Genomic DNA, 115,343 nt, shown 5'->3' with positions numbered 1-115,343 from the left:
ATGTGCCATTTATTAGCCCCTTTATAAAAATGTTATTATTTTGCGTTGGTTTTAGCCCCTTCAGCGGCTTCTAACTGAGCGATTTGTTCCTCAAGCAAGGCGATTTGCTCAGCCTTCATCTCTGTCAGCTGCTTATTCATTGTCAATTGCTCAGCCGCTAACTTTTCTTGTTCTGCTAAGCGTTTACGCTCGTCCGCTAAGCGATCAATTTCTTCTTTCGCTAAGCTATCTGTTTCTGGTAAAGGCGCGTTTAAGATAGCTTCGGGATCAGGCGTCTGACTATCTGTGCTAGCAGCATCGGTATCTAAAATCGACGCACTCGTATCTAACGCATTATTATCTAAGGACGTAGTATCTGATTGCGCAGCGCTATTTTGCTCGGTAGGCGTTGGCGTGCTTTCGATAGGTGAGGTATTAGCGTCAGGCGAACTATTTTTCCAAACCAAATAACCAATTAATAGTGCTGCCAAGATAATGATTGGCAACCATTTTCGCCGTGATTTATTAGGTTGTTTTTTTAGTGTCTTAACGGGTAAAGGACGTATTTGTTTTTTATTCATACAAGGGTCGATTTATGTTAAAAGTATAAGTAGGCATACTATAACAAACTCAAATTAAAAAGCCCATCTAACTGGATGTATATCATTAGATAGGCTAGTAGCTATTAAGGCTTGACGATACGGATTTTGTTACTTATGGTTTGAACTTGACCGTACCGCTGGTGCCGGTCACCATCGCATCACGAGCGATTTGGTCTTCTGCATGATTTTTGGCACTGATTATATCAGGGTCGGGGCGATGCTCCGCATGTCCGCACTGAGTACATTCGATATACTCATCTGGCGCAGGCTCGACGATATTGACTTGCACCACCGCATCCATCGCCTGACATTTAGGGCAACGAACGCCCGCTAAAAACCGACGTTTTGGGGTTGATGATTGATAGCGCATTTAGATAACCTCGCGCGTCGTTTGGGCATTGCTTTCAATATTGGCAGCATCGTCATTTTTAGCGTTATCAAAACCGCTATGACGTAATAACGCATTAATGCTAGCGCTGCGACCACGGAAGTTCTCAAAGTTGGTCTTGGCCGGGAAACTACCACCCACTGATAAGATGGTTTCACGGAAAGCTTTACCCGTTATTGGGTTAAAAATACCGTCTTCTTCAAACTTACTAAAAGCATCTGCAGATAACAGCTCTGCCCATTTATACGAGTAATAACCTGCCGCATAACCACCGGCAAAAATATGACTAAAGCCATTAGCAAAGCGGTTATAGTCAGGTGTCTGCATGATAGCAATATCATCGCGCACGGTATTTAGCGTCGCAAGGATACCATCATAATCAAGCGCTGGCGTCTGCGCATGAATCAATAAGTCAAAGAGGGCAAATTCTATTTGACGTAAGGTTTGCATGCCGCTTTGGAAGTTTTTCACCGCCAGTAAGGCTGCAAGTTTGTCTTTTGGTAATGGCTCGCCAGTTTCGACATGACTACTAATCAGCGCAATACCTTCGGCATCCCATGCCCAGTTTTCCATAAACTGACTAGGTAGCTCAACTGCATCCCATTCAACGCCATTCACCCCAGCGACATCACTAACGGTCACTTGGGTTAATAAATGATGTAGACCATGGCCAAACTCGTGGAACAAGGTCAATACTTCATCATGAGTCAATAAGCTTGGTTTGCCATCGAGGGCAGGGGTGAAGTTACCGACCATAAAGCATACGGGCAGCTGCTGATGGTTTTGCTCAGCATAGGTATAACGCGACTGAAAACCACTCATCCACGCGCCGCCACGTTTGCTACTACGGGCAAACAAGTCAAAGTAAAAACCACCAAGCAAGTTGTCATCAGCATCAAATAACTGATAAAAACTTACCTCATCGTGCCAGCGTGATACAGATTCACTGTGCTCTTGTACTTTGATACCGTATAAACGCTCAACGATAGCAAATAATCCGCTAATCACTTTTGGCAGTGGGAAATACGGGCGAATCTCTTCTTGCGATAAGCTGAACTCGCTTTGTTTTACTTTTTCAGCGACATAAGCGCTGTCCCACGGCTGTAGCTCAGTAATGCCAGAATCCTGCGCATACTTTTGCAGCTGTGCTAAATCTTGCTTAGTCGCTGGGGTCGCTTGCTCAGCCAAATCCCGTAAAAAAGTTTCCACTTCCGTTACGCTATCTGCCATTTTGGTCGATAGTGAAACTTCCGCATAATTATCAAAACCTAATAGCTTGGCCTTTTGCGCACGTAATTGTAGGATTTGACTCATGATGTCGGCATTATTAAGCGATTCACCTTTGGCATTGCTGTGCTTATCAAACTCAGAGGCGCGGGTAACATAAGCGCGGTAAAGCGTTTCACGTAGATTGCGGCCATCGGCATGGGTCATGACAGCAAGGTAAACGGGGATGTTTAAGCTGGCAACATAATAAGGCGTCGGCAAAGCATCGATTTCTGCTTGGGTGAGTGCACCACTGGCAAGCTCGCGAGCTTTAAATTGTTCGCCTGCATCAGCTAAGAGCGCCAGTCCACTTTCGGTTAGACCGGCTAATTGCTCTGGTTTAAGCGCTAGAGCATACGCTTGGGTGGCGTCCAATATATGGTCTGAGAATGTTGCCGATAAGGTTGACAGCTCACTTTGGATAGCAGCAAACTTTTCCTGTTCAGCTTTTGGCAGAGCAACACCTGATAGCTCAAAGCTACGTAGCGCAAGCTCGATAGCACGCGCTCGTGCTGGCTCAAGCGCGGCAAAAAACGCTGTATCATTGACGATAGTTTGATAACGACTAAATAACGGCTGATGCTGTCCTACCCGTGTGCCATAAGCGGACAGTTTAGGTAGCAGCTCATGATGGACATGACGGATTTCATCATTACTCATCACGCTATTAAGGTGTGACAAAATTCCCCAGCTGCGATCTAAAGCAAGATTAATATGGTCAAAGGTCATGATATCGGCTAACGCTTGCTTAGCTGTAATATCATCAGTAGCTGCGCTCATACTATCTAAAAAGACATTGGCAGTATCGATGGCACTGATAACTTGGCTTTGTAAAGTAGTTGGAGAAACATTGTCAAAATCGACAAGGCGTAAATTTGCAGAAATAGAGTTCATAAAAGTATCCAATAGTAATGAGAGAATTATTATTAATGGCGAGTATTGTTATACAAGGGTTGTTATATAGGGTATCTAAAAGATGGGTATCAATCGCTTGGAATACAACCCAGTTCAGCAGATATCGTTTTAAAGTAGCGAGATTATGAGAAAGTGTAATGAAGTGACTATCACTGCCATTCTTGATAATTATCATTACTTCAATTATCGCCTGTACTTAAAGTTAATTAAGCTTCACTTACAAAGCGCCATCATTTGCTTGCAAATTAACCCTATAGGCAGTGGGGTTAAATTGTTAGCATCGTAGTAAGGGAATAGCAAAAATGGATTTTTCTACTACCTGAAATATAGTCAGTTCAAAATAAAATTGTTATGGCTAGGACAAATATCATAAAACAATTTGGATAAGTCGTTTTGCATCCAGCCTTGGCGTAGAAACTTCACCTGAGCCCATTTTTTCTCGATAGGATTCAGATCAGGGCTGTACGGCGGCAACCATAAAATACGATGACCATGTCTATTAAGTAGCTTTTGAATACGCTTACTCTTATGAAATCTGGCGTTATCCATCACAATCACGCATTTGGTTTTAAGACTTGGGATTAGCTTGTGTTTGCACCAGTGATAGAAGACGATGCTGTTGATGTTTGTCTCAAAGTAATCTAGTGCAAACAGCATCTTTTCATATAGAGCACCGATAACGTTGGTTCGCTTTTTACCTTGCCAGTTGTAGCTATCGATACAAGGCTTACCAATCGGTGCATAGCCATAAGGACGAATAGTTTCAGCTTCAAAGCCGCTTTCATCCATATAAACGATGGGATAGCCTTGCTGCATGAAGCTATTAAGTTTGCTCTGATACTGTGCTCTTTTTATCGGACAGGCTTTTGGATGTTCTAAGGTCTTTTTTTTGACTGATACCAAGCCGCTTTAGGGCATGATAAATGCCTGTTTTACTACAATTTAAACGACGCGCTCGCTCATACTGGTAATCATCGGGGTGTTCTTTAACATCATTAAGTAGCACGTCATCTGGTATTTTATAGGGTTTGGTTTGCCTGGTTGTTTTACTATGAACACGTCTCTTCCAGTTTTGTATGGTGGTTGGGCTGAGATTATAGAATTCAGCTGCCTCGGCAAAGGTCATACCCTCGTCTAAGCTTTTTAGTACTTGTTTGCGAAAATCTAGCGAGTAAGTCATAGTCTTTATAATAACAATTGAATTTGATGATTAGTTTATAACACTTTTAGGTGGGATTAACTATACTTGAGTAAATTGATTAAAAAAGGTATTAATAGGTATTGTTTAAAGCGCTCAAACGGATTTTAAGAATAACTATAGATTGATGACTTTTAAAAACAATTTTTAATAAAAGCAGTTTCAAAGATAACCAATAAATATAAAAAATCTATGTTAACGCGCAAACCAATGATAATAAAACAAGGAGCAGTATTTATGAAAGCAACTCTAAAAAGTTTACGTGAGACAAAAGCCAATCCAGCCGTGAGTATTTTTGTCAAAACGCACCGTGAGCATCCTGATAATGAAAAAGACCCTATCGCCCTAAAAAACCAATTAAAAGTCGTCGAAGAGCGCTTAACCAATGAGTATGATAAGCGTACCGCAACCACTATATTAGAAAATATCAAAAATAAAACCAGCGATTTTAACCACAACTATAATCTAGATACGTTGGCGATATTTGCCAGTACTGACGATGTTCAAGTTATCCGTATGCCGATTGATACCAAAGAGCGTGTCATTATTTCAGACCGTTTTGCCACGCGCGACTTGGTGCGAGATATGGCAAGTGCGGTTCATTATTATACGGTGGTATTGACCCGTGATAATGCCCGTTTGATTGAAGCGTCTAATGACCGTGTTATCAAAGAATTCGATAAAGACGATGATGCACAAAATAATATGGAAAATATCCCATTCCCTATCGAAAATAACGGTCTTTATAATACCAGTGACGGCGGTTCAGATCGCTCAGCGAACAACGAAAGCAGTTATCTAAAAGCCTTCTTTAACCAAGTAGATAAAAGCGTGCAAGAGATATGGGGCGAGAATAAAATGCCACTTGTCATCGTTGGTGATGCCAAAAATATTGGTTACTATAAAGATATCTGTGACCGTCCAGAAAACATCATTGCTACGGTTTCAAACGCGATCAAGTTAGAAGAAGGCAGTGCCCAGCATATCGTTGATAGCGTACAAGAAGCCGTAGAGGGCTATCGTACCTCATTACATCAAGCTGCCTTGGGTGAGATTGATAAAGCGCGCGGTGCAAATATGCTGCAAACTGATTTACAAGAAGTCTATCGTAGTGCATTTCAGGGTGTAGGCGAGACGTTATATATCCGTCGCGGTTATATGCAACCTGCGAAAATTGATGAAAAAGCACAAACCTTGAGTATGGCAGATGATGCGACGGCAGAAGGTGTTACCGATGATGCGATTGGTGAAATCATCGAGCATGTCATTCATAATGGTGGTAAAGCGGTCTTTATGCCACAAGATATTATGGGTGCAGATCAGCCAATTGCTCTGGTAACTCGCTATTAATCGATTGCTGATATTCGTTAATGAATTAGCCATCGTTACAACATAGGTATAATATGGGAGCATTGGTTCGATATGAATCAATGCTCTTTTTGCATGAATCGCTATAATTATTAGTACCATAACTATTTTTAATAAGCTTTTATTTCTTAATTATTATAATCAACCATTAAATAAGAGCTGCTTTATAAGAGCTGTTCTTTTTGACTTAATGATGTGTTTGCTCAGCGTCATTTTAACCTTTACTCTATGAACCATGAGTCTATGACTGATAAATTTATGAATAACACCACCTCTTTTGTTTTAACCAGCTATAACATTCATAAAGGCATGTCGCCGATGAATCGCCAAGTCAAAATACAAGGTATCGCCCAAGCGCTTGATATCATTGGCTCCGATATACTCTGTCTTCAAGAAGTACAAGGTCAAAATCTGAAGCGCAATATGCAATACAACGAATATCCTGACCAATCCCAACATGAATGGTTTGGTGAATATCTGCAGCTGCAAAACAGTTATGGTAAAAATTCAGAATATGAAAATGGTCATCATGGTAATGCTGTCCTAAGTCGTTTTCCGCTTGATCCCAAACATAATGTCAATATCACGGTTAATAAGCTTGAGCAGCGTGGTGTTCTGCACTGCGAGGTACAGCCGATAGGGTGGGAGATGCCAGTTGTGGTGTTATGCGCTCATCTAAACCTTTTTGAGCGCGATCGTATCAAACAATATGAAGCCATTTCCAACTATGTACGTAATGAGATTGCGCCTGACCAACCTTTGATATTGGCGGGTGATTTTAATGACTGGAAGAAAATGTCTTGCGACCGACTCGCATCGAGCTTGGGTATGACCGAAGCATTTAAGCATTGTCATGGTAAGTTATTACCGACCTTTCCTGCCAAACTGCCGGTGCTAAGCTTGGACCGTATTTACGTGCGTAACCTAAGGGTGAAGGATGCTTGGGTACATACCGGCAAGCCTTGGTCTACGTTATCGGATCATCTGCCGCTTAGTGCCGAGTTGGCATTGCCTTAGCATCATGAACTATCAAAAAAATTATCAATCAAAAAGCTGTAAACCAATCAAAAAAGAAAGCTGAAAATAATACAAGGAAGATTAATCATGTCTGATAAAAAAATACCAACGACGCAACATGCCGCTCTTATACGTGAATTTGGCGAGCCTGAAGTCATGATATATCAAGATGGCGTGGCTATTCCTGAATTAACGGACAATCAAGTATTGATAAAAATCACTTATGCTGGTATCAATCCCGTCGATTACAAAACCCGTCAAGGTAAAGGTTGGGGCGCTGAGGCGATTCAAAAAGAAAAATTTGATAAAAACGAGCCGGCTATTTTAGGCTGTGATGTCGCCGGTATCGTGGTTAAAAGTACTAGCGATAAGTTTGCTGTCGGTGAGCAAGTCGCGGCATTGACCTTTGACGGTGGCGGTTATGCAGAGTATGTCGCGGTCGATGCCAACTTATTGGCAAAAGTACCTGAGTCAGTCACTTTGCAGCAAGCAGGCGCGCTACCTTGTATTGGACAAACGGCGCTACAATTTGTCGAGTTTGCTGATATTAAAAACGGTGAGCATGTCGTTATCAATGCCCCAGCTGGCGGTGTTGGACATTTGGCTATTCAGCTATTGATGGATAAAGTGACGCAAGATGATGTAAAAGTAACCGTTATTTGCTCACCTGAGAAGTACGACAAACTGGGTGGCTTAATAGATAAAAATAAGCTGGCAGGTTGGATTGATTATACCAAAGACGACACTTTTCCTGACTTACAAGCCGATGTGCTCCTAGACTTGGTTGGTGATGATGCGGGCGTGCGCGCGCTGAGCGTTATAAAATCTGGCGGCCGCGTCTATGTACTACCAACGATTTGGGTTGATAAACTAAAAGCAGCAGGTAGTCAAAAGAGCTTAAAGGTGGCAGGTTATAAAGCGCAGCGTAGTGGTGAAGACATGGCACGGGTTTTACAGCTTGTTGCCGATGGCAAGTTGACCTTACAAATTCAGCAAACGTATCCATTATCTGAAGTATTAGCTGCTCACCGTGAGCTAGAAAAAGGTAATACCTTTGGTAAGATTGTGCTAAAAGCAAGCTAAGCCAACCTTGCTTAAATTAAGCCAACCTTGCTTAATTTAATGCCATTTGCCGGAAGGTTAAGCTAATACGCCCTTCATCGACTGTTTTGGTTTTAGTAATGCTATGCTTCCAATATTGTTGCGTAGCACCATGCATGACGATAAGCTGACCGGACTCAAGATAAAGCTCGACTTTATCTTGAGTCTTTTTATGCTTAAAGACAAACTTTCGCGTGGCACCCAGTGACAAAGAGGCAATAACTGGCTGATGACCAAGCTCTTTTTCATCGTCTGCATGATAGCCCATACCGTCATCGCCAGATGGATAGTAGTTGAGCAAACAAGAATTAAACTCAGCGTTAATACCGATTTCGGATAATTGGTGCTCAATATGATGTTTCACATGAAACACTGAATCTGTCCATGCAATGGCTTGACGCGTGTGCCCCGAGTATTGATAACTGGCATCACTGTCGCCCATCCATACTATTTGACGAGTGGTGACATGCGTCTTGCCAAATAGCGTTACGATATCAGGCTGCCAAGGTAGCGTCGTTAATAAGGCATAATATAAGGCACTTGGGTAATCAATAACGACGCCTAAATCATTTACCTTGCCATCATAAGGCAGTAAATTATCAGTCGGCGCAGGCGCAAAAAGGTCAGTCATAACTCATATCTCACATCTCACATCGCTCAGCTTATTTAGCGCTCTTATAATGTTCATTGATAATCTGCGCACACAATTCAGGCGCTTCCATCGGTAATAGATGGCCGTAGTCTGGCAAGGAGATAACGCTGCCATCAGGGACAAATTTCTGCCATTGTTTGCGTACTTTATCATTGATAAATAAGGTCGGTTTGCCCGTGATTAGGGTATAAGGACAGCTAAGTTTTTTTAATGCGGCATCGATATGGGGCGCACCAAAATAATTGGCAAGCTCTTGCTCGGGGGCGAACATCAAGCTATAGCTGCTATCATCGTTAGCAGACAAGCTTCGCTCAGCAAATACCTTTAGATGCTCATCACTGATACGTTTATAAGCCCGTTGCGTGCGTAAACTCTCATAGTAATCATCGATACTTGCCCAAGTAGATTGCTTGGTAAGCGTACTTTTAAAGGGTTCACGGCTTAGCAAAAATTGACGTGGCAGCAAGTTATAAAGTGTCGCTTGCTTTTTAGTAAAGGTGACAGGCTCGATAAGGTATAGCTGTGAGAATAGGTCAGGGCGTTTGGCCGCTGCTATGGCGGTGGCAGTCGCCCCTTGTGAATGCCCTATACCAACGATAGGCGCGTCTTGGGTTTTCTCTAAAAACTCAATCAGTATATCGGCATCTTGCTCACGGGTCAGACGCGGCGCTTGCGGTTTGTCATACCAATAACCACGTAGCGCAAGCGCCGATAAATCAAAATCCGTTGCTAACTCATTTAATAAAGGTGCATAAGTACCAACGGTGAAACTATTGCCGCCATAAAAATGGGCAGGCTGGCGTTTAAGAGAACCCGATTCTTCTGACAAATTCAGCGGCTGCAAGTCATAATAGCGTGCTTGTTTGCCATCGATATTAATACGCTTGGTAAATGCTTCCATAAGAATAAAACTTCCTTGTGACGGTTTTTTTGACCTTTATTAACTTCTATCATTAGCTTTTATCATAGAATTCTTATTAGCTGTCTTCGCCTAAGAAGCCACCACTTTGACGCTGCCATAGACGGGCATAAACGCCATTTAATGCCAATAGCTCATCATGACTGCCTTGCTCAATGATATGCCCTTTATCCATGACGACCAGTCTATCAAGGGCGGCAATGGTAGATAGTCTATGGGCAATCGCAATAACAGTTTTGCCCGTCATGATGTCGTTTAAGCTTTCGGTGATGGCAAATTCAATCTCAGAATCAAGCGCACTGGTCGCCTCATCTAACAATAAAATCGGTGCGTTTTTAAGCATCACGCGCGAGATAGCAATGCGCTGACGTTGACCGCCAGACAGCTTAACACCGCGCTCGCCGACTTGGGTATTAAGACCAGTATTGCCCTTATCGTCATACAAGCCTTCGATAAAGTCCCATGCCTGTGCTTGCTTAGCAGCCGTAATGATTTCCTCATCGGTTGCGTCAGGACGACCATAAGCGATATTTTCACGGACGGTACGATGCAGTAAAGAGGTATCTTGGGTGACCATACCGATTTGCTGACGTAACGATTCTTGGGTAACTTCATCAATCGCTTGCCCATCGATATAGACTTTACCTTTATCAACATCAAAAAAGCGTAGCAGCAGATTGACCAAGGTTGATTTACCCGCACCAGAACGCCCAACCAAACCGATTTTCTCACCCGGTTTGATATCTAAATAAAAATTATCTAGTAGCTTGGCGTATGAAGTATTATTCGCTAAGTCGGTGTCATTGCTATTAACATCATTATTAACATCATCAAAACGTTTGCCTGATGTATTAGTATTTAAACCTGTGTCATTGTCTTCGCCCTCATAACTAAAATCAACGTGGTCAAAGACGATACGACCCTCAGTGACTTTAAGTGCGGGCGCGTTTGGTTTATCAACGATGGTTTGCGGCGCTGATAGAGTGCGCATACCGTCTTGTACCGTACCAATACTTTCAAACAAACTGGCAGTTTGCCACATAATCCAGCGCGTCAGACCGTTTAAGCGCAGAGCCATCGCTGTCGCTGCAGCAATCGCTCCAACACCGACCGCGCCTTGTTGCCATAAATATAAGCTGATACCAGCAGTCGAGCTGACCAAAACCACACTAATTAAATGGGTTGATACTTCTAAATAACTGACCCAGCGCATTTGTGCATGGACCGTGCCTAAAAACTGCCCCATGGCGTTTTTGGCATAACCAAGCTCGCGGCGTGAATGACTAAATAGCTTCACGGTCATAATATTGGCATAAGCATCGGTTATGCGTCCCGTCATTAAAGCGCGGGCATCGGCTTGTACAATCGCCGTTTGTTTCAGTTTGGGAATAAAGTACCACATCGCCAGCCACACTAAGACGAACCAAGCGATAAATGGGATTAATAACAAGCTGTCTAAATTAAATAAAATCACACCGGTGGTAATAAAGTAGACGGCGACATACATAAACATATCGGTAACTGTCATCACGGTATCACGCACCGCCAACGCCGTTTGCATCACTTTAGCCGATACGCGACCAGAAAATTCGTCTTGATAAAACTGCATCGACTGCCCAAGCATGCGCTGATGAAAACGCCAGCGCATTTGCATTGGAAAAACGCCTTGCAAGGTTTGAAAATGAATAAACGATGACAAGGCAATCCAGAGTGGGCTGACAATCATCACGGCCAACATCAATAGCAGCACATCGCCTTTTTCTGTCCACAGATTTTGCGGGGTATAAACGCCAAGCCAATCGACGATATTGCCAATCCAGGCAAATAACATGGCCTCGTAGATACCGATACCGGCAGACAAAATCATAAACAGCAATAGCCAACCGCGCAGACCTTTGGTACAGGCCCACAAAAACTTTAGCATGCCATCACTTGGGGATGGCAGCGGCATAGGCGTATCGGGAAAAGCGGGCAGACGAGTTTCAAAGAAACGAAATAGAGCATTCATAGGCAGTGATAAAGCATCAATAGCAGTACGCCAAAATAAGCACGATAAGGTGCTATCTTGAATCTTTACTTTTGTGATTAGGATTGTTTGTTATTTTAACAAACTTCGCTCCGATGGCTGCATGCTAATTGTAAGCTGCAGGGTATCGCTAATACTCAACTCTATCTTAATTATTGGCTTGGTGATTTGACTTGATGATTTTGCCGATTCTTTTCTTTATGACTGTATCTAGCATGAGCTATCCATATTAAATAGACAGTACTAAAAACTAGCAAGATAAATAGATTGCTCTGTAAGAAATATTTTGTTACATTCTATGGTTTTATTTGATTTAGCAGTTTTTTTCTAAGAACTATCTAATAGTTAAAGGTCAGTGGAAGCTTAAAAGTAAAATATTAAAGAATAAAGGCGATACTGATAGCTGTCTTAAATACCAATAATAAACACGCCATATTGTAATTTAACAAGGATGAGCTTAATGATGTATCTCATAATAGCGGTGCTCTGTAGCGTCGCTGTTTCCGTACTTTTAAAAATACTACGCCAAAAAAATATCGATATTCGCCAAACCATCGTGGCGGGATATCCCGTGGCATTTTTATTAACTTGGGTTTTATTAAAACCAGATGTCAGTAGCATCGGCGCACTTGGTAATGCATGGGGCATCATTATTGCCCTTGGGGTGTTATTGCCGGCGGTATTTATCATCCTTGGGCGTGCGATTGAATCGGTCGGTATGGTCGCAACCGATGCTGCTCAGCGTTTATCGCTTATTATTCCTATTGTTGCCGCTTTTTTATTATTTGGCGAAGTACTGACAGGTACGCGCATACTGGGGCTAGCGTTAGGGTTTTTAGCACTTGCTGCTTTGGTCTATCGCCCGCAGCATGGGCTTATAAATACCCAAGCAAAGCAGACGCCGCTGTGGCTGTTTGGCGTTTGGTTAGGCTACGGCGTTATTGATATCTTATTTAAACAAGTTGCCAAGCAAGGCGCGGCTTTTCCTTTAACCTTATTTGTGACATTTGGGCTGGCGGGATTACTGCTACTCGTTTACCTGCTTGTCACCCGCGTCCGCTGGCAGGGTAATGCTCTTAGCGCAGGATTATTACTTGGGGCGCTAAATATGGGCAATATCTATGCTTATGTCCGTGCCCATCAAGTATTGTCTGAGTCGCCAAGCATCGTCTTTACGGGTATGAACGTCGGTGTGATTGCGGTGGCAACGTTGATAGGCGTCGGTGTGTTTAAAGAGCAGCTTAATCGTATCAATATCGTCGGTTTATTATTGGCAATTTGCTGTGTGGTAGTATTGTTTTTGGCTTAACTTCGCCGCTTGTAAGTGAGCAAAATTTTAACTTATCAACGATAGGCACGCGCGATGTCCTATGTTAAGGTTATTTATAGTCAAGCTCACGTTAGCTGCGGGCTGATTGATTTATTATAATAATGTTTGACCCTTATTAATTAGGATAGGATATCTACTCAATGGAATACGAAAAACAATTACAGCGTATCAAAAATGGTTCAGGTTTTATCGCCGCGCTTGATCAAAGCGGGGGCAGTACGCCAAAAGCGCTAGAGAATTACGGCGTCGGTGGCGATGCTTATGACAACGATGAAGCCATGTTTGACCTAGTACATGAGATGCGCGCCCGTATTATGACTTGTGATGCTTTTGATAATGAGCGTGTCCTTGGCGCGATTTTATTTGAAGATACCATGGAGCGCGAGGTTGATGGCAAGCCGACGGCCAACTACCTATGGGAAGATAAAAATATCGTGCCTTTTTTAAAGGTGGATAAGGGGTTGGCTGAGCACATGGATGGCGTGCAAGTGATGCGCCCGATGCCCAATTTAAACTCGTTATTAGATAAGGCAAAAAATTATCCGGTATTTGGCACTAAGATGCGTTCAGTCATTTATGAGCCAAGTGTCGATGGGATTGAGCTAGTCGTGCAGCAGCAGTTTGATGTGGCAAAGCAGATTATCTCCAAAGGTTTGATGCCTATTGTTGAGCCTGAAGTAGATATCAACAGTAGCAAAAAACATGATTGCGAAATCATCCTTAAAACCAGTATTTTGCATAATCTTGAGCGCTTAAACGACGGTCATCAAGTGATGCTAAAACTGACATTGCCAGAAGAAGAGGGTTTTTATCAAGAGTTGGTTGACCATCCAAAAGTACTAAAAGTGGTGGCATTGTCTGGTGGTTATAGTCGTCATGATGCCTGCGAAAAATTGAAACAAAACCCCGGTATGATTGCCAGTTTCTCACGTGCCTTTACCGAAGGTTTAAGCAAGCCACAAAGTGACGAAGAGTTTGCTAGTACTATCAATGCTTCTATTGAAGAGATTTACGAGGCGTCAAAGATTTAGCTTAATCTTCTACAAGACAGGGTATGTTTAAAATAAAAAAGCGCTACCAATGAGTAGCGCTTTTTTTATAAGTTAAAGGTTAATGCTAAGTGGTTACACTTCTTTATATAGCTGACGACCTTCTTTATGATATTTTTCGCTCATTTCTGCCATGCCTTTATGAATCTCATCGAGGCTGGCTTCGCCAACTTGTCCAACCAGCTCAGTATCCACTTCTTTGATGACATGACCTGCATTAGTTAAATCGCCCGTTTGTGGGGTGACTTGTTTATTAGCGGCGTCTTTATCCAGTCCTGCTGCATATTCACGCACGTTTTGGGTGATTTTCATTGAGCAAAATTTTGGACCGCACATCGAGCAAAAGTGCGCCGATTTATGGGCGTCTTTTGGCAAGGTTTCGTCGTGATATTCACGGGCGGTATCAGGGTCAAGGGCAAGATTAAACTGATCATCCCAGCGGAACTCAAAACGGGCTTTGGACAAAGCATTATCACGCGCCTGTGCACCCGGATGACCTTTAGCAAGGTCGGCAGCATGAGCGGCAATTTTATAGGTGATGATACCGTCTTTGACATCCTTTTTATTAGGCAAACCTAAATGCTCTTTTGGCGTCACATAGCAAAGCATTGCCGTACCAAACCAACCAATCATCGCGGCACCAATAGCACTAGTGATATGGTCATAACCGGGAGCAATGTCAGTCGTCAAAGGCCCTAAGGTATAAAAGGGGGCGTCAGCACATAGCTCAAGCTGCAAGTCCATATTTTCTTTAATACGGTTCATCGCCACATGTCCAGGACCTTCAATCATTACCTGTACATCGTGTTTCCAAGCGACTTTGGTTAGCTCGCCAAGGGTACGCAGCTCGCCAAATTGCGCTTCGTCATTGGCGTCTTGCAAACAACCTGGACGTAGACCATCGCCTAAGCTAAACGCTACGTCATACTGCTTCATAATCTCGCAGATATCTTCAAAGTGGGTGTATAAAAAGCTTTCTTTATGGTGGGCAAGGCACCACTGCGCCATGATAGAGCCGCCACGCGAGACAATACCAGTCAAGCGTCCAGCCGTTAGCGGTACATAACGTAGCAGCACGCCGGCGTGAATAGTGAAATAATCGACGCCTTGTTCCGCTTGTTCGATAAGCGTGTCGCGGAATATCTCCCATGTCAGGTCTTCTGCAACGCCGTCAACTTTCTCTAACGCTTGATAAATCGGCACGGTACCAATAGGCACTGGCGAGTTACGAATTAACCATTCACGGGTCTCGTGAATATGATTACCCGTCGATAAATCCATGATGGTATCTGCGCCCCAACGCGTTGCCCACGTCATTTTTGACACTTCTTCATCGATAGAAGAACCCAGCGCTGAGTTACCAATATTGGCATTAATTTTGACCAAAAAATTGCGTCCAATAATCATCGGCTCGGATTCAGGGTGATTGATGTTATTTGGAATAATTGCGCGACCAGCAGCCACTTCATCACGGACAAATTCAGGGGTGATAATAGTTGGTGTATTGGCACCGAAGCTCTCGCCATCGTGTTGGCGCATGTCGGTCAGTTCGTGCTGCTTTTGCGTTTCACGAATGGCGATATATTCCATTTCAGGCGTAATAATGCCGCGACGAGCATAATACATTTGCGTGACGTTACCAGCTTTGCCATTGACATCTTTAGCACGGCGGGGCTTATCAATATGAGCAAATCTTAAGTTAGCGGTACTGATATCGCGGGCACGCGCTTGTCCGTATGAGCTTGATAAACCATCTAACTGTTCGGTATCACCGCGCTCAGCTATCCAACCTTCACGCAATTTAGGCAAACCTTTGGTCAAGTCGATATCGACATTGGGATCGGTATAAACACCTGAGGTGTCATAGACATAAAATGGAGGGTTGTGCTCGCCTTCATTAGCGCCAGCGCCGCCAACAGGGGTATCTGCTAAGCTAATCTCACGCATCGGTACTTGGATATCGGGTCTTGAACCTTCGATATAGACTTTTCTAGAAGCGGGTAATACACGGTGTAAGTCGCGAGCGTCTTCTTCGAAACGCGCATCTTTTTGGTTGCGATGGGCAGGCGTTTTTAGGGCGTCGGCTTTTTTATCGACAGTTTTAGTAACAGGGGTCGAAGGAGTTTGGGCTGTTTGTAAATCTGAAGTAGTCATATGCTGTCCTAGCGTGTTGGTTTTTGAATAAAAGCAACACCGCCAGTAGCTGCGGGGCAAGACTATGTAAGACAGACAAATCCAATAATCAAACACGTGCACTATGATTAAATTCAACTTTCATTGGAACTCAATCTAATGCCGTTTTTTAGATAATCGATAGGCGCAGCTTTTTATTAATTGCCATACAGCAGCGTAAAAACGCTGTCAGACATGAGATATCGGCAATAATAAAAAGGCATTTCTGCGCGCCCTTTGTTCATATATAACATAGGCTTAAGACTTCCCTGCGTCGGTACTAACCGCATCAGGTTCGGCGGGTGATCTCTCAGCGAATGTATTAAAAAGCTTAGAAAGTAAGCTTGTCATACACCGCACCCCGAGTCTGTCAGTGTTGTAAATCAGTCTCATACTAACAAACTATAAGGGTGCTGCCTAGTCATTTGCCGTTTGTTAGTTGAGAGGCAGTTTCGATATTTTTAATTTAATAACTGTCTTTTAATCAATGACAGTTTTTTTTGCTTAATAACAACCATCATGCGCATTATTTTTCTGGTGTCCAGCCCTGCGCACGCTCATAGTCTTCGTTATCTAAGAACTTCTCACGTTGCTCAGTTAAGAACTTTTTGGCTGCAGGGTCTAGCATACTGAGATGGTTTTCGTTAATCAGCATGGTTTGCTGTTCAAGCCACTCTTTCCATGCTTTGTCCGAGACAGTTTCTTGCAGCTCTTGACCTTTTTTATTAGGAAAAGGCGGATGCGGCATTTTTAGTAATTCTTGCTTATATTTGCGGCAAAAAACGGTATTGGCTTGTGGATTAAAAGTCTCAGTCATAAAGCAATCCTTATTAGTTAATGGTATTAAATCATTAAGTGCAATATTGATATTGACCTATGATAACGGTCTTCGATGATTTAGCCAAGGATATCAGGTGTAGAGAAGGTAACAGCCCATATAGTTACTGATGTTCATAAAACCATATCTATAAAACTATCTGCATAAAAATACCCGCGATTGCTGCGGGTATTTTTATGCATGGGCTAATACTGTAATTAAACCTTGTATGGCGCTACTAGTTTTACGCAAATACTTTTAAGCGCGCCCGACCATTAACGACAGCTTGTTTAACCTGATTTGGCGCGGTACCACCTAAATGGTCACGAGCGGCTAATGAGCCTTCTAGCGTTAGATACTCAAAAACATCATCGCCAATCGCATCGCTAAATTGCTGTAGCTGCGCTAAAGACAAGTCGCTTAAATCAACGCCCTCTTTAATACCCAAAGCAACGGCATTACCGACCACTTCATGGGCATCACGGAAAGCCACACCATTACGTACCAAGTAATCAGCCAAATCGGTGGCTGTTGCATAGCCTTTCATGGTGGCAGCGCGCATATTTTCTTTATTTGGTGTGATGTTCGGTAGCATATCAGCAAATGCTAATAGCGAACCCGTTAAGGTGTCAACGCAATCAAATAGCGGCTCTTTGTCTTCTTGGTTGTCTTTATTATAAGCAAGCGGCTGACTTTTCATCAGGCTTAATAATGTCATCAATTGCCCAAAGACGCGCGCTGCTTTACCGCGCACCAGTTCTGGTACGTCAGGGTTTTTCTTTTGCGGCATGATAGATGAGCCAGTACAGAAGCGATCAGGGATTTGCACAAAGTTAAATTGCGCTGACATCCATAGGATAATCTCTTCGCTCATACGTGACATATGCATCATCAAGATAGAAGCCGCTGAGGTAAACTCAATAGCAAAATCACGGTCTGAGACGGCATCGAGTGAGTTTTGGCAAATACCTTCAAAACCCAGTAATTTGGCAGTGATGGTGCGATCAATTGGAAAAGTCGTACCAGCAAGGGCGGCACTACCAAGCGGCATCTGATTGATACGGCGGCGCGCATCGACAAGACGCTCTGTATCGCGGTATAACATCTCAAACCATGCCATCACGTGATGACCGAAGCTGACGGGCTGCGCGGTTTGCAGATGGGTAAAACCTGGCATGATGGTATCGGTATGCTGCTCCGCCAAATCTAACAAGCCGCTTTGCAAACGTACCAATAGTGCAATGATATTGTCAGTTTCTTCACGCAACCACAGACGAATATCGGTCGCAACCTGATCGTTACGGCTACGGCCAGTATGCAATTTTTTCCCTACCGCGCCGACAATATCAGTCAAACGTGATTCGACGTTCATGTGCACGTCTTCAAGCGCGATAGACCAGTTAAACTCGCCAGCTTCAATCTCGCGTAACACTTGCTGTAGACCATCGATAATGGTCGCAACGTCGTCAGCGCTTAAAATGCCACACTCTTTAAGCATGGTGGCATGCGCAATTGAGCCTTGAATATCGTGGCGGGCAAAGCGTTGGTCAAAGCCGACAGAAGCGGTAAAGGCGGCGACAAAGCTGTCCGTCGCTTCACTAAAGCGACCGCCCCACATCTGCTGACCCTGACTACTGGTAGGGCTTTGCGCTGCGGCAGTATTTGTTAGAGAAGCTTCTGTGCTAGAATCAGAAACAGCTGAATTTTTATTTGAATCGGGATTATTACTATTTGAAGAATTGGCGTTCATATCGGTACAAGACAAGTCAAGAGAATAAGAACTCAAGTATAGCAAATGATGAGGTTGCCTTACTAGCGGAGCGCTTAGAGTTTTTTATGCCCAAGCTCATGGAAATCATGAAGGCTTGGCAGTGGCTGCTGGCAATCTTTTTCTGGTCGCTGTTTGTAGCGATAGTCGATCGCCATAGTGTGGCCAACCAATCCCAATTTATCATCAAATTTATCGCAAGGTTTATCCAAACCAGCTTAACCTTGATACCTTCTTTTTATTTAATTGATTATCTGCGCCCTATATTAAAGCGTTTAAGCGTATCAATAGCCAGCATGTATGTCTTGCTTATCTTAACGAGCGCCACAGCAGTGACCATGATGTTGGTCCTGCTGATTATGATAAATTTTGGTTGGTTTGATTATAGTATTCGCGTCTTTGTCTCAACGGTTGTATTTAATACCGTTATTACCGCCGGTTTTACTATTGCCACTTTGCTGGTTTTTTTACGGCGCTACCGTGAGCTGAATGCGCTGAAGCAATCATTTGAGCAAAAATTGAGCGCCCAAAACGATATATTAAAAGCTCGCTTGGCGCCGCATTTCTTTTTTAACACCATTAATACCTTGATGTCGCTGATTGAAACTAACCCAACCCGCGCCGCTTACTTATTGCAGCACGTTTCAGCGTTATTTCGTGCCAGTTTTAATGGTGCGCGTGAGATTAGCTTTGAGGAAGAGATTGCCCTTTGTGAGCATTATTTAGCCATCGAATCTATCCGACTGGAGGACAAACTGGCAGTAAACTGGCGGCTACCTGACGAAGATGTGATGTATGACATGGTTATCACTGCTTTGACTTTACAAAGCGTGATTGAAAAAATGCTGCTCAATGTGGTTGAGATGACCACTGATACCATTTATATCGGTATTAAAGTCAGTTGGCTGCAGCATCGCGTTGAGATTACCATTAGCGTGCAGTTGCCTAAAAAAACCTTGATGATTAACCATGACTTACGCCAGCATATGGATTTTTATATTCAGGCGGAACGTCTGCGAGCTTATTTTGGCGACAGCGCTGAGATCCAAAGCCGCGTGACGAGTAAACAAATTATTACTATTATTCATTACCCGCTACAAGATGTCAGTTTATAATCTTTGCTTTTGAAAGCGCTTTCTTTGGTTGGTCATAATAAACCAGCAATCGTAGGCGGATAGCGTGGCATATTTATTGCACTGTTTATCATATTGTTGATGATTATTATCAGTTTTTAAACTCACCAGTTTTTAAAATCAACAGTGCTTAACGCTTACCAATGCTTAAATATGACTACTGCTTAAATACTAGCAGTGCTTAAATGCTAAAAATGGCGTTGAAACGCTCAAGCGCTATTGGTGGCTTGCAGAAATGGGACGGTTGGTTTATAACTGAAGTAGGGTGCATTGCCTTTGCTAAAAGGCATATGGTATTTTTTGCTAAGTGGTGAGCTTTAAATGATGATAAATCCTAATAAATGCTGATATATGATAAATACTATTAAAGATTGTTAAGTCTGCACTTATAAAGGAGTTTGCATGCGGATCGTTGTTTGTGATGATGAGCCATTAGCCCGTGAACGTTTGGTTAGGATTGTCCAAGAATCGGGTCATGAGGTGGTTGCCCAAGCAAAGACGGGCATCGAGGCTATTATTGCCGTAAAATCTCAGCAGCCGGACATCATACTGCTCGATATTCGCATGCCTGAGATGGATGGGGTTGAGTGTGCCCAAGAGCTTGCGAAGCTGAACCATCCACCCGCCATCATCTTTGTAACGGCTTACGACCATTATGCGATTGCAGCGTTAAAAGCCAATGCCATCGGTTATTTATTAAAGCCAGCCAATAAAGATGAGCTACTAGAAGCACTGCATAAAGCCACCAATCTCAATGCCGCGCAATTAAATGAGATTCGCAAACTCGAAAACCCAACTGCCCGTCCAGTGCGTGAACATATCGCAGCGCGTACCCACCGCGGGGTTGAGCTGATTGAGCTCAAAGATATCTACTACTTTACTGCCGATCAAAAATACGTCAAAGTACGCCATAAAGAAGGCGTTGTCCTCATTGATGACACCCTAAAAGAGCTTGAGCAAGAATTTGAAGGCAGGCTTTTTCGCGTGCATCGTAACGCGATTATCAATATCAAATATCTAGATTTTTTAGAAGCCTTAGATGCAGGACAGTTTCAACTGCATTTTAAAGGGATTGATGAGACGCTAGCAGTCAGTCGTCGCCATCTACCGGCACTCCGTGAAAAGATTCAAAGCATGTAGTGATAAGGGCTTCATGCTGTTGACATAATCATGCCATATCATCAAACCCTTATTTATGCTTAAATAGGGGTATTTTTTTGCATCATTCTGCTTTATATATCGTTTGTAGCGCCCGTTTTGGGTGCCAAATTTGCATTATTGTTGCGCACTGACATTCTAGTATCGAACTTATTGAGGCCTTTTATGAGCACCATGCAGCCACCTGCTTTGACTACCTTAAATATCGCCACCCGCCAAAGCCCATTGGCATTATGGCAAGCTGAGCATATCCGTGACCGCCTACTGGCGCTATATCCTGAGCTGACGATTAACCTGCTAAAGATTGTCACTAAAGGGGATAAGATTTTAGATACGCCGCTGGCGAAAATTGGCGGTAAGGGTTTGTTCGTTAAAGAGCTTGAGCAAGCGTTGTATGACAAGCAGGCTGATATTGCGGTGCATTCTTTAAAAGACGTACCGATGGAATTGCCAGAAGGCTTGACGCTGGGTGTCTATTGTAAACGTGCCTCGCCAACTGACGCCTTTGTTTCTAACACTTATCATAGTATCGATGAGTTGCCACAAGGTGCGGTAGTCGGTACTGCAAGCTTACGTCGCCAATGCCAAATCAAGGCTTATCGTCCTGATTTGCAAATTAAGACCCTGCGCGGCAACGTCGGTACGCGCTTAGGGAAGCTTGATGCGGGCGAGTATGACGCCATTATTTTGGCCACCAGTGGTTTGCAGCGTATTGAACTTGATGAGCGGATTCGCAGTGAGCTGGATATTGATATTTGTTTGCCAGCGGTTGGACAAGGTGCGCTAGCGATTGAATGCCGCGAAGGCGATGACGAGGTTCTAAAATTACTAGCACCGTTAAATGATGATAAAGCTCGTATCCGCCTCATCGCTGAGCGCGCGCTAAATCGCCATTTACAAGGTGGCTGCCAAGTACCGATTGCGGCTTATGCAGTCTTACAAATGGCTGATGCAGACGACGATAGCAGTAGCAAAAACGATAGCCAAAACGGCAATAATGATGCCGGCGATACATTGTGGCTACGTGGCCGCGTCGGTCAAGAGGACGGTAGCGAGCTGCTCAAAGCTGATAAACGTCTGACTTTAAGCGGTAGCCAAGCTGAACAAGAAGCGCAAGCCAATCAGCTAGGTATTGACGTCGCTGAAATGCTACTAGCTATTGGTGCTGGCGATATTTTATCCGCCATTTATAATCCTAAATAGCATCTATATTTAATAATGTTTAACTATTATTGTCACCTCAATCATAGCGCTATCTTTACTTAGATGGCTCTATGATTAAGCGTCCTTTCTTCCTAAGCCTTTTGTCACGGTATGTTTATGTCTTGGTCATCACCGAAGTCCACTGATTCAAATCAACCTACTGATAAGCCAGCATTGCTGCCGCAAGTCATCATCAATACGCGTCCAGTTGAGCGTGCCACACCGCTGACCGAACATTTACAAGCGGCAGGGATGTTGGTAATTGATATGCCGATGTTGACCTTAGAGGCGCGTCTAACTACCGAGCAGGATATGGGGTTGATGCGCCAATGGTTTGCAGGTGACTATCAAGCACTCGTTATCGTTAGCCCGACTGCCGCAGCTTCAGGGCTGTCTATTTGGCAAGCACTTGAGCATGAACGCCATGCTCAAAAATCTAGCGAAAATGCTAGTCAGCAAAAAGAGACAGGGTTTATAGGTTTAAAAGCGCCAAGTCATCTGATAGCGGTTGGAGAAGCCACCGCAGCGGTGTTAAATGATGCAAAGTTGGCTGCATCAAGCTACCAAGTATTGCAGCCTCTCATTGCCAATAATGAAGGTATGCTAGCCATGCCTGAAATTGACAGCCTTCAAGCTGGCGATAAGCTCTTGGTATGGCGCGGTCTTGGTGGGCGACGCTTATTGGTCGATACCTTACAGGCGCGCGGCGTCCATATCGATAGCATCGCTTGGTATGAGCGCAAAATGCCTGCCGATGCTATGACGCAGTATGAGCAATGGCAAACGCAGTTTCTCGCGCAGCAGTCTTTGCAGCAAGCAACAGCAGTAGCGCCGCAAAAGCCCATCGTGATTGTCAGTAGTGGCACGGCTTTTGAGCATTGGGAAGCGATTGTTAAGGCAGTTGCCGCAAAAGCTTCAGAGTCAAATAAAGACAAAATAGCCAATCCACCACTAAAGCTTAATAATTTTGCTTACGTGGTATTAGGTGAGCGCTTAGCCAATATGGTCGCGCGTCAGCAGTTAAGCTATTGGCGGGTGGAAGATTTGGCGCCGACTACTATTCTTGCGGCAATCCATTCGCCAATAGTGGATCCAATGTAAGTAAGAAAACAGAGTAAGCAAGAACACAGACTTTTCTTAATCTACTTATTTTATATTTGCTTAAAAATTATCAATCACTAACGGTGCTGCCTTATGTCCATGAATTCTGAATCGTTATCTCAGGAACCTTCTGCTATTCAGCAGCGCCGGCAAGCAAATATGTTTTTGGTGCGCCTGCAATGGTTAATGATTTTATTGCTTATCGCCGCTTTATTCTGGCTTTATATCAGTCAGCAGCGTTTTGAGCATAATGTCAATGAGCGTTTGCAAAGCAATGAGCAAGTCGTCAGTCGCCTCAATGAGATGGATGATCGCATCTTTGCGATGAGTCAGCAAACCTTGCCAGCACCGCGTACCGCCGCCAGTAGCCAAGCCCAAAACCAGCTCGATTTATTACGTATTCAAATACAAGCGGCTGATAGATTATTGGCAGACAATAACGAAAGTGCGGCGATTGAATTATTACGTGGCCTGCATTGGCAGCTGTCCCAAAGCAGTAATGAGATTGCCCCAGCGCTGACCGTGGTGATTAAACAAAGCTTGGCAAAGGATATCGAGCGCCTGCAGGCAAGAAGCTCACAGCCGAGTTCGTGGCAGCTACAAAATATAGCCATTCAAAATATCCAAGAGTTTTTGCACAGCTACGAGCGTGAACATCCTGCTAATGCCAGCGACTTGACTCAAAATCTAGATAATAATATGAGCTTAACGCGCCGCCAGCTCATGATTCACGAAGTGATTATGACATTGAATCTCGCTACCCAAGCCAGCAATATGCGTGAAAAAGAGCAGCTGGTCGGTTATCTGCGTCAAGCGCGCAAGCAGCTACAAACCCTAGTACCACAGACACCAACGCCAAAAACAATATCTACTAATAATAAAACCTCTTCAACAGCGAATAGTACAGCCTCTACTAAAGATAAAAATAAGGTACAAACCAAATCATCTCCTAATGACATTACCGAGGTTATAGACTGGCTAGATCGATTGATTGCCAATGCGCCAAAATCTACGCCACTATTAACCAAGCAAATTTTGGATAAGCCTAAACGTTAATGGTGGTTTTTAAAACTCTATAAGATAAAAACAAGAGAAAGGCAGTGATGAATAGTTTTGAGAAAAATACAGCTTTAAGTAATGAAAGTTTAGGTAATGCCCGTCCTGACGAGTTGGCGCACTATCCAATTATTCATCATCAGCCGATACATTGGGGTGAGATGGATGCCTTTAACCATCTAAATAACGTAGTGTTTTATCGTTATGCAGAGTCAGCACGGATTGTCTATTTGCAGGCGCTTGGCATGTTTGATGGCAGCATGGTCACGGTATTGGCGCAATCAAGTTGCCAATATCTACGCCCTGTCACTTATCCCGATACCTTATTATTAGGCGTGCGTTGTCAGCGTTTGGGTAATACCAGCATAGTAATCGAGTATAGCTATTATAGCTGCGCTCAAAAGGTGATTGTTGCAACCGCTGATGCGGTGATTGTCCGTTTAGACAGTGATGGCAAGGATAAATTGCCGTGGACCAACGAGGAGCGTGAGCGCTTAGTGGCATTAGAAGCAAGCGTTGGTCATACGCCCGAGCTTTAAAAAATTTAAAAAGTCGGCTTATTTAGTAGTTTATAAATGCTACTAAAATGATAGCGATAAAATAAACCTCCTTAATAAAAAACTCATAAAAAAGGCACGCTAAATGATTAGCGTGCCTTTTTTGTTCTATTTCTACTGCTAGCTTTTACTGTTGGTCTTTATTTTTGCTTAGGTGCGTGAACAAAATCAACGACGTTCAACTCAAACCCTGACAAGGCATAAAACTTCATCGGTGATGACAGTAAGCGCATATCACGAACCCCTAAATGGCGTAAAATCTGTGCGCCAACTCCAATGCTGCGATACGGTTGCTGCGCAATGGTTGAGATTGATTGATTTTCAGCGGCTTTATCAAGCGCCTCTCCTAAATCAATCGGCTGATGGTTGCCAATCCAAACCAGCACGCCGCGTTCTGACTCTTGTATTTCTTCTAGTGCTGAGCGCACACTCCAGCCGCTACGACCAGTGGTGTCATTTTTAGCGGCAAATAAGTCGCGTAAAGGATGGAAACCATGGACACGAACGGTACTGACGCCTTCGCTCACATCGCCTTTTACCAAGGCTAAATGAGTTTCGTCAGCGCCAAATTCGCGGAAACGATGTAAGGTAAAGGTACCGTATTCGGTCTCAAACGGATGTGATTCAATTTCTTCGACCGTTTGCTCATTGGCAATACGATAGTTAATTAAATCTGCAATCGTACCGATTTTAATACCATGCTCTTTGGCAAATATCTCAAGGTCATCACGGCGCGCCATCGTCCCATCATCATTGATGATTTCAACGATGACCGCTGCTGGCTCCAGACCTGCTAGGCGCGCCAAATCACAACCGGCTTCGGTATGACCGGCACGATGAAGGACACCGCCATTTTGAGCCATGATTGGGAAAATATGCCCAGGCTGGACGATATCTTCTGGTTTTGCTGAAGAAGACACCGCTGCTTGAATGGTGCGCGCACGGTCAGCGGCAGAAATACCTGTCGTTACGCCTTCAGCGGCTTCAATAGACACGGTAAAGTTGGTGCTAAATTTTGCCTCGTTGCGGTCTGACATCAGTGGCAGTGCCAACTGTTGGCAGCGTGCTTCTGATAAGGTCAAACAAACCAAACCGCGCGCATGGGTAATCATAAAGTTAATATCATCAGGGCGCACATGGGTCGCTGCCATAATGATATCGCCTTCGTTTTCGCGATCTTCGTCATCCATTAAGATGACCATTTTTCCAGCACGAATGTCTTCGATAATCTCAGGAATCGTATTTAAACTCATAGGAAGTCTCAATATTTTATTATTTATAGATAGGTTTAATTAGGGATATACATCATTATCTGCCTATTGTAGCAGTAGATTGACAAAAACACTGTTGCGGTAAAGCAAATCATGCCTTGATAAGAGCCACATAAATAGAAGCAATGTGCTATAAAAGTTTCCGATCAACTGGTTTGTATATATCATTATGAGGACATTTTAACGCTTTTCACCCCAGCGTGCTGCGTCATCTTGCCCATATGTCAGTTAATAGGTTAAAAATAATCATAAGTATTATCAATGATGCAAACGCATAGCCTTAATCGTTAGTGGCCGCTTGACTCTTCAGCCAGTCCATAAACTGCTTACTGTGTTGCTCTCGCTGATTGTCAGCAAATTCATAAAAACTTGTCCCGACTAAATTATCAGGTAAATAGCTTTGCGGATAATAGTGGTTGGGATAATCGTGTGGATAAGCGTAGCCTTGACCATAACCTTGATTGCGCATCAATTTGGTCACGCCATTACGCAAATGTAGCGGCACAGGCGAGGCGTCTTTTTCTGCCAAGGCCATCGCCGCATTGATGGCTTTATAAGTACTATTACTTTTGGCGCTGGTCGCCAAATACACCACCACTTGCCCTAAGATAATACGCGCTTCTGGCATACCGATGGATTGCACGCTACGCAAAGCGGCATCCGCGAGGAGTAGGGCATTAGGATTGGCATTACCGATATCTTCGCTCGCCAAGATGACCAAGCGCCGCGCGATAAAATCGGCAGGCTCGCCGCCAACCAACATCCGCGCCATCCAATATAGCGCCGCATCAGGGTCGGAGCCGCGTACGGATTTTATCATGGCAGAGATAATATCGTAATGCTGCTCGCCATCTTTATCGTAGCGTACGAGCGCCGTCTGGGCGACACGGGCGACCAATTCATCATCAATGACAAGCGGCGATTGCTTAGCATCCGCCGTTTGAATAGCAAGTTCTAATAAGTTCAGCGCCTTTCTAGCATCACCATGTGCCAACTGGCTTATCGTTTGTTGCGCCTGTAAATCGACGGTTAAATTTTTCAGAATGTTATCTTCTAAAAGTGCGCGCTGTAATACGGCACTGATTTGTTCAGGCGTCAGCGGCTCTAGACGATAAACTTGGCAGCGGGATAACAGCGCGTTATTAACGCTGAATGAGGGATTTTCGGTTGTTGCGCCAATTAAAGTGACGTCACCTGACTCTACTGCGCCGAGTAACGCATCTTGCTGGGCTTTATTAAAACGGTGAATCTCATCGATAAACACCACCGGTGACTCAAAGCTTAACGAATCCTTGGTATCTAACACCTCACGTAATTGCTTAACGCCGGTATTCAATGCTGATAGCGCATGAAAGGGTCGTCCAACGGCATCAGCTAACAGCATCGCAATGGTAGTTTTACCGATGCCTGCTTCGCCATGCAAAATAATCGACGGCAAATGCCCTTGCTCGACCAAGCGCCGTAACGGTGCACCCGCTGCTAACAGGTGCTCTTGACCAATAATAGCATCAAGGGTTGCAGGGCGCATACGCTGAGCAAGGGGGGTATCAGCATGAAAATTAGGGGGCATAAAGGTCTCTGTTATCAATTAAGTATTTTTAATTCTTATTAGGGTATAACTTCATTTTAAGCTTAACGCTAAAAACAATGACTCATGTCGTTCTAGCTAGGCTAACGCAGATTTACGTTAATAAAAGTCAGCTAAGTGTACAGCTTATGTCTTAAAGGCTTTATTTTTTAAGTTTTTACCCTTATTAAAGGCTTAACAGTTCTATAAAAAATAGTACTTATAAAATAGCATCTATAAATGCTCAGTTCTTGAAGATAAGGTAAGACAGTAATTATGTCGCAGTCGACTTTCAAACGCTTATTGAAGCACTCTATAGCTGCTAAAAGCTCAAAGCAACAGTCACGCCAGCTGACTGAGGGAGAGATAGCACTGGCACGCTCAGTGTTCGGTGACAGCCTTAAGCTTGATGGTGTGCAGCTTAAGACCGCGTGGTGGGTACTAAAGCATTATGCGGTGAGCCCTAATGGCAATATTTATTTCCATCCGGCCGACTGGGTTACGGATTTTAGCCAGTGTTCCTTGGGTAAGCAGAGCTGGCTTATCCATGAATTGACCCACGTTTGGCAATTGCAGCAAGGTCTTAAAGTCGTACGCGGCGCTATCATCAATCGCCGTTATGATTATGTACTTGAAGCAGGTAAGTCATTTTTTAACTATGGGATTGAACAGCAGGCACGTATGGTGCAAGACTATTTTGTCCGTCGTCATCGTGGTCATGACTGTCGAGATTTTGAAGTCTGTATTCCATTTTTAAAGGAGCAAACGCTTGATAGCGAGCATGACAGTCACCGCTCATTTAAAGTTTAATCTTTCTATTATGCTGGAATATTTATATGATGGCTTAAGTTTTCTCTTATTGTAGACAGTTAATATATAAACAAAATAAGTAGAGAGGCTAGGCAGTAGCAACAGGAATTATAATAAAAAACATGATAATAAAAAGCTCAAGACTTTATCACTCAATTGACTCAATAGTGCTTCTAGAAATATCATCATTCATGGATAGTGTTATCACGTTGGCTTTTACTCTTTCTGCTTTTAACAAGGATATGAATTCGGATGTTTAAACTTTTACCAGTAAAACCTGATATTGACACTGATACCCGTCATCGCTCTATCAATAAAACGATGATTCGCCCTTATAAAGCACCGACATTGCTTGCGGCAGCATTGACTGGCGTATTGTTAGTGAGCGGTTGTCAGCAGCAAGCAGAAGAGCCAATACCTGATAGCAGTCAAACCCAAGAGAAAACCAGCGCAGAGGACAGTCAGCCTATGCGTAAAAGCGATTCGGCTGCTGCCCGTATAGAGCAGTTCCAGCCTTTGTATCTTGCGCAAGCGAAAGGACTGCAACAGCGTTTGCAAGCAGAGTATGAATCGCTACAAGCGGCAGATGCCTCAGACAGTGGCAATGATTTGTTACCTGATAGTACAACTGCTGTATCAGTAGACAATGCTAAGCCGTCTAATACCGCTAATCCAGTTGCAAATAATACAGATTCTGAGCAAATAGCAAAACCAGCCACCACGGATTCAGCAGCAGTCGCTACGGCTAATAGTAATGGTGATTCTGGTGCTAGTAGTAACGCTGATATCGATGCTACTGCAGAGACTGATATCAATACCAGTACCGAGGTTGGCGAGCGCGATTTAACCGTGCTTAAGCGTATTAGCCTTGAGCCGCGTAAACCAGTGATGTTGACGGATGAGCAGATTATAGACAGTTATCAGCAAGCGATGGAAACCCTTTATCAGCCTGTGACCACGCCGCTTAGTGCTGAAGATGTTGATACTCTAATCAATATTGCGACTTTGGTGCCGCAGGTATTCGAACATGCAGAAATCGCCGGTAGACTGAGTGCAAAAAGTCCAGCGCTGGCGCGTTTGATTATTCAGCATCAAGTTTGGGAGCAAATAGAAGCTCAGCAAGTCATTGATATGCAGCAGATGAAAATCACCCAGCAGCAAGAGTTTGAAACGCTGATGGCGAAATTTAACGAAACCATTAAAGGCTATGATGAACAAATTGCCAAATACGAGCAAACGTTAAAAGAATTTCAGTAAAGCTTTATAAGTTTAGAGTATTAAAGCTGTTTTGCTTAATGCCTCTTATTAAAGGCAAACCATAAAAAATCCCGCTACGATAGCGGGATTTTTTATCTGTCTAATTTTTATACTTTTAAAACAAAAGACTGACTACTTGCGGTCTTCGACTTTAACGAATTCGCGTTTTGTCTCACCAGTATATAACTGACGTGGACGACCGATTTTGAACGGTGCGCTGTGCATCTCAAGCCAATGGCTAATCCAACCAGAGGTACGTGCCAATGAGAAGATAACAGTAAACATTGAGGTTGGAATACCGATGGCTTTAAGGATAATGCCAGAGTAAAAATCAACGTTTGGATACAAGTTACGCTCAACGAAGAACGGGTCTTCTAAAGCGATTTTCTCAAGTGCCATGGCAAGCTCAAGCTTAGGATCATTGATACCCAATGCGCCTAGTACTTCGTCACAAGTCTCTTTCATCACTTGTGCGCGTGGGTCAAAGTTTTTGTAAACACGGTGACCAAAGCCCATCAATTTCACTTCACGGCTTTTCACTTTTTCCATGAATGCTGGTACGTTTTCAACTGTACCAATTTCATCTAACATAGTGAGTACGGCTTCATTGGCGCCGCCATGCGATGGTCCCCAAAGGGCCGCAATACCAGCAGCGATACAAGCGTAAGGATTCGCGCCAGTAGAACCCGCTAGACGTACGGTAGACGTTGAAGCATTTTGTTCGTGATCAGCATGCAAGGTAAAGATTTTATCCATTGCACGGGTGATAACGTCATTGGTTTTGTAGTCAACATCAGCAGGCGTTGCAAACATCATGTATAAGAAGTTTTCCGCATAATTGAAATCATTACGTGGATACATGAACGGTTCGCCCTGTGAGTATTTATAACTCATGGCCGCAAGCGTTGGCATTTTAGCGATTAGACGAATAGCGGTGATTTCACGATGCTCTTCATTGCTCACATCTAGATTTTCATGATAGAAAGCTGATAAAGCACCAACGACACCAACCATAATAGCCATAGGATGGGCATCACGGCGGAAGCCTTCAAAGAATTTGCGTAATTGGTCATGAACACCGGTATGCTTACGGATTTTTTCGTAGAAATCTGCTTTTTGCTCAGCGTTTGGTAAATCACCATGAATCAGCGCATACGCCACTTCTAAGTATTCAGCATTATTTGCAAGCTCATCGATAGGATAGCCGCGATGCAACAGCTCGCCTTTACCGCCATCAATGAAGGTGATTTTTGACTCAACAGGCGCAGTTGCCATAAAACCTGGATCGTAGGTCCAGTAGCCCGCTTTTTGAAAAGCAGCAACTTCGATAACTGACGGCCCTAAAGTACCTTCAATAATAGGAAGTTCGTATTCTTCACCATTTACGGTTAGTTTGGCATTGTTGTCAGCCATAAATTGCTCTCCATTTTTTAACTTGTTAGAATAAAAATATATCGACGCACACCCTCGCGTCATCACTAATCAAACGGTAAAACAGTCAAAGGGTCAAATAAATTTAACCCATTTAAGATGCAGGCTATATTAGCAGTTATTAGCTAAGTTTTGAAAAGACTTTTAGCAGTAATGTCTGTAATAGAGGTGCTGTAGTCGTCATTAGCGACTGTAAACTTTGTATCAAAATATGTCTGCTTAGTAATTTAGCTGTAAAGCATCATGTTAATATGAAAATAATGATTATCATTAACATTATAATATTACAGTGTTTTTGCTAAGATAAGCCATTTTAATCTGTAAGGCGCTATACTATAAAACAGACAGAGTATGCGTAACCGACAAATTGGCTTAATGCGACGAATTATTTTGATTCAGCAATACTAATGAATTCATCTTACTAATAGCTAGCTTTTTGTTATTTAATCTCTAATAACCACTATTTAGGGGATAAATTTGTAATTAGCGGCCAGTCATTTTATAATTAGAGGGATTTAACTGGCACTAGCTTTGCGCAAATTGATAGGCCAACGTAATTAAGTCGCTGATAAAGCCTAGCTTTACTGCTGCTTTGTTATAATTGGACGTTCGCTTTATAGACCAGAACCCAGCTTATCGCTTAAATATTCTTGTTAACTGTTCTATTTTTAGATATCCAACAGTGAAGCTTACCTTAATAAAAAATGATAATATAGAGATGACACCCTGGCGTTATCTTTTTTTGTTGATGGCAAGCAGTAAAAATAGACTAGTTAATCGATTTATCCCATGCTGCGTGCTTACTATTATAAAACACGCAGACAGTTTGTTATTGGTAGGGATTATCTGTTCCACAAGCGAGGTTGAGCCGTCTATAGAGTCCTTATAGAAATCTATAGAAGCCTTATAGAAAAAGGTCTCATAGAAACGATATATAGAGAGCGTGTTTCCTATATAAAATCTATCTATCAAATTTAGCGCAAATAAAATAACGTCAGCTAGCCCTTCCTTACCTTATTCATCTCATGTGTTGCTCGCCGCTTATAGAAGTGTATTTGTACCAAGCGTTGATAGCAGATACAGGAGTATAACCGCAAAAAGGATGCCCGCTGTGAAAAGCAACCGACCTATTGATCTGCCCTTAAGCCAAGTGATTAGCGTTAATCGCTCACCGATTGCGATAGCTTCAATCTTGCATCGTATCTCTGGCATTATTTTATTTCTACTTATTCCTGTCATGTTATGGATATTACAGAATTCTTTGGCGTCGCCTGAGAGTTTTGAAGCCATATTTGACAATGTCCTTGTTCGCTTTTTGGCGTGGATTTTTGTCGCCGCCATCGCTTATCACTTTGTGATGGGTATCAAGCATTTATTTGCTGATATGGGTATGAATGAGGAGCTAAAATCTGGCCGTGCCGCTTCTATGATTAGCTTTGTAATTGCAGCAATCTTAATTGTCGCGTCATTTGTATGGGTGATGTTCTAATGAAAAATGATTCAGGAATCAAAAGCGCTACTGGTCTAACCGGCTCAGGTTCACGTGATTGGATTATCCAGCGTATCAGTGGTGTGGTTTTAGCCGTATACAGTGTGGTATTACTGGGCTTCTTCTTAACTCATGGCAATGTAAGCTTCGTTGAATGGTCAGAATTTATGACCAGTTTACCGATGCGTCTGTTCAGCTTATTGGCCGTTTTGGCGTTGGCTGGTCATGCTTGGGTTGGTATGTGGACGGTATTTACTGACTATATTACCACTGGCAAACTGGGCTCAAGCGCAGCAGGTCTACGTTTAGTGCTACAGTCATTAATGATTATCGCTATTTTAGTTTTCCTATTTTGGGGCATTATGATTTTTTGGGGTAACGGCTTCGGTGTTGTTGCGGTTTAACCATTAATCATAGATTTAGATATTGATTTATCTGATTTTTATAAATTGAATATCTAACCATAACAACGGACGAACCTGACAGCATTGGCGATGATTCGCTTATTTGAAAGCGTTTATTTTAAATAACGTACTTTAAAGTGCTCAGACGATAAGAAATCCGTTAGTAGCCAAAATAGTCATAGCTAATCATAGCGTTGGGCGCCCACTAAATTCACAATTACTGATACGGTAAATGACGCTTATTTAATAGATAAAAGCTGTGAAAAAGTGAGCAAGCCCAATATAACGATAGATATGCAAATTAAGTGGTTGAAGGCTGTCTGTATTGTATTTTGATTATTGTCAGTAGCGTTGCAGCAAAAGCTTGCTAGCGTTAACGCACAATAAGATACAGAGCAACCTTTTTATTTACTTCTAAGCATTAACAGGCATTAGGAAAACCGTAATGGCAACTAGACAAGATAATACCATTAGTAATATTAAAACCCTGAACTACGACGCGGTCATCGTTGGTGGCGGCGGCTCAGGTATGCGTGCTTCATTGCATTTAGCGGAAGCGGGCATGAAGGTTGCAGTCTTGACCAAAGTATTCCCGACCCGTTCGCACACCGTTGCTGCTCAAGGCGGTATCGGTGCAAGTTTGGGTAATATGAGCAATGATAACTGGCACTTTCACTTTTATGACACCGTTAAAGGGTCAGATTGGTTAGGTGACCAAGACGCTATTGAGTACATGTGCCGTGAAGCGCCAAAAGTGGTGTATGAGCTTGAGCACATGGGTATGCCGTTTGACCGTAACGAAGACGGCACGATTTATCAGCGCCCATTCGGTGGTCATACCTCAAACTATGGCGAAAAAGCCGTACAACGTGCGTGTGCTGCTGCTGACCGTACCGGTCACGCACTACTGCATACGCTATATCAAAAAAACCTACAGCAAGGTACTGAATTCTTTATCGAGTGGATTGCCCTTGATTTGATCAAAGACGACGCTGGTAACATCAATGGCGTTATCGCTATTGAACAAGAAACGGGTACTGTTGCGGTATTCCAGTCGCCAATCACTGTATTAGCGACAGGCGGCGCAGGTCGTATCTTTGCCGCATCTACCAACGCTTATATCAATACTGGTGACGGTATTGGCATGGCGGTTCGCGCAGGTATTCCATTACAAGATATGGAGTTCTGGCAGTTCCACCCAACGGGCGTTCATGGTGCCGGCGTACTATTAACCGAAGGTTGCCGCGGTGAAGGCGCTATCTTACGTAATAAAGATGGCGAAGCCTTTATGGAGCGTTATGCCCCAACCGTAAAAGACTTGGCACCACGTGATTTAGTATCACGCTCTATGGACCAAGAAATCAAAGAAGGCCGTGGTTGTGGTCCAAATGCTGACCATATCGTAATGGATATGACGCATTTAGGCGTTGAAACCATCATGAAGCGTCTGCCATCAGTATTTGAGATTGGTAAGAACTTCGCTAACGTTGATATCACTAAAGAGCCAATTCCCGTTATCCCAACCATTCACTACATGATGGGCGGTATTCCAACCACGATTCATGGTCAAGTGATTGTTCCGGATCTAGAAGCGGGTACGGATGAAGATGGTTTATATGCTAAAGGCAACGTTGTTAAAGGTCTTTATGCTATCGGTGAGTGTGCTTGTGTGAGTGTTCATGGTGCCAACCGTTTAGGTACTAACTCACTGCTTGATTTATTGGTCTTTGGTCGCGCTGCTGGTAAGCATATCGTTGATGAATTCCATCATGCAGATCATAACTACAAGCCATTAGATCCTCGGGTTCTTGATTTTACCGTGCGTCGTTTAGACAAACTGCAACAATCAACCTCGGGCTATAATGCGCAAGACGTCGCTGACGAGATTCGTGCAACCATGCAAACGCATGCCAGCGTATTCCGTACGCAAGCGATGATGGACGAAGGCGTTGAGAAAATCCTAGCGCTAGGTGAAAAAATCGACCAAATCCATTTGGCGGATAAATCACAAGTCTTTAATACTGCGCGTATCGAAGCGTTCGAAGTTGCTAACTTGTATGAAGTGGCAAAAGCAACGATGCTATCAGCGGCTAAGCGTCACGAAAGTCGCGGCGCGCACAGTGTGTCTGACTATGATCGCCCAGAAGACGATGAATACGCACCAAACGGCCGTAACGATAGAGAATGGATGAAGCATACCTTATGGTATTCTGAAGGCAATAAGATTATCTATAAGCCGGTTCGTAAAGTGCCATTGACCGTCGATTATATCGAGCCAAAAGTCCGCGTCTATTAATTCTAGACTGGGTGCGCATGATTTTTACGCACTGTAAAAAACGTTTTATCCCTTATTAATTTATTAAAAAGGTGACCGCCAGCGACAGGCCGCTATCAGCGCTGAGATTTAGACATACCAGCGCTGATAGTTTACAGTCTCTAGATTGTAAGGTTTGTCAGCCCGCCATCATCTACGTGTGGAGTTTAGCATTATGAGCCGAGGTACTCGCACCATCGAAATCTATCGCTACGATCCTGATGTGGACGCAGCGCCGCGCATGCAAACTTATACGATTGAGTTGTTAGACTCAGATCGTATGTTGCTTGACGTGTTATTACGCCTAAAAAAGGAAGATGAGACACTTACCTTCCGTCGCTCATGCCGTGAAGGTATTTGCGGTTCTGACGGCATGAACATCAATGGTAAAAATGGTCTTGCATGTCTAATCAACATGAATACCTTGCCTGAAAAAGTAACGGTTCGTCCGTTACCAGGTTTACCGGTTGTTCGTGATTTGGTTGTCGATATGAACCAATTTTACGAGCAGTACGAAAAAGTTCATCCGTTCTTAATCAATGACCAACCAGCGCCAGCAACAGAGCGTTTGCAGTCACCTGAGCAACGTGAAAAATTGAACGGTTTATATGAGTGTATCTTATGTGCATGCTGTTCAACCAGCTGCCCATCATTCTGGTGGAACCCTGATAAGTTCTTAGGTCCAGCAGCACTATTGAATGCCAACCGTTTCGTTTCTGACAGCCGTGATACCGACACTCGTGCGCGTTTAGCACGTTTAGACGATCCGTTTAGCTTGTTCCGTTGCCGCGGTATTATGAACTGTGTTTCAGTCTGTCCAAAAGGTTTGAATCCAACCAAAGCCATTGGTCATCTACGTAATTTACTGCTTGATCATGCAGGTTAGTCTACCTTTTATGTTCAATTAGCTTTATAATAGCGCCATCAAAAACACCACCTATCATTAGGTGGTGTTTTTTATTAAAAAATATTAGCAGTTAGCTATTTTTTAAGTGATAAGCCATTGTTTTTCTTATTAACACGACCATATTGATATCGTGAGCGGTATTGTTGAGGGCCAGTGGCAAATCCGTGAGGGTAAGTAAGGCTGTATTAACAATACGTTGCTTGTATGTAAGAAGACATGCTATATCGCCCGTCTCCCTATATAATTGAATATGGTAATATTGTTTAGTATTACAGAGGCCTATTATTGGTAAGACAAAGGCTAAGCAATTTTAAGAACAAAGTTGCGAAAAATGATAATAGATATTCATTACGTAAATACCTAGTATTGAACAAACAAACTATGGCCCATAGGGTAGGCATGTTACTCTATACGGCAATGTATGTTTGGCGGAATATACGCCAATTTTCTACCATAGGAAGACATTTCAGTAAAAATAGCCAATTGATAGGCTAACTGAAAGAAAAATGCTGGGCTAAAAACCTTATCATTAACAATTTGGTTATAGCTGACAGTATTATATATAAATTAATGTTGTGAAACGAGACGATTAAGAAAACCGGCCGTTCACAAATAATTGTAATTGTAAGATTGGTATTGCAATCAGGCTTTTTTATCGTTAGATAGCTTTTAGTGTCAACGCTTTAGTTTTAAAAACTAATAGAGAGTATTAAAAACTGATGGTAAATATCGCCAATCTACAACGCATGACACAATAATAAGCACGATTCCATTCATTTATCTATCAAATAGACGATTATTATGAATAGTATAACTAAAGAAGCAGTGAGCGTAGATCATACTGAACTGGCCGCTGATAATGCCAGTTACATCGAAGCGCTCTATGAGCAATATCTAGAAGATCCTAGTAGCGTTGATGGCGATTGGCAAGCGTATTTTGAACAATACAAATCACCAAACGATGCTGCGCATAATGCGATTAAAGACCAGTTCTTATTGTTAGCACGTAATCAGACTGCTAATAAAGTGAGTGCTGATACGTCTGGCGCAACCGCTAACGATTCAGGTAACTGTGCTGACCCGAAACAAATGGGCGTGCAGCAGCTGATTTCAGCGTACCGTCGCCGTGGTCATCGCCGCGCTAAGCTTGATCCCTTAGAACTACATCCACGTGCAGAAGTGGAAGATTTAACCCTTGCTTATCACAACCTGTCAGAAGCTGACCTTGATATGGTATTCCCAACCAATGATTTAAATATTGGTAAGGATGAAGCGACGTTACGTGAAATTATCGAAATAATGGAGCGCGTTTACTGCCGCTACATGGGTGTCGAGTATATGCACGTGACCACCAGCACAGAAAAACGCTGGATGGAAAAATATCTAGAGACCAACTTAGGTTACATCGAGTTTGATAAAGAAAAACGTTTATCAATTCTTGAGCGTCTGACTGCTGCTGAAGGCTTAGAGAAATACTTGGCTCGTAAATATACGGGCGTTAAGCGTTTCGGTCTAGAAGGCGGTGAGAGCTTTATTCCTGCTATCAATGAAATCATCCAACGTGCTGGCGGTTATGGCACTAAAGAGATGGTCATTGGTATGGCTCACCGTGGGCGCTTGAACTTACTGGTTAATATCTTGGGTAAAAACCCTGCCGATTTGTTCGATGAATTCGATGGTAAAGTACAGCCAGAAAAAGGCTCAGGCGACGTTAAATACCACAATGGTTTCTCATCGAACGTGATGACGCCAGGTGGCGAGGTGCATTTAGCATTGGCGTTTAACCCATCGCATCTTGAGATTGTGGCACCTGTACTGCAAGGGTCGGTACGTGCACGTCAAGTTCGTCGTAACGATCAGCCATTACAAGACAATAAAACTGGTAATTCAGTATTGCCAATCGTTATCCATGGTGACGCCGCTTTTGCTGGCCAAGGTGTGGTACAAGAAACCTTCCAGATGTCACAGACTCGTGCTTATACCACGGGCGGTACGGTTCATATTGTTATCAATAACCAAGTTGGTTTCACCACCAGCCGTCAAGAAGATGCGCGTTCAACGGAATATTGTACTGACGTGGCAAAAATGGTGCATGCACCTATCTTACATGTAAACGGTGATGATCCTGAGTCAGTGGTATTTGCCGCTCAATTGGCATTAGATTATCGTCATGAGTTTGATAAAGACATTATCATTGACTTGTTCTGCTACCGTCGTAACGGTCATAACGAAGCCGATGAGCCATCAGCAACTCAGCCATTGATGTATGCCGTTATTAAGAAGCTACCAACGACGCGTACTATCTATGCGCAAAAGCTGATTGAAGAAGGTCTGCTTAACCAAGAAGATGAAAAACGCTACGAAGATGAATATCGTGAATCCTTAGACCGTGGTGATTATGTTGCCAACTCTTTAGTTAGCCAGCCTAACGAAGAGCTGTTTGTCGATTGGAAACCTTATTTGGGTCATGACTTGGTTGATGACTGGGATACCAGCGTCGATATCGAAATACTAAAAGGTTATGGTCGCCGTATGGCCGAGATGCCAGAAGGCTATAAGCTGCAACGCCAAGTACAAAAAATGGTCGAACAGCGCTTAGCCATGCAAACCGGTGAAGAGCCTCTTAACTGGGGCGCAGCTGAAACTTTGGCTTATGCCTCATTGGTTGATCATGATGGGGTATTGGTTCGTATTACCGGTGAAGACGTTGGCCGTGGTACGTTCTCGCATCGCCATAGCGAAATTTATAACGTTAATGACGGCAGCATGTATGTGCCACTGTCACATATCAGTGAAAAACAAGCGCGTTTTGCCACTTATAACTCATTGTTGTCAGAAGAAGCGGTATTGGCCTTTGAATATGGCTACGCAACGACTGTGCCAAACGCCCTAATCGTTTGGGAAGCCCAGTTCGGTGACTTCGTCAACGGCGCACAAGTGGTTATTGACCAATTTATCTCAAGTGGCGAGACCAAATGGCAGCGTGTTTGTGGTCTAACCATGTTGTTACCACACGGCTATGAAGGTCAAGGTCCTGAGCATTCATCTGCTCGTCTTGAGCGCTTCTTGCAGCTATGTGCTGAAGACAATATGCAAGTCATTACGCCAACGACGCCAGCGCAAATTTATCATGCGCTACGCCGTCAAGCGGTACGTCCGATTCGTAAGCCGTTGATCGTTATGTCACCGAAGAGTTTGCTACGTCATAAGCTTGCGACGTCAAACCTTGAAGAATTGGCAAACGGTAAGTTTGAAACGGTATTGCCAGAGATGGATCAGCAAAATCCGGACAACGTGACTCGTATGGTGCTATGTGGCGGTAAAGTTTATTATGACTTGCTAGAGCAGCGCCGTGCGCTAGATCTTGACCATGTTGCGATTGTGCGTATTGAGCAGCTATATCCATTGCCAGAAAAACGTTTGATTGCTGAAATTGAGAAATATAGCAATTTGGCTGAGATTGTTTGGACGCAAGAAGAGCCATTGAACCAAGGTGCTTGGTATTATTTAGCGCCGCACATGTTCCGCATTGTCGTGCCGCACCCAACCAAGGCGAAAGTCATGGAGCCAGTGGCGCGTCCTGCTAGTGCAGCACCAGCGACAGGTTCGGCAAAACTGCATGTCAAGCAGCAACAAGATTTGATTGCTGGTAGCCTTGGCATCAGTGTGGATGAGCTGTCTAAATAGCGACTCGTTTACGTAACAGATTATTCAAGATACATGAATCAGGCGATAACAGTCAGTACTCGGTATGACCATTTCAGCAAGACAATTTAAAACGGTACTGACTGCTTATCACGACTTAATAATAAATAGTAATATCAACATCTAAGGAGTATATCGATGGCTGAAATTAAAGCCCCCGTGTTTCCAGAATCGGTTGCCGACGGCACCATCGTGGAATGGCATGTCACTGAAGGTCAAGAAGTTAGCCGTGATGATTTATTGGCTGAAATCGAAACTGATAAAGTGGTATTAGAAGTTGTTGCACCTGATAACGGTGTTGTAACTAAAATCGTTAAGCAAGTTGACGATACTGTTTTGTCTGACGAGTTAATCGCAGAATTTGAAGCAGGTGCCAGCGGTAGTACAGATAGTGGTAGCGCTGATAAAGGTGATGCTCCTGCAGTTGATCCAGACCAGCCAGCAGCGCCAGTACAAGCAAAGCAAGGTACTGATAGCGGTGAGCCAGGTCAAGCAACAGATAAAAAAGACGAAGCTGATCATAAAGATCAAAGCCCTGCGGTACGTAAAGCAGCGAAAGAGTCTGGCGTTGATCCTAAAGACGTTGAAGGCAGTGGCCGCGGCGGTCGTGTGACCAAAACCGATATGGCGAACCCAACGCTAAAAGCTGACAGCTCTATCAAATCTGATAGCGGTCGTCCAGTCGCGGAGTCAACAGGTGAGCGTACTGAAAAACGCGTACCAATGACACGCCTACGTAAAACAGTTGCCAATCGTCTGCTAGCTGCTTCGCAAGAAACAGCGATGCTAACCACGTTTAACGAAGTCAACATGAAACCGTTGATGGACATGCGTGCTAAGTATAAAGAGCAGTTTGAAAAGCGTCACGGCGTACGTTTAGGCTTTATGTCGTTGTTCGTTAAAGCGGCAACTGAAGCATTAAAACGCTTCCCAGCGGTTAACGCCTCGCTAGATGGTGATGATATCGTTTATCATGGCTACTATGATATCGGTGTTGCCGTATCTTCAGATCGTGGTTTGGTTGTTCCTGTACTACGTGATGCCGATCGCATGAGCATGGCTGATGTTGAAGCTAAGATTCGTGAATTGGGTGGTAAAGCACAAAAAGGTAAGCTTGGTCTAGATGAGATGACTGGTGGTACGTTCACTATCTCAAATGGCGGCGTATTTGGTTCACTCATGTCAACGCCAATCTTGAATCCACCGCAAACCGCTATCTTAGGTATGCATGCTATCAATGATCGTCCGATGGCAGTCGATGGTAAAGTTGAGATTTTACCAATGATGTACCTAGCACTTTCTTATGACCACCGTATGATTGATGGTAAAGAGGCAGTGCAGTTCTTAGTAACTATCAAAGAGTTGGTCGAAGATCCAACCATGTTGCTATTAGACCTTTAAGCCTATGAGCTTGTATCGGTAACCACTGATACAAGCTTTTTAACTTTGGAATAGGTGATTGTGGTTTATTGATAAATGTCAGATAACATTTCGTTCTTAGCGTGTATTAACGACAGAATAAAATGTGCCTTTATTTATCATGAGCTTAATTAATCATTCAAATCCTAAATGAAATTAGAATTAGAAATAGGAACGTACTATGAAAGACAATTATGATCTAGTCGTCATCGGCGGCGGTCCTGGTGGTTATGAAGCGGCTATTCGTGCAGGCCAACTGGGTATGAGCGTTGCTTGTATCGAAAAACGCGTTTATAAAGGCGAGCCAGCTCTTGGCGGTACTTGCTTAAACGTCGGTTGTATCCCATCAAAAGCCTTGCTGGATAGCTCGCATCGTTATGAAGCGACTAAGCATGACCTTGCTGAACATGGTATCAGCACCGGCGACGTTGCTATCGATATCGAGCAAATGATTGCCCGTAAAGAAGGCATCGTTAAGCAATTGACCGGCGGCGTTGCGGCATTGTTAAAAGGTAATGGCGTTGACTGGCTACAAGGCTGGGGCACGTTGGAAGATGGTAAAGGCGCGGATAAAAAAGTTAAATTTACCGCCCTTGCTGACGAAGCAGAAACCATTATTACGGCTAAAAACGTGATTCTTGCAGCAGGTTCTGTTCCTATCGATATTCCTGTGGCAAAAACTGATGGCGATCGCATCGTTGATTCTACTGGCGCGCTTGATTTCACTGAAGTTCCTAAGCGTTTAGGCGTGATTGGTGCCGGTGTTATCGGTTTAGAGCTTGGCTCAGTATGGCGTCGTTTGGGCTCAGAAGTGGTGGTTTATGAAGCGCTACCAAGTTTCTTAGCCGCAGCTGACAAAGACATTGCTAAAGAAGCGGGCAAAATGCTGAAGAAGCAAGGCCTTGATATCCGTGTCGATACCAAAGTGACCAATGCTGAAGTGAAAGGCGACCAAGTTGTCGTTACTAGCGAAGCTAAAGGCGAGTCGAGCGAGGAAAGCTTTGATAAGCTAATCGTTTGCGTCGGTCGCCGTGCCTACTCTGAAAAACTATTGGGCGCAGACAGCGGTATCACCTTGACTGAACGCGGTCTAATCGATGTCGATGACCAATGTAAAACCAACCTTGATGGCGTTTACGCTATCGGTGACTTGGTCCGTGGCCCTATGCTTGCGCATAAAGCAATGGAAGAAGGCATGATGGCGGTTGAGCGTATTCATGGCGAAAAAGCACAAGTTAACTATGACACTATCATTAATGTCATTTATACCCATCCAGAAATCGCATGGGTTGGTTTAACTGAGCAAGCAGCGACTGAAGCGGGTTATGAAGTGAAAACCGGTTCATTTAACCTAGCAGCTAACGGCCGTGCGCTTGCGCAAAGTGAAGCACAAGGCTCTATCAAAGTCGTTGCTGATGCTAAAACAGACCGTTTATTAGGTATGCATGCCATTTCTGCTGGTGCTGGCGATATCGTCCATCAGGGTATGATTGCGATGGAATTTGTTTCTAGTATCGAAGATTTGCAGTTAATGACCTTTGCGCATCCAACCATTTCTGAAGCAGTTCACGAAGCCGCTCTTTCTGCAGATGGTCGCGCTATTCACGCCATCCAGCGTAAAAAGCGTAAGTAACTTTTAAAATTAAGATGATTAAAGCTAAGACGATTAAAGCTAAGACAATTTAAGTAAATATCAAGTTTAACCGGATGGGGCGACCGCTATCATTATTGAGATAATGGTCGCCATCATCATAAGTGCTCAGATATATTCTTCTACGCACTTGATTTCACTTTTTATTAATTGTAAAAAATAAAGGATACAATCAATGAATTTACATGAGTATCAAGCAAAAGAGCTATTAAAAAGCTACGGTTTGCCCATTCAAGAAGGCATCATCGCCTATAACGGCGACGAAGCTGCTGCGGCTTTTGATAAAACGCCTACAGACATTGCGGTTATTAAAGCGCAGGTACATGCTGGCGGCCGTGGTAAAGCGGGCGGTGTTAAATTGGTTAAGACGCGTGAAGAAGCTAAGCAAGTTGCTGAAACGCTTATCGGTACCAATTTGGTTACATTCCAGACTGACGCTGATGGCCAACCAGTAAACTTTGTATTGGTTGCAGAAGATATGTACCCAGTACAAACTGAGCTATATCTTGGCGCGGTTGTTGATCGTTCTACGCGTCGCGTGACTTTTATGGCATCAACCGAAGGCGGCGTTGATATCGAAGAAGTTGCAAGCGAAACCCCAGAAAAAATCTTTAAAGTAAGCGTTGATCCATTAGTCGGTCTAATGCCTTACCAAGCACGTGAAGTGGCATTCAAACTGGGTCTTGAAGGCAAGCAAATCAACCAGTTTGTAAAATTGATGAGCGGTGCTTATCAAGCATTCATTGACAATGATTTTGCTTTACTAGAGATTAACCCATTAGCGGTTCGCGAAAATGGCGAAATCGTTTGTGTTGATGGCAAAATTGGTATCGACTCAAATGCCCTATATCGTTTGCCTAAAATTGCTGCGCTACAAGACAAAACGCAAGAAAATGAGCGTGAGCTAAAAGCGGCTGAATTTGACTTAAACTATGTTGCCCTAGAAGGTAACATCGGTTGTATGGTCAACGGTGCTGGTCTTGCAATGGCGACCATGGACATCATCAAATTGTATGGCGGCAAACCTGCTAACTTTTTGGACGTTGGCGGCGGTGCAACCAAAGACCGCGTTGTTGAAGCGTTCAAAATCATTCTAGAAGACAGCAGTGTTGAAGGTGTTCTAATCAACATCTTTGGCGGTATCGTACGTTGTGACATGATTGCAGAAGCCATTATCGCTGCGGTTAAAGAAGTCGACGTAAAAGTACCAGTAGTTGTACGTCTAGAAGGTAACAACGCTGAATTGGGCTTACAGATTCTAGAAGAATCTGGTCTGAAATTGACTTCAGCCCAAGGCCTAGCAGACGCGGCGCAAAAAATTGTCGATGCGGTTAAAGCGTAAGTCTTTAATATAAGTCGTTAAAATAAGTGCTATTTTATTAATAGGCGCCTAAAAAACGATTAAGCATTATAGTCAAAGCGTGATGGCAGTTTTCTAGTATAAGCATCTCTTGTTAACATTTAACGACAGATAAGCTAGCAAACTGCTATTGCAAGACAACCGAATAAGGAAAAAATAATGAGTGTATTAATTGATAAAGATACCAAAGTATTGGTACAAGGTTTTACCGGTAAGAACGGTACATTCCATTCTGAACAAGCGATTGAATACGGCACTAAAGTTGTTGGCGGCGTAACTCCTGGTAAAGGCGGTCAAACGCATCTAGGTTTGCCAGTATTTAATACCATGGCGGAAGCGATGGAAGCGACTCAAGCTGACGCGTCAGTTATCTATGTACCAGCACCATTTGTACTAGACTCTATCGTTGAAGCGGTCGATGCCGGTGTAAAATTGATCGTTGTGATCACTGAAGGCGTACCGACTATCGATATGCTAAAAGCTAAGCGTTACATCGAAGAAGCAGACGGCGTACGTATGGTTGGTCCAAACTGCCCAGGCGTTATCACTCCAGGTCAGTGTAAAATCGGTATCATGCCAGGTCATATCCATTTGCCAGGTAAAGTGGGTATCATTTCACGCTCTGGTACCTTGACTTATGAAGCGGTTGCACAGACGACTAAGCTTGGCTTTGGTCAGTCAACTTGTATCGGTATCGGTGGCGATCCTATCCCTGGTATGAATCAGATTGACGCGCTAAAACTGTTCCAAGACGATCCACAAACTGAAGCTATCATCTTAATCGGTGAGATTGGCGGTACGGCTGAAGAAGAAGCGGCTGCTTATATCAAAGAGCACGTGACTAAGCCAGTTGTTGGTTATATTGCTGGTGTTACCGCACCTGCCGGTAAGCGTATGGGTCATGCTGGGGCGATTATCTCTGGTGGTCAAGGTACTGCTGAAGAGAAATTTAAAGCTTTTGAAGATGCTGGTATTGCTTATACTCGCGATCCATCAAAAATTGGTGACAAGCTAAAAGAAGTTACTGGTTGGTAAGATATGCTTAAGTCTACATTTTAACTAAGAAGACTAGATTGAAAAAAGTGAAAGATACCCCTACAATGGGGTGTCTTTTTTTATTCTAAAAATAACTTTTCTTCGACTAAAATGTAGCAATTATGAAAAACAAGATATTGGTTACCGGCGGTGCTGGATATATCGGCTCACACACTTGTATAGCACTGCATCAAGCAGGCTATGATATCGTGGTATATGACAACCTATCCAATAGTAGCCGTGAAGCTGTCAATCGTGTTTCTACTCTCATTGGTCAGCCTATTGAACTTATCGAAGGCGATATCCGCGATGCTGAGTTGCTCAGACAAGTATTTACAGAGCATCAGTTTTTTGGTGTGATTCATTTTGCGGGGTTAAAAGCCGTTGGTGAATCCGTTGCTAAGCCATTGTTGTATTATAATAATAATGTCAGTGGCACCATTACTTTATTGGAAGCCATGGCAGAAGCAAACGTTAAAAACCTCGTTTTTTCATCGTCAGCGACAGTTTACGGTGATCCTGAAGTACTGCCTATTGACGAGACATCACCACGTTCTTGTACCAATCCTTATGGACAAAGTAAGCTTACGGTAGAGCATATTTTAGAAGGCTTAGCGGCAACCAATGAGGGCTGGAATCTTATTCCGCTTAGATACTTTAATCCCGTAGGCGCGCATCCATCAGGACAGATTGGCGAAGATCCAAATGATATTCCTAATAATTTGATGCCTTATATCTCCCAAGTAGCAGTCGGTAAGCTTGAAAAGCTCAGCATCTTTGGTAATGACTATCCTACCGTCGATGGTACGGGAGTACGCGATTTTATCCATGTCACTGACCTTGCCCAAGGGCATGTTGCTGCGCTTAATTATTTGCAGAAACGAGTAGACTTAAAGCAAACAAGCTCAGATAAACACAGCTCAATAGGTTTTTTAGCCATTAATCTAGGAACAGGTAAAGGAACGTCTGTTTTAGAATTGGTCACGGCTTTTTCTAAAGTATCCGGCCAAGATATTCCCTATCAATTCGATGCTCGCCGTGCAGGAGATATTGCCAGCTGCTATGCAAGTGCTGATAAGGCGAAAGAATTATTAGGTTGGGAAGCCAAGCTGTCTATCACTGAGATGTGTCAAGATACTTGGAACTGGCAGAGTATGAATCCGAATGGTTATAACATCGCATAGATTGTATAAAAACTATGTTTAAACCTAGCCTTTCTCTCACACCTTTTAATACAGTTTAAAATTATGAAAAAAATTACCCATGCCGTTATTCCCGTTGCAGGCTTTGGCACGCGTATGTTGCCATTATCTAAATCCGTACCAAAAGAGCTATTGCCGCTTGGTAATCGTCCGGCCATTCATTATGTGGTTGAAGAAGCAATCGCAGCTGGCATCAAGCATATTGTATTGGTTGGTCATGCGCAAAAAAGTGCCATTGAAAATTACTTTGATATCAATGCTGAGCTGGATAATCAGCTTAGAGCGAAAGGTAAAGATGAGCTAGCCGATAGCTTAAATTGGCTACCAGATGATGTAACCATATCGATGATACGCCAAGGTAAACCGTTAGGTTTAGGGCATGCGGTACTTGCCGCGCGACCAATTATAGGTATGAATGACTTTGCGGTACTGCTACCAGATGTGGTGCTTGATCCCTTTACCACCGATATGACTGCTGACAATTTAGCATTTATGATTGAGTCTTTTGCTAAAGACAAGCACTCACAGATATTGGTCGATACTGTCGCCGATGAAGATGTGCATAAATACGGTATCGCTCAGTTAAGTGAATCTGATAACGGTGCGCACGATATAGATAATAAAACAGATACGAATACGAGCTTTAAGGTTGCCGGTTTTGTAGAAAAACCAAGCTTAGAAGATGCACCCTCAAAACTGGCAGTCGTTGGGCGCTATGTCTTTAGCAACCATATTTTTGATTATTTGGCGAATACCAAAGCTTCGGTTGGCGGTGAGATTCAGCTGACTGATGCTATCGATGCGTTGATTAGTCAATACGGCGTCAATGTTACGACGATGCGCGGTGCCAGTTATGATGCCGGTGATATGCGCTCTTATATGCAGGCGTTTATTTATTTCGCTCAGCAGCAATTAGCAGATGAAGAGTAGTGCATGAACGATATAAAAGACAGTAACCGCTATAGCAGCGCGCGTAGCTCTAAGTACTGGCAGCAGTTACAGGAGTTGGCGGCACAGCCGTGGTCGCTTGATAAGCTATTTACCCAGGATGCTGAGCGTACGAGCCGTTTTAGCACGCAAGCTGGCGCGCTATATATGGATTATAGCAAGCAGTGTATTAATGATGCTGTGCTAGAAGATTTATTAAATTTGGCGAATAGTTGTGATTTGTCAGGCCGGATTAAATCTTTGCTGCAAGGCGCAATGGTTAATACCAGTGAAGAACGCGCTGCTTTGCACACAGCGCTGCGCTTACCAGAGACAGCAAAACTGCAAGTTGGTACGCAAGATGTTGTGGCTGATGTACATCAGAGCTTAGCGCGCGTTGCCAGATTATCCGAGCGTGTCCGCAGTGGCACATGGCGCGGATTTTCCGGCAAGGCAATTACCGATGTGGTTAATATCGGCGTTGGTGGTTCTGATTTAGGGCCGCTGATGGCGACCACTGCGCTTGATGAGTGGGCAGATACTGCTATTGAAGTGCATTTTGTCTCCAATATGGACGGCACCCAGCTTGATAATTTACTAAAACACTTAAATCCTGAAACTACCTTATTTATTATCTCCTCTAAATCTTTTGGTACCGTTGATACGCTGTCCAATGCCAAAACCGCGCTGTCATGGCTGCTTGCAACCGCAAAACTGCGGGCGGGTACCGAAGACAGTGTATTACGTCGCCATTTTATTGGTATTTCAGCCAACAGCGAGAAGATGAGCGCCTGGGGTATTCATCCTGAGCACCAATTGCAGCTTTGGGAATGGGTTGGTGGCCGTTTTTCTTTATGGTCAGCGATTGGCCTTGCTATTGCCATTCGCATCGGTATCGATGGCTTTAAAGCGTTATTGGCCGGCGCTCATAGTATGGATGAGCATTTCGCCCAAGCGGATTTCGCAGAAAATTTACCAGTATTATTAGGTTTACTTGCCGTTTGGAACAGTACCTTTTTACAAGTAAATGCTCATACGGTGCTACCTTATGATGGGCGTTTAGAGTATTTGCCAAGCTACTTGACCCAGCTTGAAATGGAAAGTAATGGTAAATCGGTGACGCTGCATGGTGAGCGATTAGACTACGATACTTGTCCGATTTTATGGGGTGAGATTGGCTCAAACGCGCAGCATGCTTTTTATCAGCTTTTGCATCAAGGGACGCAGCAAGTCTCTTGTGATTTTATCGCCTGTGTGCGTCGTTATAGTGATAAAGCGACCAATGCCTCGCTACAGCAGCAGCATGAATTGTCTTTAGCTAACTGTCTAGCGCAAAGTCGGGTACTGGCTTTTGGCAATGCGGCGATTGCTGATGCTGATATACAAATCGCTTCTGACGCTGATAAGTATAAATACTACCGCGGTAATCAGCCATCAACAACCTTATTGATTGACGAGCTGACCCCGCATAGTTTGGGGGCATTAATTGCGCTTTATGAGCATAAGGTTTATGTGATGGCCAGCATTTGGGATATCAATCCGTTTGACCAGTGGGGTGTCGAGATGGGTAAGCAAATGGCAGAGTCAGTGCATACCGCTATGCAGCAAGAGAGTGGTGAGCAGTTCGACAGCTCTACCAATCAGCTATTACAGCATATTAAGCTGTTCTCTTAAGAGTGCCTGCTGTTAATTTATTCACGCTGCTAATTCACCAATAATCAAAGGTAAACTCATGAGCGCTGATGCCATAAATACACATAAGCATGAATCTGCACCCAATCCGTTTCATAATACGGCGATAAATACTAACGTTTGTGTCCTTGTCGGTCATAGTATTGAGGCCATTACCAGTGCCGTGGTACTGGCAAGTCTCGGTCATGCGGTTCACCTCTATGCCGATAAAGATATATTGGCGCAGCAGTTGCAGCAATATGGCTTTGAGCATCATCTGCAAGCGCTTTGGCAGATGTATGATCAGCAGCAACAGATTGTCAGCTATGCGCTACCAAAGAGTGCTGATGAGTTAATACGGCGTTATGAAGTGGCGAATGATAATGATGAGAGAAAATCAGTTGCGCTATATTGGTTATTTTTAGATAGTATTAGCTCAGTATGGCTAGAAGACAGTTGGATTACCGCCTTTAATCATAGTCATCAGCAAGCATTACCGCTCATCATGAGTGGTATTAAACAGTTGGGTGCGGTTGCCGCACTGTCTAAACGTTTGCAGCGCGCTTGGGTATATTACTTACCGTTCGTCTTCTTAAAAGATGGTGATGCTTATAGCTCGATGTTGAATCCGTCGTTATGGCTACTCGGTAAAAAAACACCAAACAGCAGCTATCATTTAAATATGCTTCAACCATTAATGCAGCATGCGCGTGCAACGCATCATGCCGATATTGCGACGATAGAATTTGCGCGTAGTAGCATCATGGCGATGCTGGCAACGCGGGTCAGCTTTATGAATGAGATGTCGCGCTTGGCTGACAGTCATCAGGTTGATATCCAGCAGGTCAGCCACATTATGGGACTCGATGCGCGTGTGGGCAGTAGCTACTTGCAAGCGGGTTGGGGGTTTGGTGGTAATACGCTACCGACGGAATTGCTTCAGCTGCAGCAGTCAAGTGAGGCGCAAAGTTTGGCCATGCCGCTATTGCAATCGGTCATCCATATTAATGAAGACCAAAAAGAGCTTATCTTCCGTAAGTTTTGGCAATATTTTGATGGTTTTATCGATAATAAAACGGTCATGATTTGGGGCGGTAGTTATAAAGCGGGCTCGGGACGGACGGCAGAGTCAGCGATTCATCCTTTATTGGCATTATTATGGTCTTATAATATTCGTACGCTGGTCTATAGTGATAAAGCGCAAACGGAGCTTGCCGCCCTTTATAAGCAGCAGCCATTACTTCAGTTGATAAACAATCCTTATCAACAGCTTAATGAGGCGCAGGCAATCTTTATTATCAGCTGGTTGTCAGAGAATCGACTAGATATTGCCAAGCTTAACGAGCAAGCGATGCCCATATTCGATGCGCAAAATGCCTTGTCACGAACGCAGATTGATGGTCTAGTCAGCGACTATATGGGGATTGGTCGCGCCAAGTAAGGGTTTTTATCAGGTATAAAATAAGCTCAGTAGACAAAAAGTTGTTAGACTAAAGCCAAACAAAAGCGCCGGTTAATTTTTATATTAATCGGCGCTTTTATTTATTTTCACAGGTTCAGAATGTCTTTATTCAGCACAGCAGCTATTTAAGCAGGTACCGCACCTTTACTGGCAAGCCATTGTTGAATGGCTTGGGTTTTGGTCTGTAGTAAATCTTCATCACCGCGACTTTCAATATTTAACCGAATTAATGGTTCAGTATTTGAGGCACGTAAGTTAAAACGCCATTCACCAAAGTTTAAACTCAAACCATCTAGCATCGATTTGGTTGGGTTTTCGGTACTAAACTTTTTTTCAATAGCGCTAATAATCGCCTGCGCATCATGAGTGGTCAGATGAAAGTTCAGCTCACCTGAGCTTGGATAGGCTGCAATATAACCGCTGACCAATTCTGACAAGGTTTTACCAGTAATCGATAATAACTCAATGGTCAGCAGCCAAGGAATCATGCCGCTATCGCAGTAGAAAAAATCGCGAAAGTAGTGATGTGCGGACATCTCGCCACCATAAACCGCGCCAGAATCACGCATCACCTGCTTGATAAATGAGTGCCCAGATTTACTAATAACCGCCTTACCGTTATGCTCATGAATGACAGCTTCGGTGTTATAAATTACCCGTGGATCATAAACAATCGACTCGCCCGCATATTTATTTAAAAATGCTTGCGCCAGCATCCCAACGACATAGCTACCATCGATAAATTCGCCGTATTCATCGAATAAAAAGCAACGGTCAAAATCGCCATCAAAGGCAATGCCAAGGTCGGCTTTATTTTCTAACACCGCTTGCTGGGTGGCGGTTCTATTAGCCAAAATCATCGGATTAGGGATGCCATTTGGAAAACTACCATCAGGCTCATGATGCAATTTAATCACTTCAATCGGTGCGCCAGCTTGTGCTAACTTATCGATTAATAAATCAACCACCGGGCCTGCGCTGCCATTTCCTGAATTAATAACCAGTTTAAGTGGTTTTAATTTGTCAGTATCAATAAAAGTCATTACATGATTGATATAGGCGCTTTTATCCGTCAGTAATTGTAGGTTGCCTAACGTGTTAGCAGTGGTAAATTGCCCCGATTCCGCCAACGCTTGAATCTCTGCCAAACCATCATCGGCGCTAATCGGTTTTGAGTGCTCTTTGACCAATTTTAAGCCATTATAGTTAATCGGATTATGACTGGCAGTGACTTCGATACCGCCCAACGCTTGATAGTAGCTGGTGGCAAAATACACCTCTTCTGTACCTGTCATTCCCAAATCAATCACATCGACGCCAGCATCTAGCATGCCTTTGATAGTCGCTTGCTTTAACTGTTCACTTGAATGGCGAATATCGCTGCCAATAACGATAGCTGGTTTTAAGTTTTTCAGTTCAGCGGTGGCATCATTATCGGCACTGTTATAACGCTCGAATAAAATTTGGGCAAAGGCACGGCCGATACGGTAGGCGATAGCTTCATCGAGATTGACACCAAGCTCGCCGCGGATATCATAAGCTTTAAATGAATCAATGTTAATCGGTGCGAACTGGGTTTGAGTCGCATAGCTGGCATTATTGGTATCGGATGTGGGCATAACGATAAAATCCTTGCGTTTAAGCAGTGAGATGATAATTAAGTAAGTTACCCAATTATAAGCTAATCAGTGTTCAATGCTACACTAACGACAAAATCGTTATAAACTTATTGACATACTCCCGCCACTTTCGCCAAGCTCAAGTGTGGGATTCTAAAAGCAAATGCTGTTAGGTGGCTTTCTCACGAAGGCCACAAGTTTTCTGCTTCATCGGGCGACCTTTACCGCATCCTCCCTCCGCAGACAAAGCGGCATGTCCTGCCGCTAATATATTGCGAGCCGCATTAAAATCAGCGTTCGCAACATACCTGCATTTGACGCACTCGAACTTGGCCTGAGTTTGTCGATTCTCTTTGGCGATATGCTTGCATTCAAAGCAGGTCTGGCTGGTATATCGTGGATTAATTTTTATAAGTAATCCGCCTTGCCAGTGCTGCTTATACTCAAGCATATCAACCATCATGCCCCAGCCTTGATCTAAGATCAACTTATTCAATCCTGACTTAGCTTTGACATTGCGCCCATGCTGAACGGCAGAGCCGCTAGCTGACTGCGACATATTGACTACTTTCAAATCCTCAACAACAATCATGGCGTGGTTTTTGCTGATGTTGGTGGTGATTTTATGCAAGTAATCGTGGCGAATATTGGCGATATGATGATGAAGTTTTTGAATCTTACGGTTTTGTTTTTGCCAGTTTTGGCTAAATAAGACCTTACGACTCAACTGCCGTTGCAACTTTGCCAGTTTGACTTGATTGGATTTAAAGCTATTTTTGGGTTTAATGTACTGACCGTCTGAGGTACTGATGAGTTTGGTGATGCCTAAATCAATGCCGATGGCGGTTTTAGAAGGGTGAATTGGGTTTTCAATCTCGCGCTCACACCCAAAAGACACGGACCAGCGCCCTGATTTCTTGCTAATAGTGACGTTTTTAATGGTGCCGATGATATCTTGCGACTTTCTAAATTTCACCAAACCAATACCATTCGGTAATTTGACGCGGTTGCCTTCAATACGGCAATACTTATCAAATTGAACCAAGCGGATTGAATCACAGCCATCTGATTTACGCTTAAATCTTGGCATTAGTGGGCGTAGTTGAATCTCTGTGCCATCAGCCAATTTAAAGAATTTAGGCTTTCTTATTTTCTTCTTATTTTCTTTTAACCTGGCATGAACTTTCGGATCAAAAAAGCGTGACCAAGCCGATGCCAAGTCACGAACTTTTTGTTGTAAAGACACCGCATTTGAGTGGCTTTTTAAGAACTCAAAATCAGGATTATTCTTTAAATCCATGATTTTATTAACCAAGTTGGTGGCATTAATAAACTCATTGTTGGCAAACATCTCGAATGACATTGCTAGCATTTGATTCCAAACAAAACGCGCAGAGCCGACAAGGTTATTTAAAATAACCTGTTGCTCTACGTTAGGCTCAAGCCTAAATTTATACGCCTTGTTGATTTTCATTTCTGACTACTTTCTCAATGAGTGTGTATTTGATATAATACATACAACATTAGCACTTTAGGGTATTAATTACAATGAGTGAGATATATAAAAACCGCTATGCCGCCTTTAATCTTCATGTTCATTTGGTTTTTATCACTAAGTATCGAAAGAAGGTGTTAGGCGAGGTGCATCATAAACAATTTAGTGAGTATGCCGCCGAGGTCTGTAGGAGCTTTGATGCTGAGTTAAAAGAGTGTAAGGGTGAGGCCGACCATATGCACATGTTGATTCAGTACCCACCAACAGTGCAGATAAGCAAATTGGTTAATAACTTGAAGTCAGTCACCAGTAGACGCATGAGAGGTGATTTCATTGATTTAAGAGCTGCTTATCTCAAGCCTGTACTTTGGTCACGATCATATTTTGCAGGGTCATGTGGTGGTGCGCCATTAGAGGTTATTAAGCAGTACATTCAAAACCAACAAGGTTAATAACTTATGCGAAATTCACCTCCACCCTAATGTCGGATGGAGTCCTCTTTCGCTTTTTGAGATAGGGTTATATTTAGGGCGTGTTGAACATTCATAATCTCAGCCAGATATAAGCACAAGCAAGAGCGACTGTATTTTCATAACTCTGCTTGAGCTTATCAAATCTGGTGGCAACCGCCCTATACTGTTTTAGTTTGGCGAAAGCATTTTCTACTAAGTGTCGTGCTTTATATAAGTCCCAGTCCATATGGTCGTTAGAAGACTTAGTGTTTCGTTTTCGAGGGATGTTATCCCGTGTCCCGGCTTGTTCAATATGCGCTCGTAGTGCAGTGCATCAGAATCATAGCCTTTATCCGCATATAAAACCTCTGTATTGCTCAAATTAACTTTGTCTACTAAGTCAGGTGCGACTTTAACATCGTGGGTAGTGCCATCTGACAAGATAAAGGTAAGGGGATTGCCATGCGCATCAACTGCCAAGTGAATCTTGGTCGCGCGTCCTGCCACACTTTTACTAATGGATTGTAGGTTCTCATTGCCACCACTGCTGTGCTGATGCGCCTTGATATTAGTACCATCAATGAAGACCCACTCAAGATCTGCGTCTTTGATCAGTAACGTAAACAGCGTAATCAGCTTATTACTGCGAGACCAGCGCTGGTAAGCTTTATAGATGTTATTAGGCTTGCCAAAATACTCGGGTAAGTCGCGCTAAGGACAGCCAACACGCATGCGATAAAGCACGCCTTCAACCGTTTGTCTAAGATTTCCTTTGTCATAGATATTAAGTTCTAGTAATATAGGTTTCAGTCTTGTCCAGTGTTCATCTTTGAGCATAGTGCGAGGCATAGCGAACGATATCTTTTTTGTGTGAGAACTTAAAGATTAACCGTTCGCTATTTTTTTTGCCATTAATTTGTCGCCAATGTTCAACACGGCCTAATCACAAATAAAATTATACGAGTGTTCTTTATGAGTAGCCTAGAAAATCAGCATGGTCTAGAAGATATGAATAGCCAAGAAAATAAAATAACAGCGCCTACACCGGTACAAGGAACGCCAGAAGAAAGTGGCGAGTTAGCGGATTTATTATCCTTAATGGCACGGCTGCGAGCAGACTGTCCGTGGGATAAAAAGCAAAGCAATCATAGCCTCATTCCTTATGCGATTGAAGAAGCCTATGAGCTTGGCGAAGCGGTACAAGGCGATGATGATGAAGACATCAAAGGTGAGCTTGGCGATGTGCTGCTGCAAGTGGTTTTTCATTGTCAGATGTACGCTGAACAAGGGCGCTTTGATATGAGTGATGTGATTACCACTTTACAAGAAAAGCTGATTCGCCGGCATCCACATGTGTTTGAAGCAGAAACGCTACAAGATGAAGCAGCGGTAAAAGAACGCTGGGATGAGATTAAGGCGGAGGAGCAACAAGCCCGCGCTGCACGTGGTAAACCACAGCGCCGTTTGGACAATACCAAAGCAGGCAGCGCGCTCATGCAAGCGCAGGACGTACAAAAGCAGGCGTCAAAACTGGGTTTTGATTGGGAAGGCGTCAGCGGCGCCTTTGATAAACTCGATGAAGAAATTGCCGAGCTAAAGGCTGAGATTTTAGATAAGCCAAAAGTCGAGATACAAGATAATATTGCCGATATTGAAAAAGAGCTTGGCGATTGCATGTTTGCGCTGGTCAATGTCGCCCGTAAACTAAACCTCGACGCTGAAACTGTAACTTTAACTTGTGTGCATAAATTCAAATCACGTTTTGGCTATATTGAAGACCAGTTAGCTGCCGCTGGCAAGCTTTTAGAAGACAGCGATATTAATGAGATGGATGCGTTATGGGAAGCGGCGAAACAGCATGAACGCGACTAATAAAAGCTTATTTACTAAATACTCGTTTATCAAATGGCAACATGCTAATTTGTTTAAAAGTGCAGCCATTTTTTTAGTAGGTATAGTTTCTATCATGGCTATGCTGTCTCATCCTGTCCTTGCCGCGCCTTGTTTTGATAACGCCCAAAGTGCTTATAATTATCTATTGACGCAAGAAACAGCGCAAAGCCAAGCACGTACACAGACCAGTATTAATATCAATCGGGCGACGGAAGCCGAGCTGGTGGGATTAGACGGTGTTGGCAGCAATAAAGCGCAGGCGATTATTTTATATCGTGAGATGTTTGGCGGCTTTAAGAGTGTTGATGAATTAACCAAGGTCAAAGGCATCGGTACAAAAACCGTTGAGAAGAATCGCAGGCGTTTAAGCGTGCAGGATTAATCACGGTATTAATCAGGATATTTTGTATTAATTAACCCCAATATTGACAAAATAGCATGTAAGTAAATGTCATAACACACCCACCATGGCCAAAATTTGTTAAACTAGCAGGTACATCCGCCTGATAGACGCTGTGTTCGTCAGGGGTGGTTAAGAATAAAGGCGAGGAGTAGATGCATGGCCGAGCGTGCCGCCAAGCAGTTAGAACTGAATAAATCTGAATTACCAAATTCCATTACCGAAGTGATTGCAACCCTAACCCGAGCTGGGTTTGATGCCTATATCGTCGGTGGCGGCGTGCGCGACACCTTGCTAGGCCTGCGTCCAAAAGACTTCGACGCGGTCACTGATGCTAAGCCCCATGAGATTAAAGACGTCTTTGGCAAGCGCTGCCGTATTATCGGTCGCCGCTTTCAATTGGCGCATGTCTACTCTGGGCGCGAGCTTATCGAAGTGGCTACTTTCCGTGGGCCACCGCTTAATGATTCCAATACCAATCAAGATGGTATGATTCTGCGCGACAATGTCTGGGGCGATATCAAACAAGACTTTGCCCGTCGCGACTTTTCTATCAATGCTCTTTATTATCAGCCGCTTAAAGGCGTGGTGCATGATTTTTGCGGTGCACTTGAAGATATCGATAATAAAATTATTCGCCTGTTAGGCAATGCGCCGACTCGTATCGAAGAAGATCCGGTCAGATTGCTGCGCGCCTTACGTTTTAAAGCCAAGTTGGGCTTTGATTTTGATAGCGAATTGGCCGCACAGTTCCATGATGGTAATTGGGCGCTACTTGAGCAAATCTCTCCGCATCGTCTATATGATGAAACGCAAAAGATGTTTACTGGTGGCTATTTAGTGCCATTATTGCCGCTATTGTTTGAGTCGGGTGCGATTGATAGTTTAATCATTTATCCGCCTGCTGAACCAAGTGCTTTAGTGAAACAAGTCGCTATTAATACCGACAAACGTATCGGCGCTGGCAAAAGCATTAACCCTGCCTTCTTTTATGCCGCGTTGCTGTGGGAAAACTATCTACATCAATTAGAAAAAGCCAAAAAGCGCAATATGCCTTTTGCGGATGCACAAATGCATGCAGCTGGCAAAGTCATTGACCGTCAGCGTATCAAAACTGCTATTCCAAAATTCGCTGAACAGTTTATTCGTGATATTTGGATATTGCAGCCAAAATTGGCCGCGCCACGTAGTAAACAAATTGTGCAGCTGTCTGAGCACCCACGTTTCCGCGCCGGTTTTGATTTCTTGCTATTACGCGAGCAGTGCGGCGATGCCGAACATCCGCTATCAGAATCGACCAATGGTATGGGCGAGTGGTGGCACAACTATCAAACCTTGACCGAAGAGCAGCAGCAACAAGCGATTGATGACTTTGATGAAAACATTCGTCGCGGTGCTTATAAGCAAGCGCAGCGCGGTCGCGGACGTAATCGTCAAAAACAGCAAACCTCGAACGATAATGGCAAGGTGAATCACATACAAAACGATCAGCAAGATAAAGTAAACGGCAATGGTCATAGCAAGCAAGTGGTTAATGATGCCTCAAACGTGCCATCACGCCGCCGCCGCGCTGCCAGTCAGTCGGCTCAGGATGCTAATAACAGTGTCAGTAATAGTAGCAGCAATGACGGTCGTAATGAGAATGGTCGTAATAATAGCTATGATAAGCAGCAAGCAACACAAGATAATAATGAGCTTGCGCAATTGCAGCAGTTATCACTTGCTAACATAGGTCATCAAGCGGCAAATAAACGCCACAATGCCAAGCCTGCACCGTTATTTGTCATAGAGCATGAGAAGGTTGTACCGCCATTACGCAAGCAATTGCCAAGTGATGCACAGTCGCAATCGTCATCTAAGTCGCCTTCTAAATCTAAACCGGCTAGCCAAGCGTTTGTAGAAAAAAACGCTGCTACTGACAACGCAGCGCCTAAAGAGCAGTCTGGCAATCAAGCAGCAAAGCATCATACAAAACCAAAGCAAGCTGATGTCAATGTTAGTACTGACTCAGCTTCTGCTAAAGCGCATACGACAGAGTATGCTACGCGCACGGTAGCCAGAACACCGGCGCTTGTCAGTATGAATAATGAACCGATACCGCATAAACGTCGCCGCCGTCAGCCTACTGTTGTAGAAAATGACAATGGAAATAGCTCAGCTGATAGCAATAGCGTAGTAGAGGCTAAAGCAGTCGATAACAAAGCGCAAAAAGCGACGAGATACGCAAAAAAAGCGCCGAAGTTAGCGACTGAAGCTGTTAGTAAAAGTGAAACTAGTGACGTTGAAAATAATGCTAAGAAGGCAACCAAAGCTTCAGCAGCAAAACCTACTAAAACCAGTCAAGATACGAAGAGTCAGACCAGTCAAAATCAGTCAGCTAAGCATCAGACAGCTGCTAGTAAAATGAATGAGCAAAAAGGCCCTGTACCATCGAAGCGTCGCCGCCGTCAGCCAAGCGTTAATAACGTTTAAGCTTATGAGCGGACAATAGAGTAAAGTGATAACTATGAACACGCACTTTGATGCTAGCGATGACAATGAGAGCCATGGCGATGTAACTTGGGTTACCTGCTATGTGGGCTTGGGTAGCAATCTGACAAATGAGCTAGGTTCGCCTGTCGAGCATTTGCAGCAAGCCGTTGCAGCTATGCAAAAGCACGAGCAGATACGCGCGGTACGGGTGTCTTCCTTTTATGCTTCAGTACCGATGGGACCGCAAGACCAACCTGATTTTATCAATGCGGTCGCAGGTTTTGAGACCACTTTGACTGCGTTTGAGCTGCTTGATTTTTGCCAAGCGCTAGAGCAGCAAGCCAAACGCGCCCGTCTGCGCCGTTGGGGCGAGCGTAGCCTTGATGTCGATATTTTATTATATGGTGACGCGCAAATATCAGAGTCGCAATTAACCATACCGCATGCTGGCTTGCCTGAACGTAATTTTGTTTTGATACCGCTACGAGAGTTAGCCCCAGAGTTGATTATTGCAGGCAAGCCAATCAAGCATTATCCGCTGAGTAACGATTGGACAGGGTTAAAGTTGCCATCAGATGATTGACGTATGAACCGTTAAATAGACTTATTAACTACTAAAAAGTAGCAGCAAATTGGCATTTAGCAGCATTTCCAGTCATTGATTGTTAAACGTATTGATGATTGAAAGCATTGAGGATGATATGACGACGTTATCGACTTTAAATAAATTTAAAAGAGACGGTACCAAATTTACCTGTCTGACCTGCTATGACGCGATGTTTGCGCGCATGATGGATAAAGCACAAATCGATACGATATTGATTGGTGATAGTCTGGGTATGGTGGTGCAAGGTCATGATTCAACCCTGCCTGTCAGCGTCGATGATATGGCTTATCATACGGCCAATATTGCCCGTAGTAATAAGCACGCACTGATTTTAGCCGACTTGCCGTTTATGAGTTATGTGACGCTCCCAGAAGCGGTTGCCAATAGCCGAAAACTGATGCAGGCGGGCGCGCATGTGATTAAGATTGAAGGCGGTAGTGAGCTTTGCGATTTAGTCACGACGTTGGCGCAAGCAGGTACGCCCACTTGTGTGCATCTTGGCTTAACCCCGCAATCAGTCAATGTCTTCGGCGGTTATAAAATCCAAGGGCGCGGTGATGCAGCGGCGGATAAGCTGCTTGCTGATGCTAAAGCGGTCGTTGCTGCTGGCGCGGCACTTTTGGTACTAGAATGCGTACCTGCTGAACTTGCAAAAGCTGTCACTCAAGCGGTTGCCGTGCCGGTAATTGGTATTGGCGCTGGTGCCGATACTGATGGTCAAGTCTTAGTCATGCATGACATGCTTGGTATGGTGCATGGTCGCGTACCACGCTTTGTTCATGACTTTTTAACCGATGAGCGTAATAGCGCGCGTAGTATTGAAGGCGCATTTGCCCTATATCAGCAAGCGGTACGCGATGGTAGCTTTCCGACTGAGCAGCACCAATTTAGCTAGTGGTCTTTAATTTAAAACTTTGAATTTGGTGCTTAGTATTTTGAATTTAGTACTTTAAATTTAGTGTTTTGACGATTATCAGTAGAAAAAGCTATCAGGATAAGAGTATTTACCATGCCAATTATTCATCATCATATCTCAACCCTGCGCGCCGCCTTAAACCCTTATCGTGGTCAGCAAGATAGCCAGCAGCGTATTGCGTTAGTACCAACCATGGGCAATCTACATGACGGTCATCTTGAGCTGGTAAAGCTTGCCAAGCAGCATGCCGATATTGTCGTGGTGAGTATCTTTGTCAATCCTACCCAATTTGGCGTCGGTGAAGATTTTGACAGTTATCCACGTACCTTAGATGTAGATGTTGCCAAGCTTGCTACCGTTGGCGCCGATTATGTATTTGCCCCAAGCATTGATGAGATGTATCCAGTATTACCGCCACCAACGTCAGTCCGTGCTGGGGAAATTACCACCCAGTTATGTGGTCAATCGCGTCCCAATCACTTTGATGGCGTCGGCATCGTTGTCTCTAAGCTCTTTAATATCGTCCAGCCTGAGGTGGCCGTATTTGGCCAAAAAGACTATCAGCAATTGGCAATTATCCAGCAAATTGTGCGCGATTTAAGTTATCCGATTGAAATTATAGGTGCGCCTATCGTACGTGCTGCTGATGGCCTAGCATTATCTTCGCGCAATCAGTATCTAACTGAAGCTGAGCGCAATACTGCTCCTGTGCTGCATAAAGAATTGCTCCGCTTAGCCGAGCAGTTAATGCAGGGTCAGCATCTCGAAAAAGGGCTTGCGCCTTTATTAACAGAAACACGGGCACGCATCACTGAGGCGGGCTTTAAGATTGATTATTTAGAAGTTAAAACGGCTCAGCTCGATTCTTTAGAGACAGATGCTGAATCTGCAACTTTCAATGGGAATCAGCAGGATTTGGTGATTTTGGTTGCGGCTTGGTTGGGTAGAGCACGTTTATTAGACAATCAGTTAGTGACGGTCAAGCTGCCGTGCTGACAGAGTAATTCGCCAGACGCAATTATTAGGGTGACGGATCATGAGTGCAAGTAAGGATGACAAGCAAGCACAGGCAAATGACAATTTAGCAAAGCCTATAAACGCGAAAGTAGAAAATAAAGATAGACTAAGTATCTTAGTAGTATCAGGGCGCTCAGGTTCAGGTAAAACCTCAGTACTCAATATCTTAGAAGATTTAGGCTATTATTCTATTGATAATTTGCCTTTGTCATTGGTTCCTGAAGCGGCGCAAAAACTGGTCTGTGATAGTGGGATTAAACGCATCGCGCTGGGTGTCGATATTCGTACGCCACGTGCGGATTTGTCCAATTTTGCTGAAACACATGATGCGTTAAAGCAGAGATATGGAGAAGAGGCGGTCACCGTGGTATATGTGACGGCGCAAGAAGAAACCTTGGTGGCGCGCTTTAATGCTACCCGCCGCATTCATCCGCTGATGGTGCAAGATACTAAGGGCATAGAAAATACCACTTATAATCTGCCAGCGGCGATTGAAAGAGAAATTCAGCTTTTGCAGCCGATATTTAAGCAGGCGGATGTCAAAATCGATACCACTATGCTGAATATTCATCAGTTAAAAGAGCGCTTACGTGATTATGTTGGGGTTGATAATCAAATAGTGATTAACCTGCTATCGTTTGGCTTTAAATACGGCAGCCCAATTGATGCAGATTTTGTTTTTGATGTGCGCATTTTGCCCAATCCGCATTGGAACCCAACGCTACGAGCTGCGACCGGTCTTGATATTGAGGTTGCTGAATTTTTTGCCGATTATCCAGAAGTGTCTGAGATGACTGAAGATATCGCAAAATTTCTTAATCGTTGGTTACCTGATTTTCTGCATAACAATCGCCATACGGTCACGGTCGCTATTGGATGTACGGGCGGCAAACATCGCTCGGTATTTATCACCAAGCATTTGCGAGATAAGCTGACCGCTGGCCTGCCTGAAGGTTTGACCGTTGTTGCTAAACACCGTGAAAAGAATCGTTGGTAATACTTTCTTTGTAGTTAGCATTTATAAGCTGCAAAGTATAAATGGCAAAAATGCGATTAACTTTATTATTTACTATCTATTATTTATTATCTCGGAAAATGGAAAGCTTTTATGATTGACTGGTCAGAACATGATATGCGCGTCTCGCGCACAGAGCTCAAAAAAGCTCATGAGCGCTTGCAAGCATTGTCGATACCGCTTGCCAGCTTATCGAAAAAACAGCTCAAAAACCTGCCAGCAAGTGATTATTTTATGGCAGAGCTGATGGCGCTTGCTGATATCACCAGTGCTAATGCGCGCAATCGCCAAACCAAGCGCGTCGGTAAACTTATCAGTGAAGAAAACCGCCATGAATTGGTCAAAGCCTTGTTTGATGCTTTTTTCCCAAAAGAGCAAGTTTCTAAAATCGAGAGTTGGTTTGAGCGCTTAAATATCAATGATGAAGGCACGCTTAAGCAGTTTGTTAAACAGTACAAAGCCTCTGAGCGCAATAGTATGTATCAGCTGCTGCTTTGGATTGAGTACGCCAAGCATATGCAAGACGATGAGCTGATGGCAGAGTCTAAAGAGGATTTGGCCAGTTATATTCGGGAAGTGGCGATATTGTCGCAGCTAAAAATGTAGCCAATTATACTGGCTATAAAGCAGCGTTGCCGTTCATAATAACGACCCATAAAAAAGCCAATCAGTGATGATTGGCTTTTTATATTTTTCTATAAACTAATACTGGTTAATCAATTGTGCAGACCGACTTATTTTTTCTCTGCACGTACTTTATCGACCAGATAATCAACTACTTTAGGGACAGTGGCGCTTTCGCCGGTCACCACATATTTACCATGGACAACAACCGCTGGGACACCTGAAAGCTGGTAACGCTTAGCGCCTGCTTGTGAGCGACCAATTTTTGTTCCAACCGCGAATGAGTTATATAGGCTGTTAAATTTCTTTTCGTTCACGCCTTGTGAGGCATACCATTTGCTCAATGACGCTTGGTCAAATAATTGCTTGCCGTCTTTATGTACCGCATCAAATAGCGCATCATGGGTCTTGTTTTCATAACCTAATAATTGCGCGGCATAGAAACCACGGGCACTGGCTTCCCAAACTGGGTTCAGCGCTGCTGGGGTTTTAAAGAATGCCACGTCTTTGTCTTTGGTTTTTGCCCATTTTTCCATATGCGGATTTAGGACGTTACAATGCGGGCAGCCATACCAGAAAAATTCACGCACAATGATAGCATCACCGCTGATTTTTTCTGGGTTGTCTAGCACACGGTAATCTTTTCCTGCGACATAATTGGCGGCTTGTGCGCCCATATTGGCCAGCCCAATAGCACAAGCCAGACCAGTCAATGCGATGATACGTTTCATACTTGTTCCTTGAGGTGTCAAAATTTAGAATGTTTGGTGCAAATTTTCAGATCAAAAGTTGCTTAGCGCATTTATATAGGTTTGAAAGTAGATAAACGACAATGCATTATCTAAATTGTCTTCGCTAAATCGACCTATAATAGAGTACGGACTATAATAGCGTAAAATGCCCGCACTTGTGAACCCGATTCTTAACTAACGGTTGTAAAGCTGTGAGCTATTATTTAAGGTATCTTACTTATCATTTTTAAGCGGCTAGTTTTAAGCTGACAGCTATTAAGTTTTGTCATAGAGAAAGGTGTTTATTCGCTAAAGCTTGTTAAGAAAGACTTATTAAGAATATTCAAAGTTATAAAACAGTTTCAAATTTTTCGCTTGTATAAAAGTCTGCTGTTTAATAATAATCATAGCGCGTAAGTGTTTTTTAAAATTTAAGTATTTACTGCCGCGATTCACAATCGGTGACGATGTACTCACGACAAAGTCGCCGCTCTCATGCTAATATTGGGCATACTGCTATTGAGCATGTCAGCATGCCTATAAACGATAATAACTATAATACCCATAAAGGAAAAACCCTATGAGCCAAGCTTTCTCTTCTGCCCAGCCTGTGAATCATCAGTCAAACAACGATTCAAACGATTACGCAAATAACGAGCTAGATAACAATGCTGCTAGCAAATTTGACCAAAACACTGTTATTAATGTCGATGCCAGTGAAGTAGAAAAATTCAATAATTTGGCAAGCGAATGGTGGAATAAAACTGGCGCTTTTGCTACTTTGCACGAAATCAATCCGCTACGCCTTAACTGGATAGAAGAAAACGTGAAGCGCGGCTTTATGAGTGCGGATAGCAGTAAAACGGCAGAGATGGGCTTGGCGGGTAAAAAAGTCCTTGATGTCGGTTGCGGCGGCGGTATCTTGGCAGAATCAATGGCACGCCGCGGCGCTGATGTGACCGGTATCGACCTCGGTACCGAAAACCTCAAAGCGGCAGCCTTACATGCTGAGCAAAGCAACTTAAATAATACCTTGCGTTATCAGCATATTCCTATTGAGCAGTTAGCGGCTACCCATGCTGGTCAGTTCGATGTCGTGACGTGTATGGAGATGCTTGAGCATGTGCCAGACCCAGCTGCCATTGTCGAGGCGTGCTTTACGCTATTGGCACCGGGCGGCGTTTGCGTGCTATCGACGATTAACCGCAATCCTAAATCGTACCTGTTTGCCATCGTTGGGGCAGAGTATGTATTGCGCTTGCTTGATCGCGGCACCCATGATTACGCCAAATTCATCACCCCAGCTGAGTTGGATAAAATGGCGATAACGGCAGGCTTTACCCGTCAAGACATCATTGGACTGCATTATAATCCATTGACCAAGCGTTATTGGTTGGCACAAAACGTCGATGTTAATTATATGATGGCGGTACAAAAGCCACTGGCGTAAATCACCTTTTATAAGCATTCCTTTTTGACCACTTTTTAAATCAATGTTTTAAATTAATATTAAGAGCGCCCGTTATGAGCCAATTTGTAAAAGCTGTCTTGTTTGACCTTGATGGCACATTAATCGATACTGCCGCTGACTTCGTCCGCATTATTGGTAAAATGAGCGGCGAAAATGATTGGCAAGCGCCACCTGAAGCCGAAATTCGTGAGCAAGTCTCTGCTGGTGCCTCGGCGATGGTGCAGTTGATGCTGCGCCACAACGACCAAATTGAGGTCAGCGAACCTGAGTTACTGGAGTTTCGTCAGCAGTTCTTAGACGATTATGAAGCGGAAATATGTGTCGATAGTTGTGTTTTTGATGAGCTTGAAGAAGTGCTGCGCGCATTAGAAGAAAAAAGCGTGCCATGGGGTATTGTCACCAATAAGCCGCGCTATCTCGCTGAGCAGTTATTAGAAAAAATGCAGTTAGATGAGCGCTGTTCGGTACTGGTGTGTCCAGATGATGTATCACGCTCTAAACCCGATCCCGAGCCTATGTATGCAGCATTAGAAAGACTCTCTATCCCGCGCGGTGCCGCTGAAAGCGTGCTTTATGTCGGCGATCATATACGCGACATCGAAGCTGGCAAGGCTGCGGGTATGCCGACTATCTTAGCCGCTTACGGTTATATTCCACCTGAGGATCAAAAAAACCTGAAGAAATGGGGTGCAGATTATATTACTGAAACCCCAGCAGACCTGAATAAGTTATTACTTTCTTCTGGCAAGTTTGACTATTTATAAAGCAAATAAGCCTTATAAAGCAAATACACCATTTAACGAAATAGCTATTAAGCACCCTACCTATTAAACAATAAGCAGTGAGTAATGCCATGAGTGACAATACTAATCAGCCTACTAGCCAGCAACAGATGCCATCAGCGGCGCAAGCTTCTGTGCCAGCTGTATCGCACGACGATATTCGTAATTTTATACCGCCTGATGACTGTTTAGATGGTAAAACTATCTTGGTAACGGGTGCCGGTGATGGTATCGGGCGTATCGCCGCCTTAACCTATGCGCGCTATGGCGCGACGGTATTATTGTTGGGGCGTACTAGCAGTAAGCTTGAATACGTTTATGATGAAATTGAGAGCTTTGGTGGTAAGCAGCCTGCGATGCTACCGATGAATCTAGAGGGCGCAACCTATGCTGAGATGCAAAAATTAGAGAACTTGATTGCTAAAGAAGTTGGTCAGCTTGATGGCATCTTGCATAATGCGGGCATGCTTGGGGCTTTGACGCCCCTTGAAATGTACGATGTCGATATGTTTGCCCAAGTGATGAAGGTCAACTTTACCTCCACCTTTATGCTCACACAAGCACTGCTGCCTTTACTTAAAGACGCAGCACATGGTTCGATTGTCTTTACTTCTAGTAGCGTTGGCACCCATCCTCGCGCGTTTTGGGGTGCGTACGCGCTGTCCAAGCAAGCGGTAGAAGGCATGAGCGATATCTTTACCCAAGAAACGCAGAATACCACTAACTTGCGCTTTAACTGTATCAATCCTGGTGGCACCCGTACCAATATGCGCGCCCATGCCTTTCCCGGCGAAAATCCGATGAGCCTAAAAACCCCGGAAGATATTATGGGCGGTTATGTGTTTTTGATGAGTGATGAGAGCATCGGTGTGCGCGGTCAAGTGGTTGAGCTCCAACCAAAAGATTAATAATCACCTGTACTCCTATTGCTTAGAATTTTTATAACTATTAATAGTATTTATAAAATTGCGTATTTATTGAAATAAGCGACTTATAACCCCATCTATTTGTTATTAAAGACTTTTATAAATTATGATTTAAATATCGTTAATAAAAAAATAGGATGAGATTATGGCAGGTGGCTGGTCAAGAGATGGGGCAGAGCATGAGCAAATGGATGCGACTGTCAACGATGCGTTAGAGCGGGCACGGCGTGCGCTGCCAACGGGTAAAAGTGCTGAGTTCTGTGATGAATGCGGCAATCCCATTCCAGAAGCGCGGCGTATTGCCGTGCCGGGTGTGCAGCACTGCGTCGGCTGTCAAACAGAGCTTGAACAAGAAGCAAAGGCGACTGAGCTATTTAATCGCCGCGGTAGTAAAGACAGCCAATTGCGTTAATAAAAAATCCTCCATTATTTTAATAGTGGGGGATTTTTTTATCGGTTTTATCTTTATCGGCACTATCGTTACTGTCAATAATTATCAATAATCTGTCTATTACTGCCAATAGATGGCTAGGCAATCAATAACTATCTATAACATCAGTGCCATCAGCTCAAGGTCATAGCCTTCCCAATCTACCTTAACCGCTGTCGCACCTTCTTGCTCAGTACTTGCCTGCAAAATAATCTCTAGTCGGCTATCTGCTTGTGCGCTCACTGTCTTTGTGGACAAGCTATCAGGAGTAAAATTGATTTGTAGCCAGCCATGAGAGGTATGCACAATGCCTTTGATACGTTGCCAATTTGGCAGCGTTAACAACCAGTCCTGTAACTTATCGGCATCTAATATATATTCTGCTGGTAGTCGCCACCCTGCCAGTAGAATATCTTGCTGTTGCTCATGATAACGATAGGGCAGCTCTATACTTGTATCGGGCTTATTATCGTCATTGCTTTCAGGATTGTGGAAGGTATTCGCTGCTAAAGAATGACTTAGCGGCTTTAAGCCCACAACAGCTTGGTATGGCTCAGCGATATTGACTCTTTGCTGCTTTGAGATGACAAAACTGGGTTTGGAAAGCTGTGCACTTAATGCTGCTGAATAGCCTGTGGATGTATTTATCTTATGAGTGGTTGTCTGGCTGTCAGATTCTGCCCAAATAATAGAAATCTGTGCATTGAGCTTGGCTACCCATGCTTGTAACGCTTGTTTTTCATCAGTGCTTAATTGAGTATAGCGATTAATGACCAAAACATCGGCATCGCGGACATGCGCCTGAAAACCTTCATGAGTACGATACTTTTCTTGTTGCCATTGCAGGGCGCTAAGCACTGTTATGACCGCTTGCATCTTTAAAGCCGTTTGCCAATGCGGCGCGCTCAGCTGTTGGATAAGCTCACGCGGATGGGCAAGCCCTGTTGGCTCGATAAGCAGACGCTTTGGATGATGGTCACTGAGCAGGCGACTCAGAGCGATTTGTAGTGGCAACTGACTGGTACAACAAATGCAGCCGCCGCTCACTTCACGAATGGCGATGTCATTTTTCGTATGGCTATCTTGTGAGCTGGTTAGTAGTGCGCCATCGATCCCAATACGACCAAACTCATTAATCAATAACGCCCAGCGTTCACCCGTTGGTTTGGTCGCAATTAATTGATTAATGAGCGTGGTTTTGCCAGAACCCAAAAACCCTGTCACCAAGGTGCAGGGTATGTTTTGAAGCATAATAGGTGATTTCAATATTGCGCCCGTGATATTAATAGCATGAAATATTAACCATCTGAGGTATCAATAGCCGCAAGCAGCATTTATGAGTTTATAACGACTCATTTTTGGCCGCTTCAACTTCTGCTTCGTCGGGCACGAATACATAACCTACGCCCCAAACGGTTTGGATATAACGCGCTTGTGAAGGATTATCCTCAATCAGACGGCGTAAACGTGACACTTGCACGTCGATAGAGCGCTCCATCGCGCCCCATTCACGACCACGGGCAAGGTTCATCAATTTATCACGCGTTAATGGCTCACGTGGATGCTGTACCAAAGCTTTTAATACTGAAAATTCACCGGTCGTCAAAGTGACAACATTGCCATCACGTTTAAGGGTACGGGTCGATAAATCAAGCGTCCATGGTCCAAACTCAACCACTTCTAGCTGATGGCTTGGCGCACCCGGTAGCTCACGATTTTGACGACGCAGCACCGCTTTAATACGGGCCAACAGCTCTTTTGGGTTAAATGGCTTTGGCAGATAGTCATCAGCACCGGCTTCAAGGCCAGCGATACGATCGGCATCGCCACCTTTGGCAGTAAGCATGATAATCGGGATATCGCCATTGTCTTCGCGCAAGCGCTTACAGATACTAATACCGTCTTCGCCTGGTAGCATCAAATCCAAAACCACCAATGAGAACAGCTCACGTTGCATCAATTTGTCCATCTGATTGCCATCATGCGCCGTACGGACGACAAAGCCATCGTCTTCTAGAAAGCGTTGTAATAAAGAGCGCAAGCGTGCATCGTCATCAACGACCAAAATGCGCTGGTTTAAGGTGTCAGGGCTGTTGTTATCTGTCATACAGTCATCCTCTTATAAAAATTATTATTAGTAGCAGTTTTTAGGAAAAAACGTTTATTAAATATCATTAAAAACGCGGGTAAAAATCTTATTATTATTTAATGATCATTCCGTTGATAAGTAAATCATGATTAGCAAACCATTAGTTGTCATAAAAAATATAGTCGTCGAAAAAACCTATAAAAATAAAGACTTTTGTTCAATATGGCAGGGCTTAGCCATATTTGTGCCCTTGATACTTTAGTGTATAAGATTGCAGGCGCAATTGCATCACTGATACGGATAAATGCTGTATGCGTTTGTTTAACAAGGCGTTAGAAAGAACGATATCAGACGATTTTTGCCATAAAACAGGCGATAAATAACGAAAAGATAAAAAGGATTTTTATTCATGCAGCTTTTGCTATAATGCAAAACTACATTTCTCAACGATTGATACGTCTATGAGTAGCACTGATACCTTAACGCCATCTCAAACCTCGACAAATGCACAGGTTTTGGATGCAACCACACACGCGAATATTCACGACAAGCTTGCTCGCGCGCTTGGCATTAAGACTGCTCAAGTCAATGCGTTTGTCAAACTTTACGATGAAGGCGCGACCGTTCCGTTTATTGCGCGTTACCGTAAAGAAAAGACGCAGAATCTTGACGATGCGCAGCTGCGAGCTTTAGAGAAGTCGCTCAATTATGAGCGCGATATGGCAACCCGTCGCCTCAAAATTACCGAGCTGCTGAGCACGCAGGGTAATTTGACTGACGAGCTGCAGACGCGCATTGATAATGCGACGTCGAAACTTGAGCTTGAAGACATCTACTTGCCATACCGTCCACGTCGCCGTTCACCGGCTGCTAAAGCCCGTGCCGCCGGTCTTGATGTGGCCGCACAAGCGGTCTTAACGCAAGAGATTGCGCCGACAACAGCACTGGCCGACTATCAAGCACAATCTAGCATTACCGATGATAGCGGTAATGAGATTGAAGTCGACTTCAGCGATATCGACAAGCAATTGGCAGGCGTACAAGCCATCATCGTTGATGAATGGACGCAGGCGTTGGATTTACTCGATAATCTGCGCAGTGGCTTTGCTAAAACCGCCAGTATTGTATCTGCTGTTGCTAGTGAAGAAAAACGTGAAGTTGGCGAAAAATTCAAAGATTACTTCGAGCATAGTGAAAGCTTGGCGCGTCTGCCAAATCATCGTTTATTAGCGATGCTGCGCGGTCGCCAAGAAAACGTCTTGGGTTTAAAAATCGAAGGCGAAGACGCTCCATTTATCGAAAAAATCGTCAAGCACTTTGAAATTGATGCCAAAGCGCCAGCAGAACGTCAAGAATTTTTAGTGGAGGCGGCGACCAGTTTATGGAAAGAAAAATGGCGTCCGCATATCGAGCATCGTTTATTGACAGAAAAACGTCTGACCGCTGAAGCCGATGCGATTGATGTATTTGCCAATAATTTACAGCATTTACTCATGTCAGCGCCTGCTGGCCGTAAAGTGATTTTAGGTGTTGATCCGGGTATCCGTCATGGCGTTAAAATGGCGATTGTCGATGCTCAAGGCCATGTCATGCTAGACAGCGAAGACAAGCCTGTCGTCGCAACCGTTTATCCATTCGCCCCTGATAATAAGATGGATGAAGCCAAAAAAGTCATCGATGAATTATTAAGCACTTATAGTGTAGATTTGGTGGCTATCGGTAATGGTACGGCGAGCCGCGAAACAGATGCGATGATTAAAGAGATTTTGGCCGCCAGCTCTGAGTTAAAAGCCAAAGCCGTTATCGTTAATGAATCAGGCGCATCAGTTTATTCTGCCAGTGAGCTTGCCAGTGACGAGCTTGCTAATTTAGATGTCTCTGTACGCGGTGCGGTTTCTATCGCCCGTCGCTTGCAAGATCCGCTATCAGAATTGGTTAAAGTTGACCCAAAAGCGATTGGCGTTGGTCAATATCAGCATGACGTCAACCAAACCCAGTTGGCGGATAGCCTAGATAAAGTCACCCAAGACAGCGTAAACGCCGTTGGTGTTGATGTAAATACGGCAAGTCCTGCTATCTTGGCGCATATTGCTGGTTTGAATAAAAACGTCGCCCAGCAAATCGTCACCTATCGTAAAGAGCACGGTGCCTTTGATAGCCGTGAAGCATTAAAGAACGTCCCACGCTTAGGGGTTAAAACCTTTGAGCAAGCCGCAGGTTTTTTACGCGTCCATGGTGGTAGTAATCCACTTGATGCGACAGGCGTGCATCCGGAAAGCTATGCGCTGGTTGACAGCTTACTTGAGCAAACCGGTAAAACGTTGCCAGAAGTCATCGGTAACGATGGTGTGCTAAACAGCATCGATACCACTGCGCTTGCTGCTAACGATGACAATATCAGTGTTAAAGCCATCATTGAAGAGCTTGCCAAGCCTGCACGCGACCCACGTCCTGAGTTTAAAACGGCCAACTTCCGTGAAGACGTTAATATTATTAAAGACTTGAGCGAAGGTATGCAGCTTGAAGGCGTGGTGACCAACGTCACAGCCTTTGGTTGCTTCGTTGATGTCGGTGTCCATCAAGATGGTCTGGTCCATATCTCACAGATGGCCAATGACTTCGTTGCTGATCCGATGAACCGCGTCAAACCAGGCGATATCGTCTCAGTTCGTGTGATTTCTATCGATGAAAAACGTGGCCGTATCGGCTTTAGTATGAAGCCTGAGTCTGAAAAACCAGTACGGCCAGCTGCGAAATCGACTGCAGAAGGTACAGGTAATGACGATAAGGCTAGCCGTCCACGCAGCAATCGTCCAGCTATTAACCGTCCAGCTGCTGATAAGCGTGCAACAAAACCGCGTGGCAATCGTCAAGATAAAGACAACGCCAATAACCGCAGTAAAGCGCCTAGAGCTGAGAAAGCAGAAGCACCTAGTAAAATGGGTACGCTTGGGGCATTATTACAAGAAGCTGGCGTGACCAAAGCTAAAAAATAGTGTCTGTTTAACAAAAACTGCGTAGAAATCCCCTACCTCTAAGGTAGTGTGATGAATACGTCTTGACAGCCTACCGCTTAGTTGATAAATTCTACTCAAGGACAGCATTTCAGACCTTTAGAGCAATCTAATAACATCAGCGTTAGTCTGTATCCGAATTGCTTGAAAACAGCAATAATTGTGAACCCTCGGTGCGAGGGGGATAGCTCGGTAAATTTGCCTAACCGCTATTGCAAAACACCGCAAATAAGTATGGGTATTACCCAAGAAACCCCTACATCTTTAGGTAGTGGGTAGTTCATAGTAATGACTGTTTATGGTTATAAGGGTTTTATTTAACGATAAACAACTAAAAAAGGCAGCCATCGATGGCTGCCTTTTTTATTGGGAATATAATGGAGGAATCCCTTTAGGAGTGGTTTGACTTGTTGGTAATAAAGAACTTTAAGGTTTTATCTACTCATACAAGCGTTTGACCTATAATTTATAAATCTTCCGTTAATTCTACGTCTTCTTCTGTCTCTAATGACTCTTCTTCTAATACAGCTTCTTCTTCTAGCATTTCATCTTGTGCTTGTGGCTGCAGCGCATCTTCTGGATTTTGCATAGCCGCTTTTTGCATAGACGCTTGCTCAGCTTGTAGCTCAGTGGTCATCGGCTGTTGGCTAGCGCTATTGTTAACACTGACCTTTGATCTTGAGATAGTTTGAGTTTCGCTAATTTGAATTGGATTAGCTTGATTGGCTACTGACTTACTATTGGTGTTTTCGCTTGCAGGCTCAAGTGTGGTTGCAGCAACCGCCGTTTGCTTCTCTGCTGCTGCTTTATCAGCAGGTGCTGCCATAGCCAAACTTGGGATAGTGAGTGCAGCGCCAATGAGTAGCGATAAAGATAAAGTACTTTTTTTCATGAATTAATTCCTTAATTTATAGTCTTATCATGTCAGTTTAAAGCATTTCAAACTTGACGCTTATTTTGTGTGCGGTATATAACAGAGGTATATAACAGCCAAATATGGAGATTTATTTAATATTTTGAATCTATATATTTAATATAACTAACATCTAATCTATAGGAAAAATAAAATCATGATAACCAGTAAGCGATTATCATGATCGATTTGGATAAAGAGTTTTATAAGCCAAATTAAAGCAGTTATAAAAATCTAGAGGGGAGAATACCAACTAAACAAGCGCTGATTCAGTAGTACATAAATTAAAAGTCTAACAGATGGATGTTTATAGGTGATATTGTGCAACTACTGTATGGTTATTGTCAGATAAAAAATAAGCCGAAAAGGTATAGACAATAAAAAAACCGCCTCTTATTACTAAGAGGCGGTCATTACTATATTAGCTAAAATATCATTACTTTGGTTTTAAGCATGAATGTTATTAAGCATGGACGACTTCAAAGCTAAGACCAGCGTGCGCTTCTAAACGCGTTAATAAGCTATCGCCCATGGCGGAGGCGGGCGTCCAAAAACCGCCACCAACCTCTTCTTTGCTAATATCTTGTGCTAAGCACAATGCTGCTTGGGCCAACATACGCGAGGTGCTGCCATAACCAGGATCTTTGTCACCGGTGACTTTGGTATTGATGCTATCTTTATCGGTGGTCTGGCCAAATAGACGAATATCAAAATAGCCATTTTCCTGCTCTTCTTTAGAAGGACCCGAGCCTGACTTAGGCAGTACGTGCTTAGATAAAAGCTCGCGGCTTGGCGTAATCATCATGGCAGTGGCAAAACCTAATAAGCCTGCACTCATTGCATAGCTTGATAGCTTGCCTTTAAGGCCATCTTTCATCCACATTGCTTCGTCATACTTAAAGTCGCGACCATATTCATAGCCTAGCAATTGGTTACTGCGATGCACGATGCGAGTATTGATGCTTGCCATCACAAAGGGTGCCAGCCAGCGTTTATGCTCGTCATCGTATTCTGGCTTGCTGACATTGGCTTGGCGCACGTTTGGCGCATCTTTATCATCATTGAGTAAATAAGGATTTGCTACTTGCTTACGGCGGGATTTATCTTGACCGACTTCTTCAAAGATAGTTGCCATCGAGGCAATCGTGCCGCCCGATAAACCGCCTTTTGCTGCTTTGACGCGCATATGGATAACATCACAGACGCTGCCAAATTTTTCTTTTGCTTGCTGCTGGGTAAAGTAAACGCCCAAGTCAGATGGAATAGAATCGAAACCACATGAGTTGACGATACGCGCGCCGCTTTGCTTTGCCGTATCCTGATACTTATCCATCATGTCTTTGATAAAGATGGCTTCACCGGTCAAATCGACATAATCAGTGCCATTTTCCGCGCAAGATTTAATCAAAGGCTCGCCATATTTTAGATAAGGACCAACGGTTGAGATAATAACTTGGGTCTGCTTGGTCATTTTATCGAGGCTCGCCGCATTGTCGCTGTTGGCAATAATAATATCGACTTTACTAGCAAGTTTAGATTGCAGCTCATTGAGTTTTTCTTCATCACGACCAGCTATCGCCCAAGTAACGTTTGCGCCATTTTTGTCTTTAGTATTTGATAAAAATTCTGTTAGATAGTGTGCTGTAATCTGTCCAACAAAGCTGGTTGCTCCGTAAAGAACCACTGCATAAGGGCGTTTGTCGCCAGAAGTCGATGGCTTATCATTTGCTGCATTGCTAGGGTTTGAAGTATCCGTATTCATATTTATCTTCCTTATTAGCTCGTTGTTGTTAGATGTTGTTTCTTAAACGCTTATTATTAGATGCTTGTTCTAAAAAATACGAAGTAGGTCATTAAGGTTTAAAATTACTGCCAATTTTCTCATAAAAATAGCTGAGTGTAAGCAAACGTTCACTATCTCTACACATAAGTCTTCAAAAGCCAAGTAAAAACTGCAAAATGGTAAGATTTGCTACAAAGTTTACATAACCTATCGACATTATTACCAAAATGAACGTTTTCTACAGCCAATCATTGCTAATCTATATTCGTAAGCCGTTCAGTATTAAAACAAAAAGTAAAATATTGGATGATTAAGACTATTAAGGTAAGACGATTTAACTGATAAAGGGATTGTTGGTGTTTACCAAAGCGGTCTTAGTATTTCGTTTTTAAACTATTATTTGAGGAGAATTATTATGTTTCGTTGGGCTATTATTTTTGCCGTAATCGCGTTAATTGCAAGTTTCCTAGGATTCGGCGGTGTTGCTGGCCTATCTGCAAACTTTGCCTACATTCTACTAGCCATTGCTGTGATTCTATTCATTGTCGCATTTGTTAGTCGCCGTATGTAATAGAGAACAGTGACTGCTTAGATTTTAAGTATTCATGCTCATAACAATAAAAAGTCCTCAATAGAGGACTTTTTTATGGTTAAAATTTAAGTACTTTCAAAAGTTAGATATTTTCAAATGCTGTATGCGCTCTGGACTATATTGTTAAATGTTAAAAGGTTTTAGGCTGGATGATATGCTCCATTCGTTTTGCCAAACGAACATCATGGCTAGTAATGCCGCCGGTATCACCAGTAGTCAGGCGAACTTCGACCACATTATAGGTATTACTCCATTCAGGATGATGCTCTAATGCTTCAGCATGAAAAGCTGCTTGATTCATAAAGCTCATGGCTTCAACAAAATCGCCAAAGTGGTAGGTTTTTACGATAGCATTACCATCGCGCTGCCAGCCTGGCAGTTCTTCCAACTGCAAATCAACTTGTTGATTAGATAAACTACTCATGGTGATATCCTTTATTATTATAGTGGAGGGTTTGAGGACAAGTTTGCTGTCTAGGAACTGTTTTATCCTAATTACTTTATGCTGATCAATTTATGATAGCCGTCTTATGTTAACAACGGATAACTGATATAAGTAGCAAACAATATCAGCCGTCAATAATATAAGCAGTATAGGGCAAAAAACCCACCTATTTCTAATCTCTTATTATATATTTGTAGGCAAAAATATAATAAAGAACATCAGATAAATAGGAGGGTAGTAATAGGTTATTAATGCTTATAATATTGTACGTTTGTAGTGATAAATAACAATCGCTTTTAACGCTCAATTTTACTGCATCGCTTTAGTCATAAAGCCTTAGTGATGGACTTAACTTACTGACTCATATTAGGTTAAAGCAAGTCCTGATATTCAGGGTGCTTATCAATATATGAAGCAACAAACGAGCATTGTGGCACGACTTTTTTATTATTATCACGTGCATAATTTAAGGCGTGTTTGACCAAGGCTGAACCGACACCGCGACCGCCCAATTCTTGCGGAACGATGGTATGGTCGTAGACCAATTTATCGTCACGCTCCTGATAGCTGATATATCCAGTATGACCATCGATTGAGGTCTCAAAACGCTTTGCTTGCTCGTCATGGGTGATATCTACTGGTTTGCTATTATCATTACTCATAAAAAATCTCCGTTATTAATATTTATAATTGTTCGTAACTATTGCTTTTACGCTTATTAAACTTGTACTTGATAATTTGTATGACTACAGCTATTTTTTATCAAGTCAGCTCTTATCATTAGTAGCTTACTCTATTTATTGTGGGCTTTTTTAAGCAAAGTTTCTAGTCATCAACCGTAAGGCTAGATAGGGTAAATGTTAATAGATTTACTTTACCTTAAGTATTGCTGCAAGGGTTTGTAATGAATGATTTTTTAATCAAGGTTTTGGCGTAGAAAGTTAATAAAAAGGGCTGCTATCAGCAAAAAGACCGCAAAAAAAGTTAAAAGGCGCAAAACGACAGGTAAAACAGCCTGTTAGCTTGCAGGGGTTGCGCCACAATGCGATAATGACAGACAATTTATAACCCTGATTTTTGAGGCGCAGTCCATTTGGCATTATTGCTGAATAGGGTTTGCCAGCCTCGTCTATGCAGTCTATCGGAGTGTTAATGGCTCAATATATTTACACGATGAACAACGTGTCAAAACTTGTTCCACCTAAGCGTGAAATCTTAAAGAACATCAACCTATCGTTTTTCCCTGGCGCCAAAATCGGTGTCCTAGGTATCAACGGTTCAGGTAAATCAACCTTGCTACGCATTATGGCGGGCGTGGATACGGAATTTAGTGGTGAAGCCCGCGCGCAAACTGGCACCAAAATTGGTTATTTGCCACAGGAACCACAGCTTGACGACAGCAAGGACGTCCGTGGTAACGTTGAAGATGGTATGCGTGAAGCGTTAGATGCGCTTGCTCGTTTAGATGCCATTTATGCTGAATACGCGGAACCCGATGCAGACTTTGATAAGCTTGCTGAAGAACAGGGCAAGATGGAAGACATCATCCAAGCATGGGATGCGCATAACTTAAATACCCAGCTAGAAAAAGCGGCCGATGCCTTGCGTCTGCCACCATGGGATGCTGATGTCAGCAAACTATCAGGTGGTGAAAAACGCCGTGTGGCACTATGTCGCCTGCTATTATCACGCCCAGATATGCTGTTACTAGACGAACCAACTAACCATTTGGACGCTGAGTCCGTGGCATGGTTAGAGCAGTTCTTGCAGAACTATAGCGGTACCATCGTTGCCATTACCCATGACCGTTATTTCTTGGATAACGTTGCTCAGTGGATTTTGGAGCTTGACCGTGGCCATGGCTATCCGTACGAAGGCAACTATACTGAGTGGCTTGAGCAAAAGAACACGCGTTTAGAGCAGCAAAATAAGCAAGAAGAATCGTTTGCTAAAGCACTGAAAAAAGAGCTTGATTGGATTCGTAAAAACCAAAAAGGCCAACAAGCCAAGTCTAAATCTCGTGTACAACGTTTTGAAGAATTGAACTCACAAGAGTTCCAAAAACGTAACGAGACCTCTGAGATTTATATTCCACCGGGTCCTCGTTTGGGTAATAAAGTCATCGAAGTCAACGATATTTCTAAATCGTTTGGTGATCGTTTGCTTTATGAAAACCTCAGCTTTAACGTCCCAGCGGGCGCTATCGTCGGTATTATCGGTCCAAATGGTGCGGGTAAAACCACGCTATTTAACATGATTACCGAACGTGATACGCCAGATACTGGTTCAGTTGAATTGGGTGAAAGTGTCAAAGTCGCTTATGTTGGGCAGGTACGTGACAACTTAGATGATAGTAAAACCGTTTGGGAAGAAGTGTCTGACGGCCTAGATATCATCACGGTTGGCGACTATACGACGCCAAGTCGCGCTTATATCGGGCGCTTTAACTTTAAAGGCTCAGACCAGCAAAAGCACGTTGGTCAATTATCAGGTGGTGAGCGTAACCGCTTGCAGCTTGCTAAGACGCTAAAGCAGGGCGCCAACGTCTTGCTCCTTGATGAACCATCAAACGATTTGGATATCGAAACCTTACGTGCGCTAGAGGATGCGATTCAAGTATTCCCAGGTACAGTGATGGTCGTGTCGCATGATCGCTGGTTCCTTGACCGTATTGCTACTCATATCTTGGCATTTGAAGATGAAGGCCCAGTTTGGTTCGATGGTAACTATTCTGAGTTTGAAACCTATCGTAAAAAGACCATGGGTGATGACGCCAGTCCTAAGCGCATGAAGTATAAGAAAATTTCTACCTAAAATATCTAACTAAGACAGCTGTTAGATAGCTATCTAACAGCTGATAAAAAATTGGCTGTTTAGGAATTTAAAACTGATATAAAAAAGACCTCTAATTAATTAGAGGTCTTTTTTATACTAAATGATTGAGTGTTGCGAGATATAACTTAACGCTTGCGACCAAATTTACGCTGCTTCTTATTACTAATCTCAGTAATGGCGTGGGCAATCTCTTCTTCATTGAGGCTGGCAACTTGCTGCAAAATTTGCATCATATCAGGACTTAATACATATTTTGCATGATGAGCAATAAGGTCGATACGCTGATCAAAGGTTAAGATGCCCGTTTCTTCGTCTTTCTGCAAGTAGTCAAGACGAGTCAAGGCACTGATAAAGCTGGTAAATAAAGCACGGTCAAAGAAGTCAGGAATATCATCGGCATACAGTACCGACAAACGCTGTCCAAGCAGATGACAAAGGTCAACGACTTCGTTTTCGGTCAGATTGCCTGAACCTTGCTGGGCAAGCAGAGCAAGGGTCATAAAGTAGCGCTCAAGGCTTTGTTCGACAGGGGTCGCCAGCACTTGTAGCTGCTGATAGCATTTACTATTGGTCTCAGGGACGCTCAGCATGCCATCGCTCAATTCTACAATCAGGCCATTCGCCAGCAGGCTATCGACTTTTTTATTGAGCGTTTCTGTCAGACCGTGGGCTGGATAGTATAGGAACAGCTCACTTTGAAGGAATGGGTATAATTGTTCGGCAATGCTATTTAGACGACTGCGTTCGATGCGACCATTACGTGCTACTAAAGCCGATAGGAATGATAATAAAATAAAGACATGCAGGATATTGTTACGGAAATAACTAAGCAAGGCAGCTTGCTTACCGGCAATCTGAATGATATCACCCAAGATATGTGGTCTACGCTCGATAAGCTTCAGCTTAATCCCATAATCGATGATTTGCTGCGGCGACATATCGGTGATGACGGTATCAGCTGAGTAAGGTAGTTGCTGAGCCAGACCTTGATATAGGGCAATTTGCTCGCGGCAAATATCTTCGTCAAGCGCCGATTTCGGTGCGGATAATAGTACCAACGACAATAGTGATACAGGGGTGATAACCGCTGCTTTATTGATATGCTGCATGACTTTGACGCCGATATTATCGACCATGGCGCTGGCTTTATCATCGAGCGGGGTATCGGTGCGATCGGCAGGCAAGCTATTGGCTGGGACGTCAAACTTTTGCATAAAGTCGCTAAGATGCAGCGGTGTGCCAAAGCTTAAATGTACATTGCCAAAGATACGCTCAATCTTACGCCCAACTTTCAGTAAGCCTATTAATGATTCAGACTCTTTTGGTTTGCCTTTTAGCTCACCGACATAGGTGCCGCCTTCCATGATGCGCTCGTATCCAATATAAGTCGGTATAAATACCACCGGCTTCTCAGAGTGACGTAATTGGCTATGGACCGTCATCGCCAGCATACCCATTTTTGGCGGTAATAGGCGTCCTGAACGCGAGCGTCCGCCCTCGATAAAGTACTCAATCGGCGTGTTACGAGTAATAAGCGTGTGCATATATTCACGGAGTACCGCGGTATAAAGTGCATTGCCACGGAAGCTACGACGGATATAAAAAGCAACTGCGCCGCGCAATAACGGCCCTAATACTGGCACATCTAAATTGTCACCAGCGGCAACATAAGGAATGCTCAGGCCGCGCTTATAGATGACATAAGACAGCAGCAGGTAGTCGACATGGCTGCGGTGACAAGGTACATAAACCAGCTCGTAATCTGCTGCCAGCTCGCGTACACGCTCAAAGTGATGCACTTCGACGCCATCATAAAGTTGCGTCCATAGCCAAGTAAGGAATTTATAAAAACCGCGCACAATAGAGTGCGAATAGTCGTTGACCATCTCATTGGCATAGCCTTTTGCCAAGGCACGGGCTTCACGGACGCTGATACCAGAGGCCTCAGCTTCGGCTTCTATGGCGTTCTTGATGGCTGGCGAATACACCAACTTGTCGACCAAGTTACGTCTGTCTGACAAATCAGGGCCAAGCATACTGGCACGCTGTTTGTCTAAATAGATATTAAGCTGTTGTTGCAACGAGCGCACCAGTTCACGGTTGCCATCCGCTGCGGCAACCATGGCATAGCTTGGCGCTTCATCGACTTCATTTGTGATATTATTGCTATTCTTTGCAGCACTGTCATTTAGAATATTAGCTGTTAATTCGCTATCTTCTAAAGCACTTTCTTTTAATAAAGTGTCTTTTAATAAACGGTCTTTTAATAAACGGTCTTCTAATAAAGTATCTTGTGCAAGACTGTCTTTTAAATCGCTGGCTACTGAATCAAAGACAGAAAATCCTTCGCCATCGCTTTTAAGACTATCATTAATAAGGGTACGCAAATCTTGCGGTGGATGGAATTGAACAAAGGTATCGCGTCCCATCACGCCGATATTAAATAGCTGCTTGGTGATACTGGGGTCTTGCCAGTTATCGGCAGTCAAAAGCTTAAATAACGAGTCTTCTTTTTCTGGCGCGCGCCCCCACAGGATAGAGACTGGCACCAAACGCACCTTTAATTCTGGATATTGTAAAACGGCAGAGACCAAGCGCGATAGGCGAGGTGACAGTTGGCTGTCTTTAGCATGCGGATGATGTAAAAATATAATCGCCGCGTTTTCTTTAATGTCGTGAGCAATATCCTGTACCCCGACCAATGCGGGTGGCAGATTATGCTCTTGTGTTTGCAGGTCAATCAAAATACTGTTGGAGCGCGAATAGTCTTGCAGCACATAAAATCTGAGAATGTTGTCGTCGTCATCAAACTCAGGTAATTCGCCCAATAGCTTTGGCTTGACGGCAACATCAAGCATCTGCCCCGAGAGCTTACGATATAGCTGATTAATCGGGGCATTAGAATAAGGCTTTGGCACGACTGGGCGGATATCGCTGTCTAAGTCTTTAGTAGTTGCCGCATCGCCAGTCGTTACGGGCGCTTTAAAAATCCGTTTTTTTAAGAACTTCGGTATCATAATGAGTATCAAAATTAGTCAAATGTGTTGCGCTTATGATGCCATAAAAGCCATCAAAGCGATATATGGTGTCTGTATATACTGTTAATATTAACAATATCACCAGAGAATTTATCAGCCAAGATAGCTATTAAGAGGCACAATTACTTGAAGTCATAGGTAGAAATATCACCCATTTCGCGCAATACTATATCTGCTAAACTAGAGGTAAGATTAAGCCATAATTAAAATTAAATCGTACATTGTTGTTTAAATCTTTTTAAAATTTACTCTCTACCCTTTCTTTATCGAAGCTAAAATATTATGACGCCTGCTATCAAACTTGCCAAACAACGTAACCTTGATTATAAATTACACGAATATACTCACGACAGTAATGCTGCATCTTTTGGTTTGGAAGCCGCTGAAAAACTGGCCATTGCTGCCGAGCGTGTGTTTAAAACCTTGGTGGTCACAACCGATACTGGCGTGCTGGCAGTGGCTATTTTACCCGTGGATAAAACCTTAAATTTCAAAAAAATGGCCAAGGCGCTATCTGCTAATAAAATGCTGCCCTGCAAAAAAGTGCAAATGGCCGACCCCAAGCAAGTCGAACGAACTACTGGTTATGTGCTCGGCGGCGTCAGCCCTTTAGGGCAAAAAAAGCGCCTATCAACGGTCATCGATGCTTCTGCGCAAGAGCAAAGCACTATCTATGTCAGTGGCGGCCGCCGAGGTTTGGAGATTGAATTGCCGCCTGAGCAATTGGCAAACACCCTTGCGGCGCGCTTTGCAGATATTGCCGATGATTAGTGTTTAACAAGTTTTGCTACTTTTTTAAGGATTTTAACTATGCCGCATTTAATTATTCAAGTAACGCCAAATGTCACGATTGCTCATGAAGCGTCATTTCTTAAAGCATTAAATCAAGCATTATGGGACAGTGGGCATTTTGCTAAGCCAGCTGATATCAAAACGCGTATCGTACCGATTGAGACGTTTTTGGTTGGTATTGCAGACGATGAGCGAGTTAATGGTTTTGTTTATGCGCATCTAAAAATAATGAGCGGCCGTGACGAGGTCATACGCCATCAGCTCGCTGAGTTATTAACGGCTGCTATAGAAGAAGCGTTAGATGACGAGCAATCAGGGCGCGTAGGCATACAAATCTGTGTTGAGGTGGAAGAAATCAGCGCGATTTATCATAAGAAAATGCTTGATGACTAATGGCTGCTTATGACTGTTTACGAGTATTTATTACGCGCTTTTCCGTCGCTAGTATATCTTTAGTATTTTGATAAACTTATAAAGACTTGCATAAGGATTCACTGGCATATTTAGGTAATATCATTACCTCAACCTTATAACCTGCCGTTTTACCTTGAGTGGCCATTAGATTACGGGCGATACGTAAGCGATATTTTCCGGTTGCGGGTAAGCAGCCTTGATAAATGATACCGCCTTTGGTGCCATCTTGCGTACCGTTTGGCATATGCAATACCCCGACATTGGCCGTCTCAGGCGTGCCCGCAAGTGGCGCAATATTAATAATGGCATATTGCCCACTGCTGGCATCAAAGCGATACCAGCGTTCGTTTTCATTGGGCTTTAATTTACCAGTCACCGTACTACTGATAGCACCTTTCGCAAAATGAATAGGGCGGTCGCTACTTTTAGCCAGCGCACTATTTGCACTAACGCCTATCAATGTGGCACTAAGCAACAGCGTTTTTATCACTCGTGCGCTTAATAAAATAGTATTGTTGTTAATGGCAAACATCATCGTCTCCTAATTAAGTTTATTCGCTGTAGTCTATTCGATGTAAAACCGAAGCAAAATGCTGGTGGGATAAGTTTTGTGTAGCCTCTGTCACGCTTGCGAACAGCAAGCAAGAAAAAATTATCCCGACAGCACGAAGATATTAATGTATTGACTGTATTTTTAGCTTTAATATTTCCAGTTTTAGTATTTTCTAACTTTTAGTTAAGCATAAAAAAGCGCCTAAATAATAGGCGCTTTTCTTATTAATTATTAACCAATTAATCAGTCAATTAATGCGTTTGCAATCTTAGTCATAATTTTAATCTAAGAAAGCAAAGTTCTCAATCTTCATCGCTGTCATGCTATCGCTTGGTGCAACCATGGCTTCAGCGTGACCTGAAGTACGTGGCAACAGTTTATCGAAATAGAATTCAGCGGTTTGGATTTTGGCTTTATAGAATTCTGGAGACTCAGTGCCGCCATTTTTAAGCTTGTCATAAGCGACAGCCGCCATACGCGCCCAGTGATAACCCATCATTACATAGCCTGAGTACATCAAGAAATCGTCTGAAGCCGCTGAGATGATTTCACGGTCTTTACGTGCCATCAGCATCAAGCGTACCGTCAAAGTATTCCATTCAGCACATAGTTTGGTCAGTGCCCAAACGAATTTACGCATGTCTTTATCAAGCGCGTACTCGCCACACCATTTCATGATGCTTGAGGTGTAATCACGGATGATTTTACCTTTAGACTGCAAGATAACCTTACGACCTAATAAATCAAGCGCTTGAACGCCAGTGGTGCCTTCGTACATAGTGGCGATACGAGCATCACGAGCGATAAGCTCCATGCCCCATTCTTTGATATAGCCGTGACCACCGTAGATTTGCTGACCGTGTTTTGCCGCTTCAATACCAAGCTCAGTTAAGAAGCCTTTTATGATAGGCGTATAGAAGCCTAGTTTATCATCCCATTTTTCAAACTCAGCATCATCACCGTTGGCAACGCCTTGCGACATTTTATCGGCATAGCGTGCTGAGTGATAAATCATCGAGCGACCACCTTCAGCAAAGGCTTTTTGGGTCAATAGCATACGACGAACGTCAGCATGATGAATGATCGCATCAGCAACTTTTTCAGGGTCTTTGGTACCTGATAAGGTACGCATAGAGCGACGGTCTTTCGCGTATGGTAGGGCGTTTTGGAAAGACAGCTCAGTGTGCGCCAACCCTTGGATACCAGTACCGATACGGGCGGTATTCATAAAGGTGAACATGGCTTTTAGGCCTTTGTTTGGCTCACCGATTAAGTAACCAACCGCGTCATCAAAGTTTAAAACACAGGTTGATGATGAGTTGATACCCATTTTGTGTTCAATAGAACCACAAGCTACACCGTTACGCTCGCCTGATTCGCCTTCAGCAGTTGGCAAGAATTTTGGTACGATAAATAATGAGATACCGCGCGTGCCTTCTGGCGCATTTGGTAGACGGGCTAAAACGATATGGACGATGTTATCGGTTAAGTCATGCTCACCGCTTGAGATGAAAATCTTAGTACCGCTAATTTTATAAGTACCGTCATCTTGCGGGATGGCTTTTGATTTAACTTGTCCCAAATCGGTACCACACTGTGGCTCAGTCAAACACATGGTACCGGCCCAAGTGCCTTCGACCAATTTAGGTAAGTAAGTCGCTTTTTGCTCGTCCGTACCATACTGTAGTAAAGTATTGATACAACCCGTTGATAGACCAGGATACATCGCCCAAGGCCAGTTCGCCGTACCCATCATTTCAGACTTAATGAGGTTGATTGACATAGGTAGGTTCATACCACCGAATTTCTCAGGGTATGAGATACCTTGCCAGCCGCCTTCAACGAACTGATCGTACGCTTCTTTAAAGCCTTTAGGGGTAGTAACAACACCATTTTCAAAATGACAACCTTCTGCATCAGCTGGCTGGTACAAAGGGGCTAAGACATTTTCAGCAAAGTCAGCAAAGCCCTGCAAAATCATATCGACCGTTTCAGGGTCAGCGTTTTCGCCATTGTCCAAATCTTTATAATGCGTTTGGAAGTCAAAAACATCATTTATCAAAAACTTGATATCACGCAAAGGTGCTTTGTAAGTTAACATAGTCGCTCTCTTTGGTTATTCGTTATCATAGACGGTCAGCTCAATATGTGAGCCACGGCTTATGTAAACGGTTGTTCAATTATTTGGGGTAAAGGTTGACAAGATTATAGATTGTCATGCAGTTTTATTAAGAACAGCTTATCCATTTAGAGAACCGTTAAGGCGTCCTTGATAAAAATCAGCTGTTGTGGCATTGATGTCAGTATAAATCTTCTATAGCGACAAATATACAACCAATAACTAATATTCATTATTAAATAATAAAAACAAAACATTTGGTTATAAATGTAGAATATTGTTTTGAATGAGCCTTTTTATTTTGAACTGTCTATAACTCGTATAATGGGGTTTAAAGATAGATGATAGTAGCAAAAATATTTAAGAATATGATGAATGATGAATAAAGGAAAGCCAATTATGAGCGCATCAAAGCGCAAGGTAACGCCAGCATTTTGGCTAACAGCATTATTTGCTCGCCTAAAAAGTCTCATCGACGGTGAGCTTAATCACTTGCTGACGGTCAATTGTAGTAAGCGACCTTGGCATATGCCAATTATCGCGGCGATTGCTATTAGCTTCCCGGTATTTGTGGGTGCTTACTTTGACGCCTTACCATCTGGTATCAAAGCGTCTTTGGGAGCGATGGTTATTTTAAATACCCCGCTAGTTGGTAAGCTGCCGTATCGCTTGGTGACGGTGATGGCGTGGGGCTTTGCCATGTCGCTGTGTTTTGCCCTCGGCTTGATAGCACAGCAGATTCCAATATTAAAATTGCCGATATTTACCTTGATGGCTTTTGGTATTGTTATTTTTGGGCGTTATTATCGCCAGCCGCCGCCCGCAGGCTTGTTCGTGATGATGGCGGGGGCGATTGCGCTATTTATACCGCTGCCTTTAGAAGACATCATGCCCGCCACGGGACTGGTGATGCTTGGTAGTGGTTTTGCTTTAGTGATGTCGCTGTTATATTCGCTGTTTTTATTGGCGACGCGCCCATCAACGCCGACACCTACTTATAGCTATGAGCCCGATACCATCACGGAAAGTGTGATTGTCGCCGGTTTTGTCAGTTTAGCACTAGTTATCGCGTTGACTTTAAATTTATCAAATCCGTATTGGGCGGCGGTCAGCTGCTTTTTGATTATCCAAGGTATCCATTTGCGTACCATGTGGATTAAGCAGATACATCGTTTGCTTGGCACCTTATTAGGCGTGGGGCTGGCGGGTTGGATGCTCTCATGGGGTTTGCCGATATGGGGCGTGGCGCTGGCGATATTGGGCTTGATGCTCTGTATCGAAACCTTGGTCGACCGTCATTATGGTTTAGCGGTGATATTTATCACGCCGCTAACGATATTTATCGCTGAATACGGCAGCGGTTTACCCTTTACTGAACAAGCCTATCAAGAAGTCATTTTGGCGCGTTTGTTTGATACTATTATTGGTTGCTTGGTCGGTTTAAGTGGCGGAGTAGTGATACATTCAACCAATTTACGGGTGCCAATGCGTCGGATGGAAAATTGGTTACTGGCGCGTTTTGGATAAAGGAATGCTTTTTTAAATGACAACATAGACAATTAAAAAGCCGTATGCGCCAGATGCATACGGCTTTTTTAATCGTCACTTTAATGCTTTTGTTAATTTCCATGCTATTGAGACTGTCAATTAATGAGCTTGTAAAATTTCAGTGACTTTTACCACATCAATCGCCTGTCCCGTCCAACGCTCAAAACTTAACGCCGCTTGTCCGATAAGCATGCCATAACCGTCTGATATTTGTGCGCCGCGCTCGGCAAAATGCTGCAAAAACGGCAACGCGCGTCCATACATCATATCGTAAGCATAATGGCCGCTGAGCTTATCGCTAAGCGGCAGCGTATCGCCAGATAAACCAATCGAGGTGGCATTGATGATGATATCAAACGTGCCGCTTAACCCATCGGTGCTACAGGTTTTAATCTGCTGCTGAGCAATGGTCTCACTTGCTGCGCTAAGCTCATTGACCAAGTTTGTCGCCTTGCTCAATGTGCGATTGGCAAGGGTGAGGTTGCTGATACCGGCTTCAATCAATGGCAGTATAACCCCGCGCGCCGCACCGCCTGCGCCGATAAGTGCTACGCGCGCGCCCTTTAGTGGCCAGCCCAAGCTTTTGATGTGGTTAACCAAACCTTGGCCATCAGTATTATCGCCATATATGGCCTCGGCTATCGGCGTGCCAGTTTTTAACAGTGCTTTATTCAGCAGCAAGGTATTGACTGCGCCAGCGACCTTGGCGTGCTCAGACAAGCCGCCACGCGCTACGCAGCAATCATAAGCAACTTGTTTAAATGGTACAGTCACATTGGCACCGACACCGCCACCTTGAAAAAAAGCCTCAATTACGGCCGTAAAACTGGCCGCATCATCAGGACAATACTGACGTTGATAGCTAATCTCGATACCTGCCTGCGCTGCAAATTGCGTATGGATTTCAGGGGATTTACTGTGGGCAATCGGATTGCCGATAACGATAAAATGCTGGGTCATAAAAGGTCCGCTGGCTATAAGAGGCAAAACAGTGAAGAGGCGAAATAGTGACAAAATTAACAGGCGATAAGTTATAAAAAATAGATAACCCATTTATCATAAGGGATAACGCTATCTTTCACAAACGTGTGCTGCACCAATAAATCGTGAGATAAAGGGTGTTTTTACCTCGTGAGGTCTTTAACAAATCTGTACTCTGTGGGAGTGCTATCCGTAACGTAAAGGGTGGTCAAGTGTTAAGCAGTTGGGTAAACTAGGGAGCATGAAGATTTTAGGCTGCCCTAGTTCTTATGAACAAGTCATGATAAAAAAGCCATTGTAAACAAATCAATGAATTGTAGAAGTGTAAAAGCAAGATAAGAAAATATAAGAATATGATAAAAACCCAGTTGCTAAAAAAGCGCATATCAACAGGTTAATAATAAAACGTATCACGATACAATCTTAACAAACATTGTTCATTATCAGCGGCATCGCTGTCCGCTCGTTAATACCATTTTCAGACCTTTATAAAAATGTGAGTAAATTGCCCATGTGGAATAATAGCCTACAGACCCTTATGGTCAGTACGATAATGGCAGTTGGCGTGTCTTTGAGCGCCTGTGATAGCAACAAAGAGAGCGTCATAACTGAAGACGCCAGCGCCGAGAAGAGCGAGCAGACCGTCGCTGAGACGACTAAAGAAGAGAACACCACCGCGCACGCTGACTTAGATGGCGCAACCGCCCAACAAGGTACGCCAGTAAAATACGATGTCGCCTCATGGGGCACGGGTAAAGTAAAAACCCTCAACGTCGATGAGCTGAGCGAGATAAAATCAGCATTTGGCAAAGTGGTTAGCACTGATGAAAATAGCTTAGATTATGCCAGTAATCCGGCGTCCAAATATCGCTTTATGAAGGCCGATGCGCCGTATCTAGACCTAATTGATTCTGAGAAATATCTCGAGCTTGGCTGGTATTTTGCCAATCCGACAGACTCCGATAATGAAAAAAAGCTTAGTAAAAACCATGCCAAAAAGTCTTATCAGCTGGCGCGCCAATTGATGGGTGATGAAGGCGGTAAGCTGGTCGCTGATATGCTCAACGGTCAAATCGTTAAAAATAAAGTCATTGGCGGTCAAAAAGTAGAGTTGGCAAAATGCGAGTTTTATAGCTGTATGCTAGTGATTAATAAATCCGCTGCTCAAACCGCTGATAAATAAGCGGGACTAGCCTTGATGTCGCCCAATAAATGGATATGCTTACAGCCGCCAAATGCTACGGCAAATGCTGCAAAGCTCGCTATGTCATTAGACAATCGCGGGCTGGCATATGGCGATGGTTTTTTTACCACTATGGGCGTCATTGATGGACAGATATTGTGGTTGGACTACCATCAGCAGCGCCTTATCTCTCATGCGACCGCATTACAACTGCAGCTGGACAGCGACGCATTATTAACAATATTAAAAATGCATGCCAAGCAATTACAGCAAGGTATGCTAAAACTGATCGTGACGCGTGCTGCCCAAGAGGTTCGTGGTTATGGTTATATAACAAATACTTCAGGCAGTGCTTGTGAGGTTTGGCTGAAATCCTCGCCAATGAGTATTGCCACTGCGCAATCGCTGTCTCTGCCTGATGGGAAACTACTTCCATTACAACCTATCGCCACTGCCATTTGCTTGTCTTCTCAAATTGCTTGTCTACCGCCACCGCTAGCTGGATTAAAAAGCTTAAATCGTCTGGATAATGTGCTGGCAAGTGGTGAGCTGCACGCTATCAAAGCCAAAGCATTGGAAGACAATATTAAATCAAGCATCGGTGAAGGTCTGCTACGCAATATGAGCGGACACTGGATTGAGGGAACGATGAGCAATGTGTTCTATCAGCTCTCCGATTCACGCTTGCTAGAATCACCATCATCAAAGATAGACGCTACCGTTAATGCTAATAAAGACAATGCTAATAAAAGCAACACTGATAAAGATAAAGCAAACTATTTAACCCAAGGTCAATGGTATACGCCATCAATGGCGCAATCGGGCGTCGCTGGGGTGATGCGGCAAGTCATTATTGATGGGCTATCGACTAGCAATAACCCCGTTATCATCAGGTCGTTACAAGATGAAGATTTGCCCCATTTAAGCCAGCTATTCTTTTGCAATGCATTGCGCGGTATTATGCCAATGACCAGTCTGAGGTTATTATCGGATGAAATGGTGGGTTTTGAAGCGATTTAATCGTATTTAAAAATATTAAATTTGGTATCAATTAAGTCATCAGGATATAAAACAATATCTTCATTGCGATACAGTTCTTGCGCTTTTAATAGTGCTTCTTGCTCGTTCTCTGCGCTAATTTCCACGAGGTTACTTAGCATCTCGACAATCTCTATCTGAAAGACTTTTTCCACTTTCTTATCGCTTTTTATCATCATTACTCTCAATACATGCTTATCGAAATTTCTTAAGCATTTATATCCCTTAGCAAAGGCGCTTAAAAAGAAGTGATCGTCTTTTGTGACAAAGACTTGTGCGCTCAGGTAAATCGATCAATGATATTTTCTCAATCATAAAAGTTCAATAGCGCCTTTTAAAAGGAGGAATATCGATGCATCCAGTTTATGAAGAAAGCAGAATTCCAATACAAATTCGTCGCTTGATGGTTTTTGATGAAATTTGCAAATTAGAAAAAGAACAACCTGATGAAATTATTCATTTATCGCCTTATACCCAATTATCGCTCGGCGTTATGTATTTAAAAGACTTTAAGAGATTTATTGCCTTTGGCGGTGTGTTTGAGTATGCAGAAACACAAGAAGAAGTTATCGAGCAACGTATTAAAGTCTTTCCTAACGATGAACCAGTAAGGCGTGCGCTAACGGTCAATTTGAAGCAGTTTACTAAGCCTGCTCGCACATCATTGCAGCTAGTATGGCATTGGAATAACTATGTTAAAAATAGAATGCACGCTTATATAGATTATCGAGAAGAGCACTTTTTTAAAATAAATGATGAAATTGATTGGGAGTATCCACCGCATAAGTTTCATGACCGTTTAGTTGCAACGACACGTTTACCATTATGGGACGATAGGGATGAGTTGATAGCTGATGTCTATCGCGATAAGAAAGGGCAACCGAGAGCTGAGCGCTATAACGAAAAGCGTTTAATATAATTTGCGATACTGACCACGACCGGTAAATTCAATAATGCCTTTATCGCGTAATACTTGTAATTGCTGACGGATTTTATCTTTAATATGGTTGTTTTCAGGATGTTTGAGTTTTAATAAGTCAGCAAACGCATAAACCTGATTGAGAGAGAAATTAGCATCCAGTTTATCGATACACTGCCAAACATCCAACGTCCAACCACGTGTCTGGTGTGATTGCTGACGCAGAAACAAAGTTTTTTGAAATTGCTCGGTGACATCATCGCGTGGTATGACTTGCTGGTCTTTGACCAAAAATACTTTTCCTGATTCAGGCACTTTACGCAAATCAATATTACAGCCAACCCAGCCGGCGCGTTTGGCAGTGAGGGATAAAGGCTTGCGTTTTATAATCATATCCGGCTTAAAGAACTGTTTGGGAATGATTAAAAAGTTATTCACGCTCAATGCTTGAGAATACGTTAAAAAGAAAAAGTTTGGATTGTTGTCGCTGTTGATACGTTCAATCATGGTGTCATAAGCGCCATCATTAATAATCTGACTTAATTTTGCCTTTTTACTTTTTAGCTCATATTCCTCACTGCAATGTCCGCAATAAAAGTCAGCAACAGGCTTGCCGTTCGTAAATTCAGCCAATGGTTCGGCATTACAATTAGGGCAATAACTTTGCTTAGCGACCCAATCTTCTCTGAGCACTCTAATGATTTGGCTTGGTGACTGATAGTTTTTGGCAAGACTTTGATTGAAATTTAGATTCATAATAAGTTTTCGTGACCAATGGGCAAGCGGGGAAATAATAGACCTCTTGCAAAAGTCATAGGTTAAGCTCGAAATTAACAATACTGGCGAATAGCTTCATTCTAAGATCGTAGCGCTGACGACGGTTACGATATTTATGAGCCACGATTTTGAACCGTTTGATTAAGCCTATTTTGTGTTCAACCATAATGCGAAACTTAGCGAGATACTGATTGGCTTGTTTGCAGAGCTCTAATAACTGACCACCACGAGGTTTCTTAAATGGCGTGAAGGTTTGCTTATGTAGCTTTGCTATACCTTGATAACCACTATCGGCTAATAGTTTAGTGTCACAAGGAAGCCAGTCAGGACAAGTATCTTTATACAGCTTAAAATCGTGAATAGAGCCTTTGGACGTTTGAACATCTAATATTAAGCCTGTTTTCCAGTGGACGATCACTTGCGCTTTTAAGGTGTGTTGTTTCTTCTTGCCGCTATAGTAGTCTCTTTGGTTTTTTTTGGACGCTCAATTGGGGTTTCAGTCGCATCGACAATGACGACTGACCAATTAATATCATCATCAACTCTACTAGGCAGCTTTTTGGGCAATTCAAACTTACCTGAATTGATAAGAACATATTCTACTTTACGAATAATACGGCTAGCAGAAGACTCATGAATACCAAAGTCCATACTGATGTGGTACAGCGTCCGGTATTCACGCCAATAAGTAAGGGCCAGTAATATTTGCGCCTCCAGACTAAGCACGCTTGGTCTCCCTGATTTGGTCTTTTGGGTTTCATGCTGCTGCATGGCCTCAAGCATTTCATAAAAGGTCGCTTTATGAATACCTGTATAGCGCTTGAAGCCTGCGTTATTTTGTTCGAGTAGCTTATCTATGTTTGGCATGGTTCTTAGCCAGTTGCGAATGTATTAGTTATTGTAAAATCCTCTGCTACTTTTGCAAGAGGTCTAATAATAAAAGAGGATGAATATTAAGCCATCGCTCTCAAGCCAAATAGTAAGTTAATCGATAAGCTAAGCAAATACCATTGAAAATCACCCAGTTCAGTGCTAAATTCTAGCAAACTTCTGCCTCGCGAGTTGCCATGAGCAAGCCTACCCCTGAAATACCGCCTGAACGTCCTGATGAGCCACCAATAAACGACCATGACGGCACAGCTGATCAGCCTGTCGATACTACGCCGTTGGACAAAAAACCCGTCGTTGACGACGTTGCCGCAGAGGAAATACCGGCGACGGATATCTCGCTCATTAGCGGTGATAATAAACCGCGCCACTATAAAGCCGATAATCCGTCGTTTTTTATGCAGCGCGGCTATCAGGTATTACTGGTGCTTGGGCTGATTGCAGCGTTTTTTTTGGTGATGGTTTATCAGACGCTGTTTGGACGTATTGAGCAGCCGCAGCAGATGGTGACGATTGAGGCGGGTCAGACGTATTATGGGCTACTGCCGCAGTGGCAACAGCAGATACCGCTGTTTTCTGCCAGCGTGGCTAAGCTGTATATCAAATCACAAGTCGATGGTCCGCTGCATGCTGGTATTTACCAATTACCAGAAAACCCGACCTTTGCTGAAACGCTGCACGTGCTTGGGCAAGGGGTGAAGGCGGCGATGGTAAAAGTGCAAATTATCGAAGGCAAAACCTCAAAAGATTTATATCAGGCGCTACGTGATAATAAAGGCATCAAAAAAGAAGTGCTGATTGATGAGAGTGGTAATGATAGAGACAATGCCGGTATTGCGCAGGCCTTGGATTTGGTTGGAATCTTGCCAGATTCTGTGGTCAATAGTAATGACCCTATCGTCAATCACAATCTTGAAGGCTGGTTTGCCCCTGATACTTATTATTATGGTGAAGGGAGCACGGATAAGCAGGTACTGACCGATTTGTATAAGCGCCAGCAGCAAGCATTGACCAAGGCGTGGGAGAATCGTGCCCCTAACTTACCTTATACCAGTCCATACGAAGCGCTAGTGATGGCGTCGATTATCGAAAAAGAAACCAGTGTGGCAGAAGAGCGTCCTTTGGTATCGGCGGTATTTAATAATCGTTTGAATAAAAGTATGCGCTTGCAGACCGATCCGACCATTATCTATGGTATGGGCAGCCGTTATGAAGGCAATATTCGCCGTAAAGACATCGATGAAAAGACGGCTTATAATACCTATCAAATCGATGGTTTACCGCCTACGCCAATTGCGCTGCCATCTGCGGCCTCTATTGAAGCAACCTTGCATCCTGCCGATAGCGAAGCGTTATATTTTGTGGCGACCGGTAACGGCGGGCACAAATTTACCAATAGCTTAAATGAGCATAACCAAGCGGTCAGAGACTATCTAAGCGTCATGCGTCAAAAGAAAGCACAAACGCCGCCGCCGTAATTTAATCCTCTATATTTCCAAAAATCTATCGTGTACTGAGCGTTATGTCGTTATGTCGTTATGTCGTTATATAGCTATTTATATAACTATTTATATAACGGCATAACGCTCATCAATGACATAAGGTCATATCATGTCAGCATTACCAGAAGAAAAATCATCGCAAGTAAAAGCGCCTAGCCATCCTATTAATACAGCGTCTACTAATACAGCGTCCATTCAAGGGCGCTTTATTAGCTTTGAAGGTACTGAAGGCGTTGGCAAGACCACCGCTATCGAGCAACTTTGCAATCGGCTACAAGTAAAGGGCATCGACTATCTGCGTACCCGCGAGCCGGGCGGTAGTCCGTTTGCTGAGCAATTACGTGCTATTTTGCTAGACCCTGATACCACAATTAACGATGATACTGAGCTGCTACTCATGTTTGCCGCGCGCTGTGACCATTTGCAGCAAGTGATTTTACCAGCGCTGCAACGCGGTACTTGGGTGATATGTGACCGCTTTACCGATTCGACCGTTGCCTATCAAGGTTTTGGGCGTGCTCATGGTGATAGTGCTGTACGCGCTAAAATTGATATGCTTATCCGTCAGTTTGTCGTACAGTTACCCGAGCTGACTTTGTGGTTGGATTTGCCAGTATTAGAAGGGATGGCGCGCGCCAATAAACGTAGCGCTGCTGACCGTTTTGAGCAGCAAGCGACGGAGTTTTTTACTAGAGTGCATCAAGGTTTTAGTGTCCTTGCCAGCGAGCAACCTGAGCGTATCCACCGTATTGATGCGTCAGGTAGCGCTGCAGAAGTCAGTGAACGTATCTGGCAAACCGTTCAGGAAAAATTTGCATTAGTTTGATGTTGTTTTAAAGCGAACAGATTAATACTATTTAGCATTATTATTGTTAGCCTACAGCAATTAAGCAAAAAGCCCCAACTGCTGAGTTGGGGCTTTTATAGTTTATGGGAAAATTTTTAAAAACTGCGCTAGTCTTTATTTATATCAATGCTATCAATGTTATCAAGGTTATCAAGGTTATCAAGGTTATCACCACTGGAGTCGGGTAAACGATTGGGGTCAAGCGCGCCTTTTTTGGTTTTCGGTGCGCTGCCATTACCATTGGTATTGCTAGAGGTTTTAGTTTTCGAAGTTGCCGTCGAATTATCCGACATCACCTCTTTATTAATAACGTTATGAGCATTAACAGCGCTAGTAGATTTCTCTTTAGACTCTATCGCTTGAGCGTTTACTTTTTCCGACTGAATCTCTAACGTTTTAGTCGCAGTACTAGATAGATTGTCTTGCTCAACTGGTATATCAGTGCCTTTTGTAGACTCTGCCTCTACTATAGGTTTTGGCGCAATGATTTTATTACTATCGTCTATTCCCTCTATCACTTGACGCTTTTCAGGCGCTTTTGAGCTGGACTCAAAGCTGGCATCTGCCGCTGCGCGTGCTTGTTCTTGTTTCGGCGTCACATCGACCGGTTTTGGCTGTACTTCATCGTCAACGACCAATGAAATCAGCTTACGATCACGTGGTACGGTGCCATCAAAATTATCGGTAATCACGTGTAGCTTACCTTCTTTATCGACGGTATAAAGCGGCACAAATTGCTTATTATCAGCTTTATATTGCTCAAAGCTATAGCTGTCCGTGATATTGGTGATTTTAATACGCGCTTTTTTCGACAGCATACTGGCAAGCTTGGTATAAGTGACGTCTTTGCCAAATAACCACTGCGAATGAAAGTTGCCTTGCTTATCATCGCGCTCACTTTTGACTTTCTCATCACTGAATTTAAGGCGATAAAGTTTGCGCTCGCCGAACTCATGACGATAATGAATCTCGGACAAGGTATTCATCTCTTTATCCATACTCATGGCAAACAGGCGCCCGATACCGATAAGGTCTAAGTGATGATCGGCATGGTCAGAGATGGGGTTGCCAAAGTAGGTGCGCAGACCGCTCATGCGCGCGCGGGCAATATTGGTGTAGTTATTGTGCGCGACGATGACATCAAAACCTTGGTCTTTTAAAGACGTTGCCACCAATAAAGCGATAGGGTTGGAGCCAACGACCAAGATACCGTTGGTTTCAGGCTCACGTACGCCCAAGAAATTACCAACCATTTTGGCGCCTAAGCCCTGAATCATTACTGTGCCAATAATGACGAGGAAGACTAAGGGTACAAGCAGCTCAACGCCTTGGATATCGTACTCTTGCAAGCGAATAGCAAATAAGGACGAAATAGCAGCGGCAACAATACCGCGTGGGCCAATCCAACTAATCATCAGCTTTTCATTGGTTTTTAGATTGGAGCCAATAGACGACGCCCATACTGATAAGGGACGCGCGACAAACATTACAATGGCGAGTAGCACCAGTCCAGCAAAGCCAACGCTTAGCAAACTTTCAAGCTCAACGCGGGCAGCAAGAATGATAAATAATACCGATACCAATAAAATGGTCAGCGATTCATTAAACTCTAAAATCGTTTCACGTGGGAATTTTGGCCAGTTAGCCAGCGCCACCCCTAGTACGGTGACCGTTAATAAGCCAGACTCGTGTTCTAAGTGGTTGGAGATAGAAAATAGTAGCAGCACAAAGGCAAGGGTAAAGACATTGCGTAAAAACTCAGGAATCATATGGCGACGCATTAAAAATGCCAATGCCCACGCGCCCGCTAAGCCCATCGCTACTGCCAATACCACAATTTTAGCAAACAGCAAGATACTACTGGCTTCACCGCCTGAGATGATATATTCATAGACCAATACCACCGCAATCGCGCCGATAGGGTCGATGATAATACCTTCCCATTTCAAAATGTTAGAAATGGTTTTATTGGGGCGCACGCTGCGCAGTAACGGCATAATGACCGTAGGGCCAGTCACACAGACCAAGGCACCGAAAAGCAAAGCAATCAAAGGGTCGACATCAAACAACAGGTAAGTCGATAGCGCCACAATCGCAATGGTAATAAGCACGCCGACCGACACCAGCATCTGTACCACAGAGCCGTGTTGTTTAATCTCATCAAACTCTAAAGTCAGCGAGCCTTCAAATAAAATAATCGCCACGCCCAACGAGATAAGAGGGAACATCAGCTCGCCGAGCACCAAGTCAGGGTCAAAAGCGCCCAATATCGGGCCAACAATAATACCAATCAGTAATAAAAACAAAATGGACGGTTGCTTTAAATACCAAGCCAACCATTGGGCGGCGATGCCAAGCCCAACCACGCCGGATAACAATAGGGCGGTATCCATAAATTAATCCTTTTATAATCTTGTCATATTTTATATCTATTAAGAGGCGTGCCACAGGCTATAGACGCTGCTGTCATAAGCTGTGGCAAAATTCGCCTTCATGAGCTGTCGCATATAAATCAAAGCATCAATCAGTAACGTTAATCAATAACGTCAATTGCGGCATGAGCCATAGCATTGCTCAAAACAAAGTGAGATATGATATATATACGATATCGCAGTAAAGACAAAAGATTTCCCAGATTAGTAAGCATAAACTAGAAAAGCAAAAGATGAAAAATAAGCTGATGATAGCCAATCTGATGACCTAATGACCTACAAAAATTAACTTTTGTTTGCCATATAAATTATTTGGCTTGTTATCATAACATGGCTTTATTTTATGTATTTCGAGGCTCTTTTTCTGAGCGCTCTGAGCGGCTTTACTATCTGCCCATAAAGCTTTATCAAAGCAGCTACTAAGCGCCTGTTATAAATAAGGCATACTTGCGTTATTTTTTAGCATTGCTAGCATATAGTGGAGTCACTTTAAAACAGAAGTAGGTAATGACATTGACCATCCTTATGAGAGAAAAGAGAAAGTTTTATACCATAAGTCTAAAATGGACTGTAAACTAACAAACAGTCTACTTTGCAAGCTTGCATTACTAAAAGCTGATGATAAAAGCCTGCGATAAAAGCATTTATTAAATTTTTAATCTAAAAATATAAAGACCATTTCTTTAGATTTTAGTGAATAAGCAAGCTAAGCCATAGTTATTAGAATAAATAGATTAGTACGATACCTTGATGAGATACGCCAACATTATGCTTAATAACGGTCCTATTTAAACCGTTTATAACAATTAGTTTATAACGACTATAAGACCCATTATATGGAGGGTAACATGCCTAAAAATATGCCTATCAATATGTCTAAAGTACCGAATACGCGCAATTTGACGCGTTGGTTACAACAGAGCACGTTGGCACTTGCCGTAGCCACTACCATGGTTGCGGGTATCAATATAGCTACCGTACCGAACGCTGAAGCGGCCGTTACCACCGCAGATTTTTCGGGTTTGGTTCAGCAAGTTACCCCAGCGGTGGCGCGCGTAAATGTGACCAAAACCGTTAGTGAGGCTGAGCTTGCTAAAGCGCAAACCGCTGAGCTATTGCGTAAATTCTTTGGCGATCGTTTGCGTATTCCTGATCAAGCAGCGACGCCAGCGATTGAGCATGCTTATGGCACGGCATTTTTTGTCACCGCTGATGGTTATATGCTGACCAACCATCATGTGGTGGCGGGCGCGGACAAAATCAGCGTCACGCTTAATGACCGAACCGAGCTTGACGCGACTTTAGTAGGCAGTGATGAGCGCTCTGATGTGGCAGTATTAAAGGTCACGGGTCGTCAGTTCCCTTCGTTGCCAATCGGGGATTCCAATGCTTTAAAAGTAGGGGAGCCGGTATTGGCAATTGGCTCGCCTTTTGGTTTTGATTATTCGGCGTCGGCGGGTATTGTTAGTGCCAAGTCCCGTAATTTTTCGCGTGAGACCAGTGTACCCTTTATCCAAACTGACGTTGCCTTGAACCCTGGTAACTCAGGTGGTCCATTATTTAATCAGCGCGGCGAAGTGATTGGCATAAACTCGCGTATTTTTAGCGGTACAGGCGGTTATATGGGGCTGTCATTTTCCATCCCGATTGATGCGGCGATGGATATTTATGAGCAGCTAAAAAATAATGGTGAGGTCGCACGCGCTTATTTGGGCATTTATCCCCAAGATATTGACCGTAATTTAGCTGAAGCCTATAACTTGGCGCGTCCACAAGGGGCGTTATTGACGCGTGTGTCACCAGATTCGCCAGCGCAAAAGGCTGGGCTAAAATCAGGCGACATTATTTTAAAATATAATGATATTCAAATTGTGGAAGCATCAGACTTATTAAACTTGATTAATCGAGCCCGACCTAATGACACATTTCGCGTCCAGATTCAGCGCGATGGTAAGCAATCTATCGTAACAGGCAAGCTCAGTAACGCCTCAAACGATATCCAATCACAAAGTTCTGCTCAGCAAACTAACGGCATAAGCTTAGGATTGGCGCTGCGCAACTTAACACCGGAGGAGCAAAGAGAGCTGGCGTCTGATAATAAGACGGGTGTATTGGTCACCGCCATTGAGCCGACAGGATTGGCAGCACGCTCGGGCATATTGGCCGGCGACGTTATCACTAACTTGCATCAAAAACCTATTAAAACGGTCAACGATTTTTCTAGCGCCGTTTCATTATTACCCAAAAAAGGGGTAGTGACGCTTGAGATGATGCGTCAAGGTATTCCGGGTATTATCGGTTTGCGGATTGAGTGAAAAATACAGAGTAGAGAAGCTGAGCTATTAGAATCATAGATGATGATTAAGATAAATAATAAGGCGATAATTGGCTTGCTTGTATCGCCCGACCATCGATGTGTTGACGATTCGTTAAAATACCGGAAAAGGTTTTAGCGGTAATCCGTAATTACGCTACACTAACTGTTTAGTTTTCAGGCTAGGCTTAAAGGTCAAATAATGCCAAGCTTACATTGAATTTCCCTCGATGTTTGCTGCAAAATTGGCATAATAAAGTAGCACTTAGTCTCTCAATGGACAGGCGATTTTTTGCTTTATAAAGAGCTTAGGGGTTAATTGATTGATAGCGATAGAGCCAAAATATGCTACACTAACAGGCGTTTTTATGGCTAAGCATCAATCAGATTGGCAGCAGATAAAAATAGCGTTCATGACGTTATTATAAATCATGAATATCACCATCAAGCAAGGTATGACCTTTAACGTTATTTTCAATAACATAAATCATTATGCATTTGTGTTTATGACGATTATCTTTATCAGGGCACTTGCACACGACTTATCATGTGATAGCTTTAATAAAAGCTAGGATAATACAGTAAGGCACGGTTATGAGCACAGCATACGACGATATCAAAACCCGACTACAAGGCTCAATGGTAGCCTTGGTAACGCCCATGCATCCTGACGGCACGGTCGATTATAAACGTCTGGCAGACCTCATAGATTGGCAGATTGAGCAGGGCACGCATTGCCTTGTTGCTGTCGGTACCACTGGTGAATCAGCGACTTTGTCGATGCAAGAGCACAGCGATGTGATTCGCTATTTTGTGCAGCATGTCAAAGGTCGCGTGCCGGTGATTGCAGGTACTGGTGCCAATAACACCACTGAAGCCATTAAGCTGACTCAAGATGCGGCGGATGCGGGTGCGGACTGTGCGCTATTGGTTGCTCCTTATTATAATAAGCCGCCACAAGAAGGCTTGTTTCAGCATTATAAAGCCATCGCTGAAGCGGTAAAAATACCGCAGATGCTTTATAACGTACCGGGTCGTACCGTTGTTGATATTGCTCAAGAAACGGTTGAACGCCTTGCTGATATTGATAATATCGTCGCTATTAAAGACGCCACAGGTTCTACGATTCGCGGCGAGCAATTAATCAAAGCGGTCGGTGACAGAATGGTGGTGCTATCTGGTGATGATGGTACTGCCCTTGAGCTGATGAAACTGGGTGGTAAAGGCAATATTTCAGTGACCGCCAACGTTGCCCCAAAAGCCATGAGCGAAACCTTTAGTGCGGGTTTACGCGGTGATTTTGATGCCGCTCATAAAGTCCATGACGTGGTAAAACACTTACACCGCGACCTATTTATCGAGTCAAGTCCTATCCCTGCCAAATATGCTCTACATAAAATGGGCATGATAGACACAGGTATTCGTCTACCATTGGTATGGCTGGCTGAAAAGCACCATGCAACGATTGATGAAGCCTTGATTCGTGCCAACTTACTCTAGATTTTTGGCAATTCAATAAAATGTCGCTTATAGCTTAGCAAGAGTCTATTAAGTATTTTAACTATAAGCGCATTATCCAAATACGCACCAAATAAGCAATAACGGCTAACTCAGAGAGATAATATGATGACAGTATCATCAACCCCTGCAACCCCTGCAACCCCTGCAACCCCTGCAACCCCTGCAAAGATATTCCCGGCGCTGCTAACGGTAGTTTTGGGTAGTACGTTGGTATTGAGCGGTTGCCAAGCGACAAAAGAAGTGTTTGGCAAGCGTGATAACGGTAGTCTTGAGTATCAGCAAAGCAAAAAACTGGCGCCGCTACAGCTACCTGCTGAGCAAGAAACCGCCCCATTTGTGCCGTTATACCCAACCCCTAGTGCGGGCACAAATACGCTAAAGTTGCAAAACGAGTCAGGTAAGCAGTATCAATTGCCGAAACCTCAGCGTGCTGTTGCCGTTACCCAAGTTTCAGAATAAACCCTTTTTTATCCCTATCTGTACCGCTGCTTTTTTATTATGGTTAAGCATTTTTTCTTAACACCTTAATATAAAGCGCTTAGCGGTCGCTGCGCGTTTTTACCACATAAGCTTGAACGAACAGGAACTCCCCTCATGCAAAAGCAAGAACTGCTGTATAAAGGCAAAGCCAAATCTGTTTATGAAACAGAAGACAACGATCTGCTGATTTTACATTTCCGTGACGATACCTCAGCGCTTGATGGCAAGCGTATCGAGCAGCTCGCCCGTAAAGGCGTGGTGAACAACCGCTTTAACGCCTTTATCATGCAAAAGCTGGCTGATGCTGGTATTGAAACCCATTTTGAAAAGCAATTATCAGATGATGAAGTGCTGGTTAAGCGCTTAGAGATGATTCCAGTTGAATGTGTGGTACGTAATTTTGCCGCTGGCAGTTTAGTGCGTCGTCTAGGTTTAGAAGAAGGTCAAGCTTTGACGCCGCCTACTTATGAGCTGTTCTATAAAGATGATGCGCTTGGTGATCCGATGGTCAATGAGTCAATCTCTATCTCTCTTGATTGGGCTAATGAGGCACAATTGGCGAAAATGAAAGAGCTGAGCCATCAAGTAAATGAAGTATTAAAAACTTTGTTTGATGCTGGTGATTTAATACTGGTAGATTTTAAACTTGAATTTGGCGTATTCCATGACCGTATCGTCTTAGGTGATGAGTTCTCGCCTGATGGTTGCCGTATCTGGGACAAAGCTACCAAGAAAAAACTCGATAAAGACCGTTTCCGCCAGTCGTTGGGTGACGTGATTGAAGGTTATGAAGAAGTGGCAAAACGTATTGGCGTGCCATTAAGCTAAATATATGCAACCCTTCAATATTTAAGTAATAAAAAACTGAGCCATGCGCTCAGTTTTTTTATGGGAATAATCATTTTAAAAACGGTTATGTTAAAGGCAGCTATATTATTTGTCTTTACGCACTTCTTTGATTTTTTTCGCTGCCAGCCCCATCGCATCTGCGGCTTTATCAGCTAATGAGCCGACTACCTCTTTAGCTTTAGTTGTCGCAGTGTCTTTTAAAGAGGATTCTTTATCGTCTTTAGATTTAGAGTCATTGTTCTTACTGTCTTTACCTTCCTTATCAGAAGCGTCTTTATCTTTACTGCTGTTTTTGTCTGATGATTTATCGTCCTTATTACCATTCTTATCTGACGTTTTATCATCTTTGCTGTCTTTGCTGTCTTTGCTGTCTTTGCTGTCTGACTGATTGTTCTGTTTATCGTTTTTGCTATTAGCGTCTTTATTAGCGTTGTTGTCTTTAGAGTCATTAGCAGCATCGTTATTTTTCATCGCTGCGTTCTGATCAGTGTCCTTTTCATCATTATTCTGCTGCTTATTATTGTGCTTATTATCACTCGCATTAGAGTTACTCATTGTTATATCCTTTTGATTATGTATTTTAGTATTGGATGTTTTAATCTTAAATAGCGAGAGTCAAGATTACTATTAGAATGAGTTAACTGTCTGTATAGCATCAGTTGCAATAGGTAATAGCGTTTATTGCTTAACGTCTTTCGGTAAGTTTTTATGCTAAATTTATATCGTTAATATAAAAATACCGTTATAAATCAAAAGGTCATCATAGATGCTAGCACCTAAGCAATCCGATATTCAATCCATAATTTTAGAACCTGCATGGTTTAGTCGTCCAACCTGCGTGGTCGCGGCTGACTTGATTGGTAAGGTTTTATGTCGACAGCTAACCGATAGTGAAGGCAAGCAAAAAATCCTGCGTATGCGTATCTCAGAAACTGAAGCCTACATTGGAGAGGGTGATGCCGCCTGTCATGCGCACGCCGGTACTCGTACTGTGCGTACTGAGATTATGTATAGCCAAGGCGGCGTGTTTTACGTTTATCTGACTTATGGTATCCATCATATGCTTAATTTAGTAAGTGGGCCGGCAGAGTCACCAGAAGCGGTGTTGATACGGGCAGGCTTTTTCACAGAGGATAGTGAGCGCTTGTTTGACGAGCAATTACTGAGTGCAGATAAGCCATTAAGTCCTCTAAAAGAAATGAAACAATTGGCCGGTCCCGGCAAGTTGACCAAACATTTGCGAATCGACCGTGAATTATATGGCAAAATTATTACGCCGGCATCAGGGGTTTGGATTGAAGACGATGGCTGTCAGCCGCCAATATCACTGCGTCCACGGATTGGGATTGATTATGCAGGCGAGGCAAAAGATTGGTTATTGCGCTATATCTGGACTGACCATCCTTCATTGTCTAAAAAATAGTAAGTTTATAGCTGATAGTAATTTTTCTAAATAGGCTCAAAGGAAGTAATCTATGTATAAATTAACCGTTTTTATTCCAGATTCGGCGTTAGAACCAGTAAAGTCTGCCTTGTTTGCAGCGGGTGCTGGCAAGATTGGCAATTATGAACAATGCTGCTGGCAAGTGCAGGGGAGCGGACAGTTTATGCCACTGGCAGGCAGTCAGCCAAATATTGGGGCGCAAGATAAACTTGAAACCGTTGATGAGTGGCGAGTAGAGATGGTCGTTGCTACTGCTCGTATTAAAGCAGTTATCGAGGCATTAAAGCAGGAGCATCCTTATGAGACGCCTGCTTATGATGTGATTGAGGTGTTAGACTTTTAACACCTGTTGTCAATCTTTTTTGATTTTAATCACGTTATAGCTCGGATAGCCAAGCTCGATTTTATAGTCTTTACTGCCGCGGCGAGCTTTTACTTTTATTTTACTGTCGCCTTTTTTATATCTGACGTCTTTGACCCGATAACCCATATTGCTAACCTGATTGGCCGCGCGCTGCTCGATAGCAGGCTGATAAAGTTCTTTATCAATAGACTTGATGGTTTTCTTGTGTTTCTTATAGATTTTAGTATCTTTGTAAATGTCTTCATAAAGGTCACCATAAGCATTGTAGCCGGGCGCGGTGACGCAGCCAGTCGTTATGGACAGTAACGCGGCAATCATACTGCTCGCCGCCGTGGTTTTTAATAACGTATATTTTTTCATAATATTCTCTCATGCTATGCTATTAAAGGTATTGGTAACTCGTCTATATAAGCAAGGTTCTATGCTAAAAACGACACAATAAAAAAATGGTCAACTAAACCAAGGGCTGGCTTATTTGACCAAGGGCATCAAGTCATCAACGATGCCAAAATCTTATCTGTACGTACAAGGCGTGTTCTTAATGGAATCGTACTCATCTAAAATAGCTAAATTTTGTCAAACGTCGTCAAATAACGAGAGCACAGACCCAAAAACCCAAACGCCTAGCCATTAGGCGCTATGCGCTATTTCTATAAGTTGTTGAGAGGTTAAGTTACTTGTAGCGATAATGGTTATTATTATAGCGACCATTATTGTTGTAGCGGCTATTATCTTTTTTATGCTTACCGTTTTTATTTTTGTGATGACCGTTTTTATTCTTATGTTTGCCTTTTTTGCTATCGTGGTGAGCATGATTGACTTTATGGCCGCCATTATTATAACGACCATTATTGTTATACTTGCCGTTACCCTGATACGGACCGTTTGGGTAATAAACTCTTTGACCATCATGTCTTGGCGTGACGGTACAACCAACGGTAGTGCCCAATAAAGCAAGCACAATACCAGCAGAAAAAGCGGTTTTTAAAGTTGAGAAGCTTAATATCTTCATAATAAATATTCCTATTATCTTATTAATTCCTATTACTTATCAGTAATGTGGCGATTACTGGTATTTAATTACTGATCTTAATGTTGCACTACCACAATAACGTTGCATAAGAAAAGCTAACGTATAAAAATGGACTGTTTAAAGATTAGTCTTTTTTAATCTTAATCACATTCAAGTTTGGATAGCCAAGTAAAATCTCATATTCTTGCGAACCACGCTTGGCTTCAATCTCAAACACGCCGCGACCGTTCTTTTCTTCCAGCTCAATATCTTCGACGCGGTAACCCATCGATCTTACCTTGTTAATAGCACGTTGTTTAATGGCTGGATAGCGCGAATCTCTTTTGATGCTGTCTTCAATATCATCGTTTTTATAATGCTTGTTATTTTTATATTTGCCATTATTTTTATATTTGTCTTTCTTATAGTCGTTTTTATCATATCTATCATCTTGCCAGATGCTAGTAGAGGCTCTTTTATTTGAGCTAATGAGTCTTAAGTCAGGATAAGTATATTTCAGCTCATAAGTTTGATTGTTCTTTCTAGCAATGGCAGTGATGGCTCGATTGCCACGATAGTTATCAGCACGGATATCCATAACCTGATAGCCTTTGCGGCGTAGGTCATTGCGCAGGGTTTGGTTAACACGCTTATAGTCAACATTGCCATAATCGCTGTTACCGCCATATATTGGGTAATCTTCGTAACCTGGACCGACAACGGCACAACCGGCAACTGTCCCTAACATCGTCAGCGCCAGACCGGCAGATATTGCTGTCTTAAATGAGAAAGCGGGTAGAATTTTCACGATAAAATCTCCTTTGGTATAGCATATCTGAGTAAGGCACTGTTATTAATAATCCTTATCTTAATCCAACTTATATTTGTCAGGCTTAAATGTCTAATAGTGACTGGTTATATATCTGTTATATATAAAGAGCTAAAGACTCTATAAAGGTTATGAAGCAAAAGATTACGGAGCAACATTCTTATAGAATCGATATTTGTCTCTTAATCTTGAAATATTTTCTTACATACACATAGTAAGACTTAAAACTCATTAATACATGTCTTTGGTGTTAATAAGTTGTAAATTTTGCAAATATTTGCGTAAGCATCCGACACTTTAGGTGACTAAGGTGTTGCTAACGTTAGCAAACATCGATAACACTTTTAATATTTAAATAGTTTATAGAAAATCATCAAATATATTGTTTAACGATAATAATATTATTATCAATAACTTGGCTAATATTGCTGGTCATTTTTATAACTGACGTAAGCATATGCTTACACGCAATGACGCTTACGCGACTTAACAGCAGCCTTATAATTTGACACTATACACACACGGCATAAGGGAATGTGACTCAAGGATTGAGTTGACCGTATTAAGGATAATAGTTCGATTTGCTGGCATCAGGATGATAATAGCAATTGGAATAAGGACACATGACCCGTGTTGCAGGCAGATAATGCCAATAGTAGTGTGAAGAAATGGGCAGGATGCCCGGCTATCACAATGTACTCAATATCCTGCAAGGATGCAGTGATTAGAGTGGTGATGGGTAACAAGGATCGTTAACAATAAAACCGCATAACAATTAATTGCTATGCGGTTTTATCGTGTCTGGGCGTTAATTATTTTACACTGTTTGTTTTTCATTCAAACCTGCTATCCAGCATTCTATATATTGACACAGCTATCAATGAGCAATGAACAATAAAAAACCGCATTATAATCAATGCGGTTTTTTTAATTAGTTACTTACTTATAAAAATCTATATTTACGACAAGGTTTTATAAGAGCAATTATTAATTAATATTTGTTTTCATTGCGCCATGTGTCAACTTCGCGCTCAGCGTCATCTTTACTATGACCATAACGCTCTTGGACTTTACCTACAAGCTTATCACGGCTACCTTCGATATGTAGTAAGTCATCATCAGTCAGGTCAGCCCACTTCTGCTTCACTGTACCTTTCATCTGATTCCAATCACCTTTTAGGGTATGTTCATTCATTGTGATATTCCTTATTCTCGTTATTGCGTCTTGATAAAGCTGTTATAAAAGTTAAATCAACAGTTTGTATGACGCTTTAGTATGTAGATTATTATTTATGATTCTTATGACACTTTCAGTACTGCGTTTCAGTACTCTACAACTAGCCAGTGGCTAACTTGTGCTACCAATATATGAATTTCAGCGCGCCTTGTCTGTATGGCCAATGTTTGCAGTGTTACTCAATTATGATAAAAGCCACCACTATGTTATGGGCCGCATAGTTGTGTAAGAGATAGGACGTTTTCTCAGTATGATAGGTAAAGATTGACTATTAATAATCCTTTGTTTCAGTATTTAAACCTATCTGAGTATTTAAATATAGACTTATCGTTTAAATGGCTATAGCCTTATAGTTTAAATAATGAATACGTTATATGATTGATTCATCTACGGTAGATTGACAGTGAATGCACTTAAGGTAGTAAGTTCTACAAAAGCAGAATCGAAGCGTGATTTGGCAAAAGCAAAGACGCGCCATGCGCTGTTAAAAAGTGCCTTGCAGTTATATAGCTTGGAGGGCGCTTGTGGTATGAGCATGAATAAAATCGCCAAAGGCGCGGGTATTGCCCAGCCAAGTTTTTATAATCACTTTGATAGCTTAGAGGCGTTGCAGCAGGAGTTAGGCGCGCAGCTGAAAGACAACTATTTATCACCGATGCGTATGGCGTGGGTAGATATGCTTAAAGACTATGCAATGCTGTCTAAAGAGGCGTTTAATCAACGTTGTCAGCATTGCTTAACCATGATTTTTGATGCGGCATTTCAGAATATCGCTTTATTCCAACGTTTAATGGAAGACAGTCTGCGCTTTGACTTACAAGCAGAAAATAAAGGCTTGGGAAGTCTAATCACAGAGATACGCAACGAATGGACCAAGATATTTATACAGGGCTTGCAGTCAGCTGAGTGTTCTTTTGAGGCGTTTGACGTTCATCTCTGCGTTGATATCGCTGCCGCCCAAGTACATGAGTTGATATTAGGTTGTCATCAACAACGCTATTCACAGCAGCAAGCCATTGCTATGTTGTGCAAAAACTTTGATGGACTTTTTAGCAGTTTTTTCGCTAAAGAGATGCACAGAGTGGAAGGTTAGTTATTGAGCTTATCAATGTCTAACTTTGACGAACGCTCAATCTTTTTAAGATGAGTAAATTTATTACCTTTATTAAACGTATAAAACGGAATTTAGATAGTGAAAGCGATAGTAAAAAATAACAGGGAGCGCGACCATGGCTAGTGAACAAAGCAAGACGAATGAACAAACACATTTTAGAACCTGCAATTTATGCGAAGCGATGTGCGGTATTGAGATAAAGCACGATGGCGAAAAAGTGCTATCGATTAAAGGTGATAAAAACGACCCATTCTCCAAGGGTTATATTTGTCCAAAAGCGACCGCCTTGCAAGATTTGCATGAAGACTGTGATCGCCTGCGTCATCCCGTTGAGAGAACGGCTAACGGTTGGAAAGAGATTAGCTGGCCTGAAGCTCTCGATAAAGTGGCTGCGGGTATTCAGTCAGTACAGAAAAAACACGGTCAAAATGCCTTTGGTATTTATCTAGGTAATCCCAACGTCCATAATTTGGGCGGCATGTTAACGATTAAGCATTTATTAAGCAGTATAAAGACGCGCAGTCGTTTTTCTGCGACTTCTATCGACCAATTGCCGCACCATATTGTCAGTATGCATCTGTTTGGGCATATGCTGCGTATCCCCGTGCCTGACGTCAATCGTACCCAATATATGCTCATCATCGGTGGTAATCCGCTGGCGTCTAACGGCAGTATTATGACTGCACCGAATATGCGCCAAAAGCTAAAAGACATCAAAGCGCGTGATGGTAAAGTAGTAGTCATCGACCCAAGGCGCACCGAAACGGCAGATATTGCGAGCGAGCATCATTTTATTCGCCCAGCGACGGATGTCTTACTCTTGCTTGCCATGCTTAATGAAATCTATCTCCAAGGTTATGCAGACAAAGCGCGCGCTAAAAATAATAGAGCGGCGGCGCTCGCGCCAGAGATTGAGCGCATTGCAGACTTCGCCAAAGATTATAGCGCCGAATCCGTTGCTGATATTACTGGCATTGCGGCAAGCGAAATTAAACGACTCGTCAAAGAGTTTTGTGAAGCCGAAAGCTCGGTCTGTTATGGGCGCATGGGTGTCTCGGTGCAAGAGTTTGGCTTATTAAGCCAGTATCTCATCATGGTGATTAATATTGTCACGGGGCGCTTGGATGAAGTGGGTGGTCTGATGTTCCCCAATCCTGCGGTTGATGTGGTCAATAACTCAGGCCCAGGTTATTTAGGTAAACGCCATAGTCGCGTGAGTAACTTGCCTGATTTTAATGGCGATTATCCCGTCGTGGCGATGGCAGATGAGATGCTGGTAGAAGGCGCGGGGCAATTAAAGGGCTTTATGACGGTCGCTGGCAACCCTGTACTCAGCACGCCAAATGGTGAAAAGTTAGATACGGCTTTTGCCAACTTGGATTTTATGGTTGCGATTGATTACTTTGTGACAGAAACCAGCCGCCATGCCCATATCATTTTGCCACCCGTCTCGCCACTAGAGCGTGACCATTATGACGTCACCTTTAATAATTTTGCCGTCCATAACGTGGCTAAATATTCAAAAGCATTATTTGCTAAGAAAAAAATTGCCAAACATGACTGGCAAATCTATTTAGAATTAGCAAAACGTCTAGATAAAAAAGCAGCGCTTGCAACAAAAATTGAGCGCCGAATAGTCAGGACATTAGGACCGAAATTTATGCTTGATCAAGGATTAAGACGTGGACCTTATGCTGGCATGACATTGAATAAACTTAAGAAAAATCCGCATGGCATTGACTTAGGGCCCCTCAAAAGAATGCTACCGCAAGCATTAAAGCATAAAGACAAGCAGATTCATCTTAATATTGATTTTTATCAAGCCGATTTAGAGCGGGTACGGGAGATGATGCAGAACTATGACGATAAGCAGGTGTTATTAATCGGTCGTCGCCATGTCCGTAGTAATAATTCGTGGCTGCACAATAGCTATCGCTTGGTAAAAGGTAAGCCGCGCTGCACGCTTATGTTGCATCCTGAAACGGCTAAAGAATACGGTATTGAGGACGGTCAAAACGTAAAAGTTACCTCGCGCGTTGGTAGCGTGACTATAGTCGCAGAAGTCACGGATGAGCTGATGCCAAAAGTGGTAAGTATCCCGCATGGCTGGGGTCATGGGCGTAAAGGCGTGAAGCAAAAAATTGCGCAAGCGCATGCCGGCGTCAGTGTCAATGATTTGACGGACGATACCTTAATCGACCAGCTAAGCGGTAATGCAGCGGTCAATGGCGTACCTGTGCAATTGGAAGCAATTCCGCTAGAAGTGGCTAATTTGGAGATTACCGATTCAAGCGTTGATTCTGACGTTAATGCCGATATTAAATCAGGAAGCGCTGCATAAAATAGCTCTAAAAAGTTTTTAATGTAAATAAAAAGGCACTTATAAAAGTGCCTTTTTTTGCGTTTCTTATTTTTACGTTCCTAGTTTTTACGTTCTTAAGCCAACAAAATCAAAGTCGACTGGCGGCGTCTCACCCTGTATCAATAAGCTGAGAGCCTTTGCCGAACCGCACGCATGCGTCCAGCCAAGCGTGCCATGACCCGTATTGAGCCATAAATTATCGAAGCTAGCGTCTATATTATGACTACCGTGACGGACTTGACCGCTATGCGCGCGCCCTATTAACGGCACATTAGAGGGTGTCATTGGGCGCAGCCCTGTCCAATATTGCACAGAATCGGCAATGATGCCTTTGGGAAATAACTGCTGCACACGGCGCGTGATGGCTTCACAGCGGGTGCTATTTAAGTCCAAATTGTAGCCGTTAAACTCTGCCGTTCCTGCTACGCGTAATTTATCGCCAAGGCGCGAGGTTACGAGCTTAAACTCATCATCAATGAGACTAACGAAAGGTGCTAAATGCGGCGCACGCGGATTGATTTGATAAGTAGCCGAGTAGCCTTTGGCAGGGAAAATTGGCAGGTGAACATGTAGCGGTTTCATCAGCGATACGCTATAGCTGCCAAGTGCCAGTACATAATTGTCGGCGCTAAAGGTCTGCTCGTTCTCACCCTTGGGTCGAATAGTCATACTATGCACATGCGGGCGAGCAGAATTGACGTCAGCATTTAACGCCAAAATGTCGGTATCGTATAAGAACTGCACGCCAGCATCGACGCAGCGCTGAGCCAAACGTTGGGTAAATAAATGGGCATTACCCGATTCATCACGGCTGGTATAAGTCGCGCCTTTGAGCTTATGAGCAATGGGATAAAGCGCAGGCTCTAGGCTAACCGCGTTATTAATATCAATGATATGACGCTCACAGCCGAGCTCTTGCATACGTGCCGTTGGCGCAATGGCGGCATCAAATTCAGCTTGGTTGGTATAAAAATGCATAATACCGCGCGTTTGCTGCTCGTAATCGATACCGATATCAGCACGCAGCTTTTGTAGGGCATTGCGCGAATACAATCCTAGACGTACCATTTGTACCAAATTGGCATCGGCTTTATCTGCGCGGCATTCTTGTAAAAACTGCATCGCCCACTTAAGCTGCGCCTTGTCAGCACGCAAGCGGTAGAGCAGCGGCGCATCTTCCTTAAATAGCCATTTAAGCGCTTTCATAGGAGCCGCAGGATTGGCCCAAGGCGTCGCGTGCGAGACGGATATCTGCCCACCATTGGCAAATGAGGTCTGCATACCGGCGGCTGGCTCGCGCTCAATCACGGTCACATCGTAGCCTGCTTGGCGAAGATACCATGCGGTGGTCACGCCCACCACGCCCGCTCCGAGTACCGCAATATGGGTCATAAATTGCTCTGCTGCGTTCTTAGTAAAGGGTTTTAAAAAGTGCTTACTGTTTTGGGTTATCGATTATGTCGCGTTATTTTTGACGGGCGACATCCGCTTGCAGTGCTGGTGGTAAGTCTAATATCGTAAGCTCGCTGTCTGCTAGATGCTCAGGGCGGGCAACAACCAATGCCTTAAAACCATTACCATTAATATTGTCATCAGCAAGCGCATTGACCACCTGAATCTTTTCTAACTTATCACCTGCTGCTGGTACATCACCTGTGCCGCTGACATAATGTAAAAAAGCTTTTGGCGCCGCTTTAAAGTAAATACGGGCAATGACTTCCTGACCCAAGTAGCAGCCTTTATCGTAGTCCATACCGCCGCGCTGATGCAGACGTAGCTCTTGTGGCTGAAATAAACCTTGCGTTGCAGCAACTATCCAATAGTTACCAATGGCAAGACTTGCTTGCATCCACGCTTGGGTGTCTGCGGGCGTATTATGTTCCTCTTTATGGCTAAAGGTCGGCTCATCGGCAACCACGCAAGGATAAATGGGCGTTGGCGCGCTGGTATCAAACTTCGAAAAGGCACCGAATTTTTTTAAATGGGCTTGAAAAGCCTCCGCACAATCGGCACTGATAACCACGTCAAAATGCTTTTCTTCTTGTTTTTTAATCCATAGCCCAAAATCGATACGACCTTTTAAATTGCTAAGCGCCGTTGCTTGATAGCTAAGTCCGAGCTTGGTGACATCAGAGGTCAGCTGCCCTTGTAAGAATTTTTCCGCATCTTCACCTTGAATGGTTAGCTGGGCAAATTGTGGCAATGTTGATTGAGTCATTATTGTTGTCCTATTTATCAGTCGCTATAGCCTCAGATATTAGGGTTAATACTGAGTTATTAAAGTGGTTGTTCACGTAGTTGTTAAAATAATACTTAAAGTAGTGTTTGAGGTTTTCACCATCTAAAGACAAGTGGCTATCAAACCAAATTTGGTTAAAGCAGAGTACCATAAAAAACCACATGATAAAAAATGTCCGCTTTATCGCATAAGCAAATATGACAATTGAGCACAGCACAGTATTCACAGCCGAAGCGATTGGTTAAAGCTGGCGAGTTACGGTACAATGTTAGCGCTAGAATACACCCAATTTATCACGGCTGACGAGGAAATTATGAGCTTACCCAATTGCCCAAAATGCGATGCTGAATATACGTACGAAGATGGTGCGTTACTGGTATGTCCTATGTGTGCGCATGAGTGGACCGCGGCTGAAACCGACGCGGCGCAGGCTGAAGCGCAAGACGCAGTTATTCGTGATGCGGTCGGTAATGAGCTGCAAGATGGCGATACCGTCACCGTGATTAAAGACTTAAAGGTCAAAGGTTCATCAACCATTATCAAAGTCGGTACGAGAGCAAAAGGTATCCGCCTATTGCCAGATGCGTCAGATGGTCATGATATCGACTGTAAACTGGATGGTTATGGACCAATGAAGCTGAAATCATCAGTGGTTAAAAAAGCCTAAGTTGTTGTTAATTAAGTGATTGTTAATAAAATAAGACCGAATGAATAAGTAGAGAATAATTATGAGCACTAAAAATGAACAACTATTTGCGCAAGCACGTAAGCATATTCCTGGCGGCGTAAACTCACCGGTTCGCGCCTTTGCCGGTGTCGGTGGTACGCCTATCTTTATGCACCGTGCTAACGGCAGCAAAATCTATGACACCGAAGACAATGCTTATATCGATTATGTTGGCTCGTGGGGTCCGATGATTTTGGGTCATGCGCATCCAAAAGTCATTGATGCCGTTAAAAAAGCCGCTGATGATGGTTTGAGCTTTGGTACACCAACGCCATTTGAAACCACCGTTGCTGATAAGATTTGCGAAATCGTCCCAAGCGTTGAGATGATTCGGATGACAAGCTCAGGTACAGAAGCGACTATGAGTGCGATTCGTTTGGCGCGCGGCTTTACTGAGCGTGACAAAATCGTTAAATTCGAAGGTTGTTACCATGGTCATTCAGACAGCTTACTGGTAAAAGCGGGCTCAGGGATGCTGGATATTGGCGAACCAACGTCAAAAGGCGTGCCAGCGGACTTTGCTAAGCATACGATTACCATTCCTTATAATGACCCGCAAGCGATTAAAGACTGCTTTGCGAAATGGGGTAGTGAGATTGCCTGCGTGATTGTGGAACCAATCGCCGGCAACATGAATATGGT

100 protein-coding genes, 1 pseudogene and 1 riboswitch (2 of these 102 cut by a window edge) are annotated in these 115,343 nt (G+C 43.3%); of the genes and pseudogenes, 60 read left to right on the top strand and 41 right to left on the bottom strand.

What is annotated here, in order from left to right:
* The 6 genes from QJS82_RS11800 to QJS82_RS11775 form a co-directional block, all read right to left on the bottom strand.
* Positions 1–9, bottom strand: the 5' portion of a protein-coding gene (locus QJS82_RS11800) for a hypothetical protein (RefSeq protein WP_281490618.1). Its footprint begins 585 nt before the window's first position; 9 of the gene's 594 nt are visible here — the first part of the coding sequence; the start codon lies at positions 7–9; the stop codon falls past the left edge of the window.
* Positions 10–35: 26 nt separating this feature from the next.
* On the bottom strand, positions 36–560 hold the full coding sequence (locus QJS82_RS11795) for a hypothetical protein (RefSeq protein ID WP_281490617.1): 525 nt from the start codon (positions 558–560) through the stop codon (positions 36–38).
* A 133-nt stretch (positions 561–693) separates the two neighbouring features.
* Positions 694–951, bottom strand: a complete 258-nt coding sequence (locus QJS82_RS11790; RefSeq protein WP_281490616.1) for a YheV family putative zinc ribbon protein — start codon at positions 949–951, stop codon at positions 694–696.
* The gene (locus tag QJS82_RS11785; protein ID WP_281490615.1) at positions 952–3,129 is read right to left on the bottom strand and encodes a M3 family metallopeptidase; all 2,178 of its coding nucleotides are present in this window, start codon (positions 3,127–3,129) and stop codon (positions 952–954) included.
* Between the two features lie 351 nt (positions 3,130–3,480).
* Positions 3,481–4,053, bottom strand: a complete 573-nt coding sequence (locus tag QJS82_RS11780) for an IS630 family transposase (protein ID WP_281490614.1) — start codon at positions 4,051–4,053, stop codon at positions 3,481–3,483.
* The gene (locus tag QJS82_RS11775) at positions 3,974–4,276 is read right to left on the bottom strand and encodes an IS630 transposase-related protein (RefSeq protein ID WP_348651550.1); all 303 of its coding nucleotides are present in this window, start codon (positions 4,274–4,276) and stop codon (positions 3,974–3,976) included. Before QJS82_RS11775 ends, QJS82_RS11780 begins: the two co-directional genes overlap by 80 nt.
* Positions 4,277–4,585: 309 nt before the next feature.
* Here QJS82_RS11775 and QJS82_RS11770 point away from each other — a divergent pair, with 309 nt between their 5' ends.
* From QJS82_RS11770 to QJS82_RS11760, 3 genes are all read left to right on the top strand, one after another.
* Positions 4,586–5,698 carry an AOC03_06830 family ribosome hibernation factor gene (locus QJS82_RS11770; RefSeq protein ID WP_281490612.1) on the top strand — a complete coding sequence of 371 codons (1,113 nt, stop codon included), beginning with the start codon at positions 4,586–4,588 and terminating at the stop codon, positions 5,696–5,698.
* A 276-nt stretch (positions 5,699–5,974) separates the two neighbouring features.
* Positions 5,975–6,733, top strand: a complete 759-nt coding sequence (locus QJS82_RS11765) for an endonuclease/exonuclease/phosphatase family protein (RefSeq protein WP_281490611.1) — start codon at positions 5,975–5,977, stop codon at positions 6,731–6,733.
* An 87-nt stretch (positions 6,734–6,820) separates the two neighbouring features.
* Positions 6,821–7,816, top strand: coding sequence for an NADP-dependent oxidoreductase (locus QJS82_RS11760; RefSeq protein WP_281490610.1), 996 nt, complete (start codon positions 6,821–6,823; stop codon positions 7,814–7,816).
* 31 nt (positions 7,817–7,847) lie between these two features.
* Here QJS82_RS11760 and QJS82_RS11755 read toward each other — a convergent pair whose 3' ends face one another.
* The 3 genes from QJS82_RS11755 to QJS82_RS11745 all read right to left on the bottom strand — a co-directional run bounded on the left by QJS82_RS11755 (position 7,848) and on the right by QJS82_RS11745 (position 11,413).
* On the bottom strand, positions 7,848–8,465 hold the full coding sequence (locus QJS82_RS11755; protein ID WP_281490609.1) for an alpha-ketoglutarate-dependent dioxygenase AlkB family protein: 618 nt from the start codon (positions 8,463–8,465) through the stop codon (positions 7,848–7,850).
* A gap of 31 nt (positions 8,466–8,496) precedes the next feature.
* Complete coding sequence (locus QJS82_RS11750) at positions 8,497–9,387, bottom strand: alpha/beta fold hydrolase (RefSeq protein WP_281490608.1); 891 nt, start codon at positions 9,385–9,387, stop codon at positions 8,497–8,499.
* 76 nt (positions 9,388–9,463) lie between these two features.
* On the bottom strand, positions 9,464–11,413 hold the full coding sequence (locus QJS82_RS11745; RefSeq protein WP_281490607.1) for an ABC transporter ATP-binding protein: 1,950 nt from the start codon (positions 11,411–11,413) through the stop codon (positions 9,464–9,466).
* A 478-nt stretch (positions 11,414–11,891) separates the two neighbouring features.
* Between QJS82_RS11745 and QJS82_RS11740 the strand changes: the two genes are divergently transcribed.
* Together QJS82_RS11740 and QJS82_RS11735 are read left to right on the top strand one after the other, a co-directional pair.
* Positions 11,892–12,740, top strand: coding sequence for an EamA/RhaT family transporter (locus QJS82_RS11740; protein WP_281490606.1), 849 nt, complete (start codon positions 11,892–11,894; stop codon positions 12,738–12,740).
* Between the two features lie 161 nt (positions 12,741–12,901).
* Positions 12,902–13,792 (top strand): fructose bisphosphate aldolase, encoded by an 891-nt coding sequence (locus tag QJS82_RS11735; protein WP_281490605.1) that lies wholly within the window; start codon positions 12,902–12,904, stop codon positions 13,790–13,792.
* Positions 13,793–13,885: 93 nt separating this feature from the next.
* Here the strand turns inward: QJS82_RS11735 and thiC are convergent, their stop codons facing one another.
* The 3 genes from thiC to argH form a co-directional block, all read right to left on the bottom strand.
* Entirely contained in the window at positions 13,886–15,964 is a 2,079-nt protein-coding gene (gene thiC, locus QJS82_RS11730; RefSeq protein WP_281490604.1) for a phosphomethylpyrimidine synthase ThiC, read from the bottom strand.
* Positions 15,965–16,231: 267 nt separating this feature from the next.
* Positions 16,232–16,356, bottom strand: a riboswitch (TPP riboswitch).
* Positions 16,357–16,508: 152 nt separating this feature from the next.
* Positions 16,509–16,799 (bottom strand): oxidative damage protection protein, encoded by a 291-nt coding sequence (locus QJS82_RS11725; RefSeq protein WP_281490603.1) that lies wholly within the window; start codon positions 16,797–16,799, stop codon positions 16,509–16,511.
* 244 nt (positions 16,800–17,043) lie between these two features.
* Entirely contained in the window at positions 17,044–18,417 is a 1,374-nt protein-coding gene (gene argH / locus QJS82_RS11720; RefSeq protein WP_201619108.1) for an argininosuccinate lyase, read from the bottom strand.
* Between the two features lie 218 nt (positions 18,418–18,635).
* Here argH and QJS82_RS11715 point away from each other — a divergent pair, with 218 nt between their 5' ends.
* From QJS82_RS11715 to QJS82_RS11690, 6 genes are all read left to right on the top strand, one after another.
* A complete protein-coding gene (locus QJS82_RS11715) occupies positions 18,636–19,682 on the top strand; it encodes a sensor histidine kinase (protein ID WP_281490602.1) in 1,047 nt (348 codons plus the stop codon).
* 420 nt (positions 19,683–20,102) lie between these two features.
* The gene (locus QJS82_RS11710) at positions 20,103–20,840 is read left to right on the top strand and encodes a LytR/AlgR family response regulator transcription factor (RefSeq protein ID WP_183619439.1); all 738 of its coding nucleotides are present in this window, start codon (positions 20,103–20,105) and stop codon (positions 20,838–20,840) included.
* A 183-nt stretch (positions 20,841–21,023) separates the two neighbouring features.
* A complete protein-coding gene (hemC, locus tag QJS82_RS11705; RefSeq protein WP_281490601.1) occupies positions 21,024–22,061 on the top strand; it encodes a hydroxymethylbilane synthase in 1,038 nt (345 codons plus the stop codon).
* A gap of 117 nt (positions 22,062–22,178) precedes the next feature.
* Entirely contained in the window at positions 22,179–23,162 is a 984-nt protein-coding gene (locus tag QJS82_RS11700; RefSeq protein ID WP_281490600.1) for a uroporphyrinogen-III synthase, read from the top strand.
* A 93-nt stretch (positions 23,163–23,255) separates the two neighbouring features.
* Positions 23,256–24,218 (top strand): hypothetical protein, encoded by a 963-nt coding sequence (locus tag QJS82_RS11695; RefSeq protein WP_281490599.1) that lies wholly within the window; start codon positions 23,256–23,258, stop codon positions 24,216–24,218.
* Between the two features lie 47 nt (positions 24,219–24,265).
* On the top strand, positions 24,266–24,757 hold the full coding sequence (locus QJS82_RS11690) for an acyl-CoA thioesterase (RefSeq protein ID WP_281491722.1): 492 nt from the start codon (positions 24,266–24,268) through the stop codon (positions 24,755–24,757).
* A gap of 158 nt (positions 24,758–24,915) precedes the next feature.
* On the opposite strand, the gene ribBA is transcribed toward QJS82_RS11690, so the two are convergent.
* Both ribBA and QJS82_RS11680 read right to left on the bottom strand, forming a co-directional pair.
* Positions 24,916–26,028 (bottom strand): bifunctional 3,4-dihydroxy-2-butanone-4-phosphate synthase/GTP cyclohydrolase II, encoded by a 1,113-nt coding sequence (ribBA, locus tag QJS82_RS11685; RefSeq protein ID WP_201564333.1) that lies wholly within the window; start codon positions 26,026–26,028, stop codon positions 24,916–24,918.
* A 298-nt stretch (positions 26,029–26,326) separates the two neighbouring features.
* Complete coding sequence (locus QJS82_RS11680; protein WP_281490598.1) at positions 26,327–27,616, bottom strand: replication-associated recombination protein A; 1,290 nt, start codon at positions 27,614–27,616, stop codon at positions 26,327–26,329.
* A gap of 273 nt (positions 27,617–27,889) precedes the next feature.
* Here QJS82_RS11680 and QJS82_RS11675 point away from each other — a divergent pair, with 273 nt between their 5' ends.
* Both QJS82_RS11675 and QJS82_RS11670 read left to right on the top strand, forming a co-directional pair.
* Positions 27,890–28,423, top strand: a complete 534-nt coding sequence (locus tag QJS82_RS11675; RefSeq protein WP_201618929.1) for a type IV secretion protein Rhs — start codon at positions 27,890–27,892, stop codon at positions 28,421–28,423.
* A 252-nt stretch (positions 28,424–28,675) separates the two neighbouring features.
* Positions 28,676–29,680, top strand: coding sequence for a hypothetical protein (locus QJS82_RS11670; protein ID WP_281490597.1), 1,005 nt, complete (start codon positions 28,676–28,678; stop codon positions 29,678–29,680).
* 132 nt (positions 29,681–29,812) lie between these two features.
* On the opposite strand, the gene gltA is transcribed toward QJS82_RS11670, so the two are convergent.
* Entirely contained in the window at positions 29,813–31,093 is a 1,281-nt protein-coding gene (gene gltA / locus QJS82_RS11665; RefSeq protein ID WP_201564339.1) for a citrate synthase, read from the bottom strand.
* Between the two features lie 1,120 nt (positions 31,094–32,213).
* On the opposite strand from gltA, the gene sdhC reads away from it, so the two are divergent.
* The 13 genes from sdhC to QJS82_RS11600 all read left to right on the top strand — a co-directional run bounded on the left by sdhC (position 32,214) and on the right by QJS82_RS11600 (position 50,636).
* Entirely contained in the window at positions 32,214–32,600 is a 387-nt protein-coding gene (gene sdhC, locus QJS82_RS11660) for a succinate dehydrogenase, cytochrome b556 subunit (protein WP_191691306.1), read from the top strand.
* Positions 32,601–32,617: 17 nt separating this feature from the next.
* The gene (gene sdhD / locus QJS82_RS11655; protein ID WP_227670405.1) at positions 32,618–33,004 is read left to right on the top strand and encodes a succinate dehydrogenase, hydrophobic membrane anchor protein; all 387 of its coding nucleotides are present in this window, start codon (positions 32,618–32,620) and stop codon (positions 33,002–33,004) included.
* Positions 33,005–33,449: 445 nt separating this feature from the next.
* Positions 33,450–35,300: a succinate dehydrogenase flavoprotein subunit gene (gene sdhA, locus QJS82_RS11650; RefSeq protein WP_281490596.1), complete on the top strand. Its 1,851-nt coding sequence runs from the start codon at positions 33,450–33,452 to the stop codon at positions 35,298–35,300.
* A 193-nt stretch (positions 35,301–35,493) separates the two neighbouring features.
* Positions 35,494–36,204 (top strand): succinate dehydrogenase iron-sulfur subunit, encoded by a 711-nt coding sequence (locus tag QJS82_RS11645; RefSeq protein ID WP_191691312.1) that lies wholly within the window; start codon positions 35,494–35,496, stop codon positions 36,202–36,204.
* 822 nt (positions 36,205–37,026) lie between these two features.
* Positions 37,027–39,912 carry a 2-oxoglutarate dehydrogenase E1 component gene (locus tag QJS82_RS11640; RefSeq protein ID WP_281490595.1) on the top strand — a complete coding sequence of 962 codons (2,886 nt, stop codon included), beginning with the start codon at positions 37,027–37,029 and terminating at the stop codon, positions 39,910–39,912.
* Between the two features lie 156 nt (positions 39,913–40,068).
* Complete coding sequence (odhB, locus tag QJS82_RS11635; protein ID WP_281490594.1) at positions 40,069–41,331, top strand: 2-oxoglutarate dehydrogenase complex dihydrolipoyllysine-residue succinyltransferase; 1,263 nt, start codon at positions 40,069–40,071, stop codon at positions 41,329–41,331.
* Positions 41,332–41,530: 199 nt separating this feature from the next.
* Positions 41,531–42,982: a dihydrolipoyl dehydrogenase gene (gene lpdA / locus QJS82_RS11630; protein WP_201618932.1), complete on the top strand. Its 1,452-nt coding sequence runs from the start codon at positions 41,531–41,533 to the stop codon at positions 42,980–42,982.
* A 193-nt stretch (positions 42,983–43,175) separates the two neighbouring features.
* Complete coding sequence (gene sucC, locus QJS82_RS11625) at positions 43,176–44,342, top strand: ADP-forming succinate--CoA ligase subunit beta (protein WP_281490593.1); 1,167 nt, start codon at positions 43,176–43,178, stop codon at positions 44,340–44,342.
* 177 nt (positions 44,343–44,519) lie between these two features.
* Positions 44,520–45,395, top strand: a complete 876-nt coding sequence (gene sucD / locus QJS82_RS11620) for a succinate--CoA ligase subunit alpha (protein WP_201629265.1) — start codon at positions 44,520–44,522, stop codon at positions 45,393–45,395.
* A 122-nt stretch (positions 45,396–45,517) separates the two neighbouring features.
* Complete coding sequence (gene galE, locus QJS82_RS11615) at positions 45,518–46,579, top strand: UDP-glucose 4-epimerase GalE (RefSeq protein ID WP_281490592.1); 1,062 nt, start codon at positions 45,518–45,520, stop codon at positions 46,577–46,579.
* A gap of 63 nt (positions 46,580–46,642) precedes the next feature.
* The gene (locus QJS82_RS11610; protein ID WP_281490591.1) at positions 46,643–47,527 is read left to right on the top strand and encodes a UTP--glucose-1-phosphate uridylyltransferase; all 885 of its coding nucleotides are present in this window, start codon (positions 46,643–46,645) and stop codon (positions 47,525–47,527) included.
* Between the two features lie 3 nt (positions 47,528–47,530).
* Positions 47,531–49,198, top strand: coding sequence for a glucose-6-phosphate isomerase (pgi, locus tag QJS82_RS11605; RefSeq protein ID WP_281490590.1), 1,668 nt, complete (start codon positions 47,531–47,533; stop codon positions 49,196–49,198).
* Positions 49,199–49,256: 58 nt separating this feature from the next.
* Entirely contained in the window at positions 49,257–50,636 is a 1,380-nt protein-coding gene (locus QJS82_RS11600) for a UDP-glucose/GDP-mannose dehydrogenase family protein (protein WP_281490589.1), read from the top strand.
* Positions 50,637–50,782: 146 nt separating this feature from the next.
* Here QJS82_RS11600 and QJS82_RS11595 read toward each other — a convergent pair whose 3' ends face one another.
* Both QJS82_RS11595 and QJS82_RS11590 read right to left on the bottom strand, forming a co-directional pair.
* Positions 50,783–52,276 (bottom strand): phosphohexomutase domain-containing protein, encoded by a 1,494-nt coding sequence (locus QJS82_RS11595; RefSeq protein WP_281490588.1) that lies wholly within the window; start codon positions 52,274–52,276, stop codon positions 50,783–50,785.
* A 169-nt stretch (positions 52,277–52,445) separates the two neighbouring features.
* The gene (locus QJS82_RS11590) at positions 52,446–53,750 is read right to left on the bottom strand and encodes an RNA-guided endonuclease InsQ/TnpB family protein (RefSeq protein WP_281490587.1); all 1,305 of its coding nucleotides are present in this window, start codon (positions 53,748–53,750) and stop codon (positions 52,446–52,448) included.
* A gap of 74 nt (positions 53,751–53,824) precedes the next feature.
* Between QJS82_RS11590 and tnpA the strand changes: the two genes are divergently transcribed.
* The gene (gene tnpA, locus QJS82_RS11585; protein ID WP_438656111.1) at positions 53,825–54,223 is read left to right on the top strand and encodes an IS200/IS605 family transposase; all 399 of its coding nucleotides are present in this window, start codon (positions 53,825–53,827) and stop codon (positions 54,221–54,223) included.
* 91 nt (positions 54,224–54,314) lie between these two features.
* On the opposite strand, the pseudogene QJS82_RS11580 reads toward tnpA, so the two are convergent.
* A pseudogene (locus QJS82_RS11580) lies at positions 54,315–55,072 on the bottom strand (IS5 family transposase).
* Between the two features lie 159 nt (positions 55,073–55,231).
* Between QJS82_RS11580 and mazG the strand changes: the two are divergent.
* From mazG to yjgA, 8 genes are all read left to right on the top strand, one after another.
* Positions 55,232–56,095, top strand: a complete 864-nt coding sequence (mazG, locus tag QJS82_RS11575; RefSeq protein ID WP_281491720.1) for a nucleoside triphosphate pyrophosphohydrolase — start codon at positions 55,232–55,234, stop codon at positions 56,093–56,095.
* A gap of 94 nt (positions 56,096–56,189) precedes the next feature.
* Positions 56,190–56,498, top strand: coding sequence for a ComEA family DNA-binding protein (locus QJS82_RS11570; RefSeq protein ID WP_281490586.1), 309 nt, complete (start codon positions 56,190–56,192; stop codon positions 56,496–56,498).
* A 177-nt stretch (positions 56,499–56,675) separates the two neighbouring features.
* A complete protein-coding gene (pcnB, locus tag QJS82_RS11565; RefSeq protein ID WP_281490585.1) occupies positions 56,676–58,988 on the top strand; it encodes a polynucleotide adenylyltransferase PcnB in 2,313 nt (770 codons plus the stop codon).
* Between the two features lie 34 nt (positions 58,989–59,022).
* Positions 59,023–59,571, top strand: coding sequence for a 2-amino-4-hydroxy-6-hydroxymethyldihydropteridine diphosphokinase (folK, locus tag QJS82_RS11560; protein ID WP_281490584.1), 549 nt, complete (start codon positions 59,023–59,025; stop codon positions 59,569–59,571).
* 118 nt (positions 59,572–59,689) lie between these two features.
* A complete protein-coding gene (gene panB, locus QJS82_RS11555) occupies positions 59,690–60,490 on the top strand; it encodes a 3-methyl-2-oxobutanoate hydroxymethyltransferase (protein WP_281490583.1) in 801 nt (266 codons plus the stop codon).
* A gap of 114 nt (positions 60,491–60,604) precedes the next feature.
* Positions 60,605–61,507 (top strand): pantoate--beta-alanine ligase, encoded by a 903-nt coding sequence (gene panC / locus QJS82_RS11550; protein WP_281490582.1) that lies wholly within the window; start codon positions 60,605–60,607, stop codon positions 61,505–61,507.
* Between the two features lie 40 nt (positions 61,508–61,547).
* Positions 61,548–62,525, top strand: coding sequence for an RNase adapter RapZ (gene rapZ / locus QJS82_RS11545; protein WP_281490581.1), 978 nt, complete (start codon positions 61,548–61,550; stop codon positions 62,523–62,525).
* Positions 62,526–62,636: 111 nt separating this feature from the next.
* Positions 62,637–63,149 carry a ribosome biogenesis factor YjgA gene (gene yjgA, locus QJS82_RS11540; protein ID WP_201564375.1) on the top strand — a complete coding sequence of 171 codons (513 nt, stop codon included), beginning with the start codon at positions 62,637–62,639 and terminating at the stop codon, positions 63,147–63,149.
* A gap of 128 nt (positions 63,150–63,277) precedes the next feature.
* Here the strand turns inward: yjgA and QJS82_RS11535 are convergent, their stop codons facing one another.
* Positions 63,278–63,898, bottom strand: a complete 621-nt coding sequence (locus tag QJS82_RS11535; RefSeq protein WP_183619492.1) for a thiol:disulfide interchange protein DsbA/DsbL — start codon at positions 63,896–63,898, stop codon at positions 63,278–63,280.
* Between the two features lie 580 nt (positions 63,899–64,478).
* On the opposite strand from QJS82_RS11535, the gene ubiG reads away from it, so the two are divergent.
* The 4 genes from ubiG (at position 64,479) to QJS82_RS11515 (ending at position 67,489) form a co-directional block, all read left to right on the top strand.
* Positions 64,479–65,348 (top strand): bifunctional 2-polyprenyl-6-hydroxyphenol methylase/3-demethylubiquinol 3-O-methyltransferase UbiG, encoded by an 870-nt coding sequence (gene ubiG / locus QJS82_RS11530; RefSeq protein ID WP_281490580.1) that lies wholly within the window; start codon positions 64,479–64,481, stop codon positions 65,346–65,348.
* A gap of 74 nt (positions 65,349–65,422) precedes the next feature.
* On the top strand, positions 65,423–66,133 hold the full coding sequence (locus QJS82_RS11525; RefSeq protein WP_281490579.1) for an HAD family hydrolase: 711 nt from the start codon (positions 65,423–65,425) through the stop codon (positions 66,131–66,133).
* Between the two features lie 128 nt (positions 66,134–66,261).
* Complete coding sequence (locus tag QJS82_RS11520) at positions 66,262–67,059, top strand: YciK family oxidoreductase (RefSeq protein WP_201564389.1); 798 nt, start codon at positions 66,262–66,264, stop codon at positions 67,057–67,059.
* Between the two features lie 163 nt (positions 67,060–67,222).
* Positions 67,223–67,489: a DksA/TraR family C4-type zinc finger protein gene (locus tag QJS82_RS11515; RefSeq protein WP_183619498.1), complete on the top strand. Its 267-nt coding sequence runs from the start codon at positions 67,223–67,225 to the stop codon at positions 67,487–67,489.
* Between the two features lie 135 nt (positions 67,490–67,624).
* Here the strand turns inward: QJS82_RS11515 and QJS82_RS11510 are convergent, their stop codons facing one another.
* Both QJS82_RS11510 and ompR read right to left on the bottom strand, forming a co-directional pair.
* A complete protein-coding gene (locus QJS82_RS11510; protein ID WP_281490578.1) occupies positions 67,625–68,758 on the bottom strand; it encodes a CobW family GTP-binding protein in 1,134 nt (377 codons plus the stop codon).
* 91 nt (positions 68,759–68,849) lie between these two features.
* Positions 68,850–69,614 carry an osmolarity response regulator transcription factor OmpR gene (gene ompR, locus QJS82_RS11505; RefSeq protein WP_201565950.1) on the bottom strand — a complete coding sequence of 255 codons (765 nt, stop codon included), beginning with the start codon at positions 69,612–69,614 and terminating at the stop codon, positions 68,850–68,852.
* Positions 69,615–70,057: 443 nt separating this feature from the next.
* On the opposite strand from ompR, the gene QJS82_RS11500 reads away from it, so the two are divergent.
* On the top strand, positions 70,058–72,592 hold the full coding sequence (locus QJS82_RS11500; RefSeq protein WP_281490577.1) for a Tex family protein: 2,535 nt from the start codon (positions 70,058–70,060) through the stop codon (positions 72,590–72,592).
* Between the two features lie 484 nt (positions 72,593–73,076).
* Here QJS82_RS11500 and QJS82_RS11495 read toward each other — a convergent pair whose 3' ends face one another.
* Positions 73,077–73,502 (bottom strand): hypothetical protein, encoded by a 426-nt coding sequence (locus QJS82_RS11495; protein WP_281490576.1) that lies wholly within the window; start codon positions 73,500–73,502, stop codon positions 73,077–73,079.
* Between the two features lie 484 nt (positions 73,503–73,986).
* On the bottom strand, positions 73,987–75,291 hold the full coding sequence (locus tag QJS82_RS11490; protein ID WP_438656721.1) for a saccharopine dehydrogenase family protein: 1,305 nt from the start codon (positions 75,289–75,291) through the stop codon (positions 73,987–73,989).
* Positions 75,292–75,721: 430 nt separating this feature from the next.
* Between QJS82_RS11490 and QJS82_RS11485 the strand changes: the two genes are divergently transcribed.
* Complete coding sequence (locus QJS82_RS11485) at positions 75,722–75,877, top strand: DUF1328 domain-containing protein (protein WP_068407724.1); 156 nt, start codon at positions 75,722–75,724, stop codon at positions 75,875–75,877.
* Positions 75,878–76,028: 151 nt separating this feature from the next.
* Here the strand turns inward: QJS82_RS11485 and QJS82_RS11480 are convergent, their stop codons facing one another.
* Positions 76,029–76,322 carry a 4a-hydroxytetrahydrobiopterin dehydratase gene (locus QJS82_RS11480; protein ID WP_183619515.1) on the bottom strand — a complete coding sequence of 98 codons (294 nt, stop codon included), beginning with the start codon at positions 76,320–76,322 and terminating at the stop codon, positions 76,029–76,031.
* 392 nt (positions 76,323–76,714) lie between these two features.
* Entirely contained in the window at positions 76,715–77,005 is a 291-nt protein-coding gene (locus QJS82_RS11475) for a GNAT family N-acetyltransferase (RefSeq protein ID WP_201565939.1), read from the bottom strand.
* Between the two features lie 490 nt (positions 77,006–77,495).
* Here QJS82_RS11475 and ettA point away from each other — a divergent pair, with 490 nt between their 5' ends.
* Positions 77,496–79,157, top strand: a complete 1,662-nt coding sequence (gene ettA / locus QJS82_RS11470) for an energy-dependent translational throttle protein EttA (RefSeq protein ID WP_201565938.1) — start codon at positions 77,496–77,498, stop codon at positions 79,155–79,157.
* A 146-nt stretch (positions 79,158–79,303) separates the two neighbouring features.
* Here the strand turns inward: ettA and plsB are convergent, their stop codons facing one another.
* Complete coding sequence (gene plsB / locus QJS82_RS11465) at positions 79,304–82,195, bottom strand: glycerol-3-phosphate 1-O-acyltransferase PlsB (RefSeq protein WP_281490574.1); 2,892 nt, start codon at positions 82,193–82,195, stop codon at positions 79,304–79,306.
* A gap of 303 nt (positions 82,196–82,498) precedes the next feature.
* Between plsB and ybaK the strand changes: the two genes are divergently transcribed.
* Positions 82,499–82,987, top strand: a complete 489-nt coding sequence (ybaK, locus tag QJS82_RS11460; RefSeq protein WP_281490573.1) for a Cys-tRNA(Pro) deacylase — start codon at positions 82,499–82,501, stop codon at positions 82,985–82,987.
* Positions 82,988–83,026: 39 nt separating this feature from the next.
* The gene (locus QJS82_RS11455; RefSeq protein WP_281490572.1) at positions 83,027–83,401 is read left to right on the top strand and encodes a 5-carboxymethyl-2-hydroxymuconate Delta-isomerase; all 375 of its coding nucleotides are present in this window, start codon (positions 83,027–83,029) and stop codon (positions 83,399–83,401) included.
* A gap of 76 nt (positions 83,402–83,477) precedes the next feature.
* Here QJS82_RS11455 and QJS82_RS11450 read toward each other — a convergent pair whose 3' ends face one another.
* Together QJS82_RS11450 and QJS82_RS11445 are read right to left on the bottom strand one after the other, a co-directional pair.
* The gene (locus QJS82_RS11450; RefSeq protein ID WP_281490571.1) at positions 83,478–83,957 is read right to left on the bottom strand and encodes a hypothetical protein; all 480 of its coding nucleotides are present in this window, start codon (positions 83,955–83,957) and stop codon (positions 83,478–83,480) included.
* A gap of 298 nt (positions 83,958–84,255) precedes the next feature.
* Positions 84,256–86,076, bottom strand: coding sequence for an acyl-CoA dehydrogenase C-terminal domain-containing protein (locus tag QJS82_RS11445; protein WP_281490570.1), 1,821 nt, complete (start codon positions 86,074–86,076; stop codon positions 84,256–84,258).
* 417 nt (positions 86,077–86,493) lie between these two features.
* On the opposite strand from QJS82_RS11445, the gene QJS82_RS11440 reads away from it, so the two are divergent.
* Complete coding sequence (locus QJS82_RS11440) at positions 86,494–87,621, top strand: FUSC family protein (RefSeq protein WP_281490569.1); 1,128 nt, start codon at positions 86,494–86,496, stop codon at positions 87,619–87,621.
* A 120-nt stretch (positions 87,622–87,741) separates the two neighbouring features.
* Here QJS82_RS11440 and aroE read toward each other — a convergent pair whose 3' ends face one another.
* Complete coding sequence (gene aroE, locus QJS82_RS11435; protein WP_281490568.1) at positions 87,742–88,602, bottom strand: shikimate dehydrogenase; 861 nt, start codon at positions 88,600–88,602, stop codon at positions 87,742–87,744.
* Positions 88,603–89,134: 532 nt separating this feature from the next.
* Here aroE and QJS82_RS11430 point away from each other — a divergent pair.
* On the top strand, positions 89,135–89,806 hold the full coding sequence (locus QJS82_RS11430; RefSeq protein WP_281490567.1) for a hypothetical protein: 672 nt from the start codon (positions 89,135–89,137) through the stop codon (positions 89,804–89,806).
* A 15-nt stretch (positions 89,807–89,821) separates the two neighbouring features.
* Positions 89,822–90,826, top strand: coding sequence for an aminotransferase class IV (locus QJS82_RS11425; protein ID WP_281490566.1), 1,005 nt, complete (start codon positions 89,822–89,824; stop codon positions 90,824–90,826).
* Here the strand turns inward: QJS82_RS11425 and QJS82_RS11420 are convergent.
* Positions 90,823–91,023 carry a DpnD/PcfM family protein gene (locus QJS82_RS11420; RefSeq protein ID WP_281490565.1) on the bottom strand — a complete coding sequence of 67 codons (201 nt, stop codon included), beginning with the start codon at positions 91,021–91,023 and terminating at the stop codon, positions 90,823–90,825. The two genes, QJS82_RS11425 and QJS82_RS11420, sit on opposite strands and share 4 nt — an antisense overlap.
* A 173-nt stretch (positions 91,024–91,196) precedes the next feature.
* Between QJS82_RS11420 and QJS82_RS11415 the strand changes: the two genes are divergently transcribed.
* A complete protein-coding gene (locus QJS82_RS11415; RefSeq protein ID WP_281490564.1) occupies positions 91,197–91,763 on the top strand; it encodes a hypothetical protein in 567 nt (188 codons plus the stop codon).
* Here the strand turns inward: QJS82_RS11415 and QJS82_RS11410 are convergent.
* The 3 genes from QJS82_RS11410 to QJS82_RS11400 are packed head-to-tail and all read right to left on the bottom strand — an operon-like array spanning position 91,755 to position 93,407.
* Positions 91,755–92,519 carry a DpnI domain-containing protein gene (locus QJS82_RS11410; protein ID WP_281490563.1) on the bottom strand — a complete coding sequence of 255 codons (765 nt, stop codon included), beginning with the start codon at positions 92,517–92,519 and terminating at the stop codon, positions 91,755–91,757. The genes QJS82_RS11415 and QJS82_RS11410 overlap by 9 nt on opposite strands.
* A 55-nt stretch (positions 92,520–92,574) precedes the next feature.
* Positions 92,575–92,958 (bottom strand): transposase family protein, encoded by a 384-nt coding sequence (locus tag QJS82_RS11405; RefSeq protein ID WP_281490562.1) that lies wholly within the window; start codon positions 92,956–92,958, stop codon positions 92,575–92,577.
* Between the two features lie 8 nt (positions 92,959–92,966).
* Positions 92,967–93,407, bottom strand: a complete 441-nt coding sequence (locus tag QJS82_RS11400) for a transposase family protein (RefSeq protein ID WP_201629483.1) — start codon at positions 93,405–93,407, stop codon at positions 92,967–92,969.
* Positions 93,408–93,607: 200 nt separating this feature from the next.
* On the opposite strand from QJS82_RS11400, the gene mltG reads away from it, so the two are divergent.
* Complete coding sequence (gene mltG / locus QJS82_RS11395) at positions 93,608–94,906, top strand: endolytic transglycosylase MltG (protein WP_281490561.1); 1,299 nt, start codon at positions 93,608–93,610, stop codon at positions 94,904–94,906.
* 217 nt (positions 94,907–95,123) lie between these two features.
* The gene (tmk, locus tag QJS82_RS11390) at positions 95,124–95,756 is read left to right on the top strand and encodes a dTMP kinase (RefSeq protein ID WP_281491719.1); all 633 of its coding nucleotides are present in this window, start codon (positions 95,124–95,126) and stop codon (positions 95,754–95,756) included.
* Positions 95,757–95,884: 128 nt separating this feature from the next.
* Here the strand turns inward: tmk and QJS82_RS11385 are convergent, their stop codons facing one another.
* Positions 95,885–98,170 carry a cation:proton antiporter domain-containing protein gene (locus QJS82_RS11385; RefSeq protein WP_281490560.1) on the bottom strand — a complete coding sequence of 762 codons (2,286 nt, stop codon included), beginning with the start codon at positions 98,168–98,170 and terminating at the stop codon, positions 95,885–95,887.
* A gap of 899 nt (positions 98,171–99,069) precedes the next feature.
* On the opposite strand from QJS82_RS11385, the gene QJS82_RS11380 reads away from it, so the two are divergent.
* The 4 genes from QJS82_RS11380 (at position 99,070) to purC (ending at position 103,352) form a co-directional block, all read left to right on the top strand.
* On the top strand, positions 99,070–100,524 hold the full coding sequence (locus tag QJS82_RS11380) for a Do family serine endopeptidase (protein WP_201564659.1): 1,455 nt from the start codon (positions 99,070–99,072) through the stop codon (positions 100,522–100,524).
* 593 nt (positions 100,525–101,117) lie between these two features.
* Positions 101,118–102,023 carry a 4-hydroxy-tetrahydrodipicolinate synthase gene (dapA, locus tag QJS82_RS11375; RefSeq protein WP_201564411.1) on the top strand — a complete coding sequence of 302 codons (906 nt, stop codon included), beginning with the start codon at positions 101,118–101,120 and terminating at the stop codon, positions 102,021–102,023.
* Between the two features lie 123 nt (positions 102,024–102,146).
* Entirely contained in the window at positions 102,147–102,503 is a 357-nt protein-coding gene (locus QJS82_RS11370) for a hypothetical protein (RefSeq protein ID WP_438656098.1), read from the top strand.
* A 135-nt stretch (positions 102,504–102,638) separates the two neighbouring features.
* Positions 102,639–103,352 carry a phosphoribosylaminoimidazolesuccinocarboxamide synthase gene (purC, locus tag QJS82_RS11365; protein WP_201618963.1) on the top strand — a complete coding sequence of 238 codons (714 nt, stop codon included), beginning with the start codon at positions 102,639–102,641 and terminating at the stop codon, positions 103,350–103,352.
* A gap of 105 nt (positions 103,353–103,457) precedes the next feature.
* Here purC and QJS82_RS11360 read toward each other — a convergent pair whose 3' ends face one another.
* A complete protein-coding gene (locus tag QJS82_RS11360) occupies positions 103,458–103,928 on the bottom strand; it encodes a hypothetical protein (RefSeq protein WP_281490559.1) in 471 nt (156 codons plus the stop codon).
* Between the two features lie 211 nt (positions 103,929–104,139).
* Here QJS82_RS11360 and QJS82_RS11355 point away from each other — a divergent pair, with 211 nt between their 5' ends.
* Together QJS82_RS11355 and QJS82_RS11350 are read left to right on the top strand one after the other, a co-directional pair.
* The gene (locus QJS82_RS11355; RefSeq protein ID WP_281490558.1) at positions 104,140–104,796 is read left to right on the top strand and encodes a DNA-3-methyladenine glycosylase; all 657 of its coding nucleotides are present in this window, start codon (positions 104,140–104,142) and stop codon (positions 104,794–104,796) included.
* Positions 104,797–104,848: 52 nt separating this feature from the next.
* On the top strand, positions 104,849–105,160 hold the full coding sequence (locus tag QJS82_RS11350; RefSeq protein WP_281490557.1) for a YqfO family protein: 312 nt from the start codon (positions 104,849–104,851) through the stop codon (positions 105,158–105,160).
* A 9-nt stretch (positions 105,161–105,169) separates the two neighbouring features.
* Here QJS82_RS11350 and QJS82_RS11345 read toward each other — a convergent pair whose 3' ends face one another.
* From QJS82_RS11345 to QJS82_RS11330, 4 genes are all read right to left on the bottom strand, one after another.
* On the bottom strand, positions 105,170–105,541 hold the full coding sequence (locus QJS82_RS11345) for a hypothetical protein (protein WP_281490556.1): 372 nt from the start codon (positions 105,539–105,541) through the stop codon (positions 105,170–105,172).
* Positions 105,542–105,854: 313 nt separating this feature from the next.
* Entirely contained in the window at positions 105,855–106,193 is a 339-nt protein-coding gene (locus QJS82_RS11340; RefSeq protein WP_281490555.1) for a hypothetical protein, read from the bottom strand.
* Positions 106,194–106,338: 145 nt separating this feature from the next.
* Positions 106,339–107,001, bottom strand: coding sequence for a hypothetical protein (locus tag QJS82_RS11335; RefSeq protein ID WP_281490554.1), 663 nt, complete (start codon positions 106,999–107,001; stop codon positions 106,339–106,341).
* Positions 107,002–108,013: 1,012 nt separating this feature from the next.
* Positions 108,014–108,217, bottom strand: a complete 204-nt coding sequence (locus tag QJS82_RS11330) for a CsbD family protein (RefSeq protein WP_201564442.1) — start codon at positions 108,215–108,217, stop codon at positions 108,014–108,016.
* 445 nt (positions 108,218–108,662) lie between these two features.
* Between QJS82_RS11330 and QJS82_RS11325 the strand changes: the two genes are divergently transcribed.
* A complete protein-coding gene (locus QJS82_RS11325; RefSeq protein WP_201618969.1) occupies positions 108,663–109,352 on the top strand; it encodes a TetR/AcrR family transcriptional regulator in 690 nt (229 codons plus the stop codon).
* A gap of 136 nt (positions 109,353–109,488) precedes the next feature.
* Positions 109,489–111,714 carry a molybdopterin oxidoreductase family protein gene (locus QJS82_RS11320; protein ID WP_281490553.1) on the top strand — a complete coding sequence of 742 codons (2,226 nt, stop codon included), beginning with the start codon at positions 109,489–109,491 and terminating at the stop codon, positions 111,712–111,714.
* Positions 111,715–111,801: 87 nt separating this feature from the next.
* On the opposite strand, the gene QJS82_RS11315 is transcribed toward QJS82_RS11320, so the two are convergent.
* Together QJS82_RS11315 and ygfZ are read right to left on the bottom strand one after the other, a co-directional pair.
* Positions 111,802–113,127 carry a D-amino acid dehydrogenase gene (locus QJS82_RS11315; protein ID WP_281490552.1) on the bottom strand — a complete coding sequence of 442 codons (1,326 nt, stop codon included), beginning with the start codon at positions 113,125–113,127 and terminating at the stop codon, positions 111,802–111,804.
* Between the two features lie 73 nt (positions 113,128–113,200).
* Complete coding sequence (gene ygfZ / locus QJS82_RS11310) at positions 113,201–113,953, bottom strand: CAF17-like 4Fe-4S cluster assembly/insertion protein YgfZ (RefSeq protein ID WP_281490551.1); 753 nt, start codon at positions 113,951–113,953, stop codon at positions 113,201–113,203.
* A gap of 334 nt (positions 113,954–114,287) precedes the next feature.
* Here ygfZ and QJS82_RS11305 point away from each other — a divergent pair, with 334 nt between their 5' ends.
* Both QJS82_RS11305 and hemL read left to right on the top strand, forming a co-directional pair.
* Positions 114,288–114,641 (top strand): zinc ribbon domain-containing protein YjdM, encoded by a 354-nt coding sequence (locus QJS82_RS11305; protein WP_270896626.1) that lies wholly within the window; start codon positions 114,288–114,290, stop codon positions 114,639–114,641.
* Positions 114,642–114,702: 61 nt separating this feature from the next.
* Positions 114,703–115,343: the start of a glutamate-1-semialdehyde 2,1-aminomutase gene (gene hemL, locus QJS82_RS11300; protein WP_281490550.1), read on the top strand. It continues 661 nt past the right edge of the window; 641 of the gene's 1,302 nt are visible here — the first part of the coding sequence; it begins with the start codon at positions 114,703–114,705; its stop codon lies off the right edge, out of view.

The organism is Psychrobacter maritimus (assembly GCF_029953575.1).
Classification (GTDB): Bacteria; Pseudomonadota; Gammaproteobacteria; order Pseudomonadales; family Moraxellaceae; genus Psychrobacter; species Psychrobacter maritimus.
The sequence above is the reverse complement of the archived record's forward strand: the minus strand, read 5'-3'. Positions and strand labels throughout refer to the sequence as shown.

Excerpts from the sequence above, each read along its gene's own strand:
- QJS82_RS11795 (WP_281490617.1), bottom strand. The coding sequence starts at position 560 with ATGAATAAAAAACAAATACGTCCTTTACCCGTTAAGACACTAAAAAAA.
- QJS82_RS11790 (WP_281490616.1), bottom strand. The coding sequence starts at position 951 with ATGCGCTATCAATCATCAACCCCAAAACGTCGGTTTTTAGCGGGCGTT.
- QJS82_RS11785 (WP_281490615.1), bottom strand. The coding sequence starts at position 3,129 with ATGAACTCTATTTCTGCAAATTTACGCCTTGTCGATTTTGACAATGTT.
- QJS82_RS11775 (WP_348651550.1), bottom strand. The coding sequence starts at position 4,276 with ATGACCTTTGCCGAGGCAGCTGAATTCTATAATCTCAGCCCAACCACC.
- QJS82_RS11770 (WP_281490612.1), top strand. The coding sequence starts at position 4,586 with ATGAAAGCAACTCTAAAAAGTTTACGTGAGACAAAAGCCAATCCAGCC.
- QJS82_RS11765 (WP_281490611.1), top strand. The coding sequence starts at position 5,975 with ATGAATAACACCACCTCTTTTGTTTTAACCAGCTATAACATTCATAAA.
- QJS82_RS11760 (WP_281490610.1), top strand. The coding sequence starts at position 6,821 with ATGTCTGATAAAAAAATACCAACGACGCAACATGCCGCTCTTATACGT.
- QJS82_RS11755 (WP_281490609.1), bottom strand. The coding sequence starts at position 8,465 with ATGACTGACCTTTTTGCGCCTGCGCCGACTGATAATTTACTGCCTTAT.
- QJS82_RS11750 (WP_281490608.1), bottom strand. The coding sequence starts at position 9,387 with ATGGAAGCATTTACCAAGCGTATTAATATCGATGGCAAACAAGCACGC.
- QJS82_RS11745 (WP_281490607.1), bottom strand. The coding sequence starts at position 11,413 with ATGAATGCTCTATTTCGTTTCTTTGAAACTCGTCTGCCCGCTTTTCCC.
- QJS82_RS11740 (WP_281490606.1), top strand. The coding sequence starts at position 11,892 with ATGATGTATCTCATAATAGCGGTGCTCTGTAGCGTCGCTGTTTCCGTA.
- QJS82_RS11735 (WP_281490605.1), top strand. The coding sequence starts at position 12,902 with ATGGAATACGAAAAACAATTACAGCGTATCAAAAATGGTTCAGGTTTT.
- thiC (WP_281490604.1), bottom strand. The coding sequence starts at position 15,964 with ATGACTACTTCAGATTTACAAACAGCCCAAACTCCTTCGACCCCTGTT.
- QJS82_RS11725 (WP_281490603.1), bottom strand. The coding sequence starts at position 16,799 with ATGACTGAGACTTTTAATCCACAAGCCAATACCGTTTTTTGCCGCAAA.
- argH (WP_201619108.1), bottom strand. The coding sequence starts at position 18,417 with ATGTGGGGCGGTCGCTTTAGTGAAGCGACGGACAGCTTTGTCGCCGCC.
- QJS82_RS11715 (WP_281490602.1), top strand. The coding sequence starts at position 18,636 with ATGCCCAAGCTCATGGAAATCATGAAGGCTTGGCAGTGGCTGCTGGCA.
- QJS82_RS11710 (WP_183619439.1), top strand. The coding sequence starts at position 20,103 with ATGCGGATCGTTGTTTGTGATGATGAGCCATTAGCCCGTGAACGTTTG.
- hemC (WP_281490601.1), top strand. The coding sequence starts at position 21,024 with ATGAGCACCATGCAGCCACCTGCTTTGACTACCTTAAATATCGCCACC.
- QJS82_RS11700 (WP_281490600.1), top strand. The coding sequence starts at position 22,179 with ATGTCTTGGTCATCACCGAAGTCCACTGATTCAAATCAACCTACTGAT.
- QJS82_RS11695 (WP_281490599.1), top strand. The coding sequence starts at position 23,256 with ATGTCCATGAATTCTGAATCGTTATCTCAGGAACCTTCTGCTATTCAG.
- QJS82_RS11690 (WP_281491722.1), top strand. The coding sequence starts at position 24,266 with ATGAATAGTTTTGAGAAAAATACAGCTTTAAGTAATGAAAGTTTAGGT.
- ribBA (WP_201564333.1), bottom strand. The coding sequence starts at position 26,028 with ATGAGTTTAAATACGATTCCTGAGATTATCGAAGACATTCGTGCTGGA.
- QJS82_RS11680 (WP_281490598.1), bottom strand. The coding sequence starts at position 27,616 with ATGCCCCCTAATTTTCATGCTGATACCCCCCTTGCTCAGCGTATGCGC.
- QJS82_RS11675 (WP_201618929.1), top strand. The coding sequence starts at position 27,890 with ATGTCGCAGTCGACTTTCAAACGCTTATTGAAGCACTCTATAGCTGCT.
- QJS82_RS11670 (WP_281490597.1), top strand. The coding sequence starts at position 28,676 with ATGTTTAAACTTTTACCAGTAAAACCTGATATTGACACTGATACCCGT.
- gltA (WP_201564339.1), bottom strand. The coding sequence starts at position 31,093 with ATGGCTGACAACAATGCCAAACTAACCGTAAATGGTGAAGAATACGAA.
- sdhC (WP_191691306.1), top strand. The coding sequence starts at position 32,214 with ATGCCCGCTGTGAAAAGCAACCGACCTATTGATCTGCCCTTAAGCCAA.
- sdhA (WP_281490596.1), top strand. The coding sequence starts at position 33,450 with ATGGCAACTAGACAAGATAATACCATTAGTAATATTAAAACCCTGAAC.
- QJS82_RS11645 (WP_191691312.1), top strand. The coding sequence starts at position 35,494 with ATGAGCCGAGGTACTCGCACCATCGAAATCTATCGCTACGATCCTGAT.
- QJS82_RS11640 (WP_281490595.1), top strand. The coding sequence starts at position 37,027 with ATGAATAGTATAACTAAAGAAGCAGTGAGCGTAGATCATACTGAACTG.
- odhB (WP_281490594.1), top strand. The coding sequence starts at position 40,069 with ATGGCTGAAATTAAAGCCCCCGTGTTTCCAGAATCGGTTGCCGACGGC.
- lpdA (WP_201618932.1), top strand. The coding sequence starts at position 41,531 with ATGAAAGACAATTATGATCTAGTCGTCATCGGCGGCGGTCCTGGTGGT.
- sucC (WP_281490593.1), top strand. The coding sequence starts at position 43,176 with ATGAATTTACATGAGTATCAAGCAAAAGAGCTATTAAAAAGCTACGGT.
- sucD (WP_201629265.1), top strand. The coding sequence starts at position 44,520 with ATGAGTGTATTAATTGATAAAGATACCAAAGTATTGGTACAAGGTTTT.
- galE (WP_281490592.1), top strand. The coding sequence starts at position 45,518 with ATGAAAAACAAGATATTGGTTACCGGCGGTGCTGGATATATCGGCTCA.
- QJS82_RS11610 (WP_281490591.1), top strand. The coding sequence starts at position 46,643 with ATGAAAAAAATTACCCATGCCGTTATTCCCGTTGCAGGCTTTGGCACG.
- pgi (WP_281490590.1), top strand. The coding sequence starts at position 47,531 with ATGAACGATATAAAAGACAGTAACCGCTATAGCAGCGCGCGTAGCTCT.
- QJS82_RS11600 (WP_281490589.1), top strand. The coding sequence starts at position 49,257 with ATGAGCGCTGATGCCATAAATACACATAAGCATGAATCTGCACCCAAT.
- QJS82_RS11595 (WP_281490588.1), bottom strand. The coding sequence starts at position 52,276 with ATGCCCACATCCGATACCAATAATGCCAGCTATGCGACTCAAACCCAG.
- QJS82_RS11590 (WP_281490587.1), bottom strand. The coding sequence starts at position 53,750 with ATGAAAATCAACAAGGCGTATAAATTTAGGCTTGAGCCTAACGTAGAG.
- tnpA (WP_438656111.1), top strand. The coding sequence starts at position 53,825 with ATGAGTGAGATATATAAAAACCGCTATGCCGCCTTTAATCTTCATGTT.
- mazG (WP_281491720.1), top strand. The coding sequence starts at position 55,232 with ATGAATAGCCAAGAAAATAAAATAACAGCGCCTACACCGGTACAAGGA.
- QJS82_RS11570 (WP_281490586.1), top strand. The coding sequence starts at position 56,190 with ATGGCTATGCTGTCTCATCCTGTCCTTGCCGCGCCTTGTTTTGATAAC.
- pcnB (WP_281490585.1), top strand. The coding sequence starts at position 56,676 with ATGGCCGAGCGTGCCGCCAAGCAGTTAGAACTGAATAAATCTGAATTA.
- folK (WP_281490584.1), top strand. The coding sequence starts at position 59,023 with ATGAACACGCACTTTGATGCTAGCGATGACAATGAGAGCCATGGCGAT.
- panB (WP_281490583.1), top strand. The coding sequence starts at position 59,690 with ATGACGACGTTATCGACTTTAAATAAATTTAAAAGAGACGGTACCAAA.
- panC (WP_281490582.1), top strand. The coding sequence starts at position 60,605 with ATGCCAATTATTCATCATCATATCTCAACCCTGCGCGCCGCCTTAAAC.
- rapZ (WP_281490581.1), top strand. The coding sequence starts at position 61,548 with ATGAGTGCAAGTAAGGATGACAAGCAAGCACAGGCAAATGACAATTTA.
- yjgA (WP_201564375.1), top strand. The coding sequence starts at position 62,637 with ATGATTGACTGGTCAGAACATGATATGCGCGTCTCGCGCACAGAGCTC.
- QJS82_RS11535 (WP_183619492.1), bottom strand. The coding sequence starts at position 63,898 with ATGAAACGTATCATCGCATTGACTGGTCTGGCTTGTGCTATTGGGCTG.
- ubiG (WP_281490580.1), top strand. The coding sequence starts at position 64,479 with ATGAGCCAAGCTTTCTCTTCTGCCCAGCCTGTGAATCATCAGTCAAAC.
- QJS82_RS11525 (WP_281490579.1), top strand. The coding sequence starts at position 65,423 with ATGAGCCAATTTGTAAAAGCTGTCTTGTTTGACCTTGATGGCACATTA.
- QJS82_RS11520 (WP_201564389.1), top strand. The coding sequence starts at position 66,262 with ATGCCATCAGCGGCGCAAGCTTCTGTGCCAGCTGTATCGCACGACGAT.
- QJS82_RS11515 (WP_183619498.1), top strand. The coding sequence starts at position 67,223 with ATGGCAGGTGGCTGGTCAAGAGATGGGGCAGAGCATGAGCAAATGGAT.
- QJS82_RS11510 (WP_281490578.1), bottom strand. The coding sequence starts at position 68,758 with ATGCTTCAAAACATACCCTGCACCTTGGTGACAGGGTTTTTGGGTTCT.
- ompR (WP_201565950.1), bottom strand. The coding sequence starts at position 69,614 with ATGACAGATAACAACAGCCCTGACACCTTAAACCAGCGCATTTTGGTC.
- QJS82_RS11500 (WP_281490577.1), top strand. The coding sequence starts at position 70,058 with ATGAGTAGCACTGATACCTTAACGCCATCTCAAACCTCGACAAATGCA.
- QJS82_RS11495 (WP_281490576.1), bottom strand. The coding sequence starts at position 73,502 with ATGAAAAAAAGTACTTTATCTTTATCGCTACTCATTGGCGCTGCACTC.
- QJS82_RS11485 (WP_068407724.1), top strand. The coding sequence starts at position 75,722 with ATGTTTCGTTGGGCTATTATTTTTGCCGTAATCGCGTTAATTGCAAGT.
- QJS82_RS11480 (WP_183619515.1), bottom strand. The coding sequence starts at position 76,322 with ATGAGTAGTTTATCTAATCAACAAGTTGATTTGCAGTTGGAAGAACTG.
- QJS82_RS11475 (WP_201565939.1), bottom strand. The coding sequence starts at position 77,005 with ATGAGTAATGATAATAGCAAACCAGTAGATATCACCCATGACGAGCAA.
- ettA (WP_201565938.1), top strand. The coding sequence starts at position 77,496 with ATGGCTCAATATATTTACACGATGAACAACGTGTCAAAACTTGTTCCA.
- plsB (WP_281490574.1), bottom strand. The coding sequence starts at position 82,195 with ATGATACCGAAGTTCTTAAAAAAACGGATTTTTAAAGCGCCCGTAACG.
- ybaK (WP_281490573.1), top strand. The coding sequence starts at position 82,499 with ATGACGCCTGCTATCAAACTTGCCAAACAACGTAACCTTGATTATAAA.
- QJS82_RS11455 (WP_281490572.1), top strand. The coding sequence starts at position 83,027 with ATGCCGCATTTAATTATTCAAGTAACGCCAAATGTCACGATTGCTCAT.
- QJS82_RS11450 (WP_281490571.1), bottom strand. The coding sequence starts at position 83,957 with ATGATGTTTGCCATTAACAACAATACTATTTTATTAAGCGCACGAGTG.
- QJS82_RS11445 (WP_281490570.1), bottom strand. The coding sequence starts at position 86,076 with ATGTTAACTTACAAAGCACCTTTGCGTGATATCAAGTTTTTGATAAAT.
- QJS82_RS11440 (WP_281490569.1), top strand. The coding sequence starts at position 86,494 with ATGAGCGCATCAAAGCGCAAGGTAACGCCAGCATTTTGGCTAACAGCA.
- aroE (WP_281490568.1), bottom strand. The coding sequence starts at position 88,602 with ATGACCCAGCATTTTATCGTTATCGGCAATCCGATTGCCCACAGTAAA.
- QJS82_RS11430 (WP_281490567.1), top strand. The coding sequence starts at position 89,135 with ATGTGGAATAATAGCCTACAGACCCTTATGGTCAGTACGATAATGGCA.
- QJS82_RS11425 (WP_281490566.1), top strand. The coding sequence starts at position 89,822 with ATGTCGCCCAATAAATGGATATGCTTACAGCCGCCAAATGCTACGGCA.
- QJS82_RS11420 (WP_281490565.1), bottom strand. The coding sequence starts at position 91,023 with ATGATGATAAAAAGCGATAAGAAAGTGGAAAAAGTCTTTCAGATAGAG.
- QJS82_RS11415 (WP_281490564.1), top strand. The coding sequence starts at position 91,197 with ATGCATCCAGTTTATGAAGAAAGCAGAATTCCAATACAAATTCGTCGC.
- QJS82_RS11410 (WP_281490563.1), bottom strand. The coding sequence starts at position 92,519 with ATGAATCTAAATTTCAATCAAAGTCTTGCCAAAAACTATCAGTCACCA.
- QJS82_RS11400 (WP_201629483.1), bottom strand. The coding sequence starts at position 93,407 with ATGCCAAACATAGATAAGCTACTCGAACAAAATAACGCAGGCTTCAAG.
- mltG (WP_281490561.1), top strand. The coding sequence starts at position 93,608 with ATGAGCAAGCCTACCCCTGAAATACCGCCTGAACGTCCTGATGAGCCA.
- QJS82_RS11385 (WP_281490560.1), bottom strand. The coding sequence starts at position 98,170 with ATGGATACCGCCCTATTGTTATCCGGCGTGGTTGGGCTTGGCATCGCC.
- QJS82_RS11380 (WP_201564659.1), top strand. The coding sequence starts at position 99,070 with ATGCCTATCAATATGTCTAAAGTACCGAATACGCGCAATTTGACGCGT.
- dapA (WP_201564411.1), top strand. The coding sequence starts at position 101,118 with ATGAGCACAGCATACGACGATATCAAAACCCGACTACAAGGCTCAATG.
- QJS82_RS11370 (WP_438656098.1), top strand. The coding sequence starts at position 102,147 with ATGATGACAGTATCATCAACCCCTGCAACCCCTGCAACCCCTGCAACC.
- purC (WP_201618963.1), top strand. The coding sequence starts at position 102,639 with ATGCAAAAGCAAGAACTGCTGTATAAAGGCAAAGCCAAATCTGTTTAT.
- QJS82_RS11360 (WP_281490559.1), bottom strand. The coding sequence starts at position 103,928 with ATGAGTAACTCTAATGCGAGTGATAATAAGCACAATAATAAGCAGCAG.
- QJS82_RS11355 (WP_281490558.1), top strand. The coding sequence starts at position 104,140 with ATGCTAGCACCTAAGCAATCCGATATTCAATCCATAATTTTAGAACCT.
- QJS82_RS11350 (WP_281490557.1), top strand. The coding sequence starts at position 104,849 with ATGTATAAATTAACCGTTTTTATTCCAGATTCGGCGTTAGAACCAGTA.
- QJS82_RS11345 (WP_281490556.1), bottom strand. The coding sequence starts at position 105,541 with ATGAAAAAATATACGTTATTAAAAACCACGGCGGCGAGCAGTATGATT.
- QJS82_RS11340 (WP_281490555.1), bottom strand. The coding sequence starts at position 106,193 with ATGAAGATATTAAGCTTCTCAACTTTAAAAACCGCTTTTTCTGCTGGT.
- QJS82_RS11330 (WP_201564442.1), bottom strand. The coding sequence starts at position 108,217 with ATGAATGAACATACCCTAAAAGGTGATTGGAATCAGATGAAAGGTACA.
- QJS82_RS11320 (WP_281490553.1), top strand. The coding sequence starts at position 109,489 with ATGGCTAGTGAACAAAGCAAGACGAATGAACAAACACATTTTAGAACC.
- QJS82_RS11315 (WP_281490552.1), bottom strand. The coding sequence starts at position 113,127 with ATGACCCATATTGCGGTACTCGGAGCGGGCGTGGTGGGCGTGACCACC.
- ygfZ (WP_281490551.1), bottom strand. The coding sequence starts at position 113,953 with ATGACTCAATCAACATTGCCACAATTTGCCCAGCTAACCATTCAAGGT.
- QJS82_RS11305 (WP_270896626.1), top strand. The coding sequence starts at position 114,288 with ATGAGCTTACCCAATTGCCCAAAATGCGATGCTGAATATACGTACGAA.